At 65.0% G+C, this 81,724-nt stretch carries 93 protein-coding genes and 1 pseudogene; 47 read left to right on the top strand and 47 right to left on the bottom strand.

The genetic code is table 11. The annotated features are described in order from the left end of the window. The coding region (locus tag EH240_RS23780) for a DNA-3-methyladenine glycosylase (RefSeq protein ID WP_125003147.1) at positions 1-495 on the top strand (495 nt) is incomplete at its 5' end. Positions 496-512: 17 nt separating this feature from the next. On the opposite strand, the gene EH240_RS23775 is transcribed toward EH240_RS23780, so the two are convergent. Next, on the bottom strand, positions 513-1,181 hold the full coding sequence (locus EH240_RS23775) for a tetratricopeptide repeat protein (RefSeq protein WP_125003145.1): 669 nt from the start codon (positions 1,179-1,181) through the stop codon (positions 513-515). Then, complete coding sequence (locus EH240_RS23770; RefSeq protein WP_125003143.1) at positions 1,178-2,017, bottom strand: winged helix-turn-helix domain-containing protein; 840 nt, start codon at positions 2,015-2,017, stop codon at positions 1,178-1,180. The genes EH240_RS23775 and EH240_RS23770 overlap by 4 nt, the downstream gene beginning before the upstream one ends. Between EH240_RS23770 and EH240_RS23765 the strand changes: the two genes are divergently transcribed. From EH240_RS23765 to rpsU, 6 genes are all read left to right on the top strand, one after another. Beyond that, positions 2,016-2,294 carry a hypothetical protein gene (locus EH240_RS23765; RefSeq protein WP_125003141.1) on the top strand — a complete coding sequence of 93 codons (279 nt, stop codon included), beginning with the start codon at positions 2,016-2,018 and terminating at the stop codon, positions 2,292-2,294. The two genes, EH240_RS23770 and EH240_RS23765, sit on opposite strands and share 2 nt — an antisense overlap. A 458-nt stretch (positions 2,295-2,752) precedes the next feature. Beyond that, positions 2,753-2,896 carry a hypothetical protein gene (locus EH240_RS38120; RefSeq protein ID WP_167484131.1) on the top strand — a complete coding sequence of 48 codons (144 nt, stop codon included), beginning with the start codon at positions 2,753-2,755 and terminating at the stop codon, positions 2,894-2,896. A 40-nt stretch (positions 2,897-2,936) separates the two neighbouring features. Next, complete coding sequence (locus tag EH240_RS23760; RefSeq protein ID WP_125003168.1) at positions 2,937-3,254, top strand: hypothetical protein; 318 nt, start codon at positions 2,937-2,939, stop codon at positions 3,252-3,254. Next, complete coding sequence (locus tag EH240_RS38115; protein WP_167484130.1) at positions 3,232-3,375, top strand: hypothetical protein; 144 nt, start codon at positions 3,232-3,234, stop codon at positions 3,373-3,375. Before EH240_RS23760 ends, EH240_RS38115 begins: the two co-directional genes overlap by 23 nt. 32 nt (positions 3,376-3,407) lie before the next feature. Continuing rightward, positions 3,408-3,677: a DUF1488 family protein gene (locus EH240_RS23755; RefSeq protein WP_125003139.1), complete on the top strand. Its 270-nt coding sequence runs from the start codon at positions 3,408-3,410 to the stop codon at positions 3,675-3,677. Between the two features lie 137 nt (positions 3,678-3,814). After that, on the top strand, positions 3,815-4,087 hold the full coding sequence (gene rpsU / locus EH240_RS23750) for a 30S ribosomal protein S21 (RefSeq protein WP_125003137.1): 273 nt from the start codon (positions 3,815-3,817) through the stop codon (positions 4,085-4,087). Positions 4,088-4,230: 143 nt separating this feature from the next. Here rpsU and EH240_RS23745 read toward each other — a convergent pair whose 3' ends face one another. Together EH240_RS23745 and EH240_RS23740 are read right to left on the bottom strand one after the other, a co-directional pair. Further along, positions 4,231-4,434, bottom strand: a complete 204-nt coding sequence (locus EH240_RS23745; RefSeq protein ID WP_125003135.1) for a hypothetical protein — start codon at positions 4,432-4,434, stop codon at positions 4,231-4,233. Positions 4,435-4,445: 11 nt separating this feature from the next. Beyond that, on the bottom strand, positions 4,446-4,799 hold the full coding sequence (locus EH240_RS23740; RefSeq protein WP_125003133.1) for a hypothetical protein: 354 nt from the start codon (positions 4,797-4,799) through the stop codon (positions 4,446-4,448). A 218-nt stretch (positions 4,800-5,017) separates the two neighbouring features. Here EH240_RS23740 and EH240_RS23735 point away from each other — a divergent pair, with 218 nt between their 5' ends. Further along, complete coding sequence (locus EH240_RS23735) at positions 5,018-5,371, top strand: hypothetical protein (RefSeq protein ID WP_125003166.1); 354 nt, start codon at positions 5,018-5,020, stop codon at positions 5,369-5,371. 110 nt (positions 5,372-5,481) lie between these two features. Here EH240_RS23735 and EH240_RS23730 read toward each other — a convergent pair whose 3' ends face one another. The 5 genes from EH240_RS23730 to EH240_RS23710 form a co-directional block, all read right to left on the bottom strand. Then, complete coding sequence (locus EH240_RS23730) at positions 5,482-6,030, bottom strand: cupin (RefSeq protein WP_125003131.1); 549 nt, start codon at positions 6,028-6,030, stop codon at positions 5,482-5,484. Between the two features lie 116 nt (positions 6,031-6,146). Beyond that, complete coding sequence (locus EH240_RS23725) at positions 6,147-7,163, bottom strand: zinc-dependent alcohol dehydrogenase family protein (RefSeq protein ID WP_125003129.1); 1,017 nt, start codon at positions 7,161-7,163, stop codon at positions 6,147-6,149. Positions 7,164-7,188: 25 nt separating this feature from the next. Continuing rightward, complete coding sequence (locus EH240_RS23720) at positions 7,189-7,584, bottom strand: (R)-mandelonitrile lyase (RefSeq protein WP_125003127.1); 396 nt, start codon at positions 7,582-7,584, stop codon at positions 7,189-7,191. Between the two features lie 12 nt (positions 7,585-7,596). Next, the gene (locus EH240_RS23715; RefSeq protein ID WP_167484129.1) at positions 7,597-8,067 is read right to left on the bottom strand and encodes a cyclophilin-like fold protein; all 471 of its coding nucleotides are present in this window, start codon (positions 8,065-8,067) and stop codon (positions 7,597-7,599) included. Further along, positions 8,064-9,254: an MFS transporter gene (locus EH240_RS23710; protein ID WP_125003125.1), complete on the bottom strand. Its 1,191-nt coding sequence runs from the start codon at positions 9,252-9,254 to the stop codon at positions 8,064-8,066. The genes EH240_RS23715 and EH240_RS23710 overlap by 4 nt, the downstream gene beginning before the upstream one ends. A 199-nt stretch (positions 9,255-9,453) precedes the next feature. Here EH240_RS23710 and EH240_RS23705 point away from each other — a divergent pair, with 199 nt between their 5' ends. After that, positions 9,454-10,347 carry a LysR family transcriptional regulator gene (locus EH240_RS23705; protein WP_125003124.1) on the top strand — a complete coding sequence of 298 codons (894 nt, stop codon included), beginning with the start codon at positions 9,454-9,456 and terminating at the stop codon, positions 10,345-10,347. 51 nt (positions 10,348-10,398) lie between these two features. Here the strand turns inward: EH240_RS23705 and EH240_RS23700 are convergent, their stop codons facing one another. Next, positions 10,399-12,336 (bottom strand): putative bifunctional diguanylate cyclase/phosphodiesterase, encoded by a 1,938-nt coding sequence (locus EH240_RS23700; RefSeq protein WP_245436322.1) that lies wholly within the window; start codon positions 12,334-12,336, stop codon positions 10,399-10,401. Between the two features lie 463 nt (positions 12,337-12,799). On the opposite strand from EH240_RS23700, the gene EH240_RS23695 reads away from it, so the two are divergent. Next, positions 12,800-14,335: an FAD-dependent oxidoreductase gene (locus EH240_RS23695; RefSeq protein ID WP_125003120.1), complete on the top strand. Its 1,536-nt coding sequence runs from the start codon at positions 12,800-12,802 to the stop codon at positions 14,333-14,335. Between the two features lie 111 nt (positions 14,336-14,446). Here the strand turns inward: EH240_RS23695 and EH240_RS23690 are convergent, their stop codons facing one another. Continuing rightward, the gene (locus tag EH240_RS23690) at positions 14,447-15,178 is read right to left on the bottom strand and encodes an SDR family oxidoreductase (RefSeq protein WP_125003118.1); all 732 of its coding nucleotides are present in this window, start codon (positions 15,176-15,178) and stop codon (positions 14,447-14,449) included. Positions 15,179-15,213: 35 nt separating this feature from the next. Beyond that, positions 15,214-15,699 carry a VOC family protein gene (locus EH240_RS23685; RefSeq protein WP_125003116.1) on the bottom strand — a complete coding sequence of 162 codons (486 nt, stop codon included), beginning with the start codon at positions 15,697-15,699 and terminating at the stop codon, positions 15,214-15,216. Between the two features lie 136 nt (positions 15,700-15,835). Here EH240_RS23685 and EH240_RS23680 point away from each other — a divergent pair, with 136 nt between their 5' ends. From EH240_RS23680 to EH240_RS23650, 7 genes are all read left to right on the top strand, one after another. Next, a complete protein-coding gene (locus EH240_RS23680) occupies positions 15,836-16,723 on the top strand; it encodes a transcriptional regulator GcvA (RefSeq protein ID WP_125003114.1) in 888 nt (295 codons plus the stop codon). A gap of 167 nt (positions 16,724-16,890) precedes the next feature. Continuing rightward, positions 16,891-17,193, top strand: a complete 303-nt coding sequence (locus EH240_RS23675; RefSeq protein WP_125003112.1) for a DUF982 domain-containing protein — start codon at positions 16,891-16,893, stop codon at positions 17,191-17,193. Between the two features lie 25 nt (positions 17,194-17,218). Further along, positions 17,219-17,503, top strand: coding sequence for a DUF982 domain-containing protein (locus EH240_RS23670; RefSeq protein ID WP_125003110.1), 285 nt, complete (start codon positions 17,219-17,221; stop codon positions 17,501-17,503). Between the two features lie 349 nt (positions 17,504-17,852). After that, positions 17,853-18,848, top strand: a complete 996-nt coding sequence (locus tag EH240_RS23665) for a L,D-transpeptidase (RefSeq protein WP_125003109.1) — start codon at positions 17,853-17,855, stop codon at positions 18,846-18,848. Positions 18,849-18,996: 148 nt separating this feature from the next. Continuing rightward, a complete protein-coding gene (locus EH240_RS23660; protein WP_125003107.1) occupies positions 18,997-21,435 on the top strand; it encodes a GcvT family protein in 2,439 nt (812 codons plus the stop codon). A gap of 95 nt (positions 21,436-21,530) precedes the next feature. Then, positions 21,531-21,851, top strand: coding sequence for a DUF2934 domain-containing protein (locus EH240_RS23655; protein WP_125003105.1), 321 nt, complete (start codon positions 21,531-21,533; stop codon positions 21,849-21,851). A 150-nt stretch (positions 21,852-22,001) separates the two neighbouring features. Beyond that, positions 22,002-22,469: a methyltransferase family protein gene (locus EH240_RS23650; RefSeq protein ID WP_167484128.1), complete on the top strand. Its 468-nt coding sequence runs from the start codon at positions 22,002-22,004 to the stop codon at positions 22,467-22,469. 52 nt (positions 22,470-22,521) lie between these two features. On the opposite strand, the gene EH240_RS23645 is transcribed toward EH240_RS23650, so the two are convergent. From EH240_RS23645 to EH240_RS23630, 4 genes are all read right to left on the bottom strand, one after another. Then, a complete protein-coding gene (locus EH240_RS23645; RefSeq protein WP_125003101.1) occupies positions 22,522-22,794 on the bottom strand; it encodes a PilZ domain-containing protein in 273 nt (90 codons plus the stop codon). 204 nt (positions 22,795-22,998) lie between these two features. Continuing rightward, positions 22,999-23,721 carry a HoxN/HupN/NixA family nickel/cobalt transporter gene (locus tag EH240_RS23640; RefSeq protein WP_167484127.1) on the bottom strand — a complete coding sequence of 241 codons (723 nt, stop codon included), beginning with the start codon at positions 23,719-23,721 and terminating at the stop codon, positions 22,999-23,001. Next, positions 23,721-23,912, bottom strand: coding sequence for a hypothetical protein (locus tag EH240_RS40145; protein WP_425374826.1), 192 nt, complete (start codon positions 23,910-23,912; stop codon positions 23,721-23,723). The genes EH240_RS23640 and EH240_RS40145 overlap by 1 nt, the downstream gene beginning before the upstream one ends. Positions 23,913-24,146: 234 nt before the next feature. Next, positions 24,147-25,025: a class I SAM-dependent methyltransferase gene (locus tag EH240_RS23630; protein ID WP_167484126.1), complete on the bottom strand. Its 879-nt coding sequence runs from the start codon at positions 25,023-25,025 to the stop codon at positions 24,147-24,149. Positions 25,026-25,171: 146 nt separating this feature from the next. On the opposite strand from EH240_RS23630, the gene EH240_RS23625 reads away from it, so the two are divergent. Beyond that, complete coding sequence (locus EH240_RS23625; RefSeq protein ID WP_167484125.1) at positions 25,172-25,783, top strand: TetR/AcrR family transcriptional regulator; 612 nt, start codon at positions 25,172-25,174, stop codon at positions 25,781-25,783. Here the strand turns inward: EH240_RS23625 and EH240_RS23620 are convergent. The 4 genes from EH240_RS23620 to EH240_RS23605 form a co-directional block, all read right to left on the bottom strand. Beyond that, positions 25,780-26,217 (bottom strand): YqaA family protein, encoded by a 438-nt coding sequence (locus EH240_RS23620; RefSeq protein ID WP_125003097.1) that lies wholly within the window; start codon positions 26,215-26,217, stop codon positions 25,780-25,782. The two genes, EH240_RS23625 and EH240_RS23620, sit on opposite strands and share 4 nt — an antisense overlap. A gap of 18 nt (positions 26,218-26,235) precedes the next feature. Continuing rightward, the gene (locus EH240_RS23615; protein WP_125003095.1) at positions 26,236-27,549 is read right to left on the bottom strand and encodes a cation diffusion facilitator family transporter; all 1,314 of its coding nucleotides are present in this window, start codon (positions 27,547-27,549) and stop codon (positions 26,236-26,238) included. A gap of 7 nt (positions 27,550-27,556) precedes the next feature. Beyond that, entirely contained in the window at positions 27,557-27,814 is a 258-nt protein-coding gene (locus tag EH240_RS23610) for a metal-sensing transcriptional repressor (protein ID WP_125003093.1), read from the bottom strand. 148 nt (positions 27,815-27,962) lie between these two features. Further along, complete coding sequence (locus tag EH240_RS23605; protein WP_095770090.1) at positions 27,963-28,112, bottom strand: hypothetical protein; 150 nt, start codon at positions 28,110-28,112, stop codon at positions 27,963-27,965. A 207-nt stretch (positions 28,113-28,319) separates the two neighbouring features. Between EH240_RS23605 and EH240_RS23600 the strand changes: the two genes are divergently transcribed. Continuing rightward, on the top strand, positions 28,320-28,502 hold the full coding sequence (locus EH240_RS23600; protein WP_210324999.1) for a hypothetical protein: 183 nt from the start codon (positions 28,320-28,322) through the stop codon (positions 28,500-28,502). Between the two features lie 150 nt (positions 28,503-28,652). Here the strand turns inward: EH240_RS23600 and EH240_RS23595 are convergent, their stop codons facing one another. From EH240_RS23595 to EH240_RS23580, 4 genes are read right to left on the bottom strand one after another with little or no spacing between them, the layout of a single operon-like run. Further along, positions 28,653-29,843, bottom strand: a complete 1,191-nt coding sequence (locus tag EH240_RS23595) for an MFS transporter (protein ID WP_125003091.1) — start codon at positions 29,841-29,843, stop codon at positions 28,653-28,655. Beyond that, complete coding sequence (arsC, locus tag EH240_RS23590) at positions 29,844-30,257, bottom strand: arsenate reductase (glutaredoxin) (protein ID WP_125003089.1); 414 nt, start codon at positions 30,255-30,257, stop codon at positions 29,844-29,846. It abuts the gene before it with no gap. Then, positions 30,254-30,952 (bottom strand): aquaporin, encoded by a 699-nt coding sequence (locus tag EH240_RS23585; RefSeq protein ID WP_125003087.1) that lies wholly within the window; start codon positions 30,950-30,952, stop codon positions 30,254-30,256. Before EH240_RS23585 ends, arsC begins: the two co-directional genes overlap by 4 nt. Then, positions 30,949-31,299, bottom strand: a complete 351-nt coding sequence (locus tag EH240_RS23580) for an ArsR/SmtB family transcription factor (RefSeq protein ID WP_125003085.1) — start codon at positions 31,297-31,299, stop codon at positions 30,949-30,951. The genes EH240_RS23585 and EH240_RS23580 overlap by 4 nt, the downstream gene beginning before the upstream one ends. Positions 31,300-31,341: 42 nt before the next feature. Between EH240_RS23580 and EH240_RS23575 the strand changes: the two genes are divergently transcribed. Continuing rightward, positions 31,342-31,881 (top strand): DUF6428 family protein, encoded by a 540-nt coding sequence (locus EH240_RS23575; RefSeq protein WP_206075319.1) that lies wholly within the window; start codon positions 31,342-31,344, stop codon positions 31,879-31,881. 298 nt (positions 31,882-32,179) lie between these two features. On the opposite strand, the gene EH240_RS38110 is transcribed toward EH240_RS23575, so the two are convergent. The 3 genes from EH240_RS38110 to EH240_RS23560 form a co-directional block, all read right to left on the bottom strand. Then, entirely contained in the window at positions 32,180-32,581 is a 402-nt protein-coding gene (locus tag EH240_RS38110; protein WP_167484124.1) for a hypothetical protein, read from the bottom strand. A gap of 79 nt (positions 32,582-32,660) precedes the next feature. Then, positions 32,661-33,377: a class I SAM-dependent methyltransferase gene (locus EH240_RS23565; RefSeq protein ID WP_167484123.1), complete on the bottom strand. Its 717-nt coding sequence runs from the start codon at positions 33,375-33,377 to the stop codon at positions 32,661-32,663. A gap of 57 nt (positions 33,378-33,434) precedes the next feature. Beyond that, the gene (locus tag EH240_RS23560; RefSeq protein WP_245436320.1) at positions 33,435-34,352 is read right to left on the bottom strand and encodes a ketopantoate reductase family protein; all 918 of its coding nucleotides are present in this window, start codon (positions 34,350-34,352) and stop codon (positions 33,435-33,437) included. Between the two features lie 205 nt (positions 34,353-34,557). On the opposite strand from EH240_RS23560, the gene EH240_RS23555 reads away from it, so the two are divergent. Continuing rightward, on the top strand, positions 34,558-35,958 hold the full coding sequence (locus EH240_RS23555) for a sensor histidine kinase (RefSeq protein ID WP_125003081.1): 1,401 nt from the start codon (positions 34,558-34,560) through the stop codon (positions 35,956-35,958). After that, positions 35,955-36,599, top strand: a complete 645-nt coding sequence (locus EH240_RS23550) for a response regulator (protein WP_125003079.1) — start codon at positions 35,955-35,957, stop codon at positions 36,597-36,599. Before EH240_RS23555 ends, EH240_RS23550 begins: the two co-directional genes overlap by 4 nt. 191 nt (positions 36,600-36,790) lie before the next feature. Here EH240_RS23550 and EH240_RS23545 read toward each other — a convergent pair whose 3' ends face one another. The 3 genes from EH240_RS23545 to EH240_RS23535 form a co-directional block, all read right to left on the bottom strand. Continuing rightward, on the bottom strand, positions 36,791-37,255 hold the full coding sequence (locus EH240_RS23545) for a hypothetical protein (protein WP_125003077.1): 465 nt from the start codon (positions 37,253-37,255) through the stop codon (positions 36,791-36,793). 610 nt (positions 37,256-37,865) lie between these two features. Then, positions 37,866-38,363, bottom strand: a complete 498-nt coding sequence (locus tag EH240_RS23540; RefSeq protein ID WP_125003075.1) for a hypothetical protein — start codon at positions 38,361-38,363, stop codon at positions 37,866-37,868. A gap of 283 nt (positions 38,364-38,646) precedes the next feature. Further along, a complete protein-coding gene (locus EH240_RS23535; RefSeq protein ID WP_125003073.1) occupies positions 38,647-39,552 on the bottom strand; it encodes an EamA family transporter in 906 nt (301 codons plus the stop codon). 591 nt (positions 39,553-40,143) lie between these two features. Between EH240_RS23535 and EH240_RS23530 the strand changes: the two genes are divergently transcribed. Genes EH240_RS23530 through EH240_RS23515 form a run of 4 tightly spaced genes read left to right on the top strand, consistent with a single transcriptional unit; the run spans position 40,144 to position 45,198 of the window. Beyond that, complete coding sequence (locus EH240_RS23530; protein ID WP_125003071.1) at positions 40,144-41,298, top strand: acyltransferase family protein; 1,155 nt, start codon at positions 40,144-40,146, stop codon at positions 41,296-41,298. A gap of 2 nt (positions 41,299-41,300) precedes the next feature. Further along, the gene (locus tag EH240_RS23525) at positions 41,301-42,407 is read left to right on the top strand and encodes a glycosyltransferase family 2 protein (protein WP_125003069.1); all 1,107 of its coding nucleotides are present in this window, start codon (positions 41,301-41,303) and stop codon (positions 42,405-42,407) included. Continuing rightward, positions 42,404-43,435, top strand: a complete 1,032-nt coding sequence (locus tag EH240_RS23520) for a glycosyltransferase family 2 protein (RefSeq protein WP_125003067.1) — start codon at positions 42,404-42,406, stop codon at positions 43,433-43,435. The genes EH240_RS23525 and EH240_RS23520 overlap by 4 nt, the downstream gene beginning before the upstream one ends. Continuing rightward, complete coding sequence (locus EH240_RS23515) at positions 43,432-45,198, top strand: ABC transporter ATP-binding protein (protein ID WP_245436319.1); 1,767 nt, start codon at positions 43,432-43,434, stop codon at positions 45,196-45,198. Before EH240_RS23520 ends, EH240_RS23515 begins: the two co-directional genes overlap by 4 nt. Positions 45,199-45,457: 259 nt before the next feature. On the opposite strand, the gene minE is transcribed toward EH240_RS23515, so the two are convergent. The 3 genes from minE to minC all read right to left on the bottom strand — a co-directional run bounded on the left by minE (position 45,458) and on the right by minC (position 47,516). Next, positions 45,458-45,730: a cell division topological specificity factor MinE gene (minE, locus tag EH240_RS23505; protein ID WP_125003063.1), complete on the bottom strand. Its 273-nt coding sequence runs from the start codon at positions 45,728-45,730 to the stop codon at positions 45,458-45,460. Continuing rightward, positions 45,727-46,542: a septum site-determining protein MinD gene (minD, locus tag EH240_RS23500; RefSeq protein WP_125003061.1), complete on the bottom strand. Its 816-nt coding sequence runs from the start codon at positions 46,540-46,542 to the stop codon at positions 45,727-45,729. Before minD ends, minE begins: the two co-directional genes overlap by 4 nt. A 113-nt stretch (positions 46,543-46,655) precedes the next feature. Beyond that, positions 46,656-47,516 (bottom strand): septum site-determining protein MinC, encoded by an 861-nt coding sequence (gene minC, locus EH240_RS23495; protein ID WP_125003059.1) that lies wholly within the window; start codon positions 47,514-47,516, stop codon positions 46,656-46,658. Positions 47,517-47,731: 215 nt separating this feature from the next. Between minC and EH240_RS23490 the strand changes: the two genes are divergently transcribed. The 4 genes from EH240_RS23490 (at position 47,732) to EH240_RS23475 (ending at position 49,160) form a co-directional block, all read left to right on the top strand. Beyond that, positions 47,732-48,079, top strand: a complete 348-nt coding sequence (locus EH240_RS23490) for a hypothetical protein (RefSeq protein WP_125003057.1) — start codon at positions 47,732-47,734, stop codon at positions 48,077-48,079. After that, the gene (locus EH240_RS23485; RefSeq protein WP_125003055.1) at positions 48,058-48,363 is read left to right on the top strand and encodes a hypothetical protein; all 306 of its coding nucleotides are present in this window, start codon (positions 48,058-48,060) and stop codon (positions 48,361-48,363) included. Before EH240_RS23490 ends, EH240_RS23485 begins: the two co-directional genes overlap by 22 nt. Before the next feature lie 147 nt (positions 48,364-48,510). Next, positions 48,511-48,720 carry a cold-shock protein gene (locus EH240_RS23480; RefSeq protein WP_125003053.1) on the top strand — a complete coding sequence of 70 codons (210 nt, stop codon included), beginning with the start codon at positions 48,511-48,513 and terminating at the stop codon, positions 48,718-48,720. A gap of 251 nt (positions 48,721-48,971) precedes the next feature. Next, a complete protein-coding gene (locus EH240_RS23475) occupies positions 48,972-49,160 on the top strand; it encodes a hypothetical protein (RefSeq protein WP_125003051.1) in 189 nt (62 codons plus the stop codon). Between the two features lie 527 nt (positions 49,161-49,687). On the opposite strand, the gene EH240_RS23470 is transcribed toward EH240_RS23475, so the two are convergent. Further along, positions 49,688-50,113 carry a globin family protein gene (locus EH240_RS23470; protein WP_125003049.1) on the bottom strand — a complete coding sequence of 142 codons (426 nt, stop codon included), beginning with the start codon at positions 50,111-50,113 and terminating at the stop codon, positions 49,688-49,690. 465 nt (positions 50,114-50,578) lie between these two features. Between EH240_RS23470 and EH240_RS23465 the strand changes: the two genes are divergently transcribed. The 3 genes from EH240_RS23465 (at position 50,579) to EH240_RS23455 (ending at position 54,249) form a co-directional block, all read left to right on the top strand. Beyond that, entirely contained in the window at positions 50,579-53,242 is a 2,664-nt protein-coding gene (locus EH240_RS23465; RefSeq protein WP_125003048.1) for an ATP-binding protein, read from the top strand. A gap of 141 nt (positions 53,243-53,383) precedes the next feature. Further along, complete coding sequence (locus EH240_RS23460) at positions 53,384-53,785, top strand: hypothetical protein (protein ID WP_245436318.1); 402 nt, start codon at positions 53,384-53,386, stop codon at positions 53,783-53,785. A 56-nt stretch (positions 53,786-53,841) separates the two neighbouring features. Continuing rightward, entirely contained in the window at positions 53,842-54,249 is a 408-nt protein-coding gene (locus tag EH240_RS23455; protein WP_125003046.1) for a c-type cytochrome, read from the top strand. A gap of 69 nt (positions 54,250-54,318) precedes the next feature. Here EH240_RS23455 and EH240_RS23450 read toward each other — a convergent pair whose 3' ends face one another. Beyond that, positions 54,319-55,155: a BA14K family protein gene (locus EH240_RS23450; RefSeq protein ID WP_125003044.1), complete on the bottom strand. Its 837-nt coding sequence runs from the start codon at positions 55,153-55,155 to the stop codon at positions 54,319-54,321. 83 nt (positions 55,156-55,238) lie between these two features. After that, the gene (locus tag EH240_RS23445; protein ID WP_125003042.1) at positions 55,239-56,342 is read right to left on the bottom strand and encodes a KamA family radical SAM protein; all 1,104 of its coding nucleotides are present in this window, start codon (positions 56,340-56,342) and stop codon (positions 55,239-55,241) included. A 181-nt stretch (positions 56,343-56,523) separates the two neighbouring features. Here EH240_RS23445 and EH240_RS23440 point away from each other — a divergent pair, with 181 nt between their 5' ends. The 3 genes from EH240_RS23440 to EH240_RS23430 all read left to right on the top strand — a co-directional run bounded on the left by EH240_RS23440 (position 56,524) and on the right by EH240_RS23430 (position 60,512). After that, positions 56,524-57,459 carry a hypothetical protein gene (locus EH240_RS23440; protein ID WP_125003040.1) on the top strand — a complete coding sequence of 312 codons (936 nt, stop codon included), beginning with the start codon at positions 56,524-56,526 and terminating at the stop codon, positions 57,457-57,459. Between the two features lie 246 nt (positions 57,460-57,705). Then, entirely contained in the window at positions 57,706-59,364 is a 1,659-nt protein-coding gene (locus tag EH240_RS23435) for an acyl-CoA synthetase (RefSeq protein WP_125003038.1), read from the top strand. A 254-nt stretch (positions 59,365-59,618) separates the two neighbouring features. Continuing rightward, the gene (locus tag EH240_RS23430; protein WP_125003036.1) at positions 59,619-60,512 is read left to right on the top strand and encodes a hypothetical protein; all 894 of its coding nucleotides are present in this window, start codon (positions 59,619-59,621) and stop codon (positions 60,510-60,512) included. A gap of 44 nt (positions 60,513-60,556) precedes the next feature. Here EH240_RS23430 and EH240_RS23425 read toward each other — a convergent pair whose 3' ends face one another. Beyond that, the gene (locus EH240_RS23425) at positions 60,557-61,975 is read right to left on the bottom strand and encodes a coiled-coil domain-containing protein (RefSeq protein ID WP_125003034.1); all 1,419 of its coding nucleotides are present in this window, start codon (positions 61,973-61,975) and stop codon (positions 60,557-60,559) included. Positions 61,976-62,364: 389 nt separating this feature from the next. Further along, positions 62,365-62,706: a hypothetical protein gene (locus EH240_RS23420; protein ID WP_245436316.1), complete on the bottom strand. Its 342-nt coding sequence runs from the start codon at positions 62,704-62,706 to the stop codon at positions 62,365-62,367. Between the two features lie 332 nt (positions 62,707-63,038). Here EH240_RS23420 and groES point away from each other — a divergent pair, with 332 nt between their 5' ends. The 6 genes and pseudogenes from groES (at position 63,039) to htpG (ending at position 66,914) form a co-directional block, all read left to right on the top strand. Continuing rightward, positions 63,039-63,353: a co-chaperone GroES gene (groES, locus tag EH240_RS23415; protein ID WP_125003032.1), complete on the top strand. Its 315-nt coding sequence runs from the start codon at positions 63,039-63,041 to the stop codon at positions 63,351-63,353. 89 nt (positions 63,354-63,442) lie between these two features. After that, a pseudogene (locus EH240_RS23410) lies at positions 63,443-63,901 on the top strand (TCP-1/cpn60 chaperonin family protein); the annotation flags it as partial. A gap of 65 nt (positions 63,902-63,966) precedes the next feature. After that, entirely contained in the window at positions 63,967-64,188 is a 222-nt protein-coding gene (locus EH240_RS23405) for a hypothetical protein (protein WP_125003030.1), read from the top strand. 127 nt (positions 64,189-64,315) lie between these two features. Then, entirely contained in the window at positions 64,316-64,681 is a 366-nt protein-coding gene (locus EH240_RS38535) for a hypothetical protein (RefSeq protein WP_206075318.1), read from the top strand. After that, positions 64,662-64,967, top strand: a complete 306-nt coding sequence (locus EH240_RS23395) for a DUF982 domain-containing protein (RefSeq protein ID WP_125003028.1) — start codon at positions 64,662-64,664, stop codon at positions 64,965-64,967. The genes EH240_RS38535 and EH240_RS23395 overlap by 20 nt, the downstream gene beginning before the upstream one ends. A gap of 54 nt (positions 64,968-65,021) precedes the next feature. Beyond that, positions 65,022-66,914 carry a molecular chaperone HtpG gene (htpG, locus tag EH240_RS23390; protein WP_125003027.1) on the top strand — a complete coding sequence of 631 codons (1,893 nt, stop codon included), beginning with the start codon at positions 65,022-65,024 and terminating at the stop codon, positions 66,912-66,914. A 2-nt stretch (positions 66,915-66,916) separates the two neighbouring features. On the opposite strand, the gene EH240_RS23385 is transcribed toward htpG, so the two are convergent. The 5 genes from EH240_RS23385 to EH240_RS23365 form a co-directional block, all read right to left on the bottom strand. Next, positions 66,917-68,539 (bottom strand): ABC-F family ATP-binding cassette domain-containing protein, encoded by a 1,623-nt coding sequence (locus tag EH240_RS23385; protein WP_125003025.1) that lies wholly within the window; start codon positions 68,537-68,539, stop codon positions 66,917-66,919. Between the two features lie 331 nt (positions 68,540-68,870). Further along, entirely contained in the window at positions 68,871-69,614 is a 744-nt protein-coding gene (locus tag EH240_RS23380; RefSeq protein WP_125003024.1) for a 2OG-Fe(II) oxygenase, read from the bottom strand. Between the two features lie 91 nt (positions 69,615-69,705). Continuing rightward, positions 69,706-70,248, bottom strand: a complete 543-nt coding sequence (locus EH240_RS23375; RefSeq protein ID WP_125003022.1) for a carboxymuconolactone decarboxylase family protein — start codon at positions 70,246-70,248, stop codon at positions 69,706-69,708. A gap of 5 nt (positions 70,249-70,253) precedes the next feature. Continuing rightward, complete coding sequence (locus tag EH240_RS23370) at positions 70,254-70,676, bottom strand: OsmC family protein (RefSeq protein ID WP_125003020.1); 423 nt, start codon at positions 70,674-70,676, stop codon at positions 70,254-70,256. Positions 70,677-70,923: 247 nt separating this feature from the next. Next, positions 70,924-72,456, bottom strand: coding sequence for an acid phosphatase (locus EH240_RS23365; RefSeq protein ID WP_125003018.1), 1,533 nt, complete (start codon positions 72,454-72,456; stop codon positions 70,924-70,926). Positions 72,457-72,712: 256 nt separating this feature from the next. On the opposite strand from EH240_RS23365, the gene EH240_RS23360 reads away from it, so the two are divergent. Continuing rightward, positions 72,713-73,960, top strand: coding sequence for a cytochrome-c peroxidase (locus EH240_RS23360; protein ID WP_125003016.1), 1,248 nt, complete (start codon positions 72,713-72,715; stop codon positions 73,958-73,960). Between the two features lie 142 nt (positions 73,961-74,102). Beyond that, complete coding sequence (locus EH240_RS23355; RefSeq protein WP_125003014.1) at positions 74,103-74,300, top strand: hypothetical protein; 198 nt, start codon at positions 74,103-74,105, stop codon at positions 74,298-74,300. An 87-nt stretch (positions 74,301-74,387) separates the two neighbouring features. Here EH240_RS23355 and EH240_RS23350 read toward each other — a convergent pair whose 3' ends face one another. Then, a complete protein-coding gene (locus EH240_RS23350; protein ID WP_125003012.1) occupies positions 74,388-74,975 on the bottom strand; it encodes a dihydrofolate reductase family protein in 588 nt (195 codons plus the stop codon). A gap of 106 nt (positions 74,976-75,081) precedes the next feature. On the opposite strand from EH240_RS23350, the gene EH240_RS23345 reads away from it, so the two are divergent. From EH240_RS23345 to EH240_RS23330, 3 genes are all read left to right on the top strand, one after another. Next, positions 75,082-75,573, top strand: a complete 492-nt coding sequence (locus tag EH240_RS23345; RefSeq protein ID WP_125003010.1) for a winged helix-turn-helix transcriptional regulator — start codon at positions 75,082-75,084, stop codon at positions 75,571-75,573. A gap of 58 nt (positions 75,574-75,631) precedes the next feature. After that, positions 75,632-77,206: an iron chelate uptake ABC transporter family permease subunit gene (locus EH240_RS23340; RefSeq protein ID WP_125003008.1), complete on the top strand. Its 1,575-nt coding sequence runs from the start codon at positions 75,632-75,634 to the stop codon at positions 77,204-77,206. Positions 77,207-77,505: 299 nt separating this feature from the next. Beyond that, a complete protein-coding gene (locus EH240_RS23330; RefSeq protein WP_125003007.1) occupies positions 77,506-78,228 on the top strand; it encodes a 3-keto-5-aminohexanoate cleavage protein in 723 nt (240 codons plus the stop codon). An 82-nt stretch (positions 78,229-78,310) separates the two neighbouring features. On the opposite strand, the gene add is transcribed toward EH240_RS23330, so the two are convergent. From add to EH240_RS23315, 3 genes are all read right to left on the bottom strand, one after another. Further along, positions 78,311-79,303, bottom strand: coding sequence for an adenosine deaminase (gene add / locus EH240_RS23325; protein WP_125003004.1), 993 nt, complete (start codon positions 79,301-79,303; stop codon positions 78,311-78,313). Between the two features lie 145 nt (positions 79,304-79,448). Then, a complete protein-coding gene (locus EH240_RS23320; RefSeq protein WP_125003002.1) occupies positions 79,449-80,507 on the bottom strand; it encodes a Gfo/Idh/MocA family protein in 1,059 nt (352 codons plus the stop codon). A gap of 170 nt (positions 80,508-80,677) precedes the next feature. Further along, positions 80,678-81,463 carry a ThuA domain-containing protein gene (locus EH240_RS23315; protein WP_125003000.1) on the bottom strand — a complete coding sequence of 262 codons (786 nt, stop codon included), beginning with the start codon at positions 81,461-81,463 and terminating at the stop codon, positions 80,678-80,680. Between the last annotated feature and the right edge of the window lie 261 nt (positions 81,464-81,724).

Here is an 81,724-nt window from a genome sequence, read left to right as displayed (position 1 = left end):
ATCGGCGCGACGCTCGGCCTGGGCGGGGTCGGCGGCATCGTCGTCGAGACCGAGGCCTATCGTCCCGACGATCCGGCCTCGCACAGCTATCGCGGCCGCACGCCGCGCAACGCGCCGATGTATGGCGCCCCGGGCACCGCCTATGTCTATCGCTCCTACGGAATGCACTGGTGCCTGAATGCGGTGTGCCTGCCGGGCAGCGCGGTGCTGATCCGGGCGATCCAGCCGCAATCCGGCCTCGCCGCCATGCGCGGCAGGCGGGGAACCGACGATGAAAGGCTGCTGTGCTCCGGCCCGGGGAAGCTCTGCCAAGCGCTCGGCATCGACGGCTCGCACAACGGGCTGTCGCTCACCGCCCCGCCCTTCGAATTTGCCCGCTCCGAAACCGACGCGGCCGCGACCCTGACCGGACGCAGGATCGGCATCACCAAGGGCGTGGAGGCCGAGTGGCGGTTCGGCCTTAGCGGGTCGCCCTATCTCAGCCGCCGGTTTTGAGTCCTCCGCTGCGTCTCTTATTCGGCAATTGCGGCGGCGATTTCGAAGCCTTCGACGAGATGATTGCTGTCTTCCGGCTTCTCGAATTCGATACTCGCACGCAAGTGGCTTACCGGCGAGAAGCCAGGGTCCGATTTGCGGATAAGCGTGACGCAGTCCCGCGCCCCGGCCCTGTCGCCCGAGCGCGCCAGCGCAGCCGCAAGCAGCGACCAGCGTCGAGGCCCGTAAGGCAGGCGCTGTATCGCCGTTGCGGCGCCGGCATAATCGCGGGCGGCATAGAGCGCGAGGGCTCGATCGCAATGATACCATTCGGCATGAAGAGGATTTGCCGCGATCGCCCTGTCCATCAAATCCAGCCCGTCGCGCGGCCGCCCGCGCAAGGACAGCACGTGACCCATCTGCGTCATCGTGTCGGCATCGTAGGGATTGATGTCGAGCGCGCGCCGCATGTGGTGCTCGGCCGCCGCATGGTCGCGCGCGGCAAGCCGCGCCTGTGCCAGGATGCGATGGCAGCGGGGCTCGTCCGGCGCCAGCGCCACGGCAAGCGAGGCCCGCTCGATGCAGCTTGCGATTACATGGTCCGGCGCGCTTCCGTAGTCGGCAATCGCCAGCTCCACCAGCGCCACGTAGGCATGGGCCAGCCCATAATCTGGATCGCGTGAAATCGCTGACTTGAGCAGGTTCAAGGCGTCGATATTGTCGTCGGGGCGATAGCCGCGGAACCGCAGATCGCTCGCGTCACCAGTTCATAGGCCGCGAGGTCCCGCGTCGGCTTGCCCGCGGTTCGCCGCAACGCCGCCGCCTCAAGGTTTGAAACCAGCCGGTTCACGACACGATAGGCAATCTCATCCTGGACCGCGAACAGATCCGGCCCGGCCGCCGTGTAGCTCTCGCCCCAGACCAGCGTTCCGGCTTGCGAGTCGACCAGCTTGGCGCTGATCTTCAACTGGTCGCCGCTGCGAATGACGGAGCCTTGCACGAAATAGTCCGGCCGCACCGCGATCGGTGGGCCATAGCCTTGAGCCTGGCGGAAGGCGGCGAGCGCCGTTTCCCGGTTCAGAATCCTGACTGTGTGGAAGCGAGCAAGCCTGTCCGCCACATCGTCCGCAAATGTGCCGATCACGGGATCCGAAGTTTCGCCGGGCGCCCGGCCGTCCTCGAACGGCACGACCGCGACGATCGGCTGCGACGCCGTCGAAGGCTTGTGACAGGGAGCCGAAAGCACGTAGCCGCGCTTGGGCACGGCCTTCAGAATCGCCTGGTTGCTGTCGTCGAGCGCCTTCCTTATGTCACGCACCGCCTGGGTGAGCGAATCCTCGGTCACGGCGATGTTTCCCCAGACCGCGGAGATCAGATCGGACTTGGTGACGACCTTGCCATCATTTCGGGCGAGATATGACAGCAGGCTGAACGCCTTCGAGCGCAGCGGCACCGCTGCCCCGTCCCGCAGCAGCAGGCCGCGCTCCAGATCAAGCTGGCAGTCGCCGAGTTGTAAGACCCCCTGCGAAGCGGATTCCGCCATGGAACAGCGCCCTGCCCTTGCGCAACATCCAATGACCTATTCGCCTACCATTCTGCGCCGGGGTCAAGATATCCGTTGGACTGGGCTGTTGCGGCAGGGCGCGGTCGCCCTTCAGCTCCATCGCAGCAATTTCGAGCATTTCGATCAGCGCGCCGGGCGGCGCATAGCCGGGGCTTACCATTCCGCCGGCGACGATCTCGAAGAGTTCCTGGCGTGCGCGGTAGCGGTCTTGATCGTCGAACATGGCTGCCTCCATCTGTTGAAGCAGCATGCCTGAGATTGCCCGCGCCGTACCGCGGGACTTCTGAAATTCTGCTGAAATCCGCAAGCATAAACCGCGACCGATGCTTGAGGGTGTTCTCACAACCGCGCAAGCCGTACCGAGAGGTGGCGCGTTTAGACATCATGTTGCGCCGTTATTGACTGAGCAGCGGCAAGAAATTCCTGCGAAACCCGAAAATAAAACCCGGCAGAAGCCTTGTTTAACCGGCAATTCGGGTCTAGATATAAAGTTCGTTGATTTGGCCGACTTGGCTTAAGCGGTGTCAGAGACCCGCCATCTTATTCCGAATTCCCGATGAGAACGCGTTGAGCCTGGCCGGCACAACCGTTCGCACGTCTCGACTTTCGGAACAAATCCCTGCTGACCACGGATGTACTGGCAGCAGGTATGTCGCTCCGACGGTCGGGGCGACGCCTTGGCGCACGCTTTCCGGCTTCGGGAGGATCATGCGCATGAATACCCGCACCGCACAGAGGCCGGCGCGCTGTTTTATCGACGTTTTGCTGCCGGCGGCGCCCGGGCGTCGCCATCTCGGCAAGGACGTTCGCGACCACCAGATCGACGACCACCCGATCAGCTCGAGGCTGGCCGATTAGTCTTGCCGAAGGCGCAGTGGAACAGGAGGAGCAGACAATCATGATCTCTACACGCTCTGAGAGGCTCAACAGCCGTCCGATGCGCCGCGAGGCCGCAACCCATCGCTATTCCTTGGGGCAAAGCGTCCGGCTGAAGGGCAGCTTCAACACAATTCCGAAATCCCGCGAAATCTACCAGATCACCGCAACGCTGCCGCCTCGGGGAGATGTCCTCCAGTACCGCATTCGAAGCGATGCCGAGAGCCACGAGCGCGTGGCGACAGAGGACAGCCTCGAGCCCGTGCGCGTGGCGCGGGACGACGAAGATGCAGCTCTTCTCAAGAGGACGTTCGGCGATGGCCAAGGAACAAAAGCGTAGCAATCGCGAGACCCGAAAACCGCAACAAGCCAATGCATTCCCGAAGGCCGACGGCCCGTTCGCCAACCAGGTCAAGCTTGCAGCGAACGCCAACGGCACGCGCGGCAAGAGCCGGAACTGACGAGCGACGGGCGCAACCGATGGAGAGTGACCATGCCGCTCGAATTTCTCAATCCGAGTCGAAGCTTCGACGAAGCGCGCAAAGCGGTTCGTTTCATCGGTCACGACGGCATGTTTGAGGTGCCGTTCCTCATCGAAGCCGAGGCATTGGCCGCAAACGGCCGCAAGGGGTTGGAAACGACGGAAGCCGCTTGCCTGGCGGCCTTCGACGCGGCGCGGGGTTCCATCCACACCAGGGCACGAAAACTCTACTCGGGCGGTCGGCGGACGACCTACACCATAACGGCCGCCGATATGCGCTGACGATGAACCCGCGCATGCGCGACATGAGCGGTGAACCGGCGGATCCACCCGGTCGCATTTGTCGGGAATGATAGGGCCTGGGGTGGACCAGATAACAGCCGTAGCCATTGGAGGCTAACGGCAGCTGAGGAGATGAATTGCGAGTTGACGTACGGAACAATGACGTCGATCAAGCCCTGCGGGCCTTGAAAAGGAAACTGCAGCGCGAGGGTCTTCTTCGCGAGCTGAAGCGGCGCCGAGCATACGAGAAACCCTCGGAACGACGTGTCCGGGAAAGGGGCGACGCCATCCGAAGGGCGCGTAAGCTCGCCCGCAAGCAAGCGCAACGCGAAGGGCTGCTTCCTGCCCCGAAGAAAAAGCTCCCGCCCGTCGCCCGTCACGCAAGAAACGGTCCTGCCCGATCCGGCTGAATCGGTTTCCTGCCAATCTGACGGGCAGTTCCCTCGAACACTGCTTCTAAAGCGCGTCGCGGCGAAAACGATTCAGGCGACGCGCTTCAAGTCTTGTTTTGATGCATGTCGCTGTCCCAAAATCGCTGCGCTTTTGGGCGACGTCAGTCTCCGGACTCGGAGGTCCGTCCTCCGCCGGCCGCGATCTTGCGAAAGTTTCTGCTTTCGACATCGATAATGGCTCCGCAGCCCAGGCATTCCACCTGCGTGTGCACGCGCAGCCAGCCGACGCTCTTGCGCGTCTCATAGGCGCAGTCCGCGCAAACGACACTTATCTCGTCGTCTTCGAGCGATCTGTCGGTCTCCACGGATTTGCCGCCTAGATCAACTGGTTACGCGCTGCCGTCTCGCGGTCGCGCCGTCGCATTCCATTTGTGTCGTTATCGATCCGGCGCCGCGCCTCTGTTCGCGGTACTGTTCCGGCGGCGCCGCCTTCACTTTTCCATTGAGCGAGGGCGTCCTGGTACGAATCCAAACGTCTTACGTATATGCCCAGGATCGTGCGCAAATGCGTTTTCGATACTCCATCGAAGTGTTCGGCAAGAAAGCGTGAGGCAGCCGTTCGACGGCGGCTGCCATTGATCAAGGCTGGGCGAACGTCGGCGAGAATTTTCTCGATCGCCGTCATTTGCTCGGATGTCAGGTGGGTGGAAGACATGTGGGTGGAAGACATAATGCCCTCCTTCTTGTTGGGGGACCAAGGCACCCTCGCCGCCCTCGGTCGGCATCGCCCATTGCAAGAGCTGCCGATCCGTGACGATACGCCTGTCGCGAATGAATGGCGATGACCAATCGGGAAATAGTTGGCGGAGCGGCATGCCGGTCCAGGCGCGTCCTTGCCCGAAGAAGCGTTCTGTGTTCTCTCCCCCGCACATTAGGAAAGGCTTCTGGATGAGAATGGCAACGACCGTCGCGTTGGCCGCGGCGCTGGCTGGATGCGTGACGTCTCCGGTCGACTACGGAGCGAAGCTTTCGCAGCAAGACCCGAAATGGGCGTCGCCGGAATGCCAGCAAGCCCGCATGGCGGCTTCCGATTACGACGCTCGCGAAAAAGAGCACCCGGGATGGGGTTTTGGCGTCCTGCTTGGTCCGTACAGCATGGGGCTGGTCGCGTCCATCAAGGAGCACGAGCAGCAACAACGCAAATTGTTCGCCCGCAACATGCACTTGCAGTGCTCGAGCCTGCCGCTGCCAAAGGAGCTGGAGGGCGCTCCCGAGGCTATCAAGCCGACGAAATATCCATAAGCATCACGACCCGCGCTTGTTCGTGACGAGCAGAAGGCGCCCGCCTGGGTGGTTCGCGCGCGAAACCGTCGAGTGTCAGATGCTCGACGGCGACGATCCGTGCTACTCCGTCAGCCTTCCGGCCATGCCTGCAACAGCGGACCGTCGCTGCCATAGACCGGGTCCCTCTCCGGCCGGCCGACCTTGGGAATCGTGCGCAGCGCTTCCGCATGCTGCTCGGCGCGCGTGCACAGATCATAGGTGCCGAAGGGCGGATAGGCGCCGACTACGAGGAGATCGGATGACGAGGACAGGCGCTGGTGGCCGGTGCCGGCCGGCAGGATCGCCACATCGCCGGCCTTGACCGTCAGCACTTCACCTTTGTCGCCGCCGAAGCGGACCTCGGCCGTGCCGCGCGCGATGCCAAGCACCTCGTGGATACGCGAATGGTAATGGACGTAAGCGAAGATGCCGTTGCGCCAGCTGTCGCCCCAGCCGTTCGTGCTGAAGAGGTCCTCGAAGACGGACGCCGGATCGACACCATCCGGCAGCGTCACGGCGCCGGTATAGACGAGCATCGGCCAGCGGGGGTTGTTGGGCACAAGGCCGTCATCCGCAAAGCGGAAGGTGAGCGGTTCCCGCCGCTCGACAAGTTCGGTCAGCTTCGCGTGTCCCGGCATGCCGTGACCTTTCCGCCGCTTCCTTTCGCTCGAACCCGTTCCAGCCAGCCGGTGCCGACCGGTCTCAACCAGCGGCGGCGCGCTTTGTTCCCGTCCCTCGCGCCCTGCGGCAACGCCTAGACCGAAAGCATGACCTTGATCGCGCGGCGCTCGTCCATGGCGCGGTAGCCTTCGGCGACTTGCGACAGTGGCAGTTGCAGGTCGAAGACCTTGCCGGGCTTGATCCTGCCCTTGAGCACGCGGTCCATCAGGTCGGGCAGGAAGCGGCGCACGGGCGCCGGGCCACCCAGCATGCGCTTCTGGCCGAAGAACAGGTTCTGGCCGTCGAAGGTGACGCCATGCGGCACGCCGACATAACCGATCGTGCCGCCGGGCCGCGAGCAGGCCAGAGCCTGGTCAAAGGATTCGGCCGTGCCGACGCATTCCAGCACCGAGTCCGCGCCGACGCCCTTGGTGAGTTCCTTGATGCGCGAAACACCTTCATCGCCGCGTTCGGCCACAATGTCGGTGGCGCCGAACTCGCGGGCGAGCTTTTGGCGGCTCTCGTGCCGGCTCATGGCGATGATGCGCTCGGCGCCCATCTCCTTGGCCGCCAGAACGCCCATCAGGCCGACAGCGCCGTCGCCGACGACGACCACCGTCGAGCCTTCGCGGACCTCGGCGGCGTCGGCCGCATACCAGCCGGTGCCCAGCACGTCCGAGACGGCGAGCAGATCGGGCACCAGTTCTGGGGGCGGAACTTCTGATGTCGCGACCAGCGTGCCGTCGGCCAGCGGCACGCGGGCGTAAGGCGCTTGCGCGCCCGACATGAACTCGCGCTGGACGCAAGACGACTGGAAGCCGAAGCGGCAGTGCGGGCAGGTGTTGTCGGAGATGCAGAAGGAGCCGACCACGAACTGGCCGGGACGAACCGTGCGGACCTCTGCGCCGACCTCGACGACGATGCCGCAATATTCGTGGCCCATATGCATCGGGCCGTCGACCGGCTGCAGCCCGCGATAGGGCCACAGATCCGAACCGCAGATGCAACTCGCCGAGAGCTTGATGATTGCATCGGTAGGGCGAAGGATCTTTGGATCTTCGACCTCCTCGCAGCGGATATCGCCTGGTTTGTGAAGAACGGTTGCGAGCATTTTGCTTTCCTTTTTCGGGAGAAGATCAGGCGCCGTAGTCGGCGTCGCTGACGTGTTCCAGCCAGTCCACGGTCTTGCCGTCCCTGGGCTCCTGGACCGCGATGTGGACCATTGCGGTCTGCGGCGATGCGCCGTGCCAATGCTTTTCGCCGGGCGCGAACCAGACGACGTCGCCCGGCCTGATCTCCTCGACCGGGCCGCCCTCGCGCTGCACGCGGCCGAGGCCGGAGACGACGATCAGCGTCTGCCCGAGCGGATGCGTGTGCCATGCGGTGCGGGCGCCCGGCTCGAACGTCACCTGCGCGCCCTGCACACGCCCGGCGTCGAAGGGGTTGAAGAGCGGGTCGATGCGGACCGTGCCGGTGAACCAGTCCGACGGGCCCTTGCCGGAGGGCCTCGTGCCTGCGCGAAGAATGTCCATGGTGATCTCCTGTCAGATGCGTTCGATGCGAAGCGGCAACTTGCCGCTTATGTGCAGGGCCTCTTCGCCCTCGTCGAAGCGGCCGAGCCTGATCAGTCCGGGGTGGCGGTATTCATCGTAGAACATCGCCAGGTTGCCCCAAGGCATGAAATAGCAGAGGTCGTAGGGCCGCTCGTTGGCGAACGGACCACTGCCCTCCTCGGTCAGCTTGCGCGGCAGGTAGGCGATCTTCTCGTTGTGCGCGTAGTCGTCGATGGTGAGATCGAGCGGCAGCATGGAGAAGAAGTCCCGCGCCGACGGGTTGCCATAGAGCGTGGCGGTCATGGTGCGGCCGTTGAAAATCATCCTGATCCTCATGTCGGTGGGCTCCTGGCTGGCCGGGTCCCTGCCTTGCTGGCTGCGGGCGGCCCGCGGCAGGACCGCTGTCGCGAGCGCGGCGCCGAGCAATGTCCGGCGGCTGAGCTTTGGACGGTCGATCGTCATGGCTGCGGCCTCTTGGCCATGCGCCATGCGGCCAACGCCGTGAGCGCGGATCCGCAGAGTAGCGCCGCGCCGAAGGCGAAGGCTCCCCACCAGCCGACCGTGTCGAAGAGCGCGCCGCCGATGGCCGCGCCGCCGGTGATGGCAAGCTGGATAACGGCGACCTGCAACCCGCCGCCGGCCTCCGCGTCATCAGGCAGGGTGCGGCTGAGCCACGTGCCCCAACCGACCGGAGCTGCCGTGCCGAAGAAGCCCCAGGCAAAAAGCAGCAGGGCCGTGGGAACGGGCATGGCGCCGAGGACGATGAGCGCGACCGCAAGGACGGCCATGACCAGCGGAATGACGACAAGGACGCTGAACAGGCGGGAATGCAGCAACCTGCCGATGCACCAGGTGCCGGCCACGCTCGCCAGCCCAATCGCCAGCAGGGTTGCCGAAAGCGCCGCAATGTCGAGATGCGTGACGTTCTCTAGGAAGGGACGCAGATAGGTGAAGAGCGCGAACTGGCCCATGAACAGCATCATGATCGACGCCATGCCTATCGCCACAGGTGGGCGGCCGAGCAGCACCAGCACGTTGCCCGGTCGCTTCCTTCGGCGCGGCGGAAGCGGCGGCAGGCTGAGCCACTGCCAGACGAGCGCCAGAGCCCCGAGCGGGACGACGAGGAAGAAGGCGCCGCGCCAGCCGGCATATGCGCCCAGCAGGCTGCCCAGCGGCGCGGCAATCGTGGCCGCGACGGCGTTGCCGGCGTTAAGCATGGCGAGGCCCCTGGGGACCTGGTCCTCGGGGACGAGCCGCATGACGATCGCGGTCGACATAGACCAGAAACCGCCGATCGCGATACCGAGCAGCGCTCGCCCGGCCATGAGGAATGTGTAGTTCGGCGCGAAGGCAACGGCGAGCCCCGACACGATCAGGATCACAGTGAAGCCGGTCACGACCAGCCGGCGGTCGATGCGGCGCGTCAGGCCGGCGACCAGCAGGCTGGTCACGACGGCGAAAATGCCCGAGATCGAGATGGCCTGCCCCGCTCGGCCCTCGGTGATGCCGAGATCGACCGCGATCGGCGACAGCAGGCTGACCGGCATGAACTCCGAAGCGATGAGCACGGCAACGCACAGCGCCATCGAGAGCACCGCCCCCCATGCGGCGCGGTCGTCGACAAGCCTTGTGTCGTAGGTTGTTTCCATCATCGGCTTCCTTGAAGGGCGACGGGCGGACCAAGGCCGCCAAGTCATGCCGGGAAGATATTGCAGGGGCGCCCATTCGATTAGACCGAATAATCCGCATGGACTTATCGATCTGTGATATGAATGATGTTTGCTTGCACGCAATTCCGGACGGAAAACCGCGGCGCATTTTTCCTGGAATTGCTCTTGGAGGCAGGCGATGCAGCGCGACGACATGAAGGATCTGCTGTGGTTCCTGGCTGTCGCCCGGGAGCGCAGCTTCACCAAGGCGGCGGCCGAGCTCGGCACCTCGCAGTCGACGCTCAGCCACACCATCAAGGAGCTGGAGGCGCGGCTGGGCGTGCGCCTGCTCACCCGCACGACACGCAGCGTGGCGCCCACCGAGGCGGGCGAGCGGCTGTTCCAGTCGCTGGCGCCTCGCTTCGAGGAAATCGAAGCCGACCTCGCAAGCCTGGTCGCCTTCCGCGACAAGCCCTCGGGCACTGTCCGCCTCACGCTGTCCGACCATGCGCTGCAGACGGTCGTCTGGCCGAAGCTGCAACCGGTTCTCCGCGACTATCCGGATCTCCGTGTCGAGCTCTACAGCGACAACGGCATGCGCAACATCGTGGAGGAGCGTTTCGACGCCGGCGTGCGGCTCGGCGAGAGCGTCGACCGCGACATGATCGCGGTGCGCATCGGCCCGGACTGGCGGCTGGTGGCCGTCGCTTCGCCGGATTATTTCTCGCGCCGTCCGGTGCCGAGGACGCCGCAGGACCTTGTCGGGCACGACTGCATCAATTTGCGCCAGGCCACCTTCGGCGGGCTCTATGCCTGGGAATTCGCCAAGGACGGCCGCGAGCTGCGGGTGCGGGTGGACGGCCAGCTCACCTTCAATTCGACCATTCCCATGATCGACGCCGCAATCTGCGGTTCAGGCATCGCCTACGTGCCGGAAGACATCGTCAGCCATCACATCGCCGAGGGACGGCTGAGGCTGGTGCTTAGCGACTGGAGCCCGCCCTTCGCCGGTTACCACCTCTACTATCCGAGCCGCCGGCAGCTTTCGCCGGCCATGGCGGTGATCGTCGAGGCGCTACGGTATCGGAGTTGAGGCTCACGCGGTTGGAGCAACGGCGGTTGGGTCGTCGCCGCCGCTCGCCGCTCAGGCGGCGCTGCCGGTTCGGCGCGGCGGGAGTTCTGCAGGATCGAAGGCGGCTTTAGCTGCCGCGGAATTGTCGAAATGCCGTACGTCGAAGGCCAGCGCGTCATGCATGGGAAGTGCTGCCGAGAAGAGAAATCCCTGCGCGACCATGCAATCGAGCGAGCGCAGGATCAGGCGATCGGCGTCGGTTTCGACCCCTTCCGCCATGACTTCTATTCCCAGCGTTCGCCCAAGATCGATGACCGCCTTGACGAGCGCCTGATCTTCAACCGACTTGGCCAGGTTGCGAACGAAGTTCTTGTCGATCTTGATCTTGCGGATCCGGCTGTCCTTCAGCGAAACCAGGGTCGAAAAGCCGGTGCCGAAATCGTCCAGCACGATCGATATGCCCGCGTCCGCCAGGCGTTCCAGCTTTTCGTCGACTCTCTCGCGATCCACGGGAGCCTCTTCCGTGATCTCTATCTCGAGCATGGCCGCGGGGACATTCTTCGTCTTCAGGATGTCCAGCATCATGTCGTCGACATTGCCTGCCTCGAGCTCGCGCGGCGAAAGATTCATCGCGACCCGAACGTCCTGGCGCCCGTTTTTCACCAGTTCTTCGATCATGGAGCAGCAATTGAGAAAAACCGTCTCCGTCAGCAGGGGCAGCAGACCGGTTTCACGCGCCGCGGTGACGATCTCAGGCGGGGGAATGGCCCCGTGAACCGGATGCCGCCACCGCAGCAGCGCTTCGAAGCCGATCACCGCATGCGTGTCCAGTCGAACGATGGGCTGGAACCATGAGCAAAGGGTGCCTGCCTCGATGGCTGCGCGCAGATCGCGCTCGATGCAGTGCTTGCGTTCGAGCCCGTGCTCGAGCTCGGCATCGAAGAGACGGTATTCGTTCCTGCCGCTGCGCTTGGCCGCATAAAGCGCGAAGTCCGCGCGCAGCAGCATCTCCGTCAATCGCGGTTTCTCCGACACGTAGATGCCGATCGAAGCGCCGACGCGCACCGAATTCAACGCCGGGTCCGGATTGGCGATGGCCGCGATGATCGAGGATGCGAGCTCGTCCGTCGAACGCGGGGACCGCAAGGCGGGAAAGAGCAGCACGAACTCGTCTCCGCCGATGCGCGCGATCGTTGCCCCTGGCGGGGCATGGTTCTCTATCCTGCGCGCGACCCTCACCAGCAGGTCATCCCCGATATTGTGACCGTAGGTATCGTTGACGGATTTGAAGCCGTCCAGGTCGATCAGCATGGCCACGAACGGACCGTCGGAAAGCCCGATCTGGCCGATAGCCTGCTCGAGCCCGTACCTGTTGAGCAAGTTCGTCAGCGGGTCCCGCCGGGAGTTGCGTTCCATCCGGGCTGCGAACTCTCTCGCCTCGTATTTGAGGCGGCTCGTCTCTTTGAATCGGGCCTGCCCGAGCAGCGAGCTTCTGATCATCCCTCCGAGAAAGAGCAGGATCGTGAAGCCGAGGACGTAGTTCTCGATATTGCCTTGCGCCAACACGCATCCGGCGGCGATCAGAAGCGGCAGCGTCATGAAGTTGAGCGAAGCCGGCGCGTACGACGCGCCGTAGGTGACCGAACCGGCCGACAGGCCCGCAAGAACAATCAGATAGAGCGGCGCCTGGGGAGTGGTATACCCATCCGATAGCAGGGCCAGAAAAGACCACGCGATGCCCGACGCCAGGGCCAGGATCCCATAAAGAGAAAGTCGGGTACCGACCGGCTTCAGCCCACGATCGGGAATCTCCGACTGATCCAGCGCCAGTCCTATGCGCGCGCCATTGATGAGGCTGACCGCGGCAAACCACAGCACCGCCGCAAGGCCGTCGCCCGAAAGCATCTGCACGGCCAGGATCAGGGCAGAGAGGACCGTGCCGATGGGCATCGAAACGAAGAGACCCATCCTGAGATCGGCGAGCTGATCCCGCAGGATCCCGGCTTCCACGGACTCGCTTTGCCCCTGAGGGCTGGAACGTGGACCGGGCTGCTTGAGATGTCTCATAATGCCAAGTTGCTAAATGAGCGGGATGAAAATCACGTTAAGGATTTCAGCAGCTTACGGCGCACGGGCCGTCCTGACCCTGCTTCGCCGCTTCGATTCTGATAGAATTGGACGCCGTCAGTCACCCGAAGGCGCATCCGCGTGCCCGCCGCATTTGCGCAACCGGGGCAGGTCGCGCAAGCGGAGATCCCAGGCCTGATCCGACAGCGCGGTCAGAGCTGCGAAAATATATCGGTCCGTTGGAAACCGATCTGGCGAAACTTCATCAAATCATCCGTCGGCCTCTACGGTCAGGGGAAGGATGGGCGCGCCGATGTCGCGACCAGGCCTCGAGCCTTGCCCAAAACATCGCCGGGAGTCAGTCTGGTATGGGCAGGCTCCAATCGAATAGCGCAGGGAGAAGAAGATGGCTCAAGACCATTCTAAATCGAACGGACCGGATCTGGCCCAAGGCATCGCGCTATCCGACCTTCCCGATGGCGGAAAGCTGGTCGGTCGCTGTGGCGATGAACAGGTGCTGTTGGTGCGCCGCGGGACAGAGGTCTTCGCAATCGGGGCGACGTGCACGCATTACGGCGGGCCGCTGGTTGACGGTCTTGTCGTGGAGGATACGGTTCGATGCCCGTGGCACCACGCATGCTTTGATTTGCGCACCGGCGAAGCCGTGCGCGCGCCTGCCTTCAATCCACTCGCCTGCTGGTCGGTGGAGCAGCGGGGCGATCGGATATTCGTGGGCGAGAAGCGCAAACGGGTGGCTAAAAAGCCCACCAGTGGAGGCGCTGGCCAGTTTGCCGGCAAAATCGTGATCGTCGGCGGCGGCGCGGCTGGTTTCGCAGCCGCCGAAAGACTGCGTCGCGAAGGCCATCAGGGCAGCATCCTCATGCTCAGCGACGACGAGGCGCCGCCCGTCGATCGTCCCAACCTTTCCAAGGACTACCTCGCCGGCAAGGCGCCTTCGGATTGGGTTCCGCTGCGTGGGGCGAGCTTTTATGCAAAGAACGACATCGATCTGCGTCTCAAAACCAACGTCGCCGCCATCGATGTCCGGTCCGGCGAGGTCGTGCTCGCAGACGGGAACCAGACCGCTTACGACCGGTTGCTGCTTGCGACGGGAGCCGAACCGGTCCGCCTCACCATCCCGGGCGCCGATCAGCCGCACGTTCATACGCTGCGCTCGTTCGCGGACTGCAGCACAATCATCGACCAAGCCAAAACTGCCCGCAGCGCCATCGTGCTGGGGGCCAGTTTCATCGGCCTCGAGGTTGCCGCGTCCCTGCGCGCGCGGGACATCGAGGTTCATGTCGTCGCGCCCGAGGAACGCCCCATGGAGCGGGTGCTCGGGCCGCAAATGGGCGACTTTATCCGCAGCCTTCACGAGCAGAATGGCGTCGTATTTCATCTCGAGCACACCGCGACCGGCATCGACGGCACGAACATGCAACTTGGCAGCGGCCTTACACTGACCGCGGATCTCATCGTCGTCGGCATCGGCGTTCGGCCGCGGCTCGGGCTCGCCGAAAAGGCTGGGCTCAGCCTCGACCGCGGCATCATGGTGGACTCCTTTCTGGAGACGAGCGTGCCCGGCATTTTCGCGGCCGGCGACATTGCGCGGTGGCCCGATCCCCACACCGGCGAAAACATAAGGGTCGAGCACTGGGTGGTCGCAGAAAGGCAGGGGCAAACGGCAGCACTGAACATGCTCGGACAGCGCGAGAAGTACACTGCGGTGCCGTTCTTCTGGAGCCAGCACTATGACGTCCCGATCAATTACGTCGGACATGCGGAGCGCTGGGACGAGATAGCGGTGGAAGGCGACATTGCCGCCAAAGATTGCCTCCTGCGTTACAAGCACAAGGGACGCACACTGGCGGTCGCCTCGATTTTCCACGACCTCGAAAGCCTGAAGGCCGAAATGGAGATGGAACGCCAGAGAGCTACCTGATGAAACATTTAGGGCCGGTTAGAGCCCCGCACGCACCAAGGCGGAAGCGGCCGGCGATCAGTCTGCAGCGGGTCAAAGCCGCACTTCCAATCAGCCTCCTGCCTTGCCCGCTCATACCAGCCGCTGCCCGCCATCGATGTGGATGGTCTCGCCGGTCATGAACTCGTTCTGCATCAAATAGAGATAGGCGGGCGCCACATCGTCCGGCGTCGCGATCCTTCCCGCCGGCAGGCGGGCGCCCATCTGGTCGAAGTAGCCGCCCTTGGCCTCGCCGACGATCTCGTCCCACATCTCGGTGTCGACCCAGCCGGGCGAGACGATGTTGACGCGCGTGGGCGCAAGCTCCAGCGCCAGCGCGCGGGCGAAATAGGTGAAGGAGCCGGCGATCGCCGCGACGACCGAGCCGCCGGGTACCGGCGGCCGGTCCTTGTTGATGCCGGAGGTGAAGGTCATGGAGCCGCCGGCCTTCAGCGTGCGCACGGCGTGCTTGGCCAGCATCACGGCGCCGACCAGCTTGCTGTCGACGAATTGGCGCACGAACGCCATGTCGGCCTCGCCGATCGGATAGTTGGGCGGCGGCGTGCCGGCGGTCGCCACCAGATGATCGAAGGCGCCGACCTCGTCGAACAGGCGGGCGACGTCGGCCTCGCTCGCCATGTCGGCGGCGATGCCGGTCACCCGCCCTGGCCCGGCGAGCCTTTTCTCGGCGGCCTTGAGCTTCTGCGCCGAGCGGCCGACGATCGCCACCTCCGCGCCGCTTTCGAGCGCGGCCGCCGCCACGCCAAAACCGATGCCGGAGCTGCCTCCGACGACAATGATCCTGCTTCCCTTGAGCGTAGCCATGGGGTCCTCCGTCTTTCAGCGATGGGGTTGAAAAATCACGCGCGGCCGGCGTGGGCCGCTTCGATATCGGCGAGGATGATCTTGCTCATCGAGTACATCGCCCGCCGCGCCCGGTCGGCCTTCTCGCGGTCCGGGTCGTTCATCAGGCGCAGCGCCGGCTCCGGAATGACCTGCCAGAACACGCCGAACTTGTCCTGCAGCCAGCCGCAGGGTTTTTCCGAGCCGCCGCCGGCCGTCAGCGCGTTCCAGTAATAGTCGGTCTCGGCCTGGTCCCTGGTTTCGATGTAGAGCGAGATCCTTTCGTTGAAGGGCGGCATCGAGCCGGCATTGAGCGCGGTGAAGCGCTGGCCTTCAAGCTCGAAGTCGAAGATCGCGTGCGGCACGGTCTTGTTCGTGCCGCCGACGAAATCGGTGAACTCGATCGACCCAAGCGCCCGGCCGTTCCTGAAGACCGACAGATAGAAATCGCGCGCCTCTTCGGCATTGAGGTTGAACCACAGGAAGGGATGAACGGTAGCCATGCTGTCCTCACGGGGTTTGATCATTGGGTGAGCTTTGATCACAAGTGCTGTGAGGATTTCTGGCTGGAAAATGCGCGATGGACAAACCAAAATTTGGCAAGTATTTGTTACCAGAACTCACAAATAGATTTTCGCCATGGCCCGCGGACTGCCGCCACTGAATGCATTGCCGGCCTTCGAGGCCGCCGCCCGGCATCTGAATTTCTCCCGGGCGGCGGACGAGCTCAACGTCACCCATGGCGCCATCAGCCGGGCGGTAAAACATCTCGAGGACCGGCTCGGCGTGCAGCTCTTCGAGCGCGCGACGCGCTCGGTGCGCCTCACCCCTGTCGGCGAGCCCTATGCGCGGGCGGTGCGCGAGGCGCTCGACCAGCTTTCGGTCGCCACCCAGACGGCGACGTCGCGTCTTTCGGGCTCAACCTTGAATGTCAGCACGTCCGACGGGTTTGCCGGAAAATGGCTGGTGCCCAGGCTCTACCGCTTCCACCGCGCGCATGGCGATATCGACGTGCGCGTCTCGACCACCGGTAGGCTCACCAATTTCCGTGGCGACGGCATCGACGTCGCCATCCGCTACGGCGCCGGCCACTATCATGGCCTGACGTCGGAATTTCTCACCGGCGAGGAAGTCTTCCCCGTCTGCAGCCCGAAGCTCTTGGAGGGGCCGCATCCTCTCAAGAAGCCCGAGGACCTCAAGCATCACACGCTGATCCGCGACGGCTACCGGATCGACTGGGCGGCCTGGCTTGCCAGCGCCGGCGTCGAAGGCATCGACCCGAACAGCGGGCTCTCTTTCGATTCCGCCACCTTCGCGGTGGAGTCGGCCGTGCAGGGTGAAGGCGTGGTGCTGGGCCGCACCATGCTCGTTTCGGCCGACCTCGCTACCGGCCGGCTGGTCCGGCCGTTCGACCACGCGTTGAAAGCCGTCTCCAGCTTCTACCTCGTCTACCCGCCCGAGGCGATCCGCCAGCGCAAGGTCAAGGCTTTTCGCGACTGGCTGTTTTCGGAAATCGAGCCGGGCTGAGTTCAGCGGCCATCCCGCCCTGGCGGCACTCGGTCGGAGCAGTTGGGACACTCCCGCACGCGCCCCAATCTTGACGGCCAAAACCCATAAACCCATATCGCAGCCAGGCGCGGGCCGCTGCCGGTCCCTGCCAAAACTCAAATTGTTCGTTCGACTTGGAGGATCTTATGAACAATCGGATGTTTGACAGCCCTGTTTTCGTGAAGAGCGGGAACGGCCTTGTCCAGGAAATCGCGTGTCTCGAAGACGCCCTGGAATTTCTCTACGAATGGCCCAAGAACAGACGTGGCACCATCTATGACACGGCCCTGCGTGCCTGCCAGCGAGCATTCGACAGCAGTTATCCGCTGACGGCCGCCAGGGATGCGTTTTGCGGTTTCGCAAAGTCGGTCAAAATCCACGAGGACGTGAGCGTCGCCTTGCCCTGGATGACCGGCAAAGGCCGTCGCGGCGGCGGAATGGTTGCGTAGAGCGTTGCGAAGCGAGGCCGTCGCGATGCTTGCCGAACCGTTCGAAAGGCCGATCCGCGTCTGGATCGGACTGGAATTCCCGCGTCAGTTGAACACTGTCGCAGACGCCTATCAATTTGTCGTCGACTGGTGTGGCAACAGCCCCGAGCAGAAGGCGGCGATCCGTGCCTGCAAGGCCGCGCTGGCCGGCGACATCGACGCAGAAACAGCGAGAGGTGTCTTCGTTGCCTTTGCCCGCAGCAAGGACCTCCTTATCGAGGATGGAGCAATTGCGCCCGCAACAGGAAAAGGCCAGCCGAATCATGCTTGATGCGACTGAGGCGGCGTCCGACGCCGCCTCGTTCATGCGGTGAGCTGGCTGCCGTCCGACTGGCTCTGCGGGGGTTTTGGGTTCCGAATGGGGTAACCGACGGCATGGGCGGGGGGCGTTGGGGAGCCGCCGGTCACCAGGACAGGGGGCCATGGAATCAGAATATGCATAGGCCCTTATATAATCATGCCAGCAATTCGCGTTCTTGGGAACTGGTTTCTAGTTTAAAATTCAAACGTATATGAGAGGAAGCGCACACTCACGATGATCTTCACACGGTAACCCGCGACAGGAACCAGATCGGCTGTCCCGCGTCATAGAGACAGGTCGCGGTCCCGGAGTGATGTCGATGGTCAGGCTCCTTCTCGTCGTCGCGGTGGCGCTCGCGCTCGCTTGCGGCGGTGCGAAGGCGGCGATCGATCTCGACGCGGTCAATCAGGCGCAATTCACAGAGGGCGAACCCAACGACGTCAGCCCGATGCTGCTCAAGGCGCAGATCCTTCTCGATCGCGCCCGCTTCTCCCCCGGTCTGATCAATGGCCGCCTTTCCGACAATTTTGCCAAAGCCGTCGCGGCCTTCCAGGCGGCGAACGGGCTGCCCTCCGACGGCAAGCTCACCCGCGAGACCTGGGACAAGCTCACGGCAAGCTTCGCCGGCCCGATGCTGACAAATTACGAGGTCACGGCCAAGGATGTGCGCGGCCCCTTCACCAGGCGCATTCCGGCCCGCTTGGAGCGGATGGCGCATCTCAGGCGGCTTGGCTACCGCAACGCGCGGGAGAGGCTGGCGGAGCGTTTCCACCTCAGCGAACAAGTGCTGAGGATGCTCAATCCAAAAATCGGTTTCAGGAAAGCCGGCACCACGCTGGTGGTGCCTGATGTCGGCCGCGGCGATCCTCCCGCAGCCGTCGCGAGCATCGAGGTCGACAAGGCCTCCCGCCAGGTGCGCGTCCTCGACCCGTCAGGCAAGCCGCTCGCGGTCTACCCCGCCTCGATCGGCAGCGAGGAAAAGCCGGCGCCGAGCGGATCGGCGGAGGTCAAGCGCGTGGTCCACAACCCGACCTATCACTACGATCCGAAATTCGCCTTCAAGGGCGTCAGGACCAAGCGCCCCTTCACCATCGCTAAGGGGCCGAACAATCCGGTGGGTTCTGTCTGGATCGACCTCTCGATCGAGAGCTACGGCATCCACGGCACGCCCGATCCCGGCAAGATCGGCACGACCTTCTCGCATGGCTGCATCCGGTTGACCAACTGGGACGCCGAAGACCTTGCCGCCATGGTCAAGCCGGGCACGAAAGTCGCCTTCAAGGACGAGACCGCGCAGGACGGGCAAGCGCAGTGAAATACCGCCAGTTTGCGAGCCCGCCAAAGCGGGACCGCTGCATAAGCCCAGTTTATCAGGACCCCTAGTTTTTCAGAACGTTACACGGCCTTCCGTCGCCTGTAGCTTCGTCGCGCTCCTTTGAAAACGATCCGGATTTGGTGGTTCGATGCAGACACATGCGCGGGTGGTCATCGTTGGCGGCGGCTGCGTCGGCGCGGGTATTCTCTACGGCCTGGCAAAGCGCGGCTGGACCGACGTCGCGCTACTCGAGCGCACCCAGCTCACCGCCGGCTCGACCTGGCACGCCGCGGGCCTGATCCCCTCCTATGCCCGCAACATCAATGTCGGGCGCATGATCAAGAAGACCATCGAGATCTATGAAGGGCTGGAGGCCGAGACCGGGCAGCCGGTCGGATGGCACAAATGCGGCCAGTTGCGCATCGCCAATTCCAGGGACCGGCTCGACGAATTCAAGAGCTATATGAGCGTCGCCGATGTCCAGGGCATGCGGGCGCAATTGCTGACGCCGGCCGAGGCCAGCGAGCTCTGCCCGCTTCTCGACAACAACCACACGCTGGGCGCTCTCTATCATCCCGATGATGGCCATATCGCGCCGGCCGATGTGACGCATGCCATGGCCAAAGGCGCGCGGGATCTGGGCGCCAAGGTTCACCTCAACACTGAGGTCACCGGCTTCAAGCGGACGCCCAGCGGCGAGTGGCTTGTTGAGACGAACCAGGGCGACATCACCTGCGAGCACGTGATCTGCGCCACCGGCAATTACGCGCGCCAGACCGGCGCGCTGCTTGGCCTCGAAATCCCGGCGATCCCGATCCTGCACCAGTACTGGATCACCGAAGCCGTGCCGGAAGTCGTGGAGCGGAAAAAACAGGGACGGCCCGAAATGCCGATCCTGCGCGACGAAGGTTTTGAAGGTTATCTCCGCGAAGAAGGCGACGGCCTGATGTTCGGGCCCTACGAGCGCACCGCGAACCTGAATCTGTTCGCCGAAGACGGCGTTCCCGCCTGGTTCGGCGCCGACCTCCTCGAAGAGGATTTCGAGGCGGTGTCGTGGAATTGGGAGCAGGCCATACAGCTCGTGCCGGCGCTCGGACGCGCCGGAATCAAGGCCAATGTACGCGGGCCATTCCAGATGACGGCGGACGAGCTGCCCTTGATGGGGCCGGCCTGGGGCCTGCCCAATGTCTGGCTGGCCGAGGGCGTGCCCGGCGGCATCTTGTGGGGCGGGACGATCGGCTATTACCTGTCGGAGCGGATCGTCGAAGGCGGCAACAGCCTGGACACTTCCGATCTCGATCCGCGCCGCTTCGGTGACTATGCCAACAAGACCTGGACGCGCGAGAAAGTCCGCGAGGCCTGGGGCACGCATGCGGAGCAGAAATATCCGGGGCAGGACATGCCCGCCGCCCGCCCGCAGAAGACTGCCCCATCCTATGACAGGCTGACCGAGCTCGGCGCCGTCTGGGGCGAGCTCAACGGTTGGGAGATGCCCAACTGGTTCGCGCCGAAGGGCGTCGAGGCCAAGGACCAGTACAGCTGGCGCTGGACCGCCAAGGGGACTTTCGTCGCCGAGGAAGTCCAGGCGGTGCGCAACGCAGTCGGCCTGATCGAGATGACGCCGATGACCAAGTTCGAGGTGTCGGGGCCAAACGCGGCCGCATGGCTCGACAGGATCCTCGCCAACCGCCTGCCGGCGACCGGCAAGGTAACGCTGGCGCATCATTTGACGGCAGCCGGCGGCGTGCAGGCGGAATATATGGTGGCCCGCCTCACGGAGGACAGTTTCTACCTCATCTCGACGCCGCGCGCGGAGCGCTGGAATCTCGACGATCTCTCGAAACTGCTTCCCGCCGACGGTAGCGTCAGCCTGAAGAACGTCACCAACAATCGCGGCTGTTTCACCGTCGTCGGCCCTAAGGCACGCGAAGTGCTGCAGCCGCTGACCGAGATCGACCTTTCGAACGAGAGCTTCCCATGGTTCAGCGTGAAGACCGGCGGCGTCGCCTTGGCCAGCGACGTGCGGCTGCTGCGTGTCAACTACGAAGGCGAGCTTGGCTGGGAACTCTACCATCCCTTCGCCTACCAACGGCAATTGCTGGATGCGCTCCTGAAGCAAGGCGAAAAGCACGGCATGCGGCTTGTCGGGCTGCATGCGCTGGAGTCGCTCAGGCTGGAGAAATCCTATCGCGCCATGTACCGCGACATGAACCCGGAGCTCAATGCGCTGGAGAGCGGGCTCGAGCGCTTCATCCGCCTGGACAAGGGCGATTTCGTCGGGCGCGACGCGGTGCTGAAATACAAGCAGCGCAACGACCAGCGCCGGTCGGTGACGCTCAAGGTCGAGACAGACGGCGCGAGCACGCTTGCCTCCGAGGGCATGTATGTCGACGGCGAGCTGGTCGGGCGCATAACGTCCGGCGGATACGCCTACACGCTCGGGCATGACGTCGCGCTGGCGCTGTTGCCCGAGCCTCTGAGCAAGCCCGGCTCGAAGCTCGACGTTGCGATCCTGGGGGAATGGAAGGTCGCCGAGGTGATCGCGGATTCGCCCTACGATCCCGGCAACGAGAGGCCACGGATGTAGCCGGCGATCAGGCGCCGACGGCGACCATCACTTCGCAATACCGCGGATCGTTCTGCCCTGCCCTGCGTTGAGTGACACGCAAGGAGGAAACCACAATGGACGATCGGATCGAGAAGATCAGGCAGCGCGCCTACGAGATCTGGCAGCGCGAAGGCAGCATCCACGGTGACCACGAGCGGCACTGGCATCAGGCCGAGATGGAAATCGATCGCGAGGCGGCCTTGCCGCTCACGGCGGACGATGCGTTGCCCGAAACGCGCGAGGTCGCCAGCTCGGATGTGCTGACCGTCGAGGCGCTTGCGATGCGCACCGGGATCAGCAGCGGGGAGGCGCAGGAACTGCTCGACCGACTGGGCAACGACCGCGCCGCGATCGAGCAGGCGGCGCGGAGCATCCAGGCGCGGAAACGGGGATAGCTGCGAGGCGCCAGAGGCGATGAGCTGGAAAGCGGCGGCGGTTTCCTTGCCGACCCGCTCTAAAGCCTGCCCCCGGTCAGGCGCCGATTGCGGCGCGGCGCGGATGCATAGTTACGTCAATGGCGCCTGGCTCGACTGGCGGAAATGGCCATGAACGACGAAAAGGACAATCCCGGCGTCGCGGTGTTCCCGCCGCTGCTGTTCCTTGTGGTGCTGATCCTGATGCTGGCGCTGCGCTATGTCTGGCCGCTCGCGATCGGCGGCAGACCGCTGACCATGGTGCTGGGCATCGTGCTTGCGGCCCTTGCGATCGCCATCATAGCCTGGGGACGCATGACGATGCAGCGCGGGGGCACCAATATCGACCCGACAAAGCCGACGCTGGCGATCATCACCGGCGGCCCGTTCGGCTTCACCCGCAACCCGCTCTATCTCGGCCTGCTGGGTCTCCTGCTCGGGATCGGGCTCATGTTCGATACCTGGTGGAGCATCCTCGTGCTCATCCCGACCTTCCTCATCCTGCATTCCGGCGTGGTGCTGCGCGAGGAGGCCTATCTGGAGCGCAAGTTCGGCGAGCCTTACCGCACCTACAAGACAAGCGTGCGCCGCTATCTCTGAGGCGATGCCGCGATCCATGCGACCGGGCCGACAGCAGGTGGGCGTCGCGCCGTCAGCCCTTCATCGAATTGCTGAAGACCTGCACACCGACGCGCTCGTTGCGCCGCCAGCGCACCACGGCGCGATAGACGGCGTCGTCGTCGGGAACAATGAGCGTGAAGCGGTCCGGCAGTTCCACCTGCGAACCGACGCGCAGCTCGGCGCCATGCTCGTGCTGGTTACGAATGGAGCACCGGATGCTGGCGTCGCCGGTGACGATCGTGGCCTCCTTCAGCACGAATTCTCGTGAATGAAGACGGCGCTCGACGTGGGGAAAGGTGGCCATAGTGCATTCGTCCCGGAATTCCTCGGCGAGCTCCCTCGCCCGACGCACCACCATAGCGCCGAGGCGTTTCCGTTCCGTTAGCGATTTCTAATTACGACGCGCCGGCCGGGTCTCATTTCCGGACACCCGCAACGATGTCCGCTATCTCCCAAGAATCTGTTGCTGCGACAGCGGCTCCGACTTCCGCTGCGGTGAACGCAGCATTCAAGCTGCCGTGATTTGCCAGACGGCGACGCCGGCAAGCGTCATTCCTGCGACGCCCTCGATGCCGCGGGAAATAGCGGCGAACAGGCGCGGCCGGCTTTCAAAGACCCTCACCAGCCGTTCGCGGAACAGGATCGACAAGACCGCCACCGTGGAAAGGGTCAGCGCCACGCCGGTCATCATCGTCACAGCAAAGAGAAGGCCCGCCACAGGAACTCCCCTCGACATCGCGAAGGTCATGGCGAAAAGCGTCAACGGGCATGGGATCAGGCCGGCCATGAAGCCAACCGCTTCGCCTTCATGCTTGTGATGGTGGCCGTGGCTGAGTGCCCGCCAGATCATCCACAGGCCGATCAGCCCGAGCAGTCCTCGGCTGACATGCTCAAGCAGCGGTGCCCGACCGACGCTGCCAAGCGCGATCGAGACCAGAGGCAGAGACAGCGCGGCGATGATCACCGCAATAGTGACATGGGTGACGGAAAGCGTGATCGAGACCAACAGGCCACGTGCGACCTTGGCCTCCGAACCGGCAAGATAGGTGGCCAACACAGCCTTGCTGTGACCTGGTGTGAGCGCGTGGGCGGCGCCAAAGACGACGCCCATCGGCAGGAATGCCATGAACCCAAGCCAATCACCGCCGCTGGACAGCAATTTAATCTGATCTCCGAGTGCCAGGTAGATCGTGCGCTGGAATTCGACCAGCGTCTGAAACAGCGGTTGCATCAGGCACAGGTCAATTCAAGTCGCGTCGCGAAAATCGTGCCGAGATCGGTTCCGGACGGATCGGTGAAGAAGGCTTCCGTCAATCTCTTCTGGTTCTGAGCAATCGCTGCAAAGACGTGCGGGTGCGCGCCAGCGGGAACGGCCGATGCCAGCAACATCGTCGCGCGTGCAACGAGACCGCTCAGCCGCATATGCGCCTGCCCCTTCCTTCTGATGTCGGTGTCCGGACCTGTGGCAGCCCAAACCGGCTAAAATGGGACGGTGAGCGGAACCGTCAGTCGTCGACGATGGAACTTGCAGTGATGGCTTCAGATGTGCCCGCAATGGCGGCGGACGTCAAATGGACGATCTGCTTGCCGTTGCCGGCGATCAATATGGCCGAGCACGCCGCATGCCATCCGCGAGCGCGGTGGCAGCCGCCTTGCTCAGGCTGGCCGGCCCTTGCTGGTCGTCGCGCGGATATAGTTCAGGTTCTTGGTTCCGACCGCGCCGGTGTCGTCGACCTTGAACCCGCACTCGCCCAGCAGCGCCGCGATCGCGTGCATGTCGATATGGCCGTGCCGGTGAAGTCTTGGCAGCCAGCTCGATCTGCGCCCGGGCCTGCCGAAATCGATGAGCAGCAGCCGGCCTCCCGGCTTCAGCACGCGTTCGGCTTCGCGCACAAATTCCGAGCGAACGGGCTTCGACAGATGATGCAGCATCAGCGTGCCGATCACGATATCGAACTGCGCATCGCCGAAGGGAAGTGCCTGCGCCGTACCGTTGAAGAAGTCGAGGTCGAGGCCGGCGCGTCCTGCCTTGGGGCGCGCCCGCTCGATCATTTCGGCCGACGCATCGACGCCCGCGACGCGTCCGTCGGCACCCACCTGCCGTTTCGCGGCAATGGCGAGCGTTCCCGTTCCGCAGGCGACATCGAGCACCGCTTCGCTGGGCTGCAGCTTTGCCAGGCGCAGCATCAATTCGCGGAAACGGCCCTCGCGACCAAAGGTCAGCGCGCGCACCAGAAGGTCATAGCCCAGCGCCCGGTGCAGAACGATGCCGATGCCCTTTTGGGCGGCGCCATGCGCGCCACCGCCGACAAGCCCCTTGTGACGCAAGCCGCCCCACAGAACCGCGACCACGACCACAGCAAGGACGAGGCCATGGATCACGGCCGTCCAAGCGCCGGCCTCGACGTAGCCCATGCCCAGATTAGCCAGCACCACGAGGCCCGCGACCAGCGCGAGCTTGGCGAACAGGACCAGCACGATGATGCCCTTGCGGGAATGCGCTCTGTTGCCGGCATGATGATCGGATGAGTGCATGCTCAGTGTCGTTCCGCTCCGTTGCGAGGTGCTCAAACACCTGTTGAGATTCTGGACGCGGCGTATCATACTGGACATGATGTCCGGAATTGGCGTTGCCGGACGGCAAGGCGTGGACTGTCCAGAACCGGGCACCCGGAGGGTTCATGACCATGAAAATCGAGCGGGCCGACGACACAGGCACGATCGACCGCCGCGTCGCGCGGACGCGCGCCCTGCTCCAGGATGCCATCATCGCCCTGATCCCGGAGCGCGGCTATGCGGCGATCACGGTCGACGACATTTGCCGCAAGGCGAATGTCGGCCGGTCGACCTTCTACACCCACTACACCGACAAGGACGCCCTGCGCAGCGCGACGCTCGAAGCACATCTGCGCTCGCTGAGCCGCGAGCGCCTGTCGAAGGATGAGCGGACGGGAAGCCGCCTGTTCGAGTTCAGCCTGCCGATGTTCGAGCACGCGCAGGCGTTCCGTTCGCTTCATCACGCGCTGCTTGCGAGCAGCGGCGACACCATCCATGACCAAATGCGCGAGCGTATCCAGCGTTCCGTTCGCGCCGAGCTTGGCGGAAAGCGGATCGGCGAAACCGGCGTGTCTGCCGAATTCGCCGTCCAGTTCATCTCCGGCGCGTTTCTTGCCGTGCTTGGCTGGTGGCTCTCCACCGACACGAAGCTTTCGCCGGCGCAGGTCGACGAACTGTTCCAGAAGATGGCGGGACAGGGCATCGGCGCGCGACAGGCCCCGATTGATGAAGGCTAGAGGCCGAGTGTGGCTGCTGCCAGCACCAGATATCGGCCGGCCTTGGCGACCGTGACGATGGCGAGAAAACTCCAGAGCGGTTCGCGCAAAACGCCCGCCGCGACCGTCAGCGGATCGCCGATGACGGGCACCCAGCTCAACAGCAGGCTCCATCTGCCAAAGCGGCGATAGCGGGCCGCGGCGCGGTCGAGTGCTGCGGGGTTCGCTGGAAACCATTTGCTATCGCGAAAGCGGTCGATGCCGCGGCCGAGCAGCCAGTTGACCAGCGAGCCGAGCACATTTCCCGAGGTCGCGACCAGAACCAGAGCGACCGGCGACTGGCCCCCCGCCAGCAACAGGCCGGCAAGGACAGCTTCCGACTGCAGCGGCAGGACGGTCGCGGCGGCGAAAGCCGTTAGGAAGAGCCCACCGAAAGCGGCAAGGTCGGAAAGCATTGGGCGGCAGGCCGGCTATCAGTGGTGGTGGCCTTGCGGCTCGGCCATGGCGAAGGACAGATCCTCGCTGTCGTCGCCGGCCGCGAGTTGCAGCCTGGCGCGGAACTCGTGCGGCTCAGTCGGGGCAACGGGGCTCTGCAGGTAGTGATGGTCGCCGCCGACCGGCGACAAGGTTAGCCGTTCCAACTCTCCGCCGGGCCGCTCGATGGCGACATTCGCCTGCAGGCCCTCGGCGTGGCGCGAGAGCCGCAAACGCATGCGCTCGCCCTGCGGCGTGTCGACGATCTCCAACAACCCGCTTGCCAGCTTGGCCGACACCAGGAATGGATCCGGCGCGTGATGGTGGCTGCCTTCGGCCTCCGGCTCGGCAAAGCGGACCGTGGCGACATCGAGCGCCGGGATGTGGGCAAACAACTCGGCTTTCAGAGATGTGGCGATGTTGTTCGCGGCGGCGAGCAGCAGACCGTCATTGACCGCAATCGCCACGTCGACCTGCAGCTTGTGGCCGAGCCAGCGGGCCTTCGCCTCGACCACCTTGTCGATGCCCACGACATGTCCGGCCGCGTGATGGATTTCGTCTACGAGGCCGGGCTCCACCCCGTCCAGCATGCGGGTCAGCACCGACCGAGCCGATTGCCAGACGATGCCGAAGATGGCGGTGGTGATGATAAGGCCGATGATCGGGTCCGCAAGGGGGAAGCCGAGCCAGACGCCAACCGCGCCGGCAACCACGGCGAGGCTGGTGAGCCCGTCGGTGCGGGCATGATAGCCGTCGGCGATCAGCGCTGCGCTGTTGATCTGCCGGCCGACGCGAATGCGAAACACCGCCACCACCTCATTGCCGAGAAAGCCGATGACGCCGGCAGCGGCAAGCCAGCCGAGGAACCGCACCGGCTGCGGATTGAGCAGGCGGTCGATCGCCTCATATCCGGCGACAATCGCGCTCGCCAGGATGATGAGAACGATGACGATGCCGGCGAGGTCCTCGACCCGGCCGAGGCCGTAGGTGAAGGTCCGGGTCGGCCTGCGGCGCGCCAGCACGAAGGCGATCCAAAGCGGTATGGCGGTGGTCGCATCGGCAATGTTGTGGATGGTGTCGGCAAGCAGCGCCACGCTGCCTGAAAACACGACGACGGCGACCTGCAAGGCAGCGGTGACCGCCAGGATGACGAACGACCATTTGATCGCCCAGATGCCGCGATCGGTCGTCGCGATCGTGGCGTCGATTACGCCATGGGTGTGGCCGTGCGGACCGTGGTGATCATGGCCGTGCCCGCCATGGTCACGACCATGTGCCCCGAACCCGAACCAGTCCAGAATCCTTGCCCACATCGCTGCCTCACAGATATTTGGTGAGCTGCTTCAGCTCCTTGAGCGTGTCCCTGGTCGGCTCGCCGCCTTCGACCAGGCAGTGCTCCATATGATCGTGGATCAGCTCGTGCTTGGCGTTGCCGACGGCACTTTCGACGGCATGAAGCTGCTGCGCGAGGTCCAGGCAAGAACGGCCCTGCTCGAACATGGTGAGCACGGCGGCCAGATGGCCGTGCGCGCGCTTGAGCCGGGCGATGATGTCGGGATGCGAGTTGTGTATTGTCATGCCGCTATCCTATCCCCCAGGGTAGGATAGTGCAAGGCGCTTCGGCGACGCGAGCCGGTCCGATGCGACTGGAGCAATTCCAGGACAGTGTGAAACGGTTAGGCTCGGCGACTTCGCCTTCTCCGTTTCCGCGAAACGGTGAACCGCGCTAATGTCGCTTGAAGTACTGAACCTCGCGCTCGTGCTTCTCGGCGGCCTCGCGTGACTTGAAGGTGCCGAGGTTCCGGCGCTTGCCAGTCCTAGGGTCCACCTTGCGCGAATAGAGACGGTATTCGCCGGACTTCAGCTTGCGGATCATGGCGACCTCCTGTGCGATTTCATAAGCCTAATCCCTGGACCCGTTCGGGGTTCCAGCAGGGCCGAACGTGATCCATTTCACGGAAGTGCGGGGCCGAATGTCGGAATCGACGTGGCAGCGACATAATTCGGTCGGATTATTTGTACTCAAATGATTTCCGTGACGTTAGGGTAGCGTCGCGAGCATGCCGGACTGGAGGAGGGTGAGATGGTGACGGCGAAGCTTCACGGCGTCGAACTCGTCAAGGGCCAGAAGTGGACGGTGCGCGTCACCGCCTACGGCACCACGCTGACCTTCCCCTTCGAAGCCGAGCAATATGCGCGCTCCTACGCCGACGGCCAGGCCTTCCGCCTCGGCGTCGAAGTGGTCGAGCTGAAGGACTGCGCCTAGGGTTCCCCAGCGCGAAAAATCTTGACGGATCGGATAGTGCTTGCGTTGGCGGATCGCATGCCTTGGCGATTAGCCTGAACGCTCCTCACGATCATCATCCTGAGGCGAAGCAAGGAGCGAAGCGGATGACGACGTTGGGAGGTCTAAAGATCATCGACGCACAGCCGCAAAGAGACAAGCGCAGAGCCCAAGATTGACAGTCGCGGCGAGCGCGAGCGTCGTCAGAACGAGGTTTCCGCCGCCCACGCCCAGGAGCAGCGCCCCGATCGAGGGAGCCGCCGCCTGGACAATGAGGCTCGGCGTCGCGAGCTTGCCCATGAGCGCGGCGTATCGCTGCGGGTCGAACAGGACGAGCGGCAGGGCGCCGCGGGCGATGGTGTGGATGCCGTTGCCGGCTCCGTAGAGGATCAATGCCAGAGCCGTGAGGGTCTGGCTCGCGAGCAGCAACCAGACCCCGGCCGCGAGCAGCGACACCGATGTCAGCATCGTCCAGATCGGATGATGCCGGTTGCGGCCGATCAGCATTTCGGCCACCCGCGCGCCGACCTGCGACGAGCCGACCAGGGTGCCAAGGGCGACCGCGGCCGCCAAACCCACCCCGCGAAACTGCAGCAAGGTGAGCAGATGCACGGAGAGCATCGAGGCGATCAGTGCCGCCAGCGTCTGGATGGAGGCAAGCAGAATGAAGCGGGTCCTCGCCCGGCCCGTGGTCGACGCCTGCTTCCATCCGGCTGTTGCCGGTGCCGGCATTGAGACCGGTGGAGGCGGCGGTATCACCCAAAGGTGAAGCGGCAGGCAGATCAAAAGATGGATCGCGGCGTAGCAAAGGCACGCGATGCGCCATCCTTCATGCTCGACGAGGAAGGCGCTGAGCGGCCAGCAGACCGTGCTGGCGAAGCCGCCGAAAAGCGTCAGGTTAGTGATCGCGCCGCGCGCGCCCTGCCCATAGAGGCGGCCGAGCGTGGCGAAGCCGGCATCGTAGAGGCCGCTCGACATGCCCAATCCCATAAGTAGCCAGGCAAGCAGGTAAAGCGGATAGGCGGTTGCTCCCGCCATCAGCGCGTGCGCGGCGGCCAGCAGCAGGGAACTCGCGGCAAGCACCGGCCGGCCGCCGTGACGCTGGATCAGCCGCCCGGTGACGGGCGACACCAGCCCGGCAAGCAGAAGCCCGCAGGAAAGCCCGGCAACGACCGAGGCCAGCGACCAGCCCGTGTCGGCGGCGATCGGCGCGGCGAGCACAGCGGGCAGATAGTAGGACGACCCCCAGGCGAGGATCTGGGTGATGCCAAGCGCCGACACGAGGACGTGGCGATTGCGGGCGCCGGGTGCCGCGCCTTCCAATCAGGCTTTCCCCGGCGCGTAGGCGACCTTCTCGCCATCCTCCTTGACGAACTCGCGCACCGGATTGTCGAGCAGCGGCAGCACCGCCTCCGAAGGCCGGCAGAGCCTTGTGCCCTTGGATGTCTCGACGATCGGCCGGTTGATGAGGATCGGATGGGCGAGCATGAAATCGATCAGCTCGTCGTCGCTCCATTTCGGATCGGCAAGGCCAAGCTCGGCATAAGGCGTTCCCTTCTCGCGCAGCAGCCCGCGCGGGGTGATGCCCATCGCCGCGATCAGCTCCAGCAGCCGTTCGCGGCCCGGCGGCGTCTTCAAATATTCGATCACCACCGGATCCTCGCCGCTGGCGCGGATCATGGCGAGCGTGTTGCGTGAGGTGCCGCAAGCGGGATTGTGATAGATCGTGACCGTCATGGCTTGGCTTTCAGTGTCTGGGGTTGCTCGATGGTTTCGGGCCGCAGCAGCCAGCCCATCAGCGCCAACGCGATCAACGCGCCGAGCAGCTCGGCGACGATGAAGCCCGGCAGATCGGCCGGCCTGATGCCGGAAAAGCTGTCGGTGAGCGAACGCGCCACGGCGACGGCCGGATTGGCGAAGGACGTGGAAGCGGTGAACCAGTAGGCGGCGGTGATGAAGAGGCCGACCAGCCACGGCACTGCCCGTCGCTCGAAGCGGAGGCCGGCGAGAATGACGGCGACCAGGCCGAATGTCGCGACAACTTCGGAGAACCATTGCGCCGGTCCGGCGCGCAGCTTCGTCGCGATCTCCAGAACCGGCAGGGCGAACATGAGATGCGCGCCGATGGTGCCGGCGATGGCGCCGGCGAACTGCGCGGCAAGATAGGCCGGCAGATCGCGGGCCGGGAGCGACCGGTTCAAGCAGAACACGAGCGAAACGGCCGGATTGAAATGCGCGCCGGAGATCGGCCCGAGGATGGTGATCAACACCACCAGCATGGCGCCGGTCGCGAGCGTGTTGCCGAGCAGCGCCAGCGCCGTGTCATGCGTCAGCGTCTGCGCCATGATGCCGGAACCGACCACCGTTGCCACCAGCAGGCCGGTACCCAGGGCCTCGGCGACGGCCCGTCGCGGCAGATCGTAGGAGATCACTGCCTGGCCCCCTCGCCCGGCTGGCAGCAGGGCGCGGCAAGCGCCGGCGCGCAGATTTCCGGGCGGCCCGAGCAGCAATCCTCCATCAGGAACCGGATCAGGCCGGAAAGCGCGTCATATTCGGCGCTGTAGACGATCGAGCGCGCGTCCCGGCGCGTGCTGACCAGGCCGGCGCGCTCCAGTTCCTTGAGATGGAAGCTGACATTGGAAGGCGAGACGGCGACCTGTTCGGCGAGCGAACCGGCGGCGATGCCGGCCGGCCCGGCCATTACCAGCAGCCTCAACAGCCGCAGCCGGGTTTCCTGCGACAGCGCGCCGAATGCGATCAGGGCTTGACGTTCGTCCATGTTTCAATAATCCTTGAAATATCGAAATGAGGAATAACCGACATGCTCACGCTTGACAACCCAAAAATCGCCCCCGCCCTTCCTATGGACCCGTCGGATCTTAGCATCGGCGATCTGCTCGATGCGCTTGCCGCCCACAAGGACAAGCCGCTGGTGTTTCGCTATGATGGCCGGCCGGTAAAGCCGGGCTACCACGTGACCGAGGTCAAGGCCGGGCAGTTCTCGGCGCTCGATTGCGGCGCCAATCCGGAATCCTGGTCGGAAATTTTTGTGCAGCTATGGGACGTCGACGAAGGCGGGCCGGTGCACATGCCGGCCGGCAGGTTCGCTGCCATCATCCGCAAAGTTGCCTACCACGTGGCTCTCGATCCGGCCGCCAGGCTGACCTTCGAGGTCAGCGACGGCATCCGGCCGATGGAGCTTCACCGGGCAACGCAGCCGGCACTGGTTGGCGGCACCGTCGAGGTCGAACTGTCGCCGCGGCCGGCGAGCTGCAAGCCACGCGACCGCTGGCTGGAAGACCAGAAGGCGGCCGGCGCGTCGTGCTCTGCGCCCGCGAGCGGCAAGGCTTGTTGCAGTTGACCGAATTGTCGCGCGGGTTTTCCGGCGCAGGCAAATTAGCGATCTCTTGTATTTCTTGCAAATGAGGATCATGCTTAGCTCAATGCGTGGCAACCTGATGCGCAGCGGGGGTATAAAAAGGGTAAGGCGTCATGGGACTTGCAGTCTGCTATGACCACGGCGGGATCGATCTGGCTTGGTCGATCTTCCTCTGCATCACGGCGGTTTTCATGCTCATGGCGCCATTGGCCGTTGCGCGACTGTCCGCGATATCGCGCGCGGATTCAGTCGGACAGCTTCAGACGGCGTGAGGTCGCTCCTACCCCTGGCGGGCGACCTTTCGCATGGGGACTTCACCAAACAGCGCCGAGCAGTCGATCTCGTCGCGGAAAAGCGCGTCGGGATCGAGCACCAGCCACGACGTATGCGTGCGAAGGTTCCTTAGCCTGGCGTTCTTTTCGGCGCGCGCCCGGCGCTCCGCCTCGGCAAGAGAGGCCGGGGCCGGCCTTTCGGCCTTATGAGGGTGAGAACTCCTCGACATAGCGACACAAAACGCGGTCGCCCCGCTTTGCGTTCCACCGAATGCCGTAACGCGCTGCCCGATATGGTCGTGTTTTTTCCGCCTGGCGGATGACCCTCTCTGAAATAGCCATTGACGGCCGAGATGATCGAGCGCGAGGGCCAAACCGCCCGACAGCCCGCCTTTCAGGATCGTCAGCACCGGAGCGCCTCGCCCTGTTAGACGTCTTTCACTCCAGCCGCTGGTTCAACTTGGATGCATGGCCGCCCCAACGCAGCGACTAGTTCCAGTAGCGGAACACCCTGCCCATTTTATTGGGCATCATGAAAATGTCCTCCGCATGCGAAAAGCCGGCATCCCGCCCTAAGCGCAGCCATGTCTGCGAAGTTTCGGGGAAATCGGCCAGAAGCATATGCCTTTCCATCGATGCGAATTCCTCGTCGGAAACGGCCGACCATTTGTCGCGCAGCAAGGAGAAGCGCGCGAGCCAGGCGGCGCGATCCTCTGCCTCGAACAACGCCGGTTCCCAGATGACGAACAGGCCCATACCTCCCAAGGCCCTGTGGGCGTTGCGCATCACCTTTGCCTTGGCCGCCGTCGGCAGATGGTGCAGCGACATGCCGATCCAGATCACATCGACCGGTTCAGACCATTTCGCCATCGCTTGCGCGAAATCGCAGCAGCGGAGTTCGACGGGACAAGGAAGGGCAACCAGTTCCTGAGCCGCCAACCGCAGCGATGCCGCCGACAAGTCGATACCGACATAGTTGCCTATCTCCATTGTCCTCAGCATCGCGGCGCAGGCACTGGCATCTCCGCACGCCACATCGAGGAACCGGAATGACGCGGGTGCTTGCTCAATAAGCAAGTCGCGAAGAAGGTGATAGACGTCCTGATGGAACATCAGGTTCGCACCGACTATCCTGCGGTAGGTTTCAAGCTCCCTGTTGAACATGTCCTGCGAGCCGGCAACCCCATTATCCGTCGTCACCGGCATGCTTTCAGTCGACGCATTTGCCATGATGTCCTCCCACGGAGCCTCAATGGAACAACGCTAAGCGGCGGTGCCCGCCGCATGGAGATGCAAGGCGCGGAACACCGCCGTGTGGCCAGGGGTCGCAATGGAGAACCTCATGCCCAGTTCATGCATGCGCCCGGAGAGCCAGGCGACCTCGATGGGCCTGCCTCTTTCAAGGTCGTTGGCCATCGATGATTTCACATGTGGAGGTAACGCGGTCCACCTCGTGATGACGCGGTCCTCGAACCCTTCCGCCATCGGATGACCGGCCGCCGCGGCAACCGCCATCCCCTCGTCCCGCAATTGCTCGACGAAAATCCGGGCCTCGGGATCGTCGAGGATTGAACCAATGCCTGAGCGCATGAGCGACGTTGCGCCGGAGAAGGCCGCAAGCGTCACGAACTTCTCCCAAAGCACGCTGTCGATGTCGGCAACCGGCTTCAGTTCGAGCCCGACGGCTCGATCGCAAAGCGCCTGAAGCGCGCGGATGAGAGGATCGCGATGACCGCCGACGAGAATGTGCGGCAGCCCACCCGCATGGAGGACCTCTCCGGGTCTTTCGATGAAGCCGGAAAGGTAGGTGGCGCCGCCGATCACCTTGTCGCCGCGAACATGGCGACGGAGAACCTCGATGCCATCGATGCCGTTTTGCAGCGTCACGACACGGGTCTTCCTGGCAATCAGCGGTCCGAGCGCCGCGGCGGCCTTCTCGCCATCGTAGAGCTTGACGGCGAAGATCACGAGATCGACTGGACCGATGTCGGCCGGAGCAGCGCTTGCGGACACGGTGGGCAGGAAGATGTTGCCGGTGTCGCTGCGAATTCGCAGGCCGTCCCGGCGCATGGCTTCCAGGTGCGCGCCGCGAGCAATGAAGCTGACGTCGCCTCCCGCCTCGGCGAGCCTGGCCCCGACATAACCGCCGATGCCTCCCGCACCCATCATTGCGATCCGCATGCCGTCCCCTCGACGCCAGCCGATGCCATGGCCGCGCGACACCAGCGAACTCACAGCCGTTCTAACATTAGCAGATCCTCAATAAACAGACCAGCCGGCCCAACAGCCGCTCCATTAACCTTCCCCCGGAGCCCGGACCAAGGTCGGTGTCGCAATCGCCGCGGCTGGCCTATAGTCTCTGTTCGTGGTGGGGTGAATCGCGCGTATGCCTAGGGAGACTTTGAAGCGACTTTTGCAAATCTGGAGCGGGCTGTCGCTGGCCTGGCAGTTTGTGATTGCCGGTGGCATAGGTCTATTGGCGGTAATGCTCGTGGTTGGGCTATGGGTGACGTCGCAGATCCGCGAAGGGGTGATGCACAACTCCGCCACCACGACAGCGCTCTATGTCGACAGCGTGATCGCGCCGCTGCTGCCGGACCTGCGCAAGAGCCGCGAGCTCGACGACGCGGTCAAGCAGGCGCTGGACGAAACGCTCGGCCAGGGCGCCCTCGGCAAGAGGCTGGTGTCGTTCAAGCTGTGGCGGCGCGACGGCACCGTGCTCTACGCCGACGACTCGGCGCTGATCGGCAAGGCGTTTCCCCCCAACCCCAATCTGATCTCGGCCTTCGCCGGCAATGTCGTGGCCGAATACAACAATCTCGCCGACGACCCCGAGACTGACGAAGAGAAAGCAGTGAACGCGCCGCTGTTCGAGATCTACAACCCCGTGCGCGAGCCCTGGTCGGGCGAAGTGGTGGCGGTGTCGGAATTCTACGAGATCGCCGACGATTTCCAGGAGACGCTGAATTCGGCGCTGAGATGGACCTGGCTGGTGGTGGCCAGCGCCACGGCGGCCTCGCTGGCGCTTTTGTCAGGCATCGTGTTTCGCGGCAGCCGCACCATCCAGACACAGCGTGCCGCGCTGGAAGCCAAGGTCAGGGAGTTGCAGGCGGCGCTGGCACAGAACTCATCGCTGCGCCAGCGCGTGCAGCGCGCCTCGCGTCGCGCCACCGCCATCAACGAACGCTATCTGAGGCGCATCGGCGCCGACCTGCATGACGGCCCGGCGCAACTGGTGGCGCTTGCCGCGCTCAGGATGGACAGTCCGGTTCTGGTCGACCCCGCCACGCCGAAACCGGAGCGCGAAGCGGAGATCGCCGGCATCCACAAGACGCTCGGCGAAGCGATGCGCGAGATACGCGGCATCTGCAACGGCCTCGTGCTGCCGCAGATCGAGGCGCAGGCGGTGGCCGACATATTGCGGCTGGCGGTCGCCGAGCATGAGCGCCGCACCGACACCAAAGTGTTGCTGACGCTGCCGGAGCGCTTGCCGGAACTCGGCACCTCGGAGAAGATCAGCATCTATCGTTTCGTGCAGGAAGGGCTGAACAACGCCTATCGGCACGGCAAGGGCAAGGGCCAGCAGGTGAGAGCCACGATGAAGGGCGGCAAGCTTTTGGTCGAGGTGCAGGATACCGGTCCGGGCTTCGACCCCGCACGGAGCGAAGGCCTCGGGCTTGCCGGCCTCAGGGAGCGTATCGAAAGCATTGGCGGGCAATTCGAGACGCTTTCAGGCCCTGGGGGAACGAGACTGGTAATCACATTGTCTGTCGAGGAGCAGCCGTGACCGAAAGAATCCGCATCGCTATTGTCGACGATCATCCGCTGTTTCGCGAGGGCGTGGCGCGCAGCCTCGGCGAGATCGGCGGCTTCGAGCTTGTGGGCGAAGGCGCCAGCGCCGAGGACGCCGAAAGGCTGGTCCGCGCCAGCGCGCCCGACGTGCTGCTGCTCGACATCAGCATGCCGGGCGGCGGCCTCAATGCGCTGACCGCCATCCTTTCGGCGGCGCCTGGACAGAAGATCGTCATGCTCACCGTGTCCGAGACCAATGCCGACGTCGCCCAGGCGCTGAAGGCGGGCGCGCGCGGCTATGTGCTGAAAGGCGTCGGCTCCAAGTCGCTGGCCGAGATCCTGCGCGACGTCGCCAACGGCCAGAGCTACGTGTCGCCGACGCTCTCGGCCCGGCTGTTGTCGGACCTCTTGCAGCCCACCAACCGCAAGCCCGACCCGCTCAGCCAGCTCACCGGCCGCGAGGCCGAGATCCTGAGGCTGGTGGCAGAAGGCCTGAGCAACAAGGAAGTCGCCGCCCGGCTGTCGCTGCAGGAAAAGACGGTCAAGCACCACATGACCCGAGTGCTCGCCAAGCTCAACGTGCGCAACCGGACGGAGGCGGCGCTGCTGATGCATGAGGCGAGGGAGAGGAATTAGTGCGTAGTGAATAGTGAATATAGTGAATGGTGAATGGTGAATGGTGAGACTGCGGCGCCGTGACCTTAGCTTCTACTCACCAACCACTACCTCACTATTCACCATTCACTATTCACCATCCCCAACCCCGCCTCCGGAAGACGGGGGTGACATGCGAGGGTGCGGGAAAAGGGGGTAGCTTCTCTCAACCCTCACAAGCCTAGCAGGCGGGCCAGATCCTCCTGTGTCGCCCAGCGCTCGACGATGGTGCGGCCTTGCGCATCCGTCATCTCGAAGCGCCCGTTCTCGATCTCTTCCTTCATGCCGTTGCGGTGGATGACGGTGATCTTGTTGCCGTCGATCTCGACGGTGTCGCCGGTCGCATTGACATGGCTGGCGGCTTTGCTGCCGGGGTTGGTGTTGCCTTTGCCGCTGTTGTTTCCCGGACCGGCATTGGCATTGCCGCCACCGGCATTGCTGTTGCCTGAATTGCCACCGCTGTTGCCGCCATTGCCGCCGCCGTTGCCGCCGCCATTACCGTTGGCGGCGTAAGCGGTGGCCACCAGGAGCTTAGCAACGCTGTCGGGCGTGAAATGGCAAGTCGCGACAGCAAACGCCAGCGCGGCCGTGGCGCGCAGCGCAAGGCGGACAAACCGTTGGGGGGCGGGTTCGCGCATGCTGTCCTTGGTTCACGCCGGTTCCGCCTCGGCCCTGCCGAAGTTCCGCCCTCAGCCTGGCCAAGGCGGAACCGGTGTCTTGCCCAGGAAAGATTCACGGTTTGGTAAGGCTACGGAAGCGGCCCACGACCCATGCGATGCCCGATCGGACCTTTTTGCGGTCGTTTGGGGACCATTGTCGCAACCTGCGGAAGAAACAGCTCGAAGCCGCGACTGCCGTTGCGTTAACCAAATCCCTTGGAAATTGGCCAGCAATTCATTATGACTGTGGCTTGCGAGAACCCACGCGGACACTCAACGAACCGCGGCATGCTATGGCGCACGCGCCCGCCTTGGACGCAAAAAGTGCCGTAACGCTTTGATTTGTGCATGGATTTTCCCCGACCTGCGGGGCCATGCGCCAAGAGCCCGCCTTACCGGCAGCCATCCCAAGGGCCCAAAAAAGTACCCCCGCCAAAAGGCGGGGGTAAAGTGAGCAGCGGGAGTTCTGTCGTAAGACGATCAGGACCGAAGAGACGAAGCAAAAGGTGGCAACCTGATTTTGCAGCGCTGACCTTTGGTCCCTTAAAGATCTAACCCAGATAGAACCTCGCTCTCACAAACTCTGCTCTCACAAACTCTTCAGGCGATTGAGATCGGCCATTGTGGCCTTGCGCTCGACGATGGTGCGACCAAACTTGTCCTCCATCCTGAACCTGCCGTTCTCAACCGTCTCCTTCATTCCGTTCCGGTGCGTGACGTGGATGCTATTGGCGCCGATCTCAACCTTGTCGCCGGTCAGAGCATTCACGTGATCGGCGGCATCGGCGGCGCTGTTCTTTGCGCCCTTGCTGTTGCCGCTGTTTCCGCCACTGTTGCTGTTGCCCCCAGAATTGCTATTTCCGTTGTTTCCGCCGCTGTTGCCGTTCCCGTTTCCGCTATTCCCGCCGCCGCTGTTTCCGCCGCCACTATTTCCGCCGCCGCCGTTCCCGCCGCCGTTGCCGCCCTTGCCGGCATAGGCCTTGGTCGCGACAAATCCTTCGACGGAGAGATGAAAAGGCGCGATAACAAGCGCCAGCGCAGTCAGCGCCCGCAAGACAAGCCTGCAGCCCCTGCGCGATACGCGCATCCCATTCTCCCCTTGCCAGCCATCCAACCCTTCGGCCGAACTACCCCACCGGCAATGTCGCAGCATCAGCATCCCCAATCAGCGCGTCGCGGGGAAGTGGCCCACGACCCTTGTCTTGTTTTCTCAGACCTTTTAGCGAAAATATCGGACCTAAGTCTTATCTCAACCATCAGATGTGGTCGGGCGCGGCTGCGCGCACAGCTTTTTTCTTACGTGAATAAGGCGCGATACGGATCGAAGCGGCGCGCTGTAAGTCCTTGCTTCGGCGGCATGCATCGAGCCTTTAATTGGGCGACGGGACCGGCGCTCTCGCCGTCACGGCCGCGCCGAGGGCGGCGGCGATCACGGCAGCGATACCGGCGCATTGCAAGGCGCTCAGGCGCTCATGCAGGAAGAGAAAACCGGTCAGCGCGCCGCCCGCGGGCTCCAGGCAGACGATCATGCCATAGACTTTCGCCGGCATTCTGGCGAGCACCATCATCTCCAGCCAGAAGGGCAGCGCGCTGGAGAACAGGCCGACGACGACCGCGGCCGCCATGACATGCGGGTCGGCGAGATAAGGCTCCGCGGCTGTGAAGCCGAAAGGCAGCGCGACCAGCGCGGCGATCGCCATGCCATAGGCCGAGGTGCGGGCGCCAAGCTCGGCGCCGGCCTTCTGCGCGAAGATGATATAGAGCCCCCAGCAACCGCCCGCGGCAAGCGCAAGCAGCACGCCCGCCGGATCGAGCCCACGGCTGATATCGGCCCCATAGTTGACATCGGCAAACGGCGAGAGCAGCACGATGCCGGCGACCGCCAGCGCCACCCAGACAAGGTCGAGGAGGCGCCTGGAGCCAAGCGTGGCGACGAAAAGCGGACCGGTGAATTCGAGCGCCACGCAGATGCCCAGCGGAATGCGCTCGAGCGCGGCATAGAAGAGCAGGTTCATGACCGAGACGGTGACGCCATAGGCAGCAAGCCAGGGCAGCCCCCTTCGTGTCGGCAGCACCTTCCATGGCCTGAGCACCGCCGCCAGCATCAGCGCGCCGATGGCGAGCCTGAGCATCGTCGTGCCCTGTGCGCCGAGAACCGGAAACAGACCCTTGGCGAAGGCGGCGCCAACCTGCACCGAAAGGATGGCGCCAAGCAGGCCGAGGACGGGCAAGGCGCCCAGCAGCGGCTGTGGTTTTGCAATCGGCGTCGACGTCACTTCCTCTCCATCCCCTGCCCTTTTGGTCGGATGCGGAGATAAGCCCTGGCGGCGACGCTGTCGTGAGGCAGCAGGAGGCGGATGGTGGGACAAGGAGGCTGCCACCTGCCAGCAGGCTTGCCGCACCGCACAAGGCCTTGAAATTCAAGGGGCTTTTTTGAAGCTCGATTGAAGAATGAAGTGCCACGATCGGGCCCTTCTTTCAATACTCCTAATACACCCGTTATGGTTGCTGACACGATGTCCCAACATCCTTAGCGATAAATACTTCTCAAAACTCCGACCAACTGCCCATGATTACATAGGACCATTGGATGGCCCGCGAATATTTTTAAGCGGCAACTATTCCTCCGCCTTCCTGCATCACATCTTATTTCAGGGCCGTAAGCATTTTGTATTGCGCTGCAACATCGACCGCGACAATCGTGGGCTGGGGGCATGCCTGGTGGAGGCTGCCATTATAGTGACCCGGACGGGCATTTCGCTGGCCGGCAAGGATTGTGCCTTCGGCCTGAAGGGAAATTCGTCGACAAGCAGCGACGTTTGCACATCTATCGCCGCGTATCGCGACAGACCTGGCGGACGCTGCTGATGGCGAACGCGCGCGACATCCAGTTGGACACGCTGCGGGCCGTTGCGGTGACACTGGTGCTCTACGCGCATTTCCTCGCGCCCGGCGGCTCGTCCTTCCTCGGCCATCTCGGGGTCAGGCTGTTCTTCGTGCTCTCCGGCTTCCTGATCACCCGGCTCTTGCTGGACGCGCGCGACGCCGGCCAATTCGAGGCCGGACCGGCGCTGCGTTCCTTCTATGCCCGGCGCGTGATCCGCATATTCCCGCCCTATTTCGCGGTACTGGGGCTCGTCTGGCTGACCGACCTGGAACAATCCAGATCGTCGCTCGCCTGGCATGCGCTCTACCTCTCGAATTTCTGGTACGCGCTGCGCAACGACTGGAACCCCTGGCTGCTTTGCCATTTCTGGAGCCTCAGCATCGAGGAGCAGTTCTATCTCGCCTGGCCGCTGATCGTGCTTCTGGCCCCGCGCAAGCGCATCGAGGCGATCACCATCGGCGTCATCGCCTTCTCGCTCGCCTACCGCTTCTACTGGCCGATCGCCGCCGACCCGGCGCTCGCGCGCGACCTGTTGCCGCCGGCCTCGATGGACGCGCTTGGCTGCGGCGCCCTGCTTGCCGCGCGCCGCGCCAGGGGCGCCGAGTTGCCGCGATGGTTGCGGCTCGGCTGGCCGGCCCTGGCAGCGATCTTCCTGCTCGTCGTCTGGTCGGATCCGGGGCCGGCGGACTCGACGTGGGAGTGGCCGCGCTGGCTGCTGGTGCAGGTGCTGCCGCTGGCGCCGCTGGCGGCGATGGTCGCCGCCTGCTCCACCGGCCTTGGCGGCAGGCTGGGCAGGCTGGCCGAACTGCCGCCGCTGCTTTTCCTCGGCCGCATCAGCTACGGCGTCTATCTCTATCACCCGATCCTTCTGGCCTATGCCGTCAAGGCGCAGCCATGGATCCCGCTCAACGTCTCGGAACAGGGACCGGGCCGGTTCCTGGTCGCGGGCGCCGCCACGCTGATTGTCGCCTCGCTCTCCTGGGTGCTGTTCGAGAAGCCGCTCAACGGCCTCAAGCGCTACTTTCCTTATGTCGCGCGCGGGCGCACACCTACGCCGGGCGAAGCCCGACGGTTCGGCGCCACGTATCCTGGCGCAAAAGCGGCGCTCGGCCTGCAGCCGACGGACCCGAGCTGACCATGGCACGTCCCCTCATCTCCGTGCTGCTGCCGGTCTATAATGCCGAGCCCTATGTCGGCGCCGCGATCGGCTCGATCCTGCGGCAGGACTACGGCCGGCTCGAAGTGATCGCTGTCGACGACGGTTCGACCGACCGGTCGCTGGAGATCCTCGAGCGCTTCCGCCGGGACGACAGCCGCGTCTCCATAATATCACGCGAGAATCGCGGCCTCGTCGCCAGCCTCAACGAGGGGCTGGCGGTCGCGCAGGGCGAGCTCGTCGCGCGCATGGACGCCGACGACTTCGCCTATCCCTGGCGGCTGGCGCGCCAGGCGGCGCTGTTTGCCGCGCGGCCCGAGCTCGGCTTCTGCGGCTCGCTCGTCGATCCATTGCTGCGCGGCCGCATCGCCAAGGGTCGGCTCGATCCGGTGTTCCGCCTTGGCCTTCCCGTGCTGTCGAAGTTCTTCACCATCTTCATGCATCCGACGGTGGTCTACAACCGCAACGTCATTGCGGAAGCCGACCTCCATTACGACGGCGCTTACCGGCATGCCGAGGATTTCGACCTCTTCCGGCGGCTCGCCGACCGCTATCCGGCGGCCATGATGGCGGAGAGCTTGCTGGTCTACCGGGTGCACGCCGGCAGCGTGACCAGCCGGCACATGAACGAGATGCGGCGCACGCATCTCAGGATCGTCGGCGAAAACCTCGAGCGCGAGGGCTTGGCTGAGGACAGTGAGAATCTGCGCGCCATCGGCGATCGCGTCTCGTTCGAGACCGTGCGCCGGGCGGCGGATTTCATCCGCGCGCTGGAGGAGCGGATCGCGACACTGCCCGATACGACGCGGCCGGGCTTCGAAGCCGGCGCGCTGAACCTGTTCTATTTCCTCTACCAGCTCGTCAACGACGAGGAGCGGCCCGCGCTGTCGCATGAATTGCTGACACTGACGGGGAAATGGAACGCCATCCGCCGGCGCGAGAAATATGCGCTCAGCCCCGGCGCCCGGGCGCCCTGGCTGAGCCAGGTTTCGATGTGGGCCGGCAAGCAGGCGGACTTGGTGACCTATTACGCCAAAACCAGGTCGGCGCGAACGGTGCTGGCGCCCTACAGAATGGGGGCAGCATGAACGCCGAGCACCGTCCGCTGCTGCAGCGCCCCCGCCCGGTTCTGCCCGTCCCTCCCTGGCCGAGGCAGCGGCCGCAGGTCTCCTTCATCGTCTGCACGCGCGACCGGATGGCCGTGCTCGAAGCCTGCATCGGTTCGATCCAGGCCGCCTGCCTTGCGCATCCCGCCTTCGCCGCCGAGCTGGTGGTGGTCGACAACGGCTCGCGCGACGGTACGGCCGGCTATCTCTCGGCGCTCGCCGGCAGGTCGGCCATTCCGCTGACGGCGATCTCGGAGCCTCGGCCCGGGCTGGCGGCGGCGCGCAATGCGGGGCTGGCGCGGGCGCGCGGGCGGGTGCTGGTCTTCGTCGACGACGACTGCAGGCTCGAGCGCGGCTACCTCGTCGACCTCGAGCGGCATTATGCGAGCGGCGAGAAATGGCTGATCCGCGGCGGCCGCGTCGAAATCGGCGACGCGCGCGACCTGCCCTTCACCATCAAGCGCTGCGACAAGCGCGAGCGGCTGACGCAGGCCATCCATCCGGGCGGCTTCGTGCTCGGCTGCAACATGACCATGCACCGCGACGTCGCCGCGCGCATCGGCCCCTTCGACGAACGCTTCGGCGCCGGCGGGGCGCTGCGCTCGGCCGAGGACACGGATTATCTGGTGCGCGCGATGCTTGCCGGCATACCGGTCGAATACGTGCCCGACATGACGATCTTCCACCACCACGGACGGCGCGACCGCAAGGCGGTCGACCGGCTGCACCGCGACTATCATTTCGGCAACGGCGCGCTGTGCCTCAAGCATTTCCGCCGCGCGCCCTGGCTGCTTCGCCATTTCTACTGGGCGGTTCGGGCGGCGCTGCGTGAGCTCGCCGGCGGCCCGCGATTCGACAGCGATCTCAAGCTGTCGCACTGGCCGATCGTTTTGATGAACCTCGCGGGCGCGGCGAAGCTCACATTGCTTGTGCTCGCCGGGCGGCCGGATCGGCAAGCGCGACTCGCCCAGGAAACCACCGAGGCCAAGGCGGAGGCCGGCGCGCGATGAGCGGGACGCTGCCGATGCTGCGCCATGCGCTCGGCCGGCGGCAGCTCGGCCTGCTGCCCGTCGTCGTCGCGCTCGGGCTTGCCAGTGCCGCGCTCGAAGGTCTCGGCATCGGGCTCATCATCCCGCTGCTCGGCATCATCATGGGGCATGGCGAGGCGACGGGCATGGCCGGCCTCTCCGCCCTGCTGCAGAAGGTCGGCGCGGGGCTCGGCGAGCGCGAGCGGCTGATCGCGATTGCTGCCGCGATCCTCGGCTCGATCCTGCTCAAGAACCTGCTCGCCTTCGCCAATTCGGTGCTGACGGCCCATATCTACGGCAAGGCGAGCCAATCGATCCGCGGCGCACTTGCGGCGCGGCTGCTCGAGATCGGCTATCCCTTCTTCCTGAAGGAGAGCCCGGGCCGGCTGCTCAACATCATCTCCAACGAATCCTGGCGCGCCTCCGACGCTATCCAGGGGATGCTGGGCGCCATCGTCAGCGCCTCGGCGGCGGTGATCCTGCTCGTCTTCCTGCTGCTGCTTTCCTGGCAGATGACGCTGCTGGTGACGCTGGGGCAAGCGCTCGTGCAAGTGGCGCATATGGCGCTGTCGGCGCAGCTGAGATCCCCGAGCCGCGGCGTCGCTGCCCGCAACAGCGCCCTGGCTTCGCAAATGTTGCATCTCGTCCATGCCGGGCGGCTGATCCGCATCTTCGGCCAGGAAGCGCGCGAGAAGGCGGCGTTCGAGAAGGCATCGGACGGCGTGCGGCGGGCGGCCTTCCTGCTCTCCAGCCGCCAGGGCGCGTTGGCGCCGCTGACGGAAGTGCTGCACGCCATGCTGTTCCTGGCGGTGGTGATCGGCGCCTGGCTCGCGGGCCTGAGCTTCCCGCTGGTCGCCGCCTTCCTCATCCTGCTCTACCGCCTGCAGCCGCATGTGCGGGCGCTGCAGATGACCTGGAGCCAGCTGCAGGGGCTTTCCGGCTCGCTGGAGGAGGTGAGCTGGCTGCTCGACCCCGACGGCAAGCCGGCGCCGCCGCAAGGCAGCCGGCCGTTCGCGGGTTTGAACGACAAAATCGCTTTCGAGGGCGTGAGCTTCAGCTACGCCAATGAGGAGCAGCGCGCGGCGGTGCTGCACGCGGTAAGCTTCGACATCGCGAGCGGCCGCTCCACCGCGCTGATCGGCCGCTCCGGCGCCGGCAAGACGACGATCGTCAACCTGCTCTGCCGCTTCGTCGAGCCGGACGGGGGCCGGATCCTGGTCGACGGCACGCCGCTCGGCGAGATCGACCCGGCCGAATGGCGGGCCCATATCGCTTTGGCCAGCCAGGAGCTGGAACTGGTCGACGGGACGATCCTCGACAACATCACCTACGGCAAGGACACGGCCAGCGCGGAAGAGGCCCACCGCGCCGCTATGCTCGCCGAGGCGCACGGCTTCATCGAGACGCTGCCGCAGGGCTACCAGACGGTCGTCGGCTATCGCGGCGTCAACCTGTCGGCCGGGCAAAGGCAGCGCATCGCACTCGCCCGCGCCTTGCTGCGCGACCCCGACATATTGATCCTGGACGAGGCCACCAACGCGGTGGACGGGCTTTCCGAAGCGGCGATCGTGGAAACGCTGAAGTCGCGCGCCGGCCGCCGCACCACGATCGTCATCAGCCACCATCACTCGACGATCTCGTTCTGCGACGACCTGGTGATCCTGGAGCATGGACAGGTGAAGAAGCAGGCGCCGTTTGCCGAGTTGGCGAAGCTCAGCATGGATGAGCTGTATCAGCCGGAGTGAGGGGTTGGCGCAGGGGTGGACGGCCTGACAGGTTGGCGGGACAGCGCCCCCCTCTAGCCTGCCGGCCATCTCCCCCTCAAGGGCGGAGAATACGCGCTCAGCCGCTTTCGCCGATTGTCAGCGTGATGGCGCCGGCGCCCTACCTCCCCCTTTGTGGCCCTTTGTGGGGAGGTCGGACCGAAGGTCCGGGTGGGGGTTGGCGCAGCCCCCGCCCCGATCCGCTTCGCGGATCGACCCTCCCCACAAGGGGAGGGTAAGCTCACCCCGCCATCGCCAGCGGCATGGCGCTCTTGTTCGGGATCTGGATGTCGATTTCCAGCGTCGACATCGTCGCGCCGCGGTCCATCGAGACCTGGAGGTAGTCCTGGTCGATCTGCACATGCTTGGCGATGACCGCCATGATCTCCTCGCGCAGGATGGAGACAAGGTCGGGCTGGCCGCGGCTCCGGCGCTCATAGGCGAGCAGCAGCTGCAGCCGCTCGCGCGCCACCGGGGCGCTGGTGCGCCGCTTGAAGAGGTCGAGAATGCTCATGCAGCCCTCCTTCCGAGCAGCCGGTCGAGGAAGCCTTTGCGTTCGAAGGGGACGACCACCGGCAGGTCCTCGCCTTCCAGACGTCTTGCCGCTTCGAGATAGGCCTTAGCGGCGGAATTGGTCGGGTCCGACAGCGTCACCGGCGCGCCGAGGTTCGAGGCGCGCAGCACATCCTGGCTTTCCGGGATGATGCCGAGCAGGGGCGTCGACAGGATTTCCAGCACGTCGTCGATCGACAGCATCTCGCCGCGCGCGGCGCGCGCTGCGTCATAGCGCGTGACCAGCACATGCTTGGCGATATGCTCGCCCTGCTCGGCCTTCATGGTGCGGGCGTCGAGCAAGCCGATAATGCGGTCGGAGTCGCGCACCGAGCTCACTTCCGGATTGGTGACGATCACCGCCTCGTCGGCGAAGCGCATGGCAAGCTGGGCGCCGCGCTCGATGCCGGCAGGGCTGTCGCAGAAGACATAGTCGAACACCTGGCGCAGGCGGCCGATGACTTCGGCGACGCCCTCCTCGGTCAGCGCGTCCTTGTCGCGCGTCTGCGAGGCGGGCAGCAGGTAGAGCGTCTCCAGCCGCTTGTCGCGGATCAGCGCCTGCGACAGCTTCGCCGTGCCCTGGATGACGTTGACGAGGTCGAACACCACGCGGCGCTCGGCGCCCATGATGAGGTCGAGGTTCCTCAGGCCGACGTCGAAATCGACCAGCGCCACCTTCTTGCCGGTCCTGGCCACGGCAGCGCCGAGCGCGGCCGTCGAGGTCGTCTTGCCGACGCCTCCCTTGCCCGAGGTGACCACCACTACCTTGCCCATCTATCCAGCCTCCGTTGGCGTTTCTTATGTTGGTTCCGGCCGTGCGGGCACGGCGGTTTCTAGCGATACTTGCACGCGAAGCCGGTCCGAAGCTTGCGGCTCCGGTTCGGGACTCAGCCGAGCGGCACCACACACAGCGCGTCGTTGTCGAGGAAGGCCTGCACGGCCTTGCCGCGCGAGACCCCTTCCATCTCCTCGGCCGTGGTGTACCAGCCGTCGACGGCGAGCAGCTCGGCCTCGTTCTTGCGGCAGAAGATGCGCGCCGAAATGTTGCCTTCCGAGCCGGCGATGGCCCGGCCGCGAAGCGTGCCGTAGACATGGATCGAGCCGCCGGCGACGATTTCCGAGCCGGACGCCACCGAGCCCAACACGATGACGTCGCCATGCGGATGGAACACCGACTGTCCGGAGCGGATCGGCGCCTTGATCATCAATGTGCCGGCGGCGGGCTCGTGCCGCGCCGGCTCGGCGCCCTGCCCCGGCCGCGCCTTGGCTGCTGCTAATTGGGTCGCCTGCGTGCTCTCCGCATCGAGCTTTGCCAGCTCGTCCTGCGGCGCCCGCACCTGGCCGGGCTGCACATCCTCGACCGTGGCCGTTTCGACCGTGATTTCTTCGGCCTTCGCCTTGCGCGCAGCCCTGCCCAGCAAGCCTTCGGCCGTGGCCTCCTTGGCGCCGGCAAGCAGCGGCGGCAATTCGGGCCCGAGCTCGGCGACTTCGAGCTCGATGGCATAGACGCGGATGCCGCGCCGCGCCAGCGTGCCGACCAGCGCCTCGATCTCCTCCGGGCCGGGCTTCAAAGTGTTGAGATCCAGCACCACCGGGCGCCCGGCGAAATAGCCCGGCGAGTTGGCGATCCAGTGATCGAGGCCCTCCAGCCAGTCGTCGATCGGCGCCTCCGGCGTCAGCGTGAAAGCGACGAAGGAGCGGGCGCGGAAGCGGATGGATTTGTTGTGCAAAGGGGCGGCGAAGGTCACGGCCAGGCGAATCCTTACTCAATGGTTAAAGGGTGCCGGGCTAATGGTTAACAAAAGGTTAATTTAAGGGGTGGAGAGCGTTAAGCGCTGGCGCGACTAAGTTTTGTGGCGGGGCGGCCACAATGCCTGCCAGCGCGCCGTGGCCCGCCAGAACCGAGGCACGGACGAGCCGGGCAGGCGCGGCAATCGGCGCGCTATTGCTGCTTGGAGGATGCATGAGCATGAGCGGCAGAGACGCATACCAGATGAGCGGCATAGACCAATGGCTGGCAACGGCCAATGCCAACGAGGTCGTCAATGCAATGGCAGCGAAGGGAATGATACCGGAAACCATCGACTGCCGGTTCGCTGACACCACGCCGGGCCAGTTGGCCTACGTCTCGAAATTCACCTGGAAGCGCGCCCCGGCAAACACGCGCTACCGTTGGGAAGTCGGCGACCCGAACTACCTTGCGAGCAAGAAAGTCAGATCCAACAGAGTTGGTCTTCACCGCGCCTTCGCGAAAGTCGTCCGGGACCCCGCTACGAGGCAAAAGGTTGGATGCTCGATCTGGACGAGTTAGGTCTGCCGCATGCGAGTTGGCAGCTGGACGGCTGCACGTTCCCTCTACCTGCCAAATCACCTCCGCTCGCGGGCTACTCTGCACCGGCCGGTGGGCCAGCGACCGTGGCCGGCCAGGTGCTCTGCGACCTCGGCGCCCTCAACAAAATCGAGGAGATCGACCCGTTCGCGCGCGGCCTTCTTCCAGTCCGTTATGCTGGGTGTCGAGTGCATCGCCTGAAGCCGAATCGGCCGGAAGCCACTGACAATATTATCTGGCTTGCGCCTTGTCGCAGCTTCGATTAAGCGCTATGTTTTTGAAATCGATCTTGTTGAACGAATGTTGTTTCCGCGCCTTGGCGCCCGACGATCTTCCCTCTCAATTTCGAAGACTACGACGTTTGGCATGAAGTCAAGCGGCGATGATTTGTGTCGATTTGAAAGGAAAATCGTATGACTACTGGAACCGTGAAGTTTTTCAACGCCACCAAAGGCTTCGGCTTCATCGAGCAGGGCAATGGCCAGCCGGACGTGTTCGTCCATATTTCCGCCGTCGAGCGCGCCGGAATGCGTTCCCTCGCGGAAGGCCAGAAGGTGAGCTTCGACGTCGTCAAGGATTCCCGCAGCGGCAAGAGCTCGGCGGAAAACATCCAGGCGGCCTGACGCCGTGCATCCAGGGCCTTTGACCACGGATGTACCGGCATCGGCCCTGGAGCGCTAAAGCGCATCGCGATGCTTCAGATTCGCTTCGTGCGCTTTAAGGCGCGTCGCGCTGAAACGGATTCAGGCGACGCGCTCTAAGGGCCTGCATCTGCGCATGTCGTTTTCCCAAAACCGGTTCCCGCTTTCGGGAGACATGCATCAAGGAGGTCGGGCTTGCCCGGCCTTCTTCGTTTCAAACAGCGAGGTAGAAAATGGCCGAAACGAGTGTGTTCAAGCCGAAGGGCGACGCCAAGAGCGAAGCCACCACGAAGACGGCGCGCACGATAATCGAGGGGGAAGCGGCAGCTCGGCAAGCAAAGACGGAACGGCTTCGCGCGGCCAGGCTCGCCCTCGGGCCGGTTGAAGCGCCGCCAAAGAAAAAGCCGGCAAAGCGAAAATAGCGACAGAGGCCTGGGCGGCTCTCCCGACGCGACTTTCCGCTGCGCATTGCCGATCGCCGGCAAGGCGATTCCATTTTCCCGGCATCGCGCGTGACAGCAGTCCCTCGCTGCTTCTAAAGCGCGTCGCGCCGAAGGATTTGCCGGGCGCCCAACCAGAGAAGCCGGCGGGGCGAGGATTTACTGAGAGCATGGCGGGACAGCACCCCCCCTCTGTCCTGCCGGACATCTCCCCCGCAAGGGACCCGCAAGGGGGTGTTTGGCAGCTTCGGCGCGGCGCTCTTCCTGCAACGCCGGAGATTGGCGAAAGTCTGCGTGACATCCGATCTCCCCCCTTGCGGGGGAGATGTCCGGCAGGACAGAGGGGGGTGTGACGGAACGCGACGCTGCTTCAGCTTGGATCCTCTCCCTTTATTCAGGACGACCCTCGGCCAAGCCAAGACGAAAAGGAGGAACTCCTTACAAAAGCCCCCTCTCCGTCTCGCCGCGCTCGGCTCCCCGCTCCAGCCAGGCGAGGAACCGAAGCTTGCTCAAGCCGCCAGTGGCACCTCGCGGGCCGCCGCGATCATGACACCGGCGAGCAGGCTGTAGGCGGCTTGCCAGGCTTCGCGGACCTGAGGCGTGAAAGCCTCGCCGAGACCTGCCTCGAGCGTCTCGATCAGCGCCTGGCCGACGATCGGATAGTGGTGCTCCTCGACGCCGTAGCCGACGTGACGCCTGGCGAGGTCCTGGACGGTGGGCAGGATGGTCTCGGCGCGGGAAAGCCCATGCACGACGAAGCCCAGCGCCGCCATCAGCTTGGCACCCTGCTTGCTCATGTCGGTGGCGCGAAACAGCGCCTTGAGGCTGCCGTCGATCGCGAACAGCTTCTCGTAGAACAGGGCGGCGGCCGCCGTCTTGATCGGGACGACCTCGCGAAAACTATCCTGCACAAGCTTGATCTGGTCGGGTGTCATCGGCGCTCCTCCGCATTTGTAAGCCTGCGCGAGCATCACGCCCGGGCGTTTCGCAGGCATGCCGGTTGTGGCGCCGGTGTGTTTCCATTTGGTTTCAGGTTGTATTCGGATGGTTTCGTCAACCTCGATTCCGGAGGCGGGCCACATCAAGCCCGCGGCCAAGCGGCTTCAAGGCCGCTTCGCCGGCCCTTTCGCGCCCACCGTCACACGCCCTGGTTTCGGGGCCGGCCGTCCACAAGCCGGTTCGTGACGCCGGTAACCGGAAAAAAAGCGGCCATCGCGGCCGGGATTGGGCCTTATTTCACGTAATCCTAATGTAAATCAGGCTGTGTTGCGGTACACTCGCGGCTTCGAGGCGGCGCGTTGGAAGAGCCTTTGCGGCGCGCTTCAGGGTCTTGTTTCTAAGCATGCCGAAAACAGCGGGGCATTCTTGGCCGGCATGCGTCAGGCAAAGGGATGCTCCCGATGCTGCTCGAACGAGAGGGTCCGCTTAAAACCTTGTTGGCGACCGCGGCCAGTGCCGTGGATGGCCGCGGCGGTATCGTGCTGCTCGAAGGCGAGGCGGGCATAGGCAAGACTTCCCTGCTGCAGGAATTCGCCGAGCGGGCGGGCGTGGGCTGCCGGGTGCTGTGGGGCTGGTGCGAGGCGCTGTTCACGCCGCGTCCGCTCGGTCCCCTGCAGGACATGGCGCAGGCGCTCGACCCCGAGGTTGCGGCGCTGCTCGATCAGGGGGCCGCGCCCGAACGGCTCTTTCCCGCGCTGCTGAGCGCGCTTCAGCATGCCAGGGGAACGACCGTGCTCGTTTTCGAGGACGTGCATTGGGCGGATAACGCGACGCTCGATCTGATCAGATATCTCGGCCGCCGCATCTCCCTGCTTCGCGCCATGCTGGTGCTCAGCGCGCGCAGCGACGAACTGGTCGCCGACCATCCGCTCACGCATATAAGGGGCGACCTGCCGGCGGCATCGCTGGCCCGCATATCGCTGAAGTCGCTTTCGCCCCAGGCGGTCACGAGACTGGCCGAACAGTCGGGCCGAGCCGGCGCCGACCTCTACCAGATCACGGGGGGCAATCCCTTCTTCGTCTCCGAGCTTCTGGCGAGCAGCGAGGCGGAACCGGGACATGTTCCGGATTCGATACGCGACGCGGTGTGGTCGCGGCTGTCGCGCCTGACGGGCGGCGAGCGCGATGTGCTGGAGATGATGAGCATCGAGCCCGGCAGCGTGGAGCCATGGCTCATCCGCGCCCTTCTCGGCGCCGAGGCGGACGCTGTCGCGGACCGCTGCGTGGCCCGCGGATTGCTGCGGCGGGACGCCCAGGGGGCGCTGACCTTCCGCCATGAGCTTGCCAGGCAGGCGACGCTCGAGCGTCTGTCGCCCAGCCTTCAGCGGTCGCTCCATGCCAAGGTGGAGGCGGCGATAGCAGGCCTCCCGGCGGCGCAGGCAAGCGCCCAGCTTGCACGCCGGGTGCACCACGCCGCCGCTGCCGACAACGGAGCGCGTGTACTGGAACTCGCGCCGCAGGCTGCGGCGCAGGCTGCGCATCTCGGCGCGCATCGTGAGGCCGCCGCGCATCTGGCGACGGCGCTCAGATACGTTGCCGAGGCGCCGCCGGCCGAGGCCGCCCAGCTTTACGAATCCTGGGCTTACGAGGCCGGGCTGGCGCTGCAGGTCTATGACACGATCATCGAGGCAGGGCATCGCGCCATTCAGCTCTGGCACGAGCTCGGGCGCCCCGACAAGGTCAGTCTCAATCTGCGCAGCCTTTCGAGGCTGCACTGGCGCCGCGGCGAGGGCGAGCAGGCTGAGCACTTCGCCAACGAAGCGGTGCGTGAGGTGGAAAGCCTGCCGCCCGGGCCGGAACTGGCGATGGCCTACAGCACACGCTCGCAGCTGCATATGCTGCACTATCGGTTCGACGAGGCGATCGAGTGGGGCCTGCGCGCCATCGCCCTGGCCGACCGGCTGGGCGAAGTCGAAACGCGTGTGCATGCGCTCAACAATGTCGGCACCGCGCAGCTTTTCGACGACCGTCCGGGCGGACGCGAGCGGATGGAGGAAAGCCTGGCTCTCGCGCTCGAGCACGGGTTCCACGACCATGCGGCGCGCGCTTACACCAACTATGCCGAATATGCGGTGGTCTCCAAGGACTTCGCGCTTGCCGAGCGGTTGCTCTCCGACGGCATCGTGTTCGCCGCCAGGAACGACCTCGATTCGCCGGCGCAGTATCTGCTTGGCCGGCAGGCGCAGCTGCGCATGGAACAGGGGCGCTTTCGCGACGCCGAGACCATAGCGCAGGGCGTTATGAAACTGGAACGCCTGCCGGTGGTCATGCACCTGCCGGCGCTCACCGTGCTTGGCAGGGTGCGCGTGCGGCTGGGCGAGCCCGACGGCCCTGCCCTCTTGCAGCAGGCGTTGGAGGAGGGACTGCCGACCGGCGAGCTGCAACGCATCGTGCCGGTCCGCATGGCGCTGACCGAGGCCGCCTGGCTTGCCGAGGACCGCGCGGCCGGCCATGAGCAGCTGACGGCGTTGGCGGCGATGGACCTCGCCAACTTCCGCCCTTCCGACCTCGGCGAGCTGGCCGTCTGGTGGCGGCGATGCGCGATGGAGGAGCCGCTGCCGGCGCCGACGACACGGGTTCCGTGGCGGCGCGCGGTCGAGCTTGGCGGCGATCCGCTGGCGGCGGCCAAGGAATGGGAGCGCCTGGGCCTTCCCTACGAAGCGGCGCTCGCGCTGATGCAGGTGCGCGGCGCCGAGGCCGCGACGGCATTGGCGAGCGCCGTGACAAGGCTGGAGGCGCTCGAGGCGCGCCCCGCCGCGATGCTGGCGCGCAAGCTGGCGCAGCGCCTGGGCATCGCCGGCCGGCTGCCGAAAATGCGCCGAGGTCCTTACACGGCCGCCCGCCAGCACCCGCTCGGCCTGACGCAGCACGAGCAGCAGGTGCTCGCCTTGATCGCGGAGGGCAAGAGCAACAAGGAGGTCGCACGCACCCTGTCGCGATCGCCGCGCACGGTCGAGCACCAGGTTTCGGCCGTGCTTGGCAAATTCAACGCCGCCAACCGGATGGAAGTGTTGCTCAGGCTGCGCGGCGAGCCGTGGCTGCTGTCGACCGCCGGCGCGCCTTGATCCTTGCGAAAATAGGAGCGCGGCAGCCGAAATTTGGGTGATCGTACCGATGTGGGCGCAGGCCGGCGCGCGTAGCATCAGGCGACGCTCATGGACGGGCTGCCTGTCCAGGAGATCGCCGAACCGAAGGAGGGAATAGCGATGACCAGATATTTTAGCGCATTTGCATTTGCCTTGCTCACAGCGACAGGTAGCGCGGCGGCATCGGAACTGGCGCCGGCGAACGGCCACAGCATCCAACTCGGCAGCTTCAGCGGCGCCGTCTATTACACGGTCGAGCCGGACGGCTACCGGGTCGTCGCGACCATGGCTTCCGGGGCCGAGCAGCAGCCGGTCCGGATCGTCTCCACGCTTGCGGCGGGCCAGCGCATGATGATCTCCGTGCCGCAGGCCCTCGGCCAGCCGTCCATCGATTTCGAAATAGTGCGGGACGGCAAGGCGCTGCTGGTCAGCGACCCGACCTTCGCTCCGGCAACCGCTTTGGAGAACGACCTGACCCTGGACAGCGCGCAACCGACGACGGTATCGGCCACCGCGCCGTGAGTCCGGCTAGTCCGGAGGGGGCGCCGCGCATGCACAACCGGCATCCTGGATGACAGATGGGCAGCCTGCGGCAACTGTTTTGCTCCGCTGCCCTGAGCTTGGCGGCCGGCGCCGGCGCGGCGGCGCAGGATGCCGCCGCTCCCGGCAAATTCTACCGGGTCATGGACGGCAAGGTTGATGCGCGGACCTATGACGGTTTCCGGCGCTACCATGCGGGCTGCGACCGCTGCCACGGCCCGGACGGCGTGGGCTCGACATTCGCGCCGTCTCTTGTCAGCCGGCTGCCCGATGTCGACGCCTTCCGGCGCGCCGTGCTGAACGGCCAGGCCAGCAGCGGTTCGGTGATGAAAGGCTTTGCCGGCGACCCCAACTTCGCGCCTTATGTGGACGAGATCTATGCCTACCTGCAAGCGCGCGCCGACGGCGCGCTCGGCCGCGGACGGCCCGGCCGGCTGCAGCCGTAGAGCGGTTCGGATCTTCGGATCGCGGTGCGCGAGTGTGGCGGGAAAGAATGCGGCGCCGCTCTGGCTACCCTACTCGCACTGCCGGCGCGGGCCGCCGTCATAGGGCTGGTAGGTGTTATCCTCAGGCCGGTAGGACTGGTAGCGGCTGAAGCAGTAGTCGATATGGTCGCCTGAAAACTGCGGGCCCAAGAGCTGATCCCTGGGGGCCTGTTCCTCGGGTGAAATCTCTTCCGGCGGACCGCCATAGGTGGTCGCGTAGCCGTCCCTGGTCGTGGCGTAGCCTTCCATCTCGGCCTGGTCGTCGGTCACCTCGCCTTGATCATTCATCCCGAGCTGATCGGATTGGCGTCCGTCGGTCGAGGCGGTGCTGTCGCCGCCGGGATCGAAATAGGGCGAGATGCAGGGGCGCAGCTCGCCACTGTAGGAGCGGTAGCTGTTTTCTTCCGGACGGTAGCTGCGATAACGGTTGGCGCACCATTCGAGATGGGCGGCGGGCAATTGCGCCTGCTGTTGCTGGGCCGGCGCCTGCTGCGAAGGCTGGGCGGCCGCATTAGCGTCGGGCGCGGGTTGGCCTAGCTGGGAGACATCGGGCAACGGCTGCAATTGGCGCGGCGGTGCGGGAGGTGGCGTTGCAAGGGCCGTGGTCTGCGTGCCGGTGTCCGCCTTGGCCGTTTCGTCCGCCTCGGCGGGCGCGCCAGCGGCCTGCCGGGCGGGAATGCGTTCGAGCTCCTGCTTTGCCGGGTCGACCGGCTGGGCGTCCTTGGTCCACAGCTCGGAGACGCCGATCGCCGGGGTCGCCTGGCGCACCGGCTTGGCGGCCAGCAGCCAGGTGGCGAAGCCGAGCCCTGAGGCAAACACGGCCAGGGTCAGCACAAAGCCGCCGACGATTCCCAACAATGCCTTCACGCTGCGCTCCTTAAGCCCCCGCTCATGGAATGCGGAGGCGGGATGGAAGTTCCTCGCCCCCAAGGAATGAAGAGGAAAGGGAGCTACCCGACCACCTCCCGATATGTCCTCAGCTTGCCGTCCTGACCGCGGATCAGCCATGTCTCCCCTTCCCGCCCCTCGATATGGCTCGCCCCAAGCGGCACCTTGCCGCCGCCTTCGGGCAAATCGATGACATAGGTCGGGTTGCAGATGCCGGAGAGGCGCTGGCGCAGTTCCGCGACCAGCGCCTGGCCTTCCGCGATCGTGGTGCGGCGGTGCGCCATGCCGCGCGCGAGGTCGCCATGGTGCAGGTAATAGGGCTTTACGCCCAGCCGATACATCAGCTCGCTGCATAGCTCTTCCAGCACCTCGACCCGGTCGTTGACACCTTTGAGCAAAACGCTCTGGTTGAGCAGCACGAAACCCGCCTGCCGCATCGTCCGGCAGGCCGCCTCGGCACGTGAAGTGATTTCGCGGGGATGATTGAAATGGGTGACCACCGTCACCATCAGCCTGCCCTGCAGGGCCCCGACCAGACCCGCCGTGATGCGCGAGGGCAGCGCCACCGGCACGCGGGTGTGGATGCGCAGGAGCCGCACATGCGGGATCGCCTCGATGCGGGCGCGGATTTCGGCAAGTGCTGCGTCGGGCAGCGACAGCGGATCGCCGCCGGTCAGGATCACCTCGCGTATCTCGGGGTGCTCGGCGATATAGGCCAGCGCCGGCTCCAGGGCTTCCCGCGTATAGCCGCGGCCGATCGAAGTCAGCGACTCCTTGCGAAAGCAGAAACGGCAATAGACCGCGCATTGATAGGTCGGGAACAAGAGAACGCGGTCGGCGTGGCGGTGCGTCAGCCTGGGCACCGGGCTGAAGGCGTGGTCGCCGATCGGATCGTCGAGCTCGCCCTCGGCGGCGATCAGCTCGTCAGGCGACGGGATCACCTGGGCGCGGATCGGATCGTGCGGATCGCTCCAGTCGATCAGGTCGAGGTAAGCTTTCGGGATGCGCACCTTGTGGCTGGCCGCGGCCTCTTGCGCGGCGGCGCGCTCGGCGGGCGAGAGCGGGAGTGAGGCCAGGTCGCGGACATGACGCACGCCGGCGCGGACGTCGTCCTGCCAGGCGGTGTCGGGCGTGGCGGATTCCCTGAGATTGGCGTCTGAGGTCATGGGGGTCTCGATGCGGTTTTGCGGGATATCGGCTGGATGGACGGCAGGGTCAACCGCCACGGTTGCCGCAGAGCGGCGGAGCATCGCGCGAGACCGGCTGCGCATGATGCTCGGCTTGTCTCCTACCTTTGAGCGCAACAAAATTGGGTCTAACTTGGCGCGGGCTTCGGGGGCGAGACGGATGGATTTCAGCGCAGGCCATGGCTACCTTCTCATCGGCGGGCTCATCCTGGTTGGCGCCGGGCGGCTGATCCTTTCGCTGATCGTCAATCTTCATGTGGCGCACAGCGTGCGCGACGAAATACGCCATCGCGAAAAGCTGCTGGAATATTACCGCAACGTCTTTTCGCAGCTTAGCGTGATCCTGATCGGCATCGGCGTTTCCCTGTTCATCTTCTTCTTCCAGCAGAACTATCAGGACCAGCGCAAACGCGAGACCGAGCTGCAGCAGGTTCTCGCCAAGCTGGCGGCGCGTATTGCCCGCGGCGCCCCCGTCATCGAAACGCTCGGCGAGTTCGACGAGGTGCTGGATGAGGGCGGCGCTTATGTCAGTCCCGAACACGGCGGAAACAACGCCGCGGTCAGCGCCAAGGGAGCCGAGCTCGGCAAGCAGGTCGAAAATCTCCTGCTGGTCGAACGTGACGTCGATGTTCGAGACTTCGACATCCTGAACCTGTCGCGCGACCTCGAAGCCACCTTTGTCGTCAACGAGCTAGATCCGACGCTGTGGTTCAACATCGTGCGCGACGAGAACGAGATCAAATACGCCACGACCCAGCTCGGCCTCGACTACAAGGACCTGCATGATGCGATCGGCGACGAGCCGGTCGAGGCGGCGGTCGCCAAGCCCGACAAGGAACCGAAGATCAAGCACGAGGTGCTCGACATCCTCTATGACGCCGACCTCCTCCGCCAGCGCAGCAGGCGGTTTCTCGGCCGCGCCTGCTGGCTCTTCAGCAAGGGGCGAGGCTTTGTCGCGCTTCCACCGGCCGATGCGATCGAGGCCGACGCCAAGTCGCAGCAGGAATGGATCGATCGCTCGAAACCGGTGCTGGCGCAGTCGATGTCGGGTAGCAGCGATTGTTTCAAGCTGCTCCACCACGGCCAGGCATCCTGAGCCCAGCAACGCCGCCGCTTCATGGCGCGTCGTCTCTGAAGGGATTCAGGTGATGCGCTTTGGGTTATTGTCTTGATACATGTCTTATCCAAACCGCTGCGCACTTTTGTGCCCGGGCCGCAGAATTGAGGTAGAGGAATGCGAAACGCGACGGTGGCTGCCGCAATCGACCGGCGCCGTGTTTTCGGGCAATCTCTCATCAACCCACTCCATGCGGAGGTGGCCTGCGGCCGAGGGAGGATTGCCATGACCGAAATGCCCGCGGCGCTGCCGCCCTATGACGATGCCGTCCGGCGCTTCCGCATCGAGGACGAGATCGCAAGGCTCGACGGCGATCCGGCCGGCGGCATTAACGCCTATGTCGAATGCTGCGGCCGCTATGCCGGCGAAAACCGGCTGGCGCTGCGCGCGATCTCGGCCGGCGGCGCGCTGCGCGAGCTCAGCTTCGACGATCTCGCCGGCATGTCGGGCCGCGTCGGCAACATGCTCAAGGATTTGGGCGTGCGCCCCGGCGACGTCGTGGCAGGCATGCTGCCGCGCATCCCCGAACTGGTGGCGCTGATCCTCGGCGTGTGGCGCATCGGCGCCGTCTACCAGCCGCTGTTCACCGCCTTTGGCCCGAAAGCGATCGAGCATCGGCTGGGCTACAGCATGGCGAAGCTTGTGGTGACCAACCCCGCCAATCGCGGCAAGCTCGACGAGGTGGAAAATCACCCGCGTATCGCGACTATCCTCGCCCCCGCCGACGCCCTGCCCGAAGGAGACATCGATTTCCGCGCCGCCCTTGCCGCGGCCTCCCCCGATTGCCAACCGGCGATGCGCAAGGGCGACGACCTGTTCATGATGATGTCGACCTCCGGCACGACGGGGCATCCCAAGGGCGTGCCGGTGCCGCTCCGCGCCCTGCTCGCCTTCGGCGCGTATATGCGCGACGCGATGGGGCTTCGCGCCGACGACGTGTTCTGGAACATCGCCGACCCTGGCTGGGCCTACGGGCTATATTACGCCATCACCGGGCCTCTGCTGCTCGGCATCGCCACGACCTTTTATGAAGGCGCCTTCAACGCCAAAAGCACCTACGACATCATCGAGCGGCTCGGCGTCACCAGCCTTGCCGGCTCGCCCACCGCCTATCGCCTGCTGATGGCGGAAGGGCCTGAGGCGGCCGCCCGCGTCAAGGGCAGGCTGCGGGTGGTGAGCAGCGCCGGCGAGCCGCTCAATCCGGAGGTGATCCGCTGGTTCGACGCCCACCTCGCCGCACCGATCCACGACCATTACGGCCAGACCGAGAACGGCATGATGGTGAACAACCATCACGGGCTGACGCATCCCGTGCGCGCGGGCTCGGCCGGGTTTGCCATGCCGGGCTACCGCATGGTGGTGCTGGACGAGGCAGGACGCGAGCTCGGCCCCAACCAGCAGGGCGTGCTGGCGGTCGATATCGCGCAATCGCCGCTGCGCTGGTTCGACGGCTACCACCAGGCGGAGACCCCGGCGATATCTGGCGGCTATTACCGCACCGGCGACACGGTGGAGTATGAGCCGGACGGCTCCGTCTCCTTCATCGGCCGCGCCGACGACGTCATCACCTCGGCCGGCTACCGCATCGGCCCGTTCGACGTCGAAAGCGCGCTGATCGAGCATCCGGCAGTCAACGAGGCGGCAGTAGTCGGAGTGCCGGACCCGCAGCGCACCGAGATCGTCAAGGCCTTCGTCGTTCTGGCGCCCGCTTACAAAGGCAGCGAGGTGCTTGCGGAGGAGCTCGCCCAGCATGTGAAGAAGCGGCTCTCGGCGCATTCCTATCCGCGCGAGGTGGAGTTCGTCGCCGAGCTGCCGAAGACGCCGAGCGGCAAGATCCAGCGGTTTCTGCTGCGGAAGGTGGAGGTGGAGAAGCGGAAGGGGTGAGGCGCCAATCTCCCCCCTTGCGGGGGAGATGGCCGCGAAGCGGCCAGAGGGGGTCGTCTCACGTCGAGCGCCTACGGCCTGCGGACGCAAAGAGAATGTTGGCGCCCCACGCGCGGCGACCCCCTCTGTCGCCTTCGGCGACATCTCCCCCGCAAGGGGGGAGATTGCGCCGGCGCTCGCGGTCTTCTTTTAGCCCAATCTTGTCTTCAAATCCGCATAGTCTTCTCAATACGACCGAAGGTGGAGGTTACATCATGCGGCTGGTCTGGATGCTTGTCTTCGCGCTCGCGGGCGGCACGGCGCTCGCGGCCTCGCCGGAGGACGACTATATCGCCGCGCGCGACAAGGCGATTTCCGAAATAGCGGCGCTGGAAAGCTCGAACGCCCAGGTGGAAACACTCGATGCCGCGAACACCAAGGCGCTGGCCGATCTCGAGAAACGGCTCTCCGCCATTCTCGGCCCGCTTTCCGTTAAGGATTTTCCGGCAACCGGCACGATCAATCTCGAAAGCCTCAGCGCTTCCGATATCGGCTTCGGCATGCTGGACGGGCTGCGATACGCCAGGAGCGACGAAGGCCCCAGCATCGTTGCGACGACGCGCGGGCTCGCCGGGCGCTGGCTGCAGTCCAGGGCCGAAGAGGAGGATGAAAGCCTCAAGCTGCCCGCCGGCCTCGACGAGGCGCTCAAGCTTGATGCCTTCTATACCCAGGCCATCGGCGCCGACGCCGCTTTCGTGAAGACGCTCGACTTTTCGCTGAAGACGCCCGAAGGCGCCGATATCGCCGTCGCCAGGCTCGGCGGCTGGACGCAGGATGTCGGGCCGATCTACGACCAGCAGGTCGTCGTTGCGGTGGTCAAAGGCGACCGCGTCCTGATCGCCGAGGCACCCGCATCGCCGCCCGTGCCGAAGATCGCGGCCTGCGAGGCCGTTTGGACCGCGGCGGACGCGGCCGCCCAGAAATTCCAGGAGACCTATCAGGGCTCGGACCTCAAGGACCAGCAGGCCTATGATTCCGCCAACGCCGCCTGGGAAAAAGGCGACGGCGACTATCGCGCCTGCATGGGCGAGCGCCTGCCGGGCGACCCGGCCTTCCCGGCGGTGCTTGCCGAGGCGCAGCAGCTCGCCGACCATATGGCCGGCAAGTAGGCGTTCCCGGATAGCCGGCGACGCGGGTGCCGAAACTCGGCCTTTCAGGCCCCGTTGGCGCGCAGGGTGCGTCGGCTATTGCGCCGTGGGGTCGGGCGTGCGGCCTCCGCGATGATGCCGTTGGTCACGGCCGCAACGTCCTTGCGGGCCCTCGCATCCGTCACCCTATGGAGCCGCTCGTAAGGCAAGAGCTCCTTGATGCGGGCGTTGAGCGTCGCGATCTCGGCGCGCAGATCCTCGCATTCCTGCTTCTGGATATCGAGCTGGATCTGTTCGGACGCCTGCTGCAGCGAAAGCTGCGATAGGTTGGTGCTGACCACCGACAGGTTCTTCTTGTCGATTTCGCTCTCGTTCCTGAGGACGGCCAGCCTTTCCTCCGCGATCTGCCGTTCGGTCTCGGCATCGTTCAACCGTGCCTTGAGCCTTATCGTCTCGGCCGCGGCTTCGGTCTTGTCGTTGGAGGCCTGCTCCAGCCGCGATTGCAGCTCCTGGATCTCGGAGCGCAAGCCGCGCAGCTCCGCCTGGCTCCGCGCCAGCTCCGAGGCGCCATCGCTTTCGGCGATGCTGGCCGCCTCGGTTACCTCGGCAAGCTTGGCCTGCGTGATCTCGAGCGACTTCTGCAGCCGCGCCTCTTCCTTTTCGTGATTGCCGAGCTGGGCCATCAGCTCGGAAATTCGCGCGGTTTCGTTGGCGTGGGTTGCCGCGAACTCGTCGAACTTGTGCCGAGCCTCGGCCTCGCGCTTTTGCGCCTGCTCTAGGTCGACCGAAAGCCCGACCTGCTTTTCGCGAAGCAGCTTGTTCTCGGCGGCGCGCTTGTCGGCTTCGACGGTCTTGGCCGTCAGCGCCTTGACGATCTCGCCGAACTCCGCCTCGCGCCTGGCGCTCTCATTGCCCATCTCGACCAGCTCGAGCCGCACCGCCGCGAGCGCCTCGCGCAGCGACGCCCGGTCCTGGACAAGGCTTGCCTCGCGCTGCTGCCAGGCCTCGGCCGCGCCGTCGCGTTCGCGTTGCTTCCGCGCGGCGTCGAGCAGTTGTTCCGACAAGGCCTTGTGTTCGGCGCCCAGAGCGGCGTTCTCCAGCTCCAGCTCGTTGGCGCGGAGCGCATCGCGATGCAGGACGTTCAGGATCTCGCGCGTCAGCTGATGGGCGGTAGCGATCTCGGCCAGCCTCGCCCCGATCTCCTCCAGATGGCCCTGTCCGTCGCGGAAAAGCCCGGCAACGGCTTCCAGGGCGGCCAACCGTGTCTGGGTGTGCGGCGTCAGCCGCGAGGCGGAAGCCACGGACTGGGCTTCGCCCGGCGGATCCTCTTCGCTTGCCGCCACGTCGGCGGCCGCATCGTCTTCCAGGGACGTCTGTTCGTCAGCCGCGAGACATTCCTCGAAAGCTTCCGCCAGATCCGACTGGAGCTCCTGGAATTCCTTGTCTACGTTTTCGGCTCGCTTGATCAGGGATTTGAAATTCATAACGGCACACCTCTTACGCTCACACCCGCCGTATTACTTAACGAATTGCTAATCTAGCCCTTTACCTTCCGCGCGGGAAGCCTACCCAAAAGAAGGAAGAAATTAAGGTTATCATGGATTTCCAGACGCTTGCGCGAGGTTCCGCCAGCGGCATCTGCGCCAGGCGCAGCAAGTGCCCCCCAATGCGGGCAGCGGCGTTCGCCCGGCCGCGCGATGCATGCGGCCTGAGCCGCGTCGAAGAAGGCCTCACCGGTCTTGGGGTCAGGCGGCCATGTCTTATCGCGCACGCTTGGCTGTGGGCGGACCAACCCGTCGTGCAAGGGAACCGTTCCACGCTCTGGCGCGCCCTCCAACTCACGCTGTCATATACTTCTCCTTGACCTGCGACGTCATGCATCCAGGCGATTTAGGATGTGCCGACGATGCCCCATGGACTTCGATGGCGCGGCTACGACATCGAGCCGGCATAGCGCATCCATGATCTGGTCGAAGGAGACCGGCTGGTCGCTTCCCGGCCGCTGGCGCAGCGCCGGCACGGATTCAACGGCGCAAGCATCCGAGGCCCAGGACGACAGGATCGCCCGCTTTTCCTGAAGGTCGAGAGTGTCGTCCTTCAGGACCTCGTCGGGATGCCTGAAATGCGTTGCCGGCGACAGCAGCCGGTCCAGCGCAAGGTCGGATTTTTCTGGGTCGAGAGAAGGGATGATCGGCAAGGGATCCTGTCTGCCCATCTTGGTCCTCCGTCTTCCAAAAAACTCCCTTTGACGGTTCCGGGGTTTCAACGCCCTCACCCGGTAGCGAGGGTTCGAATGATTTTTGTTCTGCCGTCTGGAAAATTCAAGCGTAAAAGCGCAGCCCGCGTTCCGATTAGGGCTATGTTTTCAGGCGACTAGCACTCGGCCGTGGCGAGTGCCAAAAAATTTTTCGCGGCCTCTTGAAACCCGAACGGACAAAACCAAATCCACATGCGCGATGCCGAAAGGATTCGCGAGCCCCGCTCCGATCCTTCCCGGTTCGGAGCGGGGGAACCTCTCACAATCTGTTTGTCCAGAAGGAGAACGATATGACGTTCCGTCCATTGCACGACCGTCTGCTCGTCCGCCGCACCGAGGCCGAGGAGAAGACGGCCGGCGGCATCATCATTCCCGACACGGCCAAGGAAAAACCGCAGGAAGGCGAAGTCATCGCCGTCGGTCCGGGCGCCCGCGACGAGAGCGGCAAGCTCATCCCCCTCGACGTCAAGGTCGGCGACCGGATCCTGTTCGGCAAGTGGTCGGGCACCGAGATCAAGCTCAATGGCGAAGACCTGCTCATCATGAAGGAAAGCGACGTGATGGGTGTGATCGAGCAGACATCCGCGTTGGAAAAGGCGGCCTGAACCGGCTCAGCCGCAACTCGATCCAGTCAATGAAAGCTGCCTAGTGAAGGAGTGATCCAATGGCTGCCAAGGAAGTGAGATTCCATTCCGATGCGCGCGAGCGCATGCTGCGCGGCGTCCATGCAACCCGCGCCGCGGTCGAGGAAGGCATCCTGCCCGGCGGCGGCGTGGCCTTGCTTCGGGCCGCCAAGGCGCTCGACGCGGTGGCCGTCGACAACACTGACCAGAGATACGGCGTCGACATCGTGCGGCGCGCCATTGAGGCTCCAGCACGCCAGATCGCCGAGAACAGCGGGGCGGAAGGCTCGATCGTCGTCGGCAAGCTGCGCGAAAACGCCGAGTTCGCCTATGGCTGGAACGCCCAGACCGGCGAATATGGCGATCTCTACAGCCAAGGCGTGATCGACCCCGCCAAGGTCGTACGGACCGCGCTGCAGGATGCCGCCTCGATCGCCGGCCTGCTCGTCACCACCGAAGCGATGGTGGCCGAGAAGCCGAAGAAGGAAGCTGCATCCGCCATGCCCGCCGGCGGCGGCATGGACTTCTAAGACGCTGACCAACGGCCCGCTCCCGGCTTCGGGAGCGGGCGCTTTACGACAGATGGGAGGCTATCATGGATGTGACGAGCGGCACCGGTCCGGTCCCGGCGCCGACACATGCGCCAAGCGAGTTCCTCGCCTATGAGGCGGAGTGCCGCAACGCTTTGCAGCCACTGCTTGCGGGCTTGCTGGACGCGGCCGAATCGGCCGGCTGGAGCCGCCGTACCGCCGCCTCGACGCTGATGTTCCTGGCGGCGCAGCAGGTCTCGGCAGTGGCGACGTCGGCCAAGGGCTGAACGGCAAGGCGGACCTCGCCTGCGCAGGCGAGGTCATTTGAGTCAACCGCGCCGCACCGGTGGAATGGCATCCGGTGCGGCGTGCCAAAAGAGGACGACCGTGATTGCAGGACGACTGCGCGAGTGCTTGAAGTTGCTGAGATGGGAAGTCGCCGATCTGGCTGAGGAGCTGGATCATCCCCTAAGCGAGGTGGCGCGCTGGTTTGACGGTCGCGCACGGGCGCCGCTTGTGATCGCCGCCTGGCTGGAGGCCCTGGTCAAGGCCCACAGGGCGCTGCCGCCGCCGAGCCTGAACCAGCCCAGATCCATGGCGCAGGTTGGCCCGATAGAAGCGGTTCAAGCCTCGGCGCCCGAGATCAAGCTTCCGGAGCCGCGCGGCATCGTCCTGCAGTTGCCCTACCCGCGTCGCCAACCCCTTGCCGGCGGTCTTCGCCCCGGTCCGATGGCGCCGCAATCGAAAGGAGCTTCGGACCATGGAACACGACCGCTTTGAAGAACCCGTCACCATTCTCGTCGGCATGGGCTTGCCGGTACGGATCGAGACGGTGATGGAAGCCTTTGCCCTGCTTCAGGACTGGCTGGCGGCGAACAGGAGCAGCGCGCATGCAATCGCTCTCAACGCCTGCAGGGCCGGCATTGCCGGCGAGATCGACGCCGAAACGGTCAGGGCGACCCTGGTTGCCTTCGCCCGCCGCCACGATATTCTCCTTCCCGACATGGTTTCGCTGGCGCCGGCGGCGCTGGCAGGCGGGGCCTCCAGCACAAGCAAGACTGGCTGAAAGATTGAACCGGCGCGTGCTGGCGCGGCGGACAGAGTGCGCAGGAATTTTTGAATGACGACGGACACCAAACAGGCTGAAACCAGGATATTCGAGGCGGACGTATCGCGGCTGCTGCACATGATGGTGCATTCGGTCTATTCGGACCGGGATGTCTTTCTGCGCGAGCTGATCTCCAACGCGGCGGATGCTTGGGAGAAGCTGCGCTTCGAGGCGATCACCCGTCCCGAGCTGCTGGGCGAGGACGCAAAGCCCCGCATCACTATCTCCGCCGATCCGGACAACAGGCAACTCTGCGTCGAGGACAATGGCATCGGCATGGGCCGCGACGAGATGGCGGAGGCGCTGGGCACGATCGCCCGCTCCGGCACGCGCGCCTTCATCGAACGCGTCGAGGCGGGCAAGGCGGCGGAAGACTCGGCACTGATCGGCCAGTTCGGCGTCGGCTTCTACTCCGCTTTCATGGTGGCCGATCATGTCGACGTCATCAGCCGCCAGGCCGGCAGCGAGGAAGCCTGGCGCTGGTCGTCAGACGGCAAGGGCACCTACGAGATCGCGTCCGTGCCGCTTGCGGCAGCGCCCAAGCGCGGCACGCGCGTCGTGCTGCATCTGACGGACGATGCGACCTCCTACACTACGCCTTACCGGCTTGAGGGATTGGCGAAGTCGCACTCCGGCCATGTGCCGGTGCCGATCACGCTTGTCGAGAAGCCGGGTGCCGAGCCGCGCGATATCGCCGACGGCACCGCGCTGTGGGTCAGGCCGAAGAACGACATCAAGCCTGAGGAATATACCGACTTCTACCGCAGCCTCGCCGGCCAGTATGACGAGCCGGCCGCCACCATTCACTTCCGCGCCGAGGGCCGGCAGGAATACAGCGCGCTTGCCTTCGTGCCGGGCTCGCGGCCGTTCGACCTTTTCGACCAGGGCCGCAAGGGCCGCATGAAGCTCTATGTGCGGCGCGTCTTCATCACCGACGATGCCGATGTCCTGCCGCGCTACCTGCGCTTCATGCGCGGCCTGGTCGATTCCGCCGACCTGCCTCTCAACGTCTCGCGCGAGATGATCCAGGAAAGCCCACTGCTCGCCTCGATACGCAAGGGCGTGACCAATCGCGTTCTCGGCGACCTCGCCAAAACAGCCGAGAACGATGCTGAGGCCTACGCCAAGATCTGGGAGAATTTCGGCGTCGTCATCAAGGAAGGGCTCTACGAGGACTACGAGCGGCGCGAGCAGCTGCTGAAGCTCGCGCGCTTCCGCTCGACGGCTTCCGGCGAAGACCTGCGCAGCCTCGCCGACTATGTCGCCGCGATGAAGGAAGGGCAGAAGGCGATCTTCTTCATGGCCGGCGACGACCGCGCCCGGCTCGAAGCATCACCGCAGCTCGAAGGTTTCAAAGCGCGCGGCATCGAGGTGCTGCTTTTGACCGACCCGGTCGACAGTTTCTGGACGACGATGGGGCCGGAGTTCGAGGGCAAGCCGTTCAAGTCGGTGACGCAGGGCGCGGCCGAGCTTTCGGAGATCCCGCTGCTCGACACTGATTCAAAGCCGGATGCCGAAATCTCGTCCGAAATCGCGACCTTCCTTGCCTTCATGAAGACGGCGCTGGGTGATGCCGTTTCGGATGTGAAGGCCTCCGACCGCCTGACCGAGAGCGCCGTCTGCCTGGTCGCGCCGGAGCATGGCCCCGACCGTCAGTTCGAGAGGCTGCTCAATGCCGCCGGCCGCCTCGACAAGGCCGCCAGGCCGATCCTCGAGATCAACCCGCGGCACGAGCGCGTGCTGGCGCTGGCGAAGCTCGGCAAGGAGGAGCGCGCCTTCAAGGAAGACGCCGCGCATCTCCTCTATGACGAGGCGCGCGTGCTCGACGGCGACAAGCCGGCGGACGCCAAGGCGTTCTCGGCGCGGCTTGCGAGGCTGATCGAGCGCGGGTTGCCGAAGGGGTGAGTCTACCCCCTTAGGCCCGGCGCCTCCTGGCCGGTGCGGGCGACATATTCCGTGTAGCCGCCGCCATAGGTTTGGATGCCGTCGGGCGTGAGCTCCAGCACGCGGTTGGAAAGGGCCGCCAGGAAATGCCGGTCGTGCGAGACGAACAGCATCGTGCCTTCGTATTGCGCGAGCGCCTCGATCAGCATCTGCTTGGTCGCCATGTCGAGGTGGTTGGTCGGCTCGTCGAGCACCAGGAGGTTCGGCGGATCGAACAGCATCAACGCCATCACCAGCCTGGCCTTCTCGCCGCCTGAGAGCACGCGGCATTTCTTCTCGATCTCGTCGCCGGAAAAGCCGAAGCAGCCGGCGAGCGCGCGTAGCGGCGCCTGGCCGGCCTGCGGGAAATTGTCCTCCAGCGTCTGGAACACGGTGCGCTCGCCGTCGAGGAGCTCCATGGCGTGCTGGGCGAAATAGCCCATCTTGACGCTCGGACCGCGCGCCACGGTGCCCTCGTCCGGTTCGGAGGCGCCGGCGATCAGCTTTAAAAGCGTCGACTTGCCGGCGCCGTTGACGCCCATCACGCACCAGCGCTCGCGGCGGCGGATCTGGAAGTCGAGACCTGAATAGATGGTGCGGCTGCCATAGGATTTGTGGATACCCTTCAACGTCGCCACGTCCTCGCCGCAGCGCGGCGCCGGCTGGAACTCGAAGGCCACCGTCTGACGGCGCTTGGGCGGCTCGACGCGGTCGATCTTGTCGAGCTTCTTCACCCGGCTCTGGACCTGGGCGGCATGGGAAGCACGCGCCTTGAAGCGCTCGATGAAGGCGATCTCCTTGGCAAGCATCGCCTGCTGGCGCTCGAACTGCGCCTGCAGCTGCTTGTCGGCCAGCGCGCGCTGCTCCTGGTAGAATTCGTAATTGCCGGAATAGGAGGTGAGCGCGCCCGCGTCGATCTCGATGACCTTGGTGACAATGCGGTTCATGAACTCGCGGTCGTGCGAGGTCATCAAGAGCGCGCCGTCATAATCCTTGAGGAATTTCTCCAGCCAGATCAGGCTTTCGAGGTCGAGATGGTTGCTCGGCTCGTCGAGCAGCATGACGTCGGGCCGCATGAGCAGGATGCGGGCGAGCGCGACGCGCGTCTTCCAGCCGCCGGAGAGTTTCGCGACGTCACCGTCCATCATCTCCTGGGAGAAGCCAAGGCCGTCCAGAACCTCGCGCGCGCGGCCATCGAGCGCATAGCCGTCGAGCTCCTCGAAGCGGTGCTGCAGCTCGCCGTAGCGCTCGATGATTGCATCCATCTCGGCGGCGGGGTCGGGGTCGCCCATGGCATGCTCGAGCTCGCGCATCTCGGCGGCCACCGCGCTGACCGGTCCTGCTCCCTCCATGACTTCGGCGACGGCACTCATGCCGCCCATGTCACCGACATCCTGGCTGAAATAGCCGATGGTGACGCCGCGATCGACCGAGACCTGACCTTCGTCGGGTTGCTCCCGGCCGATGATCATGCGGAACAGCGTCGTCTTGCCGGCGCCGTTCGGACCTACCAGCCCGATCTTCTCGCCCTTCTGCAAGGCGGCCGAGGCTTCGATGAAGACGATCTGCCGGCCGTTCTGCTTGCCGATGCTTTCGAGACGGATCATGGGGCGGTCCGGGGAGTTGCGCGGGGATGGCGGGATTTGCCAGCGCAATACGCGAACGACGCCTGCTATGGAAGAGGCCGAAGCGCCGCAGATGAGACGGTAAAAATTGGCGAAGGCGCCGATGACAGCTGATCTCCCCCTTGTGAGGGAGATGGCCGGCAGGCCAGAGGGGGGCGCGAAGGATCGCCAGCATGCGGTGTCTGGCGAACGGCGAGAGCCTTCGCAGTTTTCGATCTGTGATGGGTTGAGAAGTCGGCGGGACAGCGCGCGCCTCTGCCCTGCCGGGCATTTCCCCCACAAGGGGCGAGATCAGCAGCTCGGTCGCCGCGCTCTACTCCGCGTCGTGGAAGATGATCCCCACCGTATGCCGCTGCCCGGAGCGCAGCCGGCTGACGCCGTGTCTGAGATTGACCCGGTAATAGCTCTTGGTGCCTTGCACCGGCCGGTTATGCACCGCGAAGATCACCGCGTCGCCGCGCTTCAGCGGCACCACCTCGGCGCGGCTCTGCATGCGCGGGCGTTGCTCGGTCAGCACGAATTCGCCGCCGGTAAAATCCTGGCCGGGCTGGGACAAGAGGATCGCCACCTGCAGCGGAAAGGCGAGCGCGCCGTAGAGGTCCTGATGCAGGCAGTTGAAATCGCCGGGGGCGTATTGCAGCAGAAGCGGCGTCGGCTTCACCTGGCCCTCGTCGTGGCAGCGCTTCAGGAAGGCCGCGTGATCTGACGGATAGCGCAGCGCGGCGCCCATTTTCTCGTTCCAGTCATTGGCGACAGTGGCGAGCCGCGGATAGAGCGCGGTGCGCAGGCCCTCGATCAGATCGGGCAGCGGATAGCGGAAATAGCGGTATTCGCCCTTGCCGAAGCCGTGACGCGCCATCACCACATGGCTGCGGAAATGCTCCTCATGCGGATAAAGCGCTGCGATTTCGGCGCATTCCGAGGGCGAGAGCAGGCCGGGCATGACCGCGCAGCCATGGGCGTCGAGGTCGGAGACCAAGGCGCGCCAGTCCTGCGCGACGACGCGGGATTCGGCGGAGCGGCCGGCGCGCTTGGTGTTCAGGGAGTGGATGGTCATGAGCGCCTCCTTTGATCGTGATCAAAGTGGGGCGGAGGCGACGCGGCGGCCACCCGATTCGTGCGGAGGCGGGCGGTCTCCCCTTCTCCCCTCACATAAGGGGAGAAGGAGAAGGTTTGCGATACCCCTCCAGCTCCGGATCCAGGTCCACCTTCACCGCATTGGTGAACACGCAGGTCGCCACCATGATGCCGGCGAAGGCGACGAGATTGACCAAGAGCGTCTCGTCGTGGCGCGCCTTGAGCGCCGCCCAGATTTCGTCCGGGACGGCATTCGCATCGGCGGCGATCGTCCTGCCGAAGGCGATCAGCAGGGCCTCGTCGGTAGTGGGCTGGATCGCTTCGGGATCGAGGCCTGAGTCGATCAACGCGCGGCGAAAGAAGGTAACCGGAACCTCCGCGCGCAACGTCTCGGAAATCGCCATCGAGAACAAACAGATGGCGCGGTCGTGGAGCGTGGGCCTGAGAAGATCGCGCAGTGTGAACCATTCGGCATAGATGCGGTGGGCGGCCGGCGAATGAAGCAGGATGCGCTTCATGTTGGTCATGCGGCCGCGCAGCGCGAGTTCCCTGTCGTGCTCGGCGCGGATTTCCGGCGATGCCGTCGCGTAGTCGATCGGGGAAAGATGCGCCATCGCCCTCACCCCAGCGTCGCGTGCAGCGCGGGCGCGTCGCGCAGCGTGTTGGAGACGGTGCAGATCGTCTCGGCATCCTCGACGATGCGCTGCTTGGTGGCCGCGTCGAGGTCGCCTGCAATCTCCAGCCTGATGTTGAATGTCTCGACGCGCGACGGCTCGTCCTTGGCCTTCTCGCCGCCGACATCCGCCCTCACCTCGCCGAGCCGGTCGGCGACGCCGAGACGCGTTGCGGCGATGCGGGCGCTGAGCACCATGCAGGCGGCTAACGAAGCGTAAAGCAGGTCGAGCGGGTTGAAGCCCGGCGCGCTCACCGACGTCACCACGCCGACCGTGCCGCCGGTCGGTGTCGTCACCGCCGGCAGGCCGCCCGGCGGCAGGACGGCGGAAGCGCCGGTTGCGCGGGTTCTGATCTTTAGCTCTGCCATCACACGGCCTCCAATTGGGAGGCCATTGATAGCGGACGGGAATTCATGGAGGCAATCGTAGAGGCAGGCCTTGGGCGATTAGCGTTTCCTCTCCCCTACGAAAGAGGTGGCTCGGCGAAGCCGAGACGGAGTGGGGGGCTGGCGCGGCCTCGATAGTTCTTGGGGTAGATGCCCTGCGAAGACCCCCACTCCGGCCGCTGCGCGGCCACCTCTCCCCCCGCATTCGCGGAGGGAGAGGAAAGGCGCTTCACTTCGTCAAATCGAGCGCGGCCGTCAGGTCGCCCATCGGCGGCTGGTCGTTGTTGCGCAGCGCCTTGTCGCGGACGACGAGGCCCGGCAGCACCGGCAGGTCGTAGCGGGCGGTGATGAAGCGCAGGATCGAGGTGGTATCGTATTGCGTGTGGTCGACCGTGCCCATCCTGGCATAGGGCGAGATGATGAAGGCCGGGACGCGGTTGCCCGGGCCCCAGCGGTCGGCCTTGGGCGGCGCGACATGGTCCCAGAAGCCGCCATTCTCGTCATAAGTGACGACGACCAGCATGTGCGGCCATTGCGGGCTCTTCTCCAGATGCGCGACGAGGTCGGCGAGGTGCTTGTCGCCGGAGGACACGTCGGCATAGCCGCCGTGTTCGTTCAAATTGCCCTGCGGCTTGTAGAAGGTGACGGCCGGCAGCTTGCCGTCGTCGATCGCCTTGATGAACTCGACCCCGTCGAGGCCACCGTCCTTGAGGTGTTCGGCCCGCGCGGCTGTGCCCGGCGCATAGGGCGCGAAATAATTGAAGGGCTGGTGATGGAACTGGAAGTTCGGCACGGGCGTGGTGTTCTTGCCGTCGAGCGTGGCCTGCCAGGCGCCGCTATACCAGGCCCAAGAAATCCCCTTGAGCGAGAGCAGATCGCCGATGGTGATGTCGTGTTGCGGCGGCAGCGTGGTCGGCTGCGCCGGATCGGCAAGCGCCTTGTCGCCGCCCTCGGCCGGCTTGTTGGCGCTAGGCTGGTAAGGCGGCTGCATGGTGTTGACGACGTGGAAGTCCGGCGTGATCGCCCCGTCATTGACGAATTTCGGCACGCCGCCGAGAGCCGAGGCCGGCGAGTTGTCGGCCACCTTCAGCGTCACACCGTCGGGTTCGACGACGGCGATCTGGCCCTTCGCCGGGCCGGTGTCGACATGCGGGTAGACAGGCACGCAGGCGCAGGCGAGCATGATATGGTTGAGGAAGGAGCCGCCGAAGGCGCCCTGGAAGAAATTGTCGGCGAGCACGTATTTCTTGCCGACCGCCCACATCGGCAGGCTCGAGCCGTCATAGTGGCCCATGACCAGCGAGCCGGAATCGGCCCAGGCGACGAACTTGTCGTTCTTGCCGGCGTCGATCTGCATCTGCTCCTGATAGAAGCGGTGCCAGAGATCATGCGTAATGACGTTGGTGCCCTCGTTGAAACCCTTGGGGTCGTCGATCGAGAACGCGGCATTGGCGAGATGCGCGGTCTGGGCTTCGGTCACGGCCGGCGTCACGCCCTTGCCGGTCAGCCCGCCCCAGGCCGGCGGCAGCTCGGCAAGCGGCGTGCCGTCGCGGTCGAGTTGACGCACCTGGTCGGCGGTGAGATTGGCGAGCCCATTGGCGCCGGGGAAGCCGCCATAGAGATTATCGAAGCTGCGGTTCTCGGCGTAGATGACGACGACGGTGTCGATCTTGTCGTAGCCGGGAGGGGCCGCCTGCGCGACGGCGACGAGCGATGCCAGCGCCGTTGAGGCGAGGCAAAGTGAGAGGAAGGACCTAGTCATCGGGGATGCCTCGTGGCTGGGGAATGGCTGGAGGAACAAGGCGACGCTAGGCTGGCTGATTGTCAGCTTTGTGACAGGGGAGTGGACCGACGGCTGTAAGTCCTTAACCCGTTACGCTGGAGGGACAGCGTGCCCCCTCTGTCCTGCCGGACAGGGGGGCGCGAAGGAACTCGACGCGGGCAAATGACCACATCCCAAACCGTCATCAATCCGTAGCAATGCGGCCCTACGCAAAGGCAAACTGGTTCGCCCCGCAATGCCACAATGGAAATCCGCCACGCTTGCCGCCCTCGCCGGCACCGTCCTCCTCTGGCCCGCCGGCGGCCTGCCGGCCGGCAGTGTCCACCCCGGCCCGATGTCGCGCGCGGAAGCTTTCGCGCGCGCCGAGGCGCTGACGGCGGTCGGGCGAAAAATGTTCTTCGATCCGGCGCTGTCGGCCTCGGGCAGGCAGGCCTGCTCGTCCTGCCACGATCCCAATCATGCCTTCGGCCCGGCTTCGGCCGCGCCGGTTGTGATGGGCGGGCCGAATCTCGACCAGCCTGGCCTGCGCGCCGTGCCGTCGCTGCGCTACCTGCAGGCGGCGCCCGCCTTCAGTGAGCATTTTTATGATTCCGAGGACGAGGGCGACGAGAGCGTCGACAACGGCCCGACCGGCGGGCTGACCTGGGACGGCCGCGCCGACCACGGCAAGGACCAGGCCAGGATCCCGCTGTTGTCGCCCTTCGAGATGGGCAACAAGGATGAAGCCGCCGTGGTCGCCGCCTTGCGCAAGACGCCCTATGCCGATGCCTTCAAGGCGGCGTTCGGCGACGATGTCTTCGACCATCCGCAAGATGCCTTCGACGCCGCGGTGGAGGCGCTCGGCACCTTCGAGCAGAGCAGCGCCGATTTCTATCCCTATTCCAGCCGCTACGACGCCTTCCTCGCCGGCAAGGCGACCTTGACCGCGCAGGAGTTGCACGGCCGCGCGCTGTTCGAGGACGAGAGCAAGGGCAATTGCGCAAGCTGCCATTTAAGCGAACCGGCAAACGACGGCGAGCCGCCGCAATTCACCGATTACGGCCTGATCGCGATCGCCGTGCCGCGCAACCCGGCGATCCCGGCCAATGCCGACCCCAACTATTTCGACCTCGGCCTGTGCGGCCCGCTGCGCACCGATTTCAAGGGCCGCGGCGAATATTGCGGCTTGTTCAAGACGCCGACGCTGCGCAACGTCGCGCTGCGCAAAAGCTTCTTCCACAACGGCTATCTCCACACGCTGCGCGAGGCGGTGGCGTTCTATGCCAGCCGCGACAGCGACCCCGGCCGCTGGTATCCAAGGAACGCCGACGGCACCGTCGACAAGTTCGACGACTTGCCAAAAGCTTATTGGGGAAACCTCAACACGGACCCGCCCTTCAACCGCAGGAAACCCGGCGACAAGCCGGCGCTGACCGACGCCGAGGTCGACGACATCGTCGCCTTCCTCGGCACGCTGACCGACGCCGACCAGGCGGGGCAGTGAGGGCGGCTCAAAGCGCGCCGCAGACCGGCAGACTTTCCCTCCGGTCAAAATAATCGGTGGACACGTCTTGTTTGTGTGGCCTCTTTCACAGGCGGCCAGAAAGCATCTGCTACATTAGCATCTCTTCAGAGCGGGGGCTCAAATGAGATTCGTAGCGGTGCAGGAGCCGCCCCATCAGAGCTGGGCGGTGTTTGATACGACCAATGACCAGCCCGCCGAACATGCCGGGCGCGTGCTCATCGGCCTGACGTCGCATGAAGCCCAGCGGTTCACGGCCGCGGCCAATGATGAAGCCGGGTGTCGAAAAACCAACGCGCTGCAGTCGCGTCCTGGCGGGTGAGGCAGAACACCGACGGCACGCCGTCGGCCTGGAAAAGGCGAGCGAACAAGCGGTTGAGACGGCGCGCTGCCGGATTGATTCAGGTCCTCACCCGGCCGGCGCGTAGCGGTTCACCACCATGCCGCAGGCATAGGCTTTCGAGCTGATGAGCTTCAGCCTGCCGAAGCCACCCTGATCGAAGATGCGGCGGCCGCTGCCCAGCACCGCCGGATTGATGAAGAGCTGGAACTCGTCGACCAGCCCGGCGGCGATCAGCGCCGAGGCGAAGCCGGCACCGCCGAAGGCGGCGATGTCGCCGCCCTCACCAGTCTTGAGGGCGCTGACCTCACGCGCGAGTTCGCCGCCGGCGACCCGCGCGCGCTCCCACCGCGAGGCCTTCAGCCTGGCGCTCAGCACCACCTTCTCAGCTTCGACGATGCGCTGGGCGAAAGCGTAGAAGCGGTCCTGTGGAAATTTCCTTGCCGCATTGCCCCAGTGGTTCAGATAGCCCTCCCCGGCCATCTTGCGGCTGAGCAAGATGGTGTCGATGGCTTCGAACACGGCGTTGAAGTCCGCTTTCAGCTCGGCATCCCAGTCGCTCTCGTCGCCCCATTCCCAAAGCTGCCAGCGATGGTGTGCATCGGCGCCGACGAAGCCGTCGACCGAGATCTGCATTTGCAAGATGAGCTTCTTCATTGCGCGGTCCTCCTCATGTTTCCCCGAACGATTTACTTTTGGGATCATTTGACGCGCAAGGAGAATGGTGTCAATAGTAAAGCGATTTACAAATGGAACCACCTTTATGTCGACCAGGGAAAGGTCCGGCTGCCCGATCAGCCTGTCGCTCGAGCTCATCGGCGACCGATGGACGCTGCTCATCATCCGCGACCTTGTCTTCGCCGGGAAAAGGCATTTTCGCGAATTCCTGCAATCGGACGAAGGCATCTCGTCGCGGACGCTCGCCGAGCGGCTGCAGACATTGCAGGGCGAAGGCATCCTCACCCGCAGCGACGATCCGACCCACGGGCTGAAGGCGATCTACCGGCTGACCGAGGCCGGCATCGATCTGTTGCCGGTGCTGGCGACGCTTGGCGCCTGGGGCAGCAAATATCGCAAGGCGGACGACGAGCTGGCTCGGGTCGCCAATGACCTCGCGGCCGGCGGCGAGCCGGCCCTAGCGCCGATGAAAGAGAAGCTGCGGGCGGAGCATCTGGGTAGAGCCAGCCCTGCTGATCGGGGGGAGATCAGCAAACCTCCCCCGCCGCCTCGTTTTGCCCGACAAATTAAAAGTTGACTATTTTACTCATCTTGCATAGCGCTGCCCCCGGCTTTTTCGAGATGGGGATTTCGCAATGGCCAATCGGCGCGTTCTGGCAGGGCTTTTGCTGGCAACGACTTTCCTGCATGCGCCACATGCGTTGGCACAGGAGAAACAGGACGTGCTGGCGCCGATCGAGATCGAAGGAGAGGCCGGCAACGGCAGCGCCGACTTCGACGGCTACAAGGCCAAGAAAGACGCCGGCGCCGGCAAATCCGACCAGCCGCTGGAGAAGACACCGCAAGCGGTGAGCGTCGTCGGCAGCCGGCAGATCGAGGACCAGGCCGCGCGCAGCGTGGTCGAAGCCACGCGCTATTCGCCGGGCATCCGCTCGGAAACCTTCGGCAACGACACGCGCAATGACTGGTTCCTGATCCGCGGCTTCTCCTCGCAGGTCAGCAGCTACTTCCTCGACGGTCTGCAATTGCAGTCGAGCGACGGTTTCGCCACCTGGAAGGTCGCCGCGCCGCTGGCGGGCGCTGCCCTCGTGCTCCTCGTCGACCAGCTCATCCAGCGCCTGCCGCCCGACCAGGCGGCGAACCTGCCGACCGGCGCCGTCACCGCGCTGATCGGCGCGCCGATGCTGATCCTCTTGCTGCGCCGCGTGCCGCGCCTGATGCTGGAGACGGGCGGAGGGATCGCCACTCGTCTTGGCGGCGGCAGCGCAAGGCGGCCGATGGTCGTGCTTGCCGGTCTGGCCATCGCGCTCGCTCTTGTGCTTGCTCTCGCCTTCCTCCTCGGCCGCGCGCCCGACGGCTTCGGTCTTTATCCGGAGGCTTTTGCCTGGCGCCTGCCGCGCGTCATCGCTGCCTGTGGCTCTGGCCTCGGGCTCGGCGTCGCCGGCTGCCTCGTCCAGCGCCTGTTCGCCAACCCGATGGCGAGCCCGGAAATCCTCGGCATCGGCGGCGGCGTCGCCATGGGATCGATCGCGGTGCTGCTCATCTTTGCCGATGCCAGCGCCGGGCTGCAGCTTCTTGGCGCGACAGTCGGCGCGTTGACGGTCACCGGCGCGATCCTGCTGCTCGGCCTCGACCGCGGCTTCACGCCGGAGCGGCTGCTGCTTACCGGCATTGCCATCACCGCCCTGCTGGATGCGTCGAGCCTGCTGTTTCTCGCGCTTGGCGATCCGCGCTCGGGCCAGGTGCTCACCTGGCTGAGCGGATCGACTTATTGGGTCGAGCTCCATTTCGCGATCGTCGTGCTCTGCGCCGGCCTCGCCGGGCTGGCGCTCTCGGTGCTTGCCTGCCGCTGGCTGGAGATCCTGCCGCTCGGCGCCGGCATCGCGACCAGCCTCGGCATTCCGCTGCGCGCCGCGCGACTGGCGGTGCTGGCGCTGGCGGCGATCACGACGGCGGCCGCGGCGCTGGTCGTCGGCCCGATGAGCTCAGTCGGGCTGCTTGCGCCGCATCTGGCCGGGCTGATGGACTTGCGCCGCGCCGGTCCGCAACTGATCGGCGCGGCGATAACGGGGGCGGTGCTGGTGGTATTCGCCGACTGGACCGGACGCGTTGTGTTTGCGCCGACGGAGCTGCCGGCAGGGGTCTTGTCGGTGCTGATCGGGAGCTTGGCGGCGATGGGGGCGGCGATGGTGAGGCGGGCGGCGAGGTAGGCTACCAGCGTCTTCGCGAGGCACCCCCCTCTGCCCTGCCGGGCATCTCCCCCCAAGGGGGGAGATTGGACGTCGTGTTTGCTTTCGCCAATCTCCGGCGTCGCAGGAAGATGGCCGGGCGCCGGAGCTGCTGATCTCCCGCCTTGCGGGGGAAATGGCCGGCAGGCCAGAGGGGGTGCGAAGGATCGCGGCGCTGAAGATCACGGCGACAACGGATGCCTGTCAGCAATCCTGACCAGTGGCCGTTTCCGCTTTGCCCTGCTTGCGCTAGACTCGCATTGCAACAGGATCGCCATCGCATGATCGTCCAGGCCTGCATCAACGGCGCCCGTCCCGCCGACTTCCATCCGGCGCTCCCCCTCGACGCGAACGCCATGGCGCGCGAGGGCGCGGCCTCGATCGCGGCGGGTGCGGCCGAGTTGCATGTGCACGCGCGCGGCGCCGACGGCCGGGAAAGCCTCGCCCCGGAAACGATGGACCGGACGGTGGCGGCGCTGCGCCGTGCCTGCCCCGGCACGCTGATCGGCGTCTCCACCGGCGCCTGGATCGAGAAGGACGACAGGCGCACGCTTGCGGCCATCGCCGGCTGGAATGAACTGCCCGACTACGCCTCGGTCAACCTCAGCGAGGCGGCGGCGCCCGAAGTGATGGAGACCTTGCGTGGCCGAGGCGTCGGCATTGAGGCCGGGCTTGCATCGATCGGCGACGCCTTGCGGCTCGCCAGCCTCGACCATGGCAGGCGGGTGCTGCGCGTACTGATCGAGATTTCCGAGCAGGCGCAGGACGAGGCTTTTGCCGTCGCCGACGGCATCGAAAAGGTGCTGCAGCGCGAGGGCATCCGGCGCTCGATCCTGCTGCATGGCGAGGACGCGACCGTGTGGCCCTTCGTCGAGCGCGCGGCGGCGCGGAAGTTTTCAACCCGGGTTGGGCTGGAGGACGGCAAGGAATTGCCGGACGGGAGTGTCGCCGACGGGAATGCGGCACTGGTACGGGCGGCGATAGGGATTTATCGCACCGGGTAGATGCCTGGCCGCGTCGGCAGAACAGAGGGGGCGCCGTAGAACGCCAACCTGCTTCTCCGAGACACCGAGAAGTCGAGCTTTGTCAGGCCCGCCAGACCGCCAAATCCGCCAGTATCTGCGCCTTTAGCGCAGGATTGGCGTAGCTAGCATGCACCGAGGTCGCGGCGAGCTGGCGGATGGTTTCGCTGTTCCAGCCAAAGGTGTCGGCGCAGGCGGCGTAAGAGGCTTCGAGCGTCGTGTCGAGCAGCGCAGGATCGTCGGTGTTGATCGAGACGGGCACACCGGCCTTGCGCAGGGCGTCGATCGGATGTTCGGCAAGCGACGGATAGACGCCGAGCGCGACGTTCGAGATCGGGCAGACGCCAAGAGGAATCCGTCTCTGCGCAAGCAGGTCGACCAGAGCCGGCTCCTCGATCGCCCGCACACCATGGTCGATGCGGTCGGCGCCAAGCAATTCGATTGCATCGCGGACGCCTTCGGGACCGCTCGACTCGCCGGCATGGACGGTCCGCCGCAATCCGGCCGCCGCGGCGCGGCGGAACGCCTCGGCGAAGCGCGGGCCAGTGCGGCCGGCCGCCGCTTCGTTTCCGTCGATCGAGAGGGCAACGACGCGCGGGTGCCTGATCCTGCTCAACAGTTCCACCAGCTCGATCGCGTCTTCGGCCGACTGGGTGCGCAAGAGGCTGACGCAAAGCCCGACCGGCGGGTATCCATCCTGCTCGGCGGCCGCGAACCCTGCATCGAACGCGTTGATCATCCCGGGGATGTTGCTGTGCCAGTGCGGCCAGTGGGTCGGGTTGACGATGACGTCGGCGTAACGCACGCCGCTTTTGGCCATTCGCCGCGCAAACTTGTAAGCGGTGATGGCCAGTTGCTCACGTGTGCGGAACGTGCCGCATAGCCAGTCGAGCATCTCGAGGAAGCTCTTCAGGTCGTGCGCCTCGAAGAGCCTGTCGCGCGGCGCGCGCAGCGGAATGCCGGCCTCCTGGCAATTCCTGATCACGTCGTCGGCCTCGAAGCAGCCCTCGACGTGGATGTGCACTTCTGCCTTCGGCAACGCGATGTAATCGGTCAATGAAGCCTCCCTCCCGAATTCGTGGCCGCATCAAACCACGAAACGGTCCGTCCACGCTTCAAGAAATCATTGAAAGAATTGTGCGCGGAAACCGCCAATCTCCCCCGCAAGGAATCCGCAAGGAAGGGAGTTTAGCGCTCAACCGTCACTGCGTGTCCGCGTGGGCCCTCAGCTCGGCGCGCTTCTCGTCCGACACCACGGCAAGGTCCAGCACCTTCTGCAGACCCGCGGCGTGGCGGAAGTTCGGCTCGGTCTGCACGCCGCTCTTCACCGCATCGACGAAGCGCTGGTAGTTGGTCGGCACGGTGCCGGCGTCGAGCTCTTCCCACTTGGCATTCTCGACATTGCCGCCGACACAGGCCTTGAGCAGCGAGCCGTTCAGATTGTGCACCACCTCGATGCCGCCCTTGTCGCCATAGATGCGCAGTCTGAGCTCGTTGAGGTGGCCGGTCGCCCAGCGGCTGGCATGCACCATGCCGAAGGCGCCGTTGGCGAAGTCGAGCGTCATGGCGAAGCTGTCATTGGCGTCGAGCTCGTACTCGCCGATACGGTTGCCCGGCGCCTTGTCGAAGGCGCGCAGCCTGCAGAAGACATGGTCGATGTCGAGGGCTGCGCCATAGCTCGCGAAATCGAGGATGTGGATGCCGACATCGCCCAGCACGCCGTTCGAGCCGTGGTTGCGCGACAGCCGCCACAGCCACTTCGGATCGGTGCGCCAGTCGCCCCAGAATTTCGACACCAGCCAGCTCTGCAAATAAGAGGCTTCGACATGGCGCACCGTGCCGATCTCGCCGGCCTGCACCATCTGGCGGGCTTTCTGCAAGGGCGCGACATTGCGGTAAGTGAGGTTCACCATGTTGACGATGCCGGCGGCCTCCGCGGCGGCGGCCATCTCGATGGCCTTGCCGAAATTCTCGGCCAGCGGTTTTTCGCACAGCACCGGCTTGCCGGCGTTAATCAGCGCCATGGTGGTCGGGTGATGGATGCGGTCGGGCGTGACATTGGCGACCGCGTCGAAACCGCCCCAGTCGAGCGCCGCCTCCAACGAGGTGAAGCGCTTGGGGATCTTGTAGGCATCGGCGTATTCGCCGACGCGCGCCGGGTCGACATCGACCGCGCCGACGATGTCGACGCCTTCGATGGCGCTGAAGCGGCGGGCATGCTCCTGCGCCATCCAGCCGGTACCGAGTATCAAAAGCCGCATTTTGCCCCTCCGAGCGAATTGGTTCGATTCAATGAAATAGGCGGATGTGGTCTAATCGTTATTTTCACGCAATTCCAGACGGAAAACCGCTGCGCACTTTTCCTGGAATTGCTTTCTTGCTTGTCGCAATTCCGGACGGAAAACCGTTGGGCACTTTTCCTGGAATTGCTTTAGCGGAAGCCGGCCTCGCCGACCGCATGCAGCTTGCCGCCGCGCTCGACGATCGGCTCCAGCGCCTTCTCGACCGGCACGTTGGGGGCGTTGAGGATGGCCGGCTTCGACCCTTGCGGATTGTGCGCCCACTTCACCGCATTGCGCAGCACCTTGTGCACGGTCGCGTCGTGGTAGGTCGGATACGTCTCGTGGCCGGGACGGAAGTAGAAGACGTTGCCGGCGCCGCGGCGATAGGTCAGGCCGGAGCGGAACACCTCGCCGCCCTGGAACCAGGAAATGAAAACCGTCTCGAGCGGCTCCGGCACGGCGAACTGCTCGCCATACATCTCCTCATTCTCGAGCTCGAAAAACTCGCCGATGCCTTCCGCGATCGGATGGCTCGGGCTCGTCACCCAGAGCCGCTCGCGCTCGCCGGCCTCCCGCCATTTTAGCGTGCAGGGCGTGCCCATCAGCCGCTTGAAGATCTTCGAGAAATGGCCGGAATGGAGCACGATCAGCCCCATGCCTTCGAAGACGCGGCGGGCGACGCGCTCGACCACCTCGTCGGCCACCGCGCCATGGTCCTTGTGGCCCCACCAGACGAGCACGTCGGTCTCGGCGAGACGCGCCTCCGGCAGCCCGTGCTCCGGCTGCTCCAGCGTCGCGGTCGAGGCGGAGATCGCCTTGTCGGCATTCAGCGCGCTGGCGACGGCGGCGTGCATGCCTTCCGGATAGATGCCGGCCACCACCTCGTTGGTTCGCTCATGGATGTTCTCGCCCCAGACGACAGCGCGTATTGTCATGGTGTCCTCGTGAATGATTGTTGAGGGTGGAGCCGCCCCGCGCCATAGATAACGTCTTGCGCCAGTATTGGAAGCCGTTTTCACCCTTCGGCTTCGTCATGTCGACGCGAAGAAGTCTGAAAGGCCGGCGGGACAGCGCCCCCCTCTGGCCTGCCGGCCATCTCCCCCACAAGGGGGTGAGATCGGACTGCGCGCCGGCTTTCGCCAATCTTCCACGTTGCAGAATGGGTGCAGCGCCGAAGCTGCCAATCTCCCCCTTGC

The sequence above is a fragment of the Mesorhizobium tamadayense genome (assembly GCF_003863365.1).
In the GTDB taxonomy this organism is placed as follows: domain Bacteria; phylum Pseudomonadota; class Alphaproteobacteria; order Rhizobiales; family Rhizobiaceae; genus Mesorhizobium; species Mesorhizobium tamadayense.
The sequence above is the reverse complement of the archived record's forward strand: the minus strand, read 5'-3'. Positions and strand labels throughout refer to the sequence as shown.

Coding starts and splice junctions, on each gene's coding strand:
- EH240_RS23765 (WP_125003141.1), top strand. CDS start 2,016: ATGGAACAGCGCCCTGCCCTTGCGCAACATCCAATGACCTATTCGCCT.
- EH240_RS23770 (WP_125003143.1), bottom strand. CDS start 2,017: ATGGCGGAATCCGCTTCGCAGGGGGTCTTACAACTCGGCGACTGCCAG.
- EH240_RS38120 (WP_167484131.1), top strand. CDS start 2,753: ATGAATACCCGCACCGCACAGAGGCCGGCGCGCTGTTTTATCGACGTT.
- EH240_RS23760 (WP_125003168.1), top strand. CDS start 2,937: ATGATCTCTACACGCTCTGAGAGGCTCAACAGCCGTCCGATGCGCCGC.
- EH240_RS38115 (WP_167484130.1), top strand. CDS start 3,232: ATGGCCAAGGAACAAAAGCGTAGCAATCGCGAGACCCGAAAACCGCAA.
- EH240_RS23755 (WP_125003139.1), top strand. CDS start 3,408: ATGCCGCTCGAATTTCTCAATCCGAGTCGAAGCTTCGACGAAGCGCGC.
- EH240_RS23740 (WP_125003133.1), bottom strand. CDS start 4,799: ATGTCTTCCACCCACATGTCTTCCACCCACCTGACATCCGAGCAAATG.
- EH240_RS23735 (WP_125003166.1), top strand. CDS start 5,018: ATGAGAATGGCAACGACCGTCGCGTTGGCCGCGGCGCTGGCTGGATGC.
- EH240_RS23730 (WP_125003131.1), bottom strand. CDS start 6,030: ATGCCGGGACACGCGAAGCTGACCGAACTTGTCGAGCGGCGGGAACCG.
- EH240_RS23725 (WP_125003129.1), bottom strand. CDS start 7,163: ATGCTCGCAACCGTTCTTCACAAACCAGGCGATATCCGCTGCGAGGAG.
- EH240_RS23720 (WP_125003127.1), bottom strand. CDS start 7,584: ATGGACATTCTTCGCGCAGGCACGAGGCCCTCCGGCAAGGGCCCGTCG.
- EH240_RS23715 (WP_167484129.1), bottom strand. CDS start 8,067: ATGACGATCGACCGTCCAAAGCTCAGCCGCCGGACATTGCTCGGCGCC.
- EH240_RS23710 (WP_125003125.1), bottom strand. CDS start 9,254: ATGGAAACAACCTACGACACAAGGCTTGTCGACGACCGCGCCGCATGG.
- EH240_RS23705 (WP_125003124.1), top strand. CDS start 9,454: ATGCAGCGCGACGACATGAAGGATCTGCTGTGGTTCCTGGCTGTCGCC.
- EH240_RS23695 (WP_125003120.1), top strand. CDS start 12,800: ATGGCTCAAGACCATTCTAAATCGAACGGACCGGATCTGGCCCAAGGC.
- EH240_RS23690 (WP_125003118.1), bottom strand. CDS start 15,178: ATGGCTACGCTCAAGGGAAGCAGGATCATTGTCGTCGGAGGCAGCTCC.
- EH240_RS23685 (WP_125003116.1), bottom strand. CDS start 15,699: ATGGCTACCGTTCATCCCTTCCTGTGGTTCAACCTCAATGCCGAAGAG.
- EH240_RS23680 (WP_125003114.1), top strand. CDS start 15,836: ATGGCCCGCGGACTGCCGCCACTGAATGCATTGCCGGCCTTCGAGGCC.
- EH240_RS23675 (WP_125003112.1), top strand. CDS start 16,891: ATGAACAATCGGATGTTTGACAGCCCTGTTTTCGTGAAGAGCGGGAAC.
- EH240_RS23670 (WP_125003110.1), top strand. CDS start 17,219: ATGCTTGCCGAACCGTTCGAAAGGCCGATCCGCGTCTGGATCGGACTG.
- EH240_RS23665 (WP_125003109.1), top strand. CDS start 17,853: ATGGTCAGGCTCCTTCTCGTCGTCGCGGTGGCGCTCGCGCTCGCTTGC.
- EH240_RS23660 (WP_125003107.1), top strand. CDS start 18,997: ATGCAGACACATGCGCGGGTGGTCATCGTTGGCGGCGGCTGCGTCGGC.
- EH240_RS23655 (WP_125003105.1), top strand. CDS start 21,531: ATGGACGATCGGATCGAGAAGATCAGGCAGCGCGCCTACGAGATCTGG.
- EH240_RS23650 (WP_167484128.1), top strand. CDS start 22,002: ATGAACGACGAAAAGGACAATCCCGGCGTCGCGGTGTTCCCGCCGCTG.
- EH240_RS23645 (WP_125003101.1), bottom strand. CDS start 22,794: ATGGCCACCTTTCCCCACGTCGAGCGCCGTCTTCATTCACGAGAATTC.
- EH240_RS23640 (WP_167484127.1), bottom strand. CDS start 23,721: ATGCAACCGCTGTTTCAGACGCTGGTCGAATTCCAGCGCACGATCTAC.
- EH240_RS40145 (WP_425374826.1), bottom strand. CDS start 23,912: ATGCGGCTGAGCGGTCTCGTTGCACGCGCGACGATGTTGCTGGCATCG.
- EH240_RS23630 (WP_167484126.1), bottom strand. CDS start 25,025: ATGCACTCATCCGATCATCATGCCGGCAACAGAGCGCATTCCCGCAAG.
- EH240_RS23625 (WP_167484125.1), top strand. CDS start 25,172: ATGACCATGAAAATCGAGCGGGCCGACGACACAGGCACGATCGACCGC.
- EH240_RS23620 (WP_125003097.1), bottom strand. CDS start 26,217: ATGCTTTCCGACCTTGCCGCTTTCGGTGGGCTCTTCCTAACGGCTTTC.
- EH240_RS23615 (WP_125003095.1), bottom strand. CDS start 27,549: ATGTGGGCAAGGATTCTGGACTGGTTCGGGTTCGGGGCACATGGTCGT.
- EH240_RS23610 (WP_125003093.1), bottom strand. CDS start 27,814: ATGACAATACACAACTCGCATCCCGACATCATCGCCCGGCTCAAGCGC.
- EH240_RS23605 (WP_095770090.1), bottom strand. CDS start 28,112: ATGATCCGCAAGCTGAAGTCCGGCGAATACCGTCTCTATTCGCGCAAG.
- EH240_RS23600 (WP_210324999.1), top strand. CDS start 28,320: ATGGTGACGGCGAAGCTTCACGGCGTCGAACTCGTCAAGGGCCAGAAG.
- arsC (WP_125003089.1), bottom strand. CDS start 30,257: ATGACGGTCACGATCTATCACAATCCCGCTTGCGGCACCTCACGCAAC.
- EH240_RS23580 (WP_125003085.1), bottom strand. CDS start 31,299: ATGGACGAACGTCAAGCCCTGATCGCATTCGGCGCGCTGTCGCAGGAA.
- EH240_RS23575 (WP_206075319.1), top strand. CDS start 31,342: ATGCTCACGCTTGACAACCCAAAAATCGCCCCCGCCCTTCCTATGGAC.
- EH240_RS23565 (WP_167484123.1), bottom strand. CDS start 33,377: ATGCCGGTGACGACGGATAATGGGGTTGCCGGCTCGCAGGACATGTTC.
- EH240_RS23560 (WP_245436320.1), bottom strand. CDS start 34,352: ATGCGGATCGCAATGATGGGTGCGGGAGGCATCGGCGGTTATGTCGGG.
- EH240_RS23555 (WP_125003081.1), top strand. CDS start 34,558: ATGCCTAGGGAGACTTTGAAGCGACTTTTGCAAATCTGGAGCGGGCTG.
- EH240_RS23545 (WP_125003077.1), bottom strand. CDS start 37,255: ATGCGCGAACCCGCCCCCCAACGGTTTGTCCGCCTTGCGCTGCGCGCC.
- EH240_RS23540 (WP_125003075.1), bottom strand. CDS start 38,363: ATGCGCGTATCGCGCAGGGGCTGCAGGCTTGTCTTGCGGGCGCTGACT.
- EH240_RS23530 (WP_125003071.1), top strand. CDS start 40,144: ATGGCGAACGCGCGCGACATCCAGTTGGACACGCTGCGGGCCGTTGCG.
- EH240_RS23525 (WP_125003069.1), top strand. CDS start 41,301: ATGGCACGTCCCCTCATCTCCGTGCTGCTGCCGGTCTATAATGCCGAG.
- EH240_RS23520 (WP_125003067.1), top strand. CDS start 42,404: ATGAACGCCGAGCACCGTCCGCTGCTGCAGCGCCCCCGCCCGGTTCTG.
- EH240_RS23515 (WP_245436319.1), top strand. CDS start 43,432: ATGAGCGGGACGCTGCCGATGCTGCGCCATGCGCTCGGCCGGCGGCAG.
- minE (WP_125003063.1), bottom strand. CDS start 45,730: ATGAGCATTCTCGACCTCTTCAAGCGGCGCACCAGCGCCCCGGTGGCG.
- minD (WP_125003061.1), bottom strand. CDS start 46,542: ATGGGCAAGGTAGTGGTGGTCACCTCGGGCAAGGGAGGCGTCGGCAAG.
- EH240_RS23490 (WP_125003057.1), top strand. CDS start 47,732: ATGAGCATGAGCGGCAGAGACGCATACCAGATGAGCGGCATAGACCAA.
- EH240_RS23485 (WP_125003055.1), top strand. CDS start 48,058: ATGCTCGATCTGGACGAGTTAGGTCTGCCGCATGCGAGTTGGCAGCTG.
- EH240_RS23480 (WP_125003053.1), top strand. CDS start 48,511: ATGACTACTGGAACCGTGAAGTTTTTCAACGCCACCAAAGGCTTCGGC.
- EH240_RS23475 (WP_125003051.1), top strand. CDS start 48,972: ATGGCCGAAACGAGTGTGTTCAAGCCGAAGGGCGACGCCAAGAGCGAA.
- EH240_RS23470 (WP_125003049.1), bottom strand. CDS start 50,113: ATGACACCCGACCAGATCAAGCTTGTGCAGGATAGTTTTCGCGAGGTC.
- EH240_RS23465 (WP_125003048.1), top strand. CDS start 50,579: ATGCTGCTCGAACGAGAGGGTCCGCTTAAAACCTTGTTGGCGACCGCG.
- EH240_RS23460 (WP_245436318.1), top strand. CDS start 53,384: ATGACCAGATATTTTAGCGCATTTGCATTTGCCTTGCTCACAGCGACA.
- EH240_RS23455 (WP_125003046.1), top strand. CDS start 53,842: ATGGGCAGCCTGCGGCAACTGTTTTGCTCCGCTGCCCTGAGCTTGGCG.
- EH240_RS23445 (WP_125003042.1), bottom strand. CDS start 56,342: ATGACCTCAGACGCCAATCTCAGGGAATCCGCCACGCCCGACACCGCC.
- EH240_RS23440 (WP_125003040.1), top strand. CDS start 56,524: ATGGATTTCAGCGCAGGCCATGGCTACCTTCTCATCGGCGGGCTCATC.
- EH240_RS23435 (WP_125003038.1), top strand. CDS start 57,706: ATGACCGAAATGCCCGCGGCGCTGCCGCCCTATGACGATGCCGTCCGG.
- EH240_RS23430 (WP_125003036.1), top strand. CDS start 59,619: ATGCGGCTGGTCTGGATGCTTGTCTTCGCGCTCGCGGGCGGCACGGCG.
- EH240_RS23425 (WP_125003034.1), bottom strand. CDS start 61,975: ATGAATTTCAAATCCCTGATCAAGCGAGCCGAAAACGTAGACAAGGAA.
- EH240_RS23420 (WP_245436316.1), bottom strand. CDS start 62,706: ATGGGCAGACAGGATCCCTTGCCGATCATCCCTTCTCTCGACCCAGAA.
- groES (WP_125003032.1), top strand. CDS start 63,039: ATGACGTTCCGTCCATTGCACGACCGTCTGCTCGTCCGCCGCACCGAG.
- EH240_RS23405 (WP_125003030.1), top strand. CDS start 63,967: ATGGATGTGACGAGCGGCACCGGTCCGGTCCCGGCGCCGACACATGCG.
- EH240_RS23395 (WP_125003028.1), top strand. CDS start 64,662: ATGGAACACGACCGCTTTGAAGAACCCGTCACCATTCTCGTCGGCATG.
- htpG (WP_125003027.1), top strand. CDS start 65,022: ATGACGACGGACACCAAACAGGCTGAAACCAGGATATTCGAGGCGGAC.
- EH240_RS23385 (WP_125003025.1), bottom strand. CDS start 68,539: ATGATCCGTCTCGAAAGCATCGGCAAGCAGAACGGCCGGCAGATCGTC.
- EH240_RS23380 (WP_125003024.1), bottom strand. CDS start 69,614: ATGACCATCCACTCCCTGAACACCAAGCGCGCCGGCCGCTCCGCCGAA.
- EH240_RS23375 (WP_125003022.1), bottom strand. CDS start 70,248: ATGGCGCATCTTTCCCCGATCGACTACGCGACGGCATCGCCGGAAATC.
- EH240_RS23370 (WP_125003020.1), bottom strand. CDS start 70,676: ATGGCAGAGCTAAAGATCAGAACCCGCGCAACCGGCGCTTCCGCCGTC.
- EH240_RS23365 (WP_125003018.1), bottom strand. CDS start 72,456: ATGACTAGGTCCTTCCTCTCACTTTGCCTCGCCTCAACGGCGCTGGCA.
- EH240_RS23360 (WP_125003016.1), top strand. CDS start 72,713: ATGCCACAATGGAAATCCGCCACGCTTGCCGCCCTCGCCGGCACCGTC.
- EH240_RS23355 (WP_125003014.1), top strand. CDS start 74,103: ATGAGATTCGTAGCGGTGCAGGAGCCGCCCCATCAGAGCTGGGCGGTG.
- EH240_RS23350 (WP_125003012.1), bottom strand. CDS start 74,975: ATGAAGAAGCTCATCTTGCAAATGCAGATCTCGGTCGACGGCTTCGTC.
- EH240_RS23345 (WP_125003010.1), top strand. CDS start 75,082: ATGTCGACCAGGGAAAGGTCCGGCTGCCCGATCAGCCTGTCGCTCGAG.
- EH240_RS23340 (WP_125003008.1), top strand. CDS start 75,632: ATGGCCAATCGGCGCGTTCTGGCAGGGCTTTTGCTGGCAACGACTTTC.
- EH240_RS23330 (WP_125003007.1), top strand. CDS start 77,506: ATGATCGTCCAGGCCTGCATCAACGGCGCCCGTCCCGCCGACTTCCAT.
- EH240_RS23320 (WP_125003002.1), bottom strand. CDS start 80,507: ATGCGGCTTTTGATACTCGGTACCGGCTGGATGGCGCAGGAGCATGCC.
- EH240_RS23315 (WP_125003000.1), bottom strand. CDS start 81,463: ATGACAATACGCGCTGTCGTCTGGGGCGAGAACATCCATGAGCGAACC.